A 115343-nucleotide genomic window follows, 5' to 3' on the forward strand; every position below is an offset into this window, starting at 1 on the left:
GCAACTTCTTCTCGTGTCATCATAAGTTTTATTTTTGGGCACAAAGATACTGGTCGAAGAGATTGCAGAAAATACGTGGTTTACCGGAGGCTTACAAACAAACAGAGCCTCCGACTGAAACAAACAGAGCCTCCGATCCGTCCGATCAGAGGCTCTGTTCGTTTTTAGCAAAGTATGGTTTACGGAAAACTGATTTTGATGATTTCCGGAGTCCGGATTCCCGGTTTCAATTCGCCGTTGATTGAGAAGAACCGGTTGCCGATTCCAACCAATGCCGCTCCCGCGCGGGCGGTCGAAGAAGTCTCCGTTATCTCTTGCCATTCATCGCTCCGTACATTGTACACCAGTACCTTGCGGTTGAAACGGTACCACTCGGCGGGGTGCAGCAAATAATCTTTTGCCGGGGCGCGGAGAGCCGACAGAAAGATATCTTTATTCACCCCTCCCATGCAAAGGATAAGGCTGTCGTTCATCGCCGCCGCCACGCCGCCGCCCAACGACACGCTCTCTCCGTCGTCGCCCGCAGGTGCGGCAACGGGAATCCACCGTCCCGAAGAGGGGACATACGCATAGCCGTCGACGGAGAGGGTCGGTTCTTTCCCGTCCGCCGCAGGCGCGAAACCGCCCCAAAGGTAGAAACAAGATTCCTTCCCGTTGTGTCCGACCGCCGAAACGGGCTGTATGCGCGGCGGACCGGGAAAATCGGGAAGCGACTGCCACCCTTCGGACAAACGTTGCAAGTCGAGGCATAAGAACGTGTTCGAAGGCTTTCCGTCACGGTTGCCTCCCGCCACGAAAATCCGCTCTCCCGAAAGCGAAGCGGTGAAGTTGTCCAAGGCAAAAGGCAGCGAGGGCAACGGCTCTGCGAACGTCCGCCGCCGCGACTCGTCCCACCGAAGGCGGTACACACCGTTCATCGCGCCTTTTTGATTCGTTCCTCCGATGCAAACCACTCCGTCGGCAGCGGTTACCGCCGCCCCGTATGCGGCAGGAGCAGGCAGCTCGCCCACCTTTCTCCACACGAAAACAGAGTCGGCATCGAAGTCCGCCGCATATACATGGCGGTAATACTTCTTCTTCCCGCCCTGAGCGGCCGGGACGCCGGGGAAGTTGCAACCTCCCGCTATCAGCAACCGCCCGCTAAGGATGCCGGCATAGCAAGCGGATACCCCCTTGTCGAAACCTTTCTCCCCTTTCGGGAATCCCTTCATCGCCTGCATCCGGATATCGCTTGCAGGAGTCTGCCGGACTTCGGCACGGAAACCGGAAGCGGGAAGTCCCGCTCCGTTCACCAGATTGGCACGGGTGAAAGGTTCCCACGCATAACGCACGTAACGGGGACGCGCCACTTTGTCGGCATATACTTTTACTTTGCCGCCCGCCACTTCCGCCTTTGCGGGATAGTAAAGCCCTTCCGTCTCCGCCAACTCGAAGGAGCGCAAAGGCATGCCGTCGGCACTGCCCATCGCCTCGCCGTAATCGAATGTCAGCCGGACGGCTCCTTCACGAAAATCGGCGCTACGGAACAAAGGACCGGAAGGCACTACCGTTTCTTTCCCGTAAGTACTGTGCAACGCCCAACGCGCCAACCGCTCGCCTACCGGTTTCTTGTCGGCGGGATGAACGTTCAGCGAATCGCCCCGATCGGTGCATACCGCCATGCCCGTATATGGAACGGAAGCCATCAGCCTCCGCTGACTGTCGCGGAACCAAGGCCACGAAGGACGGTGGAGGCTCGAAAGCTGCACGTAATAGAAAGGCATGCTTTCATTTTTCCAGTTTTCACGCCAACTGCGGACCAGCAACCGGAAAAGCTTTTCATGCGTTGTTTCGTTGTGGGCATTCGATTCTCCCTGATACCAGATGACTCCTCTCAGCGGGTATCGTTGCAGCGGAAGAATGCCCGACTCGAACAGGTAACACGGCTCGTAAGGATGCCGCGCGTACTTGCCCGCGCTTTTTTTCAGGTTGAGCGCAGCCCTTCCGCGTACCCAATCCTGAATATAATCGTTTTGCATCCAGTCTTTCAGTATCGCCGGGAATTCATATTCCAGCGTGCGGCGGTCTATCCACGCCTCCGTGGGCGAACCGCCCACGGCATTGCAAATCAGTCCTACGGGAACTTGCAGGCTGTCGCGCAGCATCCGCCCGAAATGGTAAGCAACGGCGGAAAAAGCGGCGGCAGTGGAAGGAGTACATGGCTGCCAGCGGGTATCGGCATAATAGCGAAGGCGGTTGAGCGAGTCGAGCACGGCCGGCTCCCACTCCACCGCGTCGGTGCGCCAACGGGCTTTCATGTCGTAAAACATCAGCTGCTCGTCCGCAGCCTGCGGAATATCTTCTCCGGCGGAAGCCGCTTCTTTGAGCATAAACTCCATGTTCGACTGTCCGGAGCAAAGCCATACCTCCCCCACCCACACGTTGCGGAACTCAAACGAGCGGCGGGAACCGGCAATCTTAAGGACAAAAGGACCGCCCGCCCGCATCGGCAGCAAGTCCGCCTTCCATTTCCCGTCTGTTCCGGCACGTACATTCCGCTGCTGTCCGCCCACAGTTACCGTAACTCTTTCGCCCGCATCGGCAGTGCCGCAGATACTGAGCGGAACATCCCGCTGAAGCACCATATTGTCGGTATAGAGCGGCGAGAGTTTCAGTCCGCCGTAATCGCCCGTAACGGCGGAATAAACCGTTTTCGCAAGAAGCGCAGCCCCTTCGGCCGTAGGATGAACGGCATCGGGCAGTAAAAACGGATAAGGATAGAGTGGAGCGTGGAAATCGATGAGCCGGACGGAGGCGCAGCGGCCAACCGTTTCGATGGCTGCCTGTATCTCTCCGTGCCAATCGCGCGTGCCGGACAAGAAGCGCGGGTGTCTGTCGGCTATCGGCGTCATACGGGCAATCAAGATGCGGACATCCGGATTTGCCTGACGGAAGGCGTCTATCAGGGCTATGTAGTCTTTGACGAACGAGTCGCGAAAGTGAGGCCAGTCGCGCGGGTCGGTATCATTGATACCCAGATGAATGACTGCAATGTCGGGTGCGAATTCAATCGCTTTCCGGTACTCTTCCTGCCGGATATAGGGTCGATGCCCGCTACTCAGGAGCGTAGCTCCCGATTTCCCGAAGTTGCCCACTTCGTATCCGTCGCCCAACATCTTTTGGAGCCGGGCTGGATATGCCTGAACCTCCCGGTCGGGCAAACCGTATCCGTAGGTGATACTGTTTCCCACACAAGCAATTTTTATACGTTGCCGGGCAGCGGCAACCAGACAAACCAATAGGCAAAAAACGGCAAACAGGTATCTTTTCATCGCTTGTTCACGTAAGGTTTAACGATCTCCACCCACTTCAAATAGCCTTTTCCGAGCAGATGGAGCCCATCGTTGGTATATTCGGCTTTCATCTTTCCGGTCGCTCCGTCCACGAAATGCGAATAAAGGTCGATATACGTCGCCCCTTCCCTCCGGGCAAGCTCCTGCAACTGGCGGTTGATTTCGGGCACCATCCGCCACCGGGAAGTGTGTCCCTTAAACATCCCGAACTCGTCCGTCACCGGCAAAACGCTTTGCAGATAGAGCTTGGTGCGGGGGGAATCGCTTTTGATTTTCCGCACGATTTGCCCGATATGATTCGCAATGGTATCGGCAGAAGCGCCTTTGTTCACGTCGTTGATGCCTATGAGCAGGAATATTTTGGCGGGCTTTCCTTTCAGAATCGGAGCCAGCCGGTCGTAAACTCCCATGCAGACATCCCCGCTGATGCCGCGGTTCTTCACCCGTTTGTTACGCAGCAATTCCGCCCATTCGGCGCCGTTCGTGATGCTGTTGCCCAAGAAAACGATATCTTTGGACGATACCGGCAAGGCTTCGAAGAGCGTAGCTCGCTGATAGTAAAAAGTGGAATATTTCTTTTCCTGCGCATATCCCGACGCGAATGCCCAACATAGAAGGGCGAAGAGAAAAAGTCTTTTCATGATGATGAAAACAATAAAGATAGGTTATATAACGAATAGAAATAGCGGAACACGCTTTTCCGCCCTCACGACAGCCGCCGCGTTTTAAGGCGCAGGCAACTCCCGCTCCGGCGAATAGACCAGCCCGTCCGCCGCTCTCTCCCCGTCGGGGGTGACAAAGACGCAGGTAAACATCCACTTCACGAGCCGCACTTCGGGGGTTTGAAACCGTCCGACGGGCAGTTTCAGCAGCACTTTGTTCCATCCTTCGCGCAGGTTGACACGGAGAGGCGGACGTGCGACGCAGTTCTCGTTACCCAACGGTATCTCGTTGCTGCGCGTCCGGTGGGTCGCCGTCCACACGGGAGGAAGAATCTCCCGGTCGTTGATCCAGATGCGGCTTCCCTTATAATCCCACTGTCCCTGAGGCGGAGGAAGGTCGCTTTCCGACCGTCCGTAGTTCTGGAACTCCGCCCATAAGCCGACTTCCTGATTGCGGGGAGAATAAACATAAGTATAAGCATAAGCGGTATGATTCTCCCGGGGCGACTTATAGAACGCGGGAACCAGCGTGCCCCATACGTGACGCAAGTAGATGCCCGCTCCCACCGCCGGAGCGGTTCCGTAGGTTTTGCCTTCGTAAACGTAGCTTTCTTCCTGTTTTTCTTCCGGCGGGAACCGCATCGCGAGGTCTCCATGGTTGGGAAAAGCGTCGGTTATCCTCCACTTTACGTTTGTCTGCTTTACATAAGCGAACGGATAACCCGCGAATTTCGTCTGTTTGTACCACAGCATCCGTCGCTCGAAATCGGCAAATTCGAGAAATGTTTCCGACTGCCCGTCGACAGGAAGAATCGTTCCCCGCCCGTCGAAATACTCGCTTCCCCCGCCCAGCCACGCACGTTCGGCAATGGCAAGCATGGCGGGGTAAAAGTTGTTTTCGAGCAGCATGTTTTGCTCCGCCGACAGTTGACGGTCGTTCCATACACCCACAATCACCCCTGCGATATCGTCGCTCCCCGTTTCGGCGTTGTAAATGCGGCTGTTGTAAAGCGCCACCAAATCGCCGAACGTATCGAAATGGTTGATGTAGTGGAAACGGGAGTCGATGGCGGGAATGCCTTTCTGAGCCTTGCCCCGGTAACTCCACAACTGCGTCATGTCTATTTCTCCCGGTTGGTATTTCCATCCCGGATTCCATGAAATGACTTTTTTTCCTTTGGCGCGGACGTAGGATACCATCTCCGGCACGAAGCGGGGATTGGTGAATTCCACCTCATCGGTTCCGATATGCAGGTAAGGTACATCGAAGGTTTCGCAGACTTCATCCGTCAAAAGTTTCAGAATTCTCATTCCTTCCGGGCTTTGCATATCGTGGCGGAAGGTGCGCACGAAGGCTTCGCTATGTCCCGGCATATCTATTTCGGGAATCAACAGCACGTGGCGGGCTTTGCAGAAGGCGACCAGTTCTTTCGCTTCCTCCAAAGTATAATACTTGCCCGGAAGCCTCGTCATGTTGGCGCTGTCGTTTAGCATCGGGAAAATCTTGCTTTCGAGACGCCAAGCCTGATTCTCGGTGAGATGCCAGTGGAAGACGTTGATCTTGAATGCCGCCAATGCGTCGATCTCCCGCTTCAATTCCTCCAACGGAAGATACCCCCGCCCCACGTCGTGCATGAACCCTCGCATCCGGAAGGCAGGCCAGTCCGTTATCTCGCAACACCGGAGCGATGTCCGCTTACCTTCGGTTTCGCCCCACTGCGACAATGTCTGCATGGCACGGTAAACCCCGCAATCGGTCACCGCTTCTATGCGGATGCGACGCTTCTCTATACGCAACCGGTAAGCCTCCTGCTGATTGAGCGGCGCTTCATCGACGGCGGGAACAATAACCACTTCTATCAGCGATGACGCGCGATGATCCGTAGAACCGCCTTTTTGCCTGATCCACTCCTCCCATTCGGATTGCATGACAGGAGTTTTGAGAGCGACTCTGCCCAAGAGGAAACTCCCCTCTCCCGGCTGAAAAATCTGTGGTTTCGGCAGCAAATATGAATCTCCTGACAGCCGAAAGCGTGAATGCGGGATATACGCTTCTTTATACTTCGGCAGTAAATATGAATCTCCTGACGGGTGTTCGGGGTTTGCCGCGCGGACTTCGGGCAGATTCCGGCATAAAGTGTTGCCGCATGCCTCTACCTTTACCGCAAACGCGACGCAGAAAAAACCGCAAAGGAAAAACAACGGATAAAGACGCTTCATGACTACTTGGCGGACTTTACAATGTCTTTCAATTTCACCGCTTGGAAGGTCATGTGCGCCACGCTGCTTTCATACAAGATGCCTACGGTTTCCTTGTCGATCATGGTCAGACAAGTATACCCCCAGCCGTGTCCTTCGTCCAGCAACAGCTGGTTTTCGGGCAACCAGGTCACTCCTCCGTCCAAGCTTGCTTTGATGGTGATATGATGACGTCCCTTTGTCGTATTGGGATTGGAGAACAGCAGCACGTCACGGCCGAGTACGTTCTCGTTCGCCTTTACGTTGATGAGGCTCGCCATACATACCGACTCGGGCAAGCTCTTGCGTGAAGAAACATGTTCGGTCCATGTCTTTCCCAAATCTTTCGTTATGGATACGGCACGGCTTCCGCCTCGATTGTCGCGCATATTGAGCATCAAAACGCCCGGTTCTATCTCCGCTACTTGCGCTTCGGTGGTATTGGTACGCGCAAGGTTGTGCATCTTCCACGTCTCTCCGCGGTCTTTGCTGTACATGATAGCCGCATTCGGCACGCGGGTGGAATCGATAAACTGGGTGGGGAATACCAATGTGCCGTCGCTCATCGTTATTCCGCGACCGGGACCTTGAAGTAGGAAATACCATGACGGATCTTTCACCTGCTCCGTAACATTAATCGGCTCCGACCATGTCTTACCGTCGTCCGTGCTCTTTGCCATCACCAACTGGGCGGTATGATTCAAATCCATGCCGGGATGCGAGCTCCACCAGGCGCGTTGGTTACCCATGCCGTGCGTCCATGCGGCAACAATCCAAACGGTATTCGTCTTCGTATCCACTAAAATGGAAGGATCGCCCACTCCGTTTTGCGCGGCGGGGAGTCCGTCATACTCACCGAAAGCAAGAGGAAGACGCATTTTCTCCCATGTTTTTCCGCCATCGGTACTGCGGCTTAAGCCCACATCCACATGCTCCTGCAAATCGACGCTGGAGTTGTAACGGACATCGTACACCCCCAGTAAAGTTCCTTTGTTCGTAGTGACCAAACCCGGAATACGGAACGCTGCCGAACCGTCGTCGCCCGCATGGCGAACGCCGACTCCCATCCGATGCACGATCTGCTCGGGCGATGACGCATGCCATTGCGCTTCCTTTCCATCTATTTTCACGGAACACAGTTGGGAAGTTATTCGGGTAGTTAAGGAGGTTTCCGGCTTCATCTGCAAGCTGATCCAGAAAAAGTTGACACCGGGAAACAATTTGCGATCGGCTTTCAGTCGTACCTTTCCGGAGGGGCGGACAACCTCTGCGCATTTGACGGAATAAGACGGATTTGCTTGCAAAGTACCTGCCGTACCGCGATGGCTCGAGATATATTCCACCGGTGCAAAACGCTTTTTGTCGCGGTCTTGCAAAGCTTCCGTTCCTCCATAATATAGCTTGACAGCTTGTATATCGCTTGCCGAAGCGTTTTTACCGAAGTCCAACACAACCTCATCCAACACCCGGCTCTCTTTTGCATCCAACCGTAAATAAAGCAGCACATTGTCTTGTCGCTCTATCAGAACCGGTATTTGCGTCTCGTGCACAAATACAGTATCTGCTGCTTTCGCACAGAAAGCACTAATCAACAGAATAAAAAAAAGCAAATAACGTTTTTTCTTCATGATAAGGAAATTTATTTATTAATGCGACCAAAGATAAGACTTTTTTTGCTAAAATGAATCATCGCAACAAGAACAACCTTATTTTTGGCATTTTTCCTCTTTCACCTGAAATGATGTTTCAACATGTACAAGTGAGAAGCCCCAAACGTTTATCTGCTTTTTTGCATCTTATTCTATCAGGTTTCGTATAACCGGTGTCAATAAATCCGCATACCGCATCATGCCTAAATCCGTAAAATGAATACCGTCGACCGTGGCCTCACCATCTGTTCCGAGCATGTCTTTCGATGAAACCAGAATGATATTTTGTTCGTTTTTCTGTTTCAGCTCATTGAAAAGCATATTCAACACTTGATTCTTCGACTTCACCTCTTCAGCTATCCGGTTATCATACAAAGTGTGGGTAAAGATTGGATCTTCTACAAAAATGACAGGAGTAAGCGGTTGTTTATCGCGGATAACCTTATAAAAAGCCTCCATCCGCTCCTTCATCTGATCAACCGAAGCATTGGGAGCAAAATCCAGAATAATTGCAGACGCATCTACTTGAGCAATCACTTCTGCAACCTCTAAATCCAGAAAAGCGTTTCCACTGAAGCCGAGATTGATACATTCGCGATTCAATCTGCGTGATATAATATTGGTATGTGCCATCCCCGGACGGGAAGCACAACCGCCCTGCAAGATGCTGGTTCCGTAAAACACTATCGGTTTTCTGCGAACGGGAAGGTTTACCGCAGGTTGTTCTAAAAAAGACAAAGAATCGATTCCGATGGAGAGAGAACAGACACCATCGTAAAGCGGCAAATAAAGCATAAACTCTCTGTCTTCGACAGACATATTGGAAATAATGGTGGCTTCGTTCTTTTTACCTGTGGGCCATCCTGCATTGACAAAACGCCACTCGGCGTTTTTCTCCAGGCAATAAAGGTCCACTCCCTTTATACCGATAGAAGTCATATGGGCCATGCCATAATTTTGAAGCACTTCCCACCTTACAGCTATTTTTGTAGAATTAGTGCGAAAGCGCAAAGACATTCCCGCCGAATGACGACTTAATTTCCACAACTTCGGACGGGAAGTCTGCTCCAGCGAATCCGGCAACCGCGCATATCGCATATGAGTAGCTTGCGTCGCTTTCCCTAACAGCGGGAATGGAGCCGCGTCATAGTAAACGAGTTGTGCCTGTAACGTACATAAAAACAAGCACAATATACTGAAAGCAAATATCCTTTTCATCATCTGAGTCCAACAGCCGTTAATACCTTCCGTTGCTTTCCGTCACTTCCTTTAATGGTTTCCTTTCCGTTGACCAACATACAAGAAGAACCGCCTCCATCCAAATTCAACGCTTCTATACAACCCAGATTCTTCATGACGAGCGCCACATCCGCAGTTGTCAACCCCGCTACTGCTTCTGTCTGGTTGCGTCCTTCGCATACGAAGAGAATCATCTTTTTGTGCGGCGTGATACCAATTGCTGTACGGGGGTGATTGGCTGTAGCGCCTACTTCCAGCATCTCTTGCACATAAGTATTTTTAATTTCCCCTTTATTCAGCAATACAATGATTCCGCCGATAGCTGTTGTCGCTTCCAAAACCTCGGCATCGGCCGGAAAAGAGGCGGAAGGTACGGGCAGAGGTTCTTTCTTTATATCGTTTTCGGCGGGTGCGGGATAACAATAGTTAATTTTATCGGAAGTGAAATAGGTCCAAGTGGTTTTGAATGTGCCGTCTTTCATCTGACAAAAAGCTCCGATCGTAGGATGCCAAAACTTCACCCAATCTTTAGAATAGTAATTTTGGTTAGGAGCTGACATTTTTCCATCACGAATAACCATGTTCTGTGTATAATAGAAGCCTTTGGAATAGAAAAAGAGCCCGCCGTTTATAATTACAGGAGCTTTTGAAGACATATAGAATTCCGACGGAGTATGTACCGAACTCCCCCCATATCCTTTGGCTTTCTCGGAATACGCAATATCTCCCAATACCTCAAACTTAGCTTTCGACATATCGGCAACAGCTATATATGCAATTGCTTTCTTTCCCGATAATTTATCTGGCGATTTATATACCTTGATATAATCCGGAAGCTCCCCAAGATTATCAACAACTACCCATCCTTGCTGTACAATCGAAGGATTTTCTTCCTGCTCTTCTTCCCACTCCCAAGGGTGTTCAGGATAGCTTTCACTGCATGAACAAAAAGGAAGAGCAAACAATAGCATCATTAAGAATCGTCTGGTCATCATAAATCAAGTCCTCCAAAAACATTTTAATTTAGTAAACAATATTGTTATCAACAGAGCCAAAGAAGTCACGATTACTCCTCGTAAAAAGCCTAACCATGCATCATGCTCCAAATAAGACAAATATTTTCCTAATCCTGAAAGATTAAGTATCGGCATAACAACCAATTGTGTAGCAACATACGCAATCATTGGATTTTGTCCGGCATATTCCAATGGATGTGTTATTTTACTCCATGAATATATATCACACATGATGGAGAAAGCAATCATTGCCATAAAAGAGAGTCCTGACGTTAAGAAATAGTAGCTATATGTGGAAGGATCTTTACGAACTCCCCCTTCATAAGCTTCCCAGAAAAGTCCTAACAATAACAAATAGGCACCCACTCTCCACAGCTTATACCAATAATCAGCATTCTTCCCTTCGATTTGCAATAAGATATATAATATGTACAGCAATATAGATGTAAACAACAGATTAAACAGCAAATGACGAGTATAAAGCCCGTATAAATTTAATAGGATAATTCCTGCAGAACATAAAAGAATCCAAGGCATTCTTTTATGTTCATCCTTACTCATGGCAGTCTTCACTATTTCCGGACTGCTTTTTAACCATTCATAAAGATATTCGCCTGCGATTGTCCCGGGAATCACAATAAACAAGTATTTCAAGTAGGTAAATTGATACATCCATGGCAAAGGAGAAAAATTCATTATACTAAAATTCCATGATTGTTCATTTTCACTTCCCAGAAAAACACCCATGATAAATGGAAGTATAGCTATACGAAACCAAACTTTATTGATAGTGGTAAGATAAAGAAGAGAACCAAAAACAGCCATATTCGCTAATACCAGAATGATTATATTGCTGTAGCTAAGACTAAATTCTCTCCCATTGGCATAAGTAACGTTCAGCAACAATGCAATACCTATACAATAAGCCGATACTTTTATCAGCTTTCTCACATATTCCGGCATCTGAAAAGGAAATCTCATAAACATCGGAAACATCAGAGAAAATCCGAACAAGGCGATGCACCAAGAACGCGCATCCTGAGGAGAAGACAAGACATAAGGATATATGTGTTGGATAAAAACAGCAAAAAAGGTTAAGCGAAAACCTCTTACAATACAGTCATATGCTATCTTCCATCTTGAAATACCGTTCTTGTATTTATTACCTATTGAAAACGGGAAAGCGGCTCCCATAGCAAACAAAAAGAAAGGGAACACCAAATCGACCCAGGTGATTCCATATACAGACCCATCGAACACAAAGTTGGAACGAGGGCCTACCTGGGCATGATACATCCAACCGGGAAGTATTCCCCAAGCTATATTGGCCGAAAGCACCATTGTCAGAATAGCGTATCCCCGGAAGGCATCCAAAGAAGAAGCACGCAGACGATTCATAATCTATTTCTTTGACTGTACTACAATTCGAAAAGGAGAGGCAGGAAGCTCTGCATTATTACAAAGATTTCCTTCCATATAGTTTCGAAAACAATAACGTACTTCAGTTGGCTGAGAAACTGAGTCGTTCCAGACTTTTACACGCGCAGAGCCGTTAATCACCTCCGCTTTTGCCGGCAAAATCTTTCCGTAATTATCTACTATCTCAAATCCTTTTAAACATTGATTCTCCGGAATAAGTCCCTGGCTTCCGTGCTCAAAAGTGATTTCTACCACATTTCCTTTCAATATGTGACTCTTATATAAAGGTCCCGAATACAGAAACCCCTCGTGCCCGTAGGTCTTAGCCAAGGCCCAATAAGCCAAACGTTCTCCGACTTTAATCTTATGAGGAGGGTGTATAAACTTCTCACTGCCGGCATCCGTAGTCGTAACCATTCCTACATTAGAAACTTCGGCCATCAACTCCAACTGACATTGGCGAAACCAGGCCCACCCGAAGTTGTCTTTCCCGTCAGACTGCCAAGGAGCAATTTGCACATAATAGAAAGGCATATCCGGATTCTGAAAGAATCGCCTCCATTGATTGACCATAGCGGGGAAAAGTTTTCTGTACAGTTCAGGAGCAGAGGAATTAGCTTCTCCCTGATACCAGATAACACCTTTAACAGAAAAACCCTTCCAAGGATGAACCATCGCATTCCATAACAAAGTAGGTGTTCCTGCCGGCCATTCAAATTCAGTTTGCGTTTGGTCGGGAAGTCTTACTTCTGAAAAATGCAGTAAAGTATTCCGGTCCATCCAAGCTTCTATCTTTGAAGCGCTCCAGGAAGAATGAATCAACCCCACAGGAACGTTAAGCGAACGTTGCAGTAAATCGCCAAAGAAATAAGCAACTGCACTAAAATCTCCAACTTCTTTTGGAGATAATTCTGTCCAAGAACCTGTTACATCTTCTTTCGCAGAAGTACTCAAATCGCGCTTAACCGTGAACAGACGCAAATGTCTTGTTCGATCGGCAGAAACAATGTGAGATTGAGAACCGTAAACGGGTTGACCGCGAAACCCTCTGACCGGCATTTCCATATTCGACTGACCGGAACAGAACCAGACCTCTCCTATCAGAATATTATTAAGAATGAACTCTTCTCCATCAAAAAAACGAATAGAGTATGGGCCACCAGCTGTAGGAGTAAACACCTTTGCCTTCCAATTGCCATATTCGTCACTTATAGTCGAAATCTTATGCCTGTCCCAAGAAACTTCAATCGTAATTTCTTTATTGGGCATGGCCTTTCCTTGAAAAAGGACCTCTGATTGTTGTTGCAATACCATATTATCTCCCCAAATGGAAGGCAGATAAACCTTGGCCTGGACTTCTATTAAAGGAAGAAAAAGGCAAATAATCCATAATTTACATAAAACAGCTTTCATTATTTCGTATTTAAAATGGTTTGTCGATACACATTACCGAAGCGATCTGTTACTCGAACTTCAATCTCGGCCCGCAGATTTCGAGGAGTTACACGAAACATGTGGTGTGTAGGAACTGCCGAAATCCAACTTTGCATGATTCCCTTTTTATCCTGGCACACCTTCTGAGCATATGGGTCAACGCCTTTGTACTGATGCATCTCTCCCATCAACTGCCCATTTTCCAGCCATTCCACTTTCCAATCCTTATCCCAATTCCAAACATTGACTATAATATCCTTAGGAAACTCTTTGGAAGAACCCATCGGATAAGCGCGAAACTGATATTCTTTCGGATGACCTGCACTTTTATAATACCATTGTACCTTGTTCCCATTTACTTCATACACTCCATATCCTTGAGGAGTTCCGTCTATACACACATCAGCATGCCACCAAATTCCGCATACAGCTCCCGTATTGTGCTCCATATGGCGGTCATTAAATACAACATTGGAATTAGAATGCAGATGTCCGGTAAGAAAATGTGTTTCATAACCCTCCAGCAATTTGAATAAAGGTTTCGCATTGATAGTCTCACCGGCGAGCAAAGCATAATCATAATTAAAAGGTCTTTCTTTCTCAGTGATACGAATTGGAATATGCGTAACCAAAAAAATCAGCGTGCCTTTGGGAACATATGATAAATCTTCTTTGATCCACTTCAAAGTCTTTTCATCTATATACCCGATATAAAAGTGATCACGCCCGACATAAAAGCTATTATTGATTACAATATAATGCGCTCTTCCTTTATTAAAAGAATAGCGAGTCGGGCCGAAGTAGCCTTCAAAAGTATGATAAGACGTCTCATGGCTTCGGCCTCCATAATTCATATCATGATTGCCTATAGCTCTATATATAGGTAATCGCAGTTTCTCTACCCTTTCAATATAACTCGAGAAAAATGCTTCGGGAGTATCCCAAAAGAGATCTCCGCAATTAAGCCCAAAGACATCCTGATTCGAACAACCATCGATCAAAGATTTATAGTCTTCCAAAATCGGAGTATACAAATCCCAGTGTTCTTTTAATCCGGCCTGTACATCGGCCTCCACAACGAACAAATGCCTATCATCATTCAACGGATTTTTTTTCAATCGAAAATTATATTCAGTGGATTTATTCACATTAATCTCTTCATAAAATCTCGGAATAGTTTGACTGCATTCTGTCAAATAACCGGCAGGAGTGGAAATATACACAAAGCGGGTATCTCCTAAATTCGGAAGTTGAAAAAAACCATTCCGGTCCGTTGTTACACAACGCAGACCATCTGTCACAACAACATTAGAAATTCCTTTTCCATCACATGTAACCGTACCTTTAAGTATTCGAACCTCATCTTGGTTTTCCCTATTCAATGCTTCTTTCAGTTCATTCCACCAATTATTTCGTATGATATGAACAATATCAAAAATCATTACCCCATCCGACTCTTTCAAGTTCATGCGTACAGCTTTCTGAAACTGAGCCGCGTCCATTTTATAATCTTCCACATAAAGGCCTCCATATACAGGTGTGGCATCTTTCAACAAATATTTGGAGTACCTGCATCCTCCCTCTACACAAAGATAATCTCCGCTGGAAAAGCCGCTATCTGTTTCATTCTTATGCTTTCCGGAAGATTTGTAATACTCATCCAACGTAACGTTCCAGTAATAATTGCCATTAGTATAGAAATCTATCAGTTCAGCATAGCCGTAATTCTTATATTCAGGAGTGGCCCAATCAAAATCTTGGCTGGCATCATAATTCCGGCTTGCCCAATTAACCCCTACTTCAAAATAAGTGGGATACCAAGCACCCGTATATGAGCCCAGCATACAGTCGGGTCTTATTTTCTTTATGGAAGCACGAACATTTTTTACAAAATTATAAATGATCGAGGCCCGCCAAGCCAGCCATTGACGGTAATAAACACCTTCTTTTCTATATACTTCTCCTTTATCATCAACCTTCCATTCAAAGATATCCTCCGGAAATCGTTCTAATTTCTTTCCTATAAACTTCTCAAACATCTTTCTCGACTCAGGAGAAAAATCAGACTCGATACAATCGTAACGAGTACGATCGAGCATAATGCCATTGAAAGCATAATTGCGGACAACCTCTTTAATTATATCGATTTCATATTGCTGTACTTCTTTCAGTGCCGGATTTAAAAACATAGTTGCTTTCTCTTTTATTTCGGTAACCGGAATTAATCCTCTTTTGGCAATATAATTGACAGACTGCCACTTTTTATGTTTATCGTAAATAGCGCCTCGCTTGAGGATATTCTGTCCGTCAGCAAAAATATTCATGCCTGCAAAAATAACCATCTTATATTCATGGGCCACTTGTATAAAAGTGTTTATAAAATCAAAATCAGGCCGTTTGAAGTTTTTCCATTCCTTTTTTTGTGCGGCATACTTGCTGGGATATAATACTTCTCCTGTATTCCCCTTAATATCCAGAACAAGATGGGTGATACCCACATCATGGCATTTTTCCACATAGTAGCGAATAGAATCGGGATAACTGAACCTTTCGAAGTTCGCCGAGCAGTCCAACCACATGATTTTGGGTTTCCCTGCGGCAAATGCAGAAATTCCGATGCAGTACCAAAGAAACAAAACTAAACTCTTTTTCATACTTGTATTCTTACTAATTATTTCTTAGTTAATTCTACCTCAAAGCTCCTCCGGCCCTCATTCCATGTTCCACTTCTTTCCATAATCCCTTGCGGATAATATGTACTATATCAAATACCATCAATCCATCCGAGGCTTTCAAGTTCATTTCTATTGTTTTTGAGAGTTTCGGGGGATCATCATAAAATTGATCTACTAGAATTCCTCCAATAAATTTATTCTCTCCCAATATTTCACGTAAGTGCAGACAAGAGCCTTCGACACAATACCAAATTCCAGATTGCGCCTTTGAATCTGTTTCGTTCCAAACCGTTCTTTTCGTTTTCTTGTACTCCTCAATTGTTATATCTGTATAATAGTTTCCCGTAACATATAAATCTATCAATTCAGCATAACCATACCTCTTATATTCGGGAGTAGCCCAATCAAAATCTTTGTTCGGATCGTATTGATTGCTTGCAAAATTAACACCGACTTCATAATAAGAAGGATACCAAGCACCGGTATAAGTTCCAAATGCAATGTTCGGGTTAATGGACTTCACCTCTTTACGTGCGCGAACCATAAAATCATAAATATTCTTTGTTCGCCATTCAATCCACTTCAGAAAGAGTTTCCCTCTCTCAGGATAATATTTTTTATTTTCATCCTGCCTCCACTCAAAGATATCTTCCGGATATTTTTCAACCCTCTGCCCTATATATTCTTCAAACTTTTTACGAGAAAGAAAAGAAAAATCGGCAGAAATTCCGTCATAACGAACTCTATCCAACATTAACCCGTCCAGACTTGGATATTTTTTGACCAAATCTTTCAAAACGTTCAAAATATGTGTTTGAAATTCTTCATTAATAGGATTTACCATTGCCGAATACTTTTTCTTCTGAGTCGTAATAGCAACAATACCTTCAGGAGTATAGAGCGTGGAACTCCATTCGGGATGGGTAGAATACACTAACCCGCGATCAAAATAATTATGTCCTGCTACAAAGACGTTGAGTGAAGCATAAACCTGCAGGCCTAACTCATGGGCTTTTCTAAGAAAATGTCCCAAGTAATCAAAATCCGGACGTTCGAATCCTTCCCATTCACGCATTTTAGGTGCAGTCTCTGTTTCAAATAAAACTTCTCCCGTAATAGGACGCACATCAACAACAGCATGAGTAAAGCCTAAAGACTTCACCTTGGTCAAATAATAATCGATCGAGTCAGGATTGCTGAATCTTTCGAAGTTTGCTTCCGCGTCAAACCACATCAGAGCCGGCTTATTCGTTTCACCAACTATTTGTTTTCCTCTCGTTTTGCATGCACTTAAAACAAAAACAAGCATTGTTATTAATAAAAGTGGTAATGTTATTTTTCTCATATTTCGCATTGAACTTTCTTAAAAACCATTCTTATAACGACGTCTAAATATTTTCAGTACTCCTATCGTATATCAAAACTCACTTTATAGCAAGTTCGATTCCTTTTTTGGCATATTGCCATTGTAGCTGTTTTTTCAGATGAATCATATCAAACAGAAAATAACCGTCACAAGCATCCATACAAGCTTTGACAGATTCAACAATCGCCTGATTCTCTTGTTCTTGAGTCGCTTTATTTTCAGGATCCCAATTACCGACATCAGGCCCTCCCGCTACAATAGAGCATTCACTCTTTATTTTAGCTTTTGCAAGTGAGCAGAAGCCTTGCATAGTCCATTCGGTAGTTCCGTAAACTCTCAGTGGAGAAGCATAAGCGCCTATTAAAATCTGATCCATGATTGCAGCATAACCGTAATTCTTATATTTAGATGTTGCCCAATTATAAAACTGAGAAGTATCATAAGTAGAAGCTGCCCAATTAACTCCAACTTCATAATAGGTGCTGTACCAACCACCGACATAGACTCCAAATTTGATTTTTGAATTCACACTCTTCACTGCATTGGATGCTTTTTGCATGAAGTCGTAAATCACTTTAGTTCGAAATTCCAACCATTTGGTAAGATACTTGGGATATTGAGCAGGCAATCTCTTAGTTCCCGGTAGCAATATCTCATCCGGATAGTTTTGAATCCGGATGCCTCCCATATAGGCCTCAAATTGCTTACGAGAATAATCGGAAAAGTCGGATTGCAAATTCAGATAACGCCCTCTATCCAGAAAAATGCCATCTAAATCATATTTAGCAAGATCTCTGAGCAGATTACATAAAAACTGCTGCACATCGGGGTGTGCAGGATTAAAAAACTTATCCTTTTCTCCCGTATCCATTATGTTTATAATGCCTGTCCCAGTATTAAGTTGTGTAGCCCAACCTTTTTTAGATGGATCTCTATGAAGTAATCCGGTTCCGCCATCTATGGAATTTCCTCCGATAAACGTATTGATAGCTGCATGTACACGAAGTTTCTGCTTACGCGCTTCGTCGATAAATGCCTGCAAATAATCCCATGTGGCATTCCTTTCTATCTTCGTATAGCGTCCGTTGACCCATGCATAAAGGAATCTTACTTGATCTACTATGCTTGTTTTGAAAAGTACATCTCCGGTAGTAGGGCGTACATCAACGACAACATCTGTGAACCCGGCATCTTTGGCTAATGCCAAATCACGGGCTATATTCTCTTTATTGTCGGCAAAGTCAGGGAAGTTAGCAGCTGCATCTATCCAAATATAACGTGGTTTTGCAACATTTGGATTTTCCGAGGGGTTTCCTGAACTCCCTCCATTCGTATTTCCCCAATAATCTTTTGGATTCCCTTTTCCACATCCTATAAAAAAACAAATGAATATGAATATCCCAAATCTAAGTTTCATCGTAACATCCCTCTCTTTTATCATTTTAAGATGACAGATAGAGCCCATGACCGAAATAAGGCATGGGCCCTATATTTAAAAACAATTATTCGAATCACATATCAATACAGTCGCAACGCACACAGCCTACATACCCATTTGTAAACATGAAATAAATATACAGATAGTAGCCGTTATCGGAAACCTTGAATGCTACATCACCCGTTCCATTACCATTCACGTTACCTAATGCTTTAGCACCGTAATTTCCATTGATACCTAATCCATCATCACCGAAATTAATTGGTTGATTAGTCAAAGAGTTACCAGATAAATCAAATAAGTAAATAGAGTCGTCTTTACCCCATGTAAAACTATTTATAGAGTTTGAAACAGCGAATCGAGATTTATTAAATACAGTATAATCTACCGCATTTTGAATCCAATTTGAACTAATATCAGGTCCTTTATACTTAATCGTATTTGTTTTCCCATCGAACCAACAGAAATTTCGTGGTGTCGTATAGAATGCCGCATAATAATCGCTTGTAGGATCGGTTGGATCAGAATAAATTACATCAGCATTAATTTTCCAATTACCCAAACCTTGAGCTGCAACCTTTTCCGGAGTTTGTGATCGCAAAGCACCTCCAACCACCTGCCAGCGTGAAAACTCACCCTGAGTATTATAATGTGGAGCTGTAATAATAGCATTCTCATTTAAGCTTCCTACTACTGACAATTTACGCCCCATGGCAATTCCTGTTTCGTATTCGATATACTTTTCGGGTATTCCGTTCACACCGTTTACTCTCCATACGATGAATGTAGGTTTCTCTTTAGGACCCGCATTAGGAGCCAAGTTTGTAAACAGAATATTATCCTCATCATCGGCTGTTATATAGAAGTTTGTCAAACTTCCAGCAAATAAACTGATATCAATATGTCCGACATTCTCTCCAGTTTCACCATTCAAATAAATAGCTTTACTATTACCACGATCATTAATTACTACATGCTCTCTTGTCACTGCAAATCCTGTAGCCATGTTCGAGCTTGTAATTCCTATATCAGTAAGCTTTTTGGCCCATAACAATTTGGCACTATTGGTGCGCAATCCCGCAGCAAGCTTTTTCGGAACCTCTTTTTTAACAGTATATACTGCCTTATCCGTACCGTTTTGAGCGGTCACAGTTAACTTTTGTTCCTGATCATAATTCAGCGCCTGTTTTGCCGGATCAGGAGTAATAGTAGCTCCATGTGAAATTGCGACATCTGCTATGTTTTCCCCTATATTATCCGCTGAGATTAAAGATATGGTTTTTGTCTCTTCATTAATGATACCGGACAGGTTTAGTGCTTTCAACTCAAATCTGGTAATTGCACACTGATCGCTTTTACGAATTTCTGCGATTATTTTATATTCAGCTACCTTTCCGCTTTGCTCTTTTACAGTAATAAAATTATCTTTCGTGAAATCTAAAAAGAGTAAAGAAGGAGAGATGTATACGTTATTATCTAAATCAGCGATTACTCTCATTTTTTTCAATGCAGACTTTTCCAACACATTATCTGAAAAACGAGGATAATTGTACGGAAATACAACTGTAATTACATGATTCTGATAATCGATTTCGCTTGTAAAACGATTCTCATCTCTATCATCATCAGGGAAAGATGCAATCAGGTTATTAATTCCGTTCCTTTCCACATTCGGTTTAAATTCTTCCGGACTATGGCATGCGCTCATTCCTATGAGTAGCGCAATGACAGAAGTGACTGATAATATTTTATTTTTCATTGCGTGATTTTTTAAATTATTTCCATTCATCATATTGCTCAATTAGCGAGTTATTCTTCAGCTCAGAAGTTGGTACAGGAAGAACGTAAAGTTTTTTAGGGAATTTGCGGTCCTGACCATCGCAATCAATATATTCGTATGTCCCATTTGTTATTTTAATACCGTGACAACGATAATTATTATATTCTATATGAGCCAGCTTCCAACGTCGCATATCCCAAAATAAATGTCCTTCATATGCCAACTCTATTTTACGTTCGTTCCGATAATCTTTGAACCAAGCTTCTCCAGTAGATAATTTAGCAGGTAAATCAACTCCCTTACGTCCACGAACACGGTTCATTAAACTTTGTGCTTCTCCGCCTTTATTGAGCCGATAGGCAGCTTCTGCTTTATTTAGCAAAACCTCTGCAAAACGAATTTCTACCCAAGGTTGAGAGCTCTTTGTACCTTTTATATCTATGAGTTTTTCATCTAATAATTTCCGTAAAAAATAGCCGGTAGTTGTTTTTCCGTAAGAATACGACTGTTCTCTATAAGGCATAAAAGCTCCATTTGTGCCTCCTACGCTGCAATCCATCTTTTTTCCTTTCCAAGTGCTTCCAGCATAAATAACCGTAGCCGCAAAGCGAGGTTCCAATTCATCATACGGTGGGACCTCTGTGGTTATGCCATGCCACTTGCTCCAATCCACTTTCTTTCCGTCTTTCGTTTCATACGATTCCACCATTTCTTGAGTCGGCGTTCCCAAAGCCCCAAAATCATAGCCATCACATTGCGGTACATAGAATTGATCGAAAGTATGATTCGGCCCACTGTCTTTGTTGTAGTCGAATTCCAGTATCGCCTCTTTATTGTTTCCCTTCCATGCATTAGCGTAGCCTTCCACCAAATCATACAACTCCAGCTTTTCTACTTCACTCGCAGCATCATATGCATCTTGCCAGCGTTCTGCATATAACATAGCCCGTGATTTCAGTGCATATGCAGCACCTTTTGTCACACGACCTTTTTCTTGCGCTCCCCACTCTTTAGGTAAATTTTGTGCAGCAAAATCTAAATCATCAGCAATAAAATTCCAAGTATCATTTGCTGAACTTCTTTCCTTATCATTAGACGTAGGTAATTTATCATATAGTATTACTCCTCCATGCCGCTTCGCCAGTTGGAAATATAAAAAGGCACGAAAAAAGCGGGCTTGTGCTTCCCATCTTACATTCTTTTCTTCGGGAAATGCGGAATATTTCTTCTGCATCTCCAAAAACTGATTAATCTGGCGAATACTTCCATAAGCCAAACTTTCTGTCCATATATTATAACGACAGCCATCAGGACTGATTACATCCGGATTAGTAACATAATTATTAGGATGCCCTGCCCGGTCTCCCAATGCCACAGAGCCATATTTAAATGTTTCTGTCAAACTTTCTGTTAAACTACCACTAAATTGAGCGTCTCCAAAAGGGCCATATTTATGCAGATAAGTATAAAAAGCATTCACGTTTTTATTCACATACTCTTCATCTTGCCAGACGATTTCATCACTTATATTCTCTGTTTGTTCTACACCATCCAGCCAATTATTACATGAACTTATCATAAAGCTCAATACGAACAATGATATAATCTTTTTCATATTTTTTCGTTTTAGAATGTTAACTTTACCCCCATCGTATAAGTTCTTTGCTGGGGATAGTATCCGTTGTTTACTGCGGGTGATTCCGGATCAATATTATACTTGATTAGGCTGCTCAGAGTAAACAAATTGTATCCTTCCACATACAACCTCAATGCTTGTATGCCTGTTGAATATAACCATTTTTTAGGGAAATTATATCCTAACTGCGCTGTTTTCAAGCGTAAATAATCACCTTTCCTATACCAGAAAGTAGAGGAAAAACCATTATTATTACTTGGTCCGGCAATCTCTAAACGAGGGAATTCTGCATTACGATTTTCCGGAGTCCATGAGTTCTCCACTAGAAAAGTCGGAGAATTTCCGCCATGATAAAATGGCTTTGTGAAAGATGTATTATCTTGCACTCCTTCAGAACCTGTAGCGGTATATTGTCCCGTCAATGCTACAACACTATTCAACCCCCAAGAAAAAAGTAAGTCCAAATCGAATCCTCTCCAATTACCAAAAAGATTCAATGAGCCAGTGTGGGTGGGAGTAGAACTTTTGCCTACATATCCCTGATCTTGAGCTGCTGTTATGATACCGTCACCATTTCTATCGACATATTTAATATAGCCGGGAAGGGCTTTATAACCTCTAACTGTGGCAGAATTTGCTATTTCTTCATCTGACTGAAACAATCCATCAGCAATAAACCCATATTTTGCTCCGATCTGTTTACCCGTAGCCCTTTGATATTCCGGAGAATTGTCAGAATCACCGGCATACTTGAGCCAGCGACCATACGCATACGACCAAATCAATTTAGCTCCATAATTAAAATCTCTAATATTATTATGGTGAGTTAAAGTAATTTCATAGCCTTTATAGTCACATTTGTTCGAATTTGCATATTGATAATAATATCCTCCTCTTGACGGAGAAAATGAACCGGTTACTCCTGACAACTTATCGAATTCATATTTATAAAAAACATCTATTTCTGCTCCTAATAAACCATTCCACAAAGTTGCGTCAACTCCCAAGTTGTAATTTAAGCATTCAGACCATTTCAAGTATGGATTTCCTAAAACAGAAGCGTACAGCATTGACTGGCTACTTCCTCCCAATATAATCGCATTTTTTGATAAATTCATCAAATTTCTCCATTGAAAAGGCTTTAAATTACTTGTTGCCGTTTTTCCTGCACCGATTCTAAACTTAAGATTATTTATAACCGAAGAGACGTTAAACCAATCTTCTTTATTAATTCTCCAACCAACAGATATACCCGGTAATGTTATCCAACGTTTATTCATTCCACCGAACAAATAACTACCATCGTAACGCAAGGATGCTTCCAAATAATATTTATCATCATAATTATAATTCAAACGTCCCACAAAACCTGCGACACGCCTATGGCCACTATAACCACCTATGCCCGGATATTTTTCAGATCCGTCTCCCGTCCGATTTGTTATTTTATTAAGTTCATCCAATTGAATAAAGTCTAATCCATATCCGGTTGCACTCAAAGCATTACTCTTGTTCTCACGAGTCTCTGCCAATAACAAGCCTCCAACTGAATGTTTGTCGAACTTATTATTATAGACAATACTTGTTTGTGTAGTAAATGCATACCCGCGAGAAGCAGCCTCACTCAAGCTTATAGTGTTGCCTACGGCATCATAGCCTTTATGATAAGTTAACTCCGAAGAGTCTGCCGTAGGAAGATTCATTATCATCACGTCATAAGGATTATTTAATATCTTACTAAAAGTAAAGGTCAGATCATAAGCACCTTGAAACTTAAAACTCAAACCTTTTAACCAAGGAGCATCATATTGCAGAACAAAGTTGGATTGAAAATAAGAATAATTAGATCTACTATATCCTGATTCATTAATAGACGCCAATGGTGCTACCGGAGAAGAAGCTGTTGGTGTAGAGACATTATAACGTTTCCCTTGATATTCGTAAGTGTCAGGCACATAAGGCAAAGCTCTAATGATTTGCTGCGGCACATTATGCCAATCGTTCGGATTAGCAGAATAGCGCGGAGCATTTCTTTTTTCAACACGTCCGGAGACACCTAACTGAAAAGTCAAACTCTTAGTCAACTTAGCATCAATATTAGAGCGAAGATTCAATCGCTCATAATTATAGTTGTCGATATTTCCGTTTTCTTTTAAATAACCTATGGAAGCGAAAAACTTAATCCTTTCACTACCACCGGTAGCTGATATATTATGGTGAGTCCGGGTACCTGTCCCATAAATCTTATCATACCAGTTAGTGTTTCCCCAACCGTCTTTGCCTTCTCTCATTTTTTGTACCATCTTATTAGTAAAAACAATAGGATCGCCCTGCAATTCACGGGCCTTATTATACCAATAAGCATATCCCGGTCCGTCCAACCATTGTTGTTGAGCAGCATTTTGACTGATACCTACGGTTCCGGTATATGTGATAGACATTTTATCTACTTGTCCTTTCTTGGTGGTCACGATAAACGCCCCACTTGCATCAAGGCCGTATACTGCCACGGCAGAAGCATCCTTTAGAATAGAAACAGATTCTATTACATTCGGGTCTAATCCATTAAAGTCGGCAGAAGTGCGCCGGATTCCGTCAATTACATAAATTATACCGTCTTGTCCACGCATGGTTAAAGCAGCATTATCCGATCCGGGCTGTCCGCTGGACTGCACGGCAGCTACTCCCGCAATGCGCGATCCTACAATATTACTGATACTCATTGTCGGAGCTTTCAGTAATTCTTTATCAGACACGGTAGATACAGCTCCGGTAATACTGCCTCGTTTTTGTGTTCCGTATCCCACAACTACAATCTCATCCAAAGAAGCCACATCATCTTTCATTTTAACCGAAACGGAACTACGCCCATTTACTCTAACTTCTTGGGTAGTCATTCCAATGTAAGAAAAGATTAATATATCTTTATCTTTAGCGTTAATACTGTACTTACCATTAATATCTGTAACAGTACCTATCGTAGTACCTTTCACAGCCACAGAAACTCCGGGCAACGGTTCATCATTACCATCGGTTACAGTCCCTTTTATCACATTTTGTGCAGAGATATTAATGCTACACATAAATGCGATAATCAATGAGGTTATAAACCTCGCATTCCATCTGATTCTTTTTTTCATTGCATTATAATATTAGATAGGTTTATTGTATAAAATGTTCACAATATCTGTTGTATAGATGCCCCGCTTGTAAATATGCAGAATTTGGACTCATAAAGTGAGAAAACTCAAACGTTATTGCATTTTCCATTCCTGCTTTTCTTGCGGCCTCCAATTTCAAAAGTAGTTTTTCCCATTTGATGGGTAAAAAGCGAATTGGCATATCTCGGTCGAAAGATTCAATATTGGTCCAGCACCTCATGCCATATTTATCAGCCAGTTTTTTATTGACAAGCAAATAGTCATATAATTCATGGTAGTCAACTTGGCCGTCTTGAAATGCAAGAATATCAACAGCTCCTTTTACATTATGCAAAATTTCATCCCATTCTTCCTCATGTTCTTTTACAGACAATGCTTTGTCACCTGCCATGACTTGATCCGTTTTTATTCCATGAATATAAGGAGAAACCAACGTGGTCAGATTACCGGATACCGCTTTGGCATGTTTACCAACCTCCGCATATATTTTTGACATGTTTTTAGTGCGCCGACTTATCTCCTGCGACAAGTACCACCCCTTAAATGATTTATGGTGACCGTATTTCTTCCAGACCTCATCGATGAGATACATATTCAGATCTATTTCTTTCTGAAACAACCCCTCTTGCCAATACTTTCCAGAATCATACATTCCAAAGTAAAATGCCATATCATATTTATCAGATAGCGTCAGAAACATTTCGACCAAATCGACAGGCGGATAATATACGGCCTCTTTCTCCAACAGCGATTTGAAAGGAGAAGCAATCCATTTCCCCAATCCGGCACGAATCAGAACAACTGTGTTAATCCCCATCTTTTTCATTGCCCTGAAATCCGTGTCCCACTCTTTTGCTCCCCAGTTCTGATGGGGAATATCCCAACTTATTTCATCTAAAAAAGTAGCTGTTATGGGCATACCTTTCATCACATGAGGTGTCGCAAACGAATCTAAAGATTCATCGCTCTTTACTCTCCTCTTATTATTAAAAGAGGAACAAGCTGTCAGAAACCTGCTTCCGACAACCAATGAACATGCTGTTGCTGCTGTTTTAAGAAAATTACGACGTCCTACCATAATTTCATTATTCAATAATTACACAGTAAACACCTTAAGAACTCTGTTTCCTGAAAAACATCATACCCTCCCATCCCTTCTCTTCCCTACTTTTACCGCTATATGGAGACAGAGAAGCATATTGTCTACAACTTGGTTAAAGCCTTATATTCTCCTGCTTCGAACGTGTCCAATAGCGTTCTATCTCTTCAAGTGACTTTCCGGCAGTTTCGGGTATCAGCTTCCATACTATAAGCATGTAAGGGACACACATAACAGCAAACAGGAAAAATGTCCCGGCGGGAGTGAGATTCTGAAGCAACCAAGGAGTGAGTTGTCCGATAAGATACGTTCCGACCCAAAGAGCAAATCCTGCGATAGACATTGCCAATCCACGCACTTTAGTGGGATACATCTCGGACAACAGCACGAAGATCACAGCGCAGATAGAGACTGCACAGCAAAATACATAAAACAAAAAGAAGGAGAGCAGAAAGAGGCTCGAAACTCCCCATGAATCGCCAAAAAGGAAATAAAGTCCTATCAGAATAAGGGAAGCGATCATTCCCGATACTCCATAATACACAAGTTGTTTACGCCCGACCTTATCTATTATAACCAAAGCCAGAATAGTAGTCAGCATATTCACGAGCCCCACAAGTACTTGATAAAACAGAGAGTCTCCGCCCGAAAGACCTGCATTTTCAAAAATAGAAGGACCGTAATACAATACGGCATTTACTCCCATGAACTGCCCCAAAATAGCAATACATACGCCAATTATAACAGCCTTGAAGATTCCGGGTCTCAGAAGAAGAGACCACTCGGATCTACTCTCCGAAGTTAAAACTGACTTTGTTTCGGATAGCTGGTGTTTTGCAAGAGACAATGAATGGTATATTCTATCTAGAATATTCAAAGCTTTGGACTCTTGCCCTTTTACTATCAACCAGCGGGGACTTTCGGGAATAAAAAAGATGATGATAAAGAATAATACCGCCGGAAGTGTCTCCATGCCAAGCATACCTCGCCATACTTCGGAGACAAATATCTTCTGCAACCAAGCCATGCTCAACCGAACGCCGCTTTCGGACCAAGCCAACAATTGATAATTGACCAAATACGCACCTAAAAAACCAACAGTCACAGCCAACTGATACAAAGAAACCAATCGCCCTCTATATTCCGCAACGGAAACCTCAGAAATATAAAGGGGTGAAACAATAGATACAATACCAATTCCTATTCCTCCGATAATGCGATAAATCACCAACTGAGTAAAATCAACGCAAAGAGCGCAGCCCAAGGCAGAAGTGGAGAATAAAACGGCAGAAATAATCATAGTGAGTTTACGTCCCAGCTTGTCACTTAAAATTCCAGCAAACAGAACACCTACAATAGACCCGACCAATGCACACCCCACATACCATCCCTGTTGTAAAGCATCCAGATGAAAGAGATTCGTAACCTGAGCAATCGTTCCTGATATGACAGCCGTATCATACCCGAACAGAAATCCCCCTAACGCGGCAACGACCGAAAGGAAGATAAGATAGCCGAAATTAACATCAGTCTTCATAGCCTTACTTTATTTCGAAATATTCTCTGTATCTGTCATATAAATGTCCTGCCTGCAAATATGCCGATTGGGGACTCATAAAGTGAGAGAACTCGAACGTTATCGCTTTATCATATCCCGCCCGTTTGGCAGCTTCCAGTTTCATCCGGAGCTTATCAAACTTAATAGGAAGAAAATTAATAGGCATATCGCGATCGAAAGATTCCGCATTAGTCCAGCATTGCATGCCATACTTATCCGCCAGTTTTTTATTTACCGAGAAAAAAGCATCTAATTCATCATAATCGATATGTCCGTCTTGAAAAGCGCACGCATCTACCACATCATGAATCCCATCGAATATCTCATTCCACTCTTTCTCGTGTTGCTGCACAGAAACAGCATCTTCATTCGTCAGTTTATTAGTACCCATAATGGCCTTTTTCCCATCAATCCAAGGAGAAATGAATGTAGGCAGTCCGTTCGAAACATCCTTACACTGTTTCCCCATGGCATGAAAAGCATCTATAGCCCCTTTAGTCTGCCGGCTGATTTCTCCACTGATATACCAGCCTCCGAAGCTCTTGTATTTTTCGCCGTACATTTTCCATACCTCGTCAATCACATACTTATTATCCTCGATTTCCCAGCTTAAATCCTTTGTATCCCAATAACGGCCGGAGTCGTACAGACCAAAATAAAACTTCATTTTATACTTCTCCGCCAATCGCAAAAACATATCCAACAAGTCGACTGATGGCATATAACAACCTTTATTCAATAAATAAGGAGAAGGATAAGTTATAAATTTACGATATCCGGAGCGAATCATGATTACCGTATCGATTCCGATTCGCTTCATGTATTGAAAATCGAGGTCCCATTCCTTCTCTCCCCAATTCTGATGAGGAATATCGTGGGAAATCTCATCCAAAAAGGTCCCCGTAATGTTTAAACCGTTCTTCTTTGGAACAATCAAACGACCATCTCCCATCCATTCTTCCGGCATCTGCTCCGGAGAAGGAATTCCGGTTTTATTACTCTCTTTAGCCAGCAACGAAGGGGCGATGAAAGCCGAAGCTCCCGCCAAAGCTGCACTCTTTAAAAAGTCTCTGCGATTATTTTCTCTCATTGTTTCCTCTTTTTTATTATATCAGCGATATTACTACTAAGCAATCTCATTCGATATATTCTCCGGTTATATTCACCTGCTTTCTATTGAAAGGATCTAAAACCTGATCGATAAGCAGTGCCATCTCTCCTCTTAGAATATCTCGTTTAGGGTTAAGATTCTGTAAACCATAATTCCGCCATATTTCATCCAAGTCGACGGTTGCATCCAAACCTTCCGTTTCGGAGATGTTCCTGACAAGTGAAACGGCTTCTTGGATGCTTAAGGTTTCTGCGCTCTTTTTCTCAAATATTTCTTTTGATTTCGGGTATATTTCAAACAAACCATCCAACTCGGAAATTAATAAAAGTGTATCCGCTCTTAGCCAAGTCTGATTGCTCCATCCTACATTTTTCCCTACTCCTTTGAGTATTCCTGTAGCCCCGATACGCTGATAAGGAATGAACTTCACATCCGAAACGGGAACATCCAAATAAGGAAGCAGGTAACCTTTCGCATGTAAAACTGCATTTTGGACTTCGCGGACAGGAACTTGTCCGATTGCGCATTTTTTCTTCACGCTCAAAGCCGCCAATGCTCCGGCTGCCTGTCCGATCTGCAGGACAACCGGTTGCAAACGTGTGGTTCCGTTAATTATATTAGAAACAGATATAGATTTTTCCGCAACGATGAGTCCTTCTACGTTAAGGGGAATCAATACTCCTAACGGAAGACCGTACGAAGGTATCGGATGAAAATAAAGATTCGGCAATTCCTCATGACCATGATAGCGGGTGTGATGGTGGTCTACCGGATAATCGCCTACTGCAATGGCAGTACGGTATAATTTTTGTTTTTGCTCATAAGGGGCTGTCACGTCATTCAGGGTAAACCTGACGAGCCCATGAATCCTGCGTGATTCCCTGTGATAAGGAATAAAAGGTAAACGGTCTGCCGTAGGATATTCGTCATCCGCCAGCCCCAACGTGTTATACCCCAGCTCGTGTTGGAGGAAGTAGACAAAGCACATTGTGTGATGCTTTGCAAGCTCCAATGCCTTGGCACGCTCTTCCGGTGTTTTTTCTATCAGATTGACGTAATAATCATTCCCCTCTATGGGCCAATTAATCATATATTTATGGTTGGGAAGTTTCCCATAAGTAATCATCATCTCCTTAGACCACAAGCGGTCGGGTTCTTTCGGTGACAAACACAGCGAGTTATCACAGGCGCAGGCAAACACTGCGGGATCATATCCTTCAGGGCGGGGAATCGTTACATCTTTCCCATAATCTTTCAGTATGGCTACATAAGTCATATCCTGCACGATATCATTCGATTTTTCAGGAGCCACATCTTCTTGTGTGTCGCTACGGCTCTCCATCCCAATGTCGTATTTCACTCCACACATCTTGGCAATATCTCCTAATTCGGTTGCATCAATCAATATCTCTGCACGGATAGTCTTCGTTTTCTGATCCTCTGTCAGTACTTCAACAATCCATTCGTTCTGCTCTTTTTTCACAGTCTTCAAAAAGGTGTTTTTCCATATGCGCAGGTTCTTTTCCGCAGCAGCCATTTCATGAAAAATATTATTGCCGACCGAAGGCTCGAAAAGGACATGGCTTACCCATCCCGTCTTGAGAGAGTCTATTCCTCCATAATAATCGGATAACCTGTCTTTAAATTCGCCCCATAATCCTGCCGGTAAATTATAGTTACCGTCCACAGCGCTGACCCCTGCCGAGGTCAACATGCCACCCAACCAAGCCGTTTCTTCGATTATCAATACATTCACCCCCATTCGGGCAGCTTGTATACCTGATGTCATGCCACTGGCGCCGCCGCCTACAACCAAGACATCTGTCCGGTTTACATCCGAACGCTTGCAAGATGTAAAAATCAAGACAAAAATAAGAATGCAAAAAAGGAAATATAGGTTTTTCATGCTTACAATAATAGGTTAACATTCTTTTTGGCTAAAACTCTGCTACAAACATAGCTATATTTATAATAAAAACAAATTATAATAAAAAAAATTATTATTAAAAGTGATATACAACATATAAAATCACTAAATAAAATTACCTATAATCAAAAACTACAAATTAAAATCCGCAAATATTATTAATATCATCCAAAAGCTACAAAAATGAGATAAACTAAAAAGATTTTGTTTTAAACAGAATAAGACAAAAATATTCATAAATCTCAAGTGAAATTCTTAGTGGAATATCATACGTGTAAAAGGTTTGTTATTCATAAAAAGATATCTCCAAAAGCGCCATTAACTTCAAAAAGCTTCTTTTTCAGGTATCTCTTTGCCTCCGGATAGCTAGAATATTATTATTTTTTCCCATACCTTAATCAAAATATAATGAACTTCTATTCCATATATAGTCACCACGGTGGATATATATGGCTACCACGCTGACAATATATGGCTACCACGCTGGCAATATATGGCTACCACGCTGGCAATATATAGCCACCATGCCGGTAATATATAGCCATCATGACGGTAATATATTACCGGCATGATGAAGAATCTTCTTCTCTCCTATTCTCCCTGTTTCGGCGGATATCTAAAAATATTATCTTGCGGTGTGAGGAAACGAAATAAAAAAACTTTCTTCTTTTTCTCAGAAAGGCGAAAAAGAAGAAAGTTAAAAAATGGATGGATAGATAGAACTTGCTATTACCTGCTTTTAAGAATCTCCTCACAAAGCAAGTGACTGCGGATCATCATTCGAGGGATGTGAAAAGGCCCTTTGAAAATATTTCCTTTAGCAGGTTGCGCTACCGAACCGTCGCGACGAAGATAACCATACCACTCTCCATATTCCTTATCGGGGAAATGCGCATAAGTCCATTCACTAATTTGTTTATGCATTTCAAGGTACTTCTCATCGCGGGTCATTTTGTAGGCGTAAAGAGTAGCGATGATAGCTTCGGTTTGCGGCCACCAAAATTTCATATCCTGCGAATAGTCTTGCGGAGGAAAGTTGCGGCAATCGCGGAAATTAATGATTCCGCCAAACTCTTTGTCCCATCCCCACTCCCATGACCAGTCGAGAATTTGGAGAGCCAACTGCATAAGCTCGTTGTCATCGTTCCGATAACGCGCTTCTTCCATAATAAACCATGCTGTTTCAATGCAGTGCCCCGGATTGATCACACGTCCGTTGCAAGTATCGATAAGTTCGCCCTGCGGTCCGACCATCTCAAGTAAGGCTTTAAACTCCGGATGAATGAAATATTTCCTCAATGCCGCAATCGATTCATCGATCTGCCTATCCAACACCGGGTCGCTAATAACTTCACGAATACGGGCAGCCGTATTGATCAGAATCATGGTAATAGAATGTCCGCGAGCCTCTAATGCCGGAAGATATTTAGGTTCCAGGAGTCCCGGAGTATTCAGAAAGTATTGTGTACGCTTAAATATTTCCAAAGCTCTCTCCGCATATTTTTTCTCTCCCGTCGCCGCGGCGTATTCTGCCAGGGCAATGGCGGCAAATCCTTCGGAAAAGACATAGCGGCGTTTACGCAACGGGCGTCCGTCTTCGGTCACTTCGAAAAACATGTGCCTGTCTTTGTCAAAACAATGGGCTTCAAGAAAGTCGATACAACTCTTCGACGCCTCCAGCCATTCGGGGTTCTTCTCAATATGATTGTAAGCATAAGCCGATATAAAGCCGAAACGACCTTGGAACCATACAGATTTGGTAGTATCCATCAAAGTTCCGTCTCTATCGACACAAGTATACACACCGCCATGTTTACGGTCGAGACCGTTCTTAAGCCAGAACGGCATAATGTTATTTTCCAAGTCATCTTTATAAGATGCAGACCATGATGTCAAGTATTCAGTCACGTTCATACACTTGATACTTAAAATTTATTGCATCGGTCGAAAAATCCGATAGCCTCCAACTCCAATTTCATTTGTCGCTCTTCTTCGTCGGTCATATTCTGGAAAGGAGTACGGTTTTTGCCCAAATCTAAACCTATTAATTTCATAATGCGTTTTCCGCCCACAATATTTCCCCGGAAATGGCAGATCACATTAATCACTTCCTGAGAGAAATTCTGACGTTCGCGGGCCAATTCCAAATCCCCTTTCTCCCACGCTTCGATAATGCCTACCAGCTCGCGACCATTGTAATTGGTTGTTCCGCCGATGCCTCCACGAGCTCCACCCATAGCGAGACATGGAAGGATTGTTTCGTCCTGCCCGTGCAGCATATCATATTTCCCCCCCTTATACAAACGGCACTGGTTATACTCATACATGCTTTCGAATGTATATTTAATACCTGCAAAGTTCGGTACACGCCCGTCTACCGCTTCAAGCAATTTCACCATCGGCAAGAAAGCGCCGTTGAAAGCTGGTATATGATAATAATAAAAAGGAAGATTCGGAGCACCCGAAGCTATTTCTTCAATATATTTCACCAGCTCTTCAACACGTCCGATTTTAGGGAATGGAGGAGCCATGGCACCAATGCCCCAAGCGCCGATTTTTTGCGCGTGTTCTGCCAACATCCGACTTGCTTTCACACAACAGCTTCCCACATGCACTATTACTTTAAAACCCTCGGGAGCAACAGAGATCCAGCGTTCGGCCAACTTCATTCTCTCTTCTTCTGCCAACATATACCCTTCACCCGACGAACCATTGATGAAAACTCCTTGCAGTCCGTTCTTTACTAACATTTTAGCATATCTTTCAATCGGTTCAAGATTCACTTCACCATTCTCGTAAAAAGGTGTGAACGGTGCATCGATAAGTCCAATAATTCGTTCCATAACCATACTATTTTTTAACGTTATTATAAGTATTCAATCTTCCATATTATCCGTAGTGGGACGTAAAAAATAAATTTGCAATGCCAAAGCTACAGCTACCACTACACTCAACAGGGCAAATCCCAAACCTAAGTTACCTCCATCTGTCCATTTGCCCAATACTTCTGTCACCGCAGCCCCGGCAAAGACACCCGTCATATTCATAATTCCATAAGCGGTTGCCCGATGCTTGGTCGATACAAACTGACAAAGAATAGGCATATTGTTAGCATCAAAAATACCAAAGCCAATGCCAAAGAGCAAACCTGCACCGATCACACTGACAAAACTATGTCCAAAACCGAGTAGGAGTAAAGCCGGTATCGTCATACCCAAGCCGATAGCGCCGGTATAAACACGTCCACGAATATTTCTTTGCACCCAGCGGTCGGAAAGAATACCTCCTGATATCACACCGATAAAACAAGAAAGTGCAATGGTAATCGTAGAGATAGGTCCGGCCTCAGACATCGGGATTCCTAAGCTGCTGGAGAATAGTGTAGGAAGCCAGTTCTTAGTGGCCCATCCCGGCAGACTCGGAGCTGCAAAATAAAACAGAATGATCCAGAATGCCCAATTAGAGAAGAGAAGAGACAGTCCTCCGAATAAAGAAGCTTTTTTCTTACCCGGTATATCAGACTGCTTTTGGGCCGTATTATGTATCCGGTTCTCATGTAGAAAGAATATCAAAACAAGAGAATAAAAGACCCCTACTATACCAAACCAATGAAAAGTAGCCTGCCACGAAAAAGCAGCGGCGGCCGTTGCTCCAAAACCTCCGATGGCTTGCCCGGCATAAAGCCCCGTCATATGCACTCCTACCGCCAAAGAGCGAGACTTTCCTTGATGCCAATCCGCAATCAACGATAAACCTGCCGGAATATATAATGCTTCACTTACTCCCATTATGGCGCGAAGCCAATAAAGTTGGCGGAAACTCTCGGCATATCCCATTAAAAAAGTAACAGCCGACCACACAAACAAACTACCTATTACCAGCCATTTACGACTAACCCGATCGGCAATCATTCCTGCAACAGGACTCATAAATCCATAAATCCATAGAAAAACAGCCATTAAGGCTCCGAAAGCCTCAGCCTTATTTAGTTCGACAATATCAATCTTCATAGCCTCTTGCATGGTAGAAAGCATCTGACGATCCATATAATTAAGCAATGCCACTCCCCATAATAAGCCAACTAAAACCCAGGGATAAATGTTTTTATCTTTCATAAAAAAGAACGTTTTATGTTATGCAAATAATAAAGTTTTGCAAACATAAAACTTTTTTCATCTACACACAAGAATTTAATAAAATACTTGTATATATGCCGCCCTTTTAATTAAAAAGAAAAGTAATCGACACAACATAGAAGAAAAAACATGCAAAAGAAGATCCCAAGTCAACTGAAATAAAAATCAACCGGGATTATCTTCATTTCTCGAAGTAAAGTATTTATAAACTAACACAATGGAAGAATGCAACAATATTCATTGAATATAGAAACACCTGCTATGAAACATTAAACGAATGCAAAAGAAAACCTAAATAGAAAATTATTTTATTTACAGTAGAATAGAAGATAAAATTAGTATATTTGCGTTTATTAATATAAGAAGAATACTGAAAATATGAAACAGCACCTGCTAAAAGAAATAGAGCTTGGCACCAAGAATGCCCTCCAGAAGAAGAAGATCATCAAGCATTATATATACAACGGAAGCTCTACCCTTACAGACTTGGCACGGGAAATGGATTTAAGTGTTCCGACGGTTACCAAATTCATCAGCGAAATGTGTGAAGAAGGGTATATCAACGATTATGGGAAATTAGAAACAAGCGGAGGCAGACATCCAAGCTTATATGGACTCAATCCGGAATCAGGCTATTTCATTGGTGTGGATATCAAACAATTTTCCATAAACATCGGATTAATGAACTTTAAAGGAGATATAGTCGAACTTAAAATGAATATTCCTCATAAGTTTGAAAACACACCGGATGCTCTTGATATACTTTGCAAACATGTAACCTCTTTTATAGAGAAAATCAATATCAATCCGGAAAAGATACTCAACATTAATATAAATATATCCGGAAGAGTAAATCCTGAATCAGGATATAGTTTCAGTTTGTTCAATTTTGAGGAACGTCCATTAGCAGAGATTCTGACTGAAAAAATAGGTCATAGTGTAAGTATTGATAACGATACACGAGCAATGACATACGGAGAATTTCTAAAAGGGTGTGTAAAAGGAGAAAAAGATATCATATTTGTCAATGTAAGTTGGGGAGTTGGAATCGGGATTATTATTGATGGAAAAATATATACTGGCAAATCCGGGTTCTCCGGAGAGTTCGGACATACAAATGTTTTCGACAACGAAATCATCTGTCATTGCGGAAAAAAAGGATGTCTGGAGACGGAAACCTCCGGCTCTGCCTTGCACCGCATATTGATTGAACGAGTTCAAAAGGGTGAAAACTCTATTCTATCCGAACGAATTGCAATGAAAGATAATCCGCTTACTCTTGACGAGATAATCTCAGCAGTAAACAAAGAAGATGTGCTCTGTATCGAAATAATAGAAGAAATAGGGCAAAAATTAGGCAAACAGATTGCGGGACTAATCAATATATTCAATCCAGAACTGGTTGTAATCGGAGGGACCCTCTCAATGACAGGAGATTATTTAACCCAACCTATCAAAACAGCGGTTCGCAAATATTCGCTCAATTTAGTAAACAAAGACTCGGCCATCCTTACGTCTAAATTAAAAGACAGAGCGGGCATTATTGGCGCATGCATGTTGGCGCGTAGCAGAATGTTTGAAAGCTGAAATATATCCTCCAGAGTGCTTACTTCTCTTTATTATCCAAAAGAGAGAATACGGAAAAGCAAACAATATTATTTTAGTTTTTGCATGCAAAAAGATTCAAAATCCTTTTGTTTTTTCAAATAAAGCTGTAATTTTGCACGCCGTAATAAAAGGAAATGCCGATATAGCTCAGTTGGTAGAGCAACGCATTCGTAACGCGTAGGTCACCAGTTCAAGTCTGGTTATCGGCTCAAAAAAAGAGATAAGAAGCGAGGTGGAATGAACTTTTGTTTCTTATCTCTTCTTTTTTGTTGAACCGATATCTGCAGGATACAAATCGAATTCTATACAAAACAAAAGAGACTATCCCGAAAGACAGTCTCCTTTTCTATCATTAATCACAAGTTTTTTAAATACAAAGAAAAATGATTGTCGGCTAAAAAACTATTTATTTTTGGGCTTCCTTAATAGTACAGATACTTACGCGATTCCAATCAGGCTCAGAAAACATATCGCCAACGCCTTGTCCTTCGGTCGAAATACGAGCAGCAGAAATTTTATATCTCTTGATCAAAGTATTCTTAACAACTTCGGCACGCTGTCTGGCAATTCTATCGTTCACCTCTTGGCTGCCTTCCGGAGAGGCATACCCCTTAATAACCACTGTAGATTCCGGATATTTATTCAAATACACAGCAATACGCTCCACATTAGGAAGCTGAGAAGCATCAATTGTAGTTCTTCCCTGACGGAAAGTTACTACAGATTCCAACATCTGAGATTTTTCAGTAACGGTCTGAACTATCGGTTTTTTATTACGGCATTCCTCCAATTGCTGTTGCAACTCGCCTACCCTGCGATTAGCTTCCATCAATGAAGCTTCTGTGTCTTGGGCCTGACCACGCAATTCATTTACTCTTGCGTTCAATATATCCACTTCTGCCTGATCGTAAGCTCTTCCGAATGACATATGATGTTCACCATTACTGCCTCTGAAATGATAAGTTAATCCTGCCAAAACTTCAACAGTAGCATTGTTAGCGTTGAACTTCAGACTAGGCATTGCCTGATTGCCTCCCAGAGCATATACCAATGCAGGTTTCAAAGCCAGAGTCCAAGCTTTTCTTTCACCCAGATTAAAGTTGAAGTTCAAACCAACTTTGGAACTCAAAAAGTTACGGCTTTCTAAAACATTTCCATAAAAATGCAACCAACCAGCACCAGCTACAGCTTCCATTTCAAAACAACGAGGAGCACCTTGATATGAACCAAACAGATTATTTAAATTCACTCTACCTAATAAACTCACATTTGAATTGTCGAATGCCGTATGGCTTTCAGTGGTATTGATATATCCCATACCTTCGATAGTAAAACCGACAATCGGCGTCAATTGCTTACCGATTTCAACTCCTACTGCAGGGCGCATGTTTTTAAAAAATGCACTGTGAGTAAGGGGTGTCACTCCGCCAACGTTTATACCCATAGACCAATTATCAAAAACCTTACTACCTTGCAATAAATTCTGGCTTGAAGCAGAAACAGCCAAAAAGCCAAACATAGCAAAAATAAAAATCTTCTTCATAAAAATTCTTTTTAAAAGTTACATTATATTCAACAATAAAATAGAAAAAAAGTTTTGTTATATAGCACTTAAGTTTCAAATACAAACGAACAATCTACATGCATAAATGTTTTAAAAGAAGAGCTTAAACTTTTCATACGGTCATACGGTCTGTGAAGATAGTGGACCGTTTCTTACGCTTACATACAATCTAAAATCGTATGAAAGGTTTTACTTCTGCATATCTATTAGATTTACAAAAAGTTACTCTTTCTTCTCGGCTCACATCCACAAAATCGGTTGACTGTAAAATAACTGATGGGAAAATGTAGGTTTAATTACAGAAATCACAGTTCTAAAACTGTTTCCATAATCTTATTTATATTCATGTTAAGGAAAGAGGTTAATAGTACTCCACAAAAAAGAGTTTTTCTCATTATTATTATCAATGATTGTTCATAAATTAATTTATCAACTTAATCTATTAAGCTGAACAGCAATTGGAGTAGTCCAATATCGGGGACAAAGATACAAAAAAAACATGTAATTACAAAATAAATACCAAAAACTCATCATTTTCAGTCTGTTTATCCTAAAAAGAAGAAAGCAAAACAAATGTAAGAACAGCTATATATAGCTTTTATAGACATTGCACCTGTCAACTAAAGATAGAACAAAAAATACATTTTTCACGGACTATTTTCTATTAAATTCTTCTTATCTTTGAACCCGAGAAAAGAGTAACGCATCTATTATACAATGATTATGGTAAGGAAGAAAAGAATTCTGCAATGGGTTTTCACTGGAATTATTTTACTTGGCATCGTGAGTGGAGGAATAGTATATTATTATTTATTCTATCCTCAACTTCATCCGTCCAAAACCGTATATGTCTATGTAGACCGTGACGATACGGCGGATTCCATATATAATAAGATAGAAAAAAATGGCTCTGCCGCCAACCTTATAGGCCTCAAATGGTTGGTCCGATACAAAAGCCCTCCTTTCCAAGTGCGTACCGGACGCTATGCAATTCGTCCACAAGATAATGCATATCATGTCTTCAGCCGCTTATATCGAGGACATCAGGAACCTGTGAATCTGACTATCGGAAGTGTCAGAACCTTGGACAGATTGGCTCGGAATATAGGCAAGCAATTGATGATAGACTCTGCCGAAATTGCCCGACAAATGTTCGATTCCACTTTTCAACTCCAGATAGGATATAATAACGCAACTTTGCCTTGTCTCTTCATTCCTGAGACCTATCAAGTATATTGGAACATGAGCGTAGAGGATTTTTTCAAGCGGATGCAAAAAGAACATGAACTATTTTGGAATGACAAACGAATGGCTCAGGCCTCTATTCTTGGGATGACCCCCACAGAAGTTTGCACATTGGCTTCCATAGTCGAAGAAGAAACGAACAATAATGAAGAAAAGCCGGTGGTAGCAGGATTATATATGAACCGTCTGTACATGAATATGCCCTTACAGGCCGATCCGACTGTCAAATTTGCTTTGCAGGACTTTGCTTTGCGACGCATCAGCAACGAAAATCTTCAGATAAACTCTCCTTATAATACTTATATAAATACAGGGCTACCACCCGGACCCATCCGCATTCCTACCAAGAAAGGCATTGAGAGTGTGCTCAACTATACAAAGCATGACTATATTTATATGTGTGCTAAAGAAGACTTTTCGGGCACACACAACTTTGCATCCAATTATGCCGATCACATGACAAATGCAAGGAAGTATTGGAAAGCGTTGAATGAGAGGAAGATTTTCAAATAACCTTATAATAAAGAGAGTAGAAAGTTTTATCTTTACCCGATAAAGAATAAACTATGAATAACACTAAAAAACTTAGAAGAAATGAGCAAAAAACTCTTACTTGGCGACGAAGCCATTGCGCAGGCGGCATTAGATGCCGGACTTTCGGGTGTATATGCTTATCCCGGAACCCCTTCTACAGAGATTACAGAGTACATTCAGGCAGCTCTCGTCAGCACCGAACGGCAAATACACAGCCGTTGGTGTGCGAATGAGAAGACAGCGATGGAAGCAGCACTCGGAATGTCGTTTGTCGGGAAAAGAGCTTTAGTCTGCATGAAGCACGTAGGCCTGAACGTGGCTGCAGACTGTTTTGTTAATTCAGCTGTCACGGGGGTGAAAGGAGGATTGATCGTGGTAGCCGCTGACGACCCCGGTATGCACTCTTCGCAGAACGAACAAGACAGTCGGTTCTATGGAGACTTTTCGCTCATTCCCATGTATGAGCCGAGCAGCCAGCAGGAGGCTTACGACATGGTATACCACGGATTCGATTTTTCCGAAAAGACAGGAGAACCCTTATTACTACGTATCGTAACCCGTCTCGCACATTCCCGATCGGGAGTGGAACCCAAAGAGCAAAAGCCTCAGAATGAACTTTCTTTCAGCGATGATCCCCGACAGTTTATCTTGCTTCCGGGTATTGCGCGCAAGCGCTACAAAGCATTGCTTACCCGTCAAGAAAATTTCATTAAAGCTTCCGAAGAGTCACCCTACAATAAATACATTGACGGTCCTAATAAAAAAGTGGGCATTGTTGCTTGCGGTATCGGCTACAATTATCTGATGGAGAACTATTCTGAGGGATGCGAATATCCGGTACTTAAGATCGGACAGTATCCGTTGCCCAGGAAACAACTTCTCCGGTTGGTAGAATCCTGCGAAGAGATACTGGTGCTGGAAGACGGACAACCCTTTGTAGAAAAGCAGCTGAAAGGTTATTTAGGACTGGGCATCAACGTAAAAGGACGTTTAGACGGAACCCTTTCACAGGACGGAGAATTGAATCCGGACTCTGTTGCGCGTGCCGTAGGCAAAGAAAACAAGTCGATGTTCGGCGTGCCTGCCCTTGTCGAAATGCGTCCGCCCGCTCTCTGTCAGGGATGCGGCCATCGCGACATGTATACCACCCTGACCGAAGTGCTCAGAGAAGAGTATCCTACCCACAAAGTATTCAGCGACATCGGATGCTATACATTAGGCTCCAATGCACCTTTCAATGCCATCGACTCTTGTGTGGACATGGGAGCTTCCATCACCATGGCGAAGGGAGCGGCCGACGGAGGACTTCATCCAGCGATAGCCGTGATCGGAGATTCCACCTTTACCCATTCTGGAATGACTGGCCTGCTCGATTGCGTGAATGCGAACGCCAATGTCACCGTCATCATATCCGACAACGAAACAACAGCAATGACTGGCGGACAAGACTCTGCCGGGACGGGGCGAATAGAAGCTATCTGCGAAGGCTTGGGAGTATCTCCTTCACACATTCGCGTAGTGGTTCCGCTGAAAAAGAATTACGAAGAAATGAAGCAGATCATACGCGAAGAAATCGAATACCGTGGCGTATCTGTCATCATCCCGCGCAGAGAATGTATCCAAACATTATCACGTAAAAAAAGGAGCAAGTAAATCATGAAAAAAGATATTATATTGGCAGGAGTAGGCGGACAGGGAATTTTATCCATCGCCACAGTGATCGGTAAAGCAGCTCTGAAAGAAGGTCTGTATATGAAGCAGGCCGAAGTGCACGGAATGAGTCAACGCGGCGGAGACGTACAATCGAATCTCCGCATCAGCGACCGCCCCATCGCCTCCGATTTGATTCCATTGGGCAAATGTGACCTCATTATCTCGCTCGAACCCATGGAGGGGCTACGCTATCTCCCCTACCTCAGCCCCGAAGGATGGCTGGTGACCAACGATACTCCGTTTATCAACATCCCCCACTATCCCGAAGAGCATATGTTGATGGCGGAAATCGACAAGCTTCCGCATAAAATTGTGCTGAGTGTAGACAAAATAGCCAAGGAAACCGGTTCTGCACGAGTGGCGAACATCGTACTATTGGGAGCCACCATTCCTTTCCTCGGTATCGACTACCGGAAAGTGCAAGAAAGCATTCGTGAAATCTTCCAACGGAAAGGGGAAGAAATCGTTGAAATGAACCTGAAAGCATTGGCTGCCGGTAAAGAAATGGCAGAAAAGCTGATGTAATAAATAACAACGATGGATAGAAAATACTGGGAAGAAGATTATCATTAAAGGAGCGAACATCTTCCCCATGCAGGTAGAGAAAATTCTGGTACGTTTTCCCGCATTGGGGAGCAACTACCTTATCACGTTGCAAACGGTGAACCATCAAGACGAAATGGTGGTGGAAGTGGAGTTGAGCGACCTTTGTACCGACAATTATATAGAGTTGGAAAAAACACGCAAAGAAATCGCCCGCCGGTTGAAAGATGAAATCCTCGTTACTCCCAAAGTAAAACTGGTAAAGAAAGGCTCTTTACCGCAGAGCGAAGGAAAAGCCGTGCGAGTAAAAGACATAAGGGAGAATCAATAACCACAAATAAATAACATATAAGATGCAATTATTAAAAAAGAGAATTCTGCAAGACGGGAAATGCTACGAAGGAGGAATCCTGAAAGTGGACAGTTTTATTAATCACCAGATGGATCCGGTCTTAATGAAATCGATAGGTGTAGAGTTTGTCCGTCGTTTTGCAGCAACCAATGTCAACAAGATTATGACTATCGAAGCGAGCGGAATCGCTCCGGCTATCATGACGGGCTATTTGATGGACCTGCCGGTTGTTTTTGCGAAAAAGAAATCTCCTAAAACAATACAGAATGTACTGAGTACGACTGTACACTCTTTCACGAAGGACAGAGATTATGAAGTCGTTATCAGCGCCGACTTTTTGACTCCGGACGACAACATTCTTTTTGTAGACGATTTTCTGGCTTATGGTAATGCCGCCTTAGGAGTCATCGATTTAGTGAAACAGGCGGGCGCCAATCTTGTCGGTATGGGGTTCATCATTGAGAAATCTTTCCAAGACGGACGAAGGATTCTGGAAGAGCAGGGCGTACGTGTAGAAAGTCTGGCTATCATCGAAGATTTGTCGAATTGCTGCATTAAAATCAGGGAATAAAAGCCGGTTGTCTGTCGGCATGATAGGGTGGAAAACCAAAGCATTTGCTTTAATTAGGGATATCCACATATATTAATATCAAAGCCAACTAATTCATTGCGAGTCAGTTGGCTTTTTTGTATCTTTAAGCATTCCCCGCAAAAGTGGTTTGGCGCCAAAACAGGGAAAACTTGCTAAAACACATATGGCAAAGATACATAAAATCTGCGAAATCCAACCTGCTTCAGGTTTTATCGGGTTCGATACTCAGAAAGATATCACCGGAGTTTTGCATGCAGTGAGCCGAGGCATGTGCATTCTGTTTTTCCTTTCCAAGAGTTGGCATATAGGATGGGTCTGAAAGAGTCTGATTATAGGCGTAAGAACTACTTTTCTGCTGAAGGCAGGATCGCTTTAATGGTTCTTAAATCCTACACAGGATTTTCAGACAGAGATTTGATAGCATACCTGAACGGCAGGAAACTTTTGAAACTTCCCAATGATTGTTTCGGTCGTCATCATTGTACCTCGAAACAGTACAGTTTAGCGCGACAGCCTCTTATCAAACAAACCAAACCCTAACTGATGCTAAAACGCATTACTTTGCAAAACTCTCTGAAGCAAATCGGACATTTCCAATTCTTCGCATACGATTTCCGACAAAGCCTTTTTGCCTTTCCTCGTAAGCGAAAAATACATCTGTCTCTTGTCCACAACTCCCATCACGCGTTCTACCAACCCTTTGTCTTCAACAGACCGGATAACCTTGGAAGCATTGGAATTCGTCAGTCCCAATGTTTCGGCTATCTCGCCCGAAGAAAGCCGGTCTACTTTGGAAAGGCTGCATAGCAACATGCCCTCGTTTAAACAAAGATGGTGCTTCTTTTCCATCTCCAACTCAAATGCTATGATGGCACGATAGACATCTCTTATTCTGCACAATGTTTCCATATCTGTTTCTACTGATTTATTTTCCGAAATAAATAGATTGACAAATATACGTTTTATTTGTCCATGTAACAAGTATCCTTCGGAAAACGGATATTTCGTTGTTATTATTTAACGCCTGATTTATCCAGAAAATATTCGAGCGGACAAAATCCGGTAAAAGAAGACTGCACGAGATTGGCTCCTACGAACAAGGGCAAAAGCAACCATGCAGAGGATACGAAATAAGCGAGTGAGGTGCCGGCAAGCACCATGCTGCCGACTACCAAACGGATGATATATTCTTTTTTCATTATATTATATGAATTTTGAAAAGTTTTCTACTTCCAACACGAATCCATGAACGGGAAATAAATCTCCGCATTCCGCATTGCAATGCTCGATGTGGCGGATCGCATCGTTGACAATCTCTTCGGGAGCGAAACTGAAGAGCATGAGCGAATTGGTCTTGGCTCCCGAGGCTCCTCTTCCGAACCAATTCAAAGAAGCCCTCTCTTTACCTTTCTTATATCCGGTAATGTTTACCGTGCTGAAACGGACAATCCCCGCTTCGTGCAGCAAACGTGCTACACGCTCCTGATATTCGGCGATACTTAATACGACTATAAGTTTCATAGCTGTTTATTTTACTTTGTTCTTCAACATTTTGAAATACAATAACGGCACTACCACGAGGGTGAGCATGGTGGAAGTAATGGTTCCTCCCATCAGTGATATGGCAAGACCTTGGAAAATGGGGTCGAACAACATCACAATGGCACCCAGCACCACACCGCCCGCCGTGAGTATAATAGGTGTCGTACGCACGGCTCCGGCTTCGATAACCGCTTGTTTGAGAGGAATGCCGTCTTTCAGCCGGATATCGATAAAATCGATGAGCAGTACGGAGTTGCGCACCATGATGCCTGCGAGAGCGATGAAACCGATCATCGACGGAGCGCTGAAGTAAGCTCCCATCACCCAATGTCCCAAAATGATTCCTATCAGCGACAAGGGAATAGCCGCCAGTTGCACCAACGGAGTGATGAAGTTCTGGAACCAGCCGACAATGAGCATGTATATGATGACGAGCACAAAGAGGAAGGCAAGTCCCAAGTCGCGGAATACTTCATAAGTGATTTTCCACTCTCCGTCCCATTTCAGCGAGAAGTCGTCTTCCCGTTCGGGTTGCCGGCTGTATTCTTCGCGGATACTGTAGCCTGCGGGAAGCTGTATCTTCGACAGCTCTGACGAAACATCGGCCATGGCATAAACCGGACTTTCCAAGTCTCCCGCCACTTCGGCCAATACATAGACTACCCGTTTCTGATTCTTTCTGTAAATGCTCTTCGCCTTTTCACCTTTTGTCACACTCACCAGATTCCCGATCGGCTCGACTGCGCCCTGCCGGCTCACCACTTTCATACTCATCACCTCTTCCATATTCGATTTGTCTTGTTCGGGCAGTTGAAGCATAATACCCACTTGGTTCACAGTCGATGGCTGATGCAGTATTCCCACAGTCATGCCGGACAAGGCGCCACGCATATTTTCCACAATCTGCCCGGCAGGGATGCCGCGCTTCATGGCCTTATCTTTATCCACTTCGAACCGATATTCGGGCTGGTCGCTCTCTACCGTCCAGTCTACGTCGACCACGTTGGGCGTACGCGCAAGAATTTCTTTAATCCGGTCGGCTATCTCGATTTGTTTTTCGTAATCGGGTCCATATACTTCGGCCACAACGGTCGACATCACGGGAGGCCCGGGCGGCACTTCCACAATCTTCACGTTCGCACCGAAACGTTTGCCTATCTCCTGCAGGCCGTCGCGCATGGATTTGGCAATGTCGTGGCTCTGCTCGCTGCGTTCTCCTTTATCTACAAGGTTCACCTGTATATCTCCCACATTGTCTCCCGAGCGCAAGTCGTAATGACGCACCAAGCCATTAAAGCTGATAGGCGCGGAAGTGCCTACATACGTCTGATAGTTGGTTACCTTCTCATTTTTGCCGATGTATATGCCCAGCTCTTTTGCCACAGCTGCCGTACGTTCGAGCGTAGTCCCTTCGGGCATATCGATGACTACCTGAAATTCATTCTTATTGTCGAACGGAAGCATCTTGACGGATACGGATTTGGTATAGAACAGTACGAACGAACTGAGCAAAACCACCGTCAGGCCAAGCATAAACGCCCACCGTTTCTTTCTGCTTTCGAGGAAAGGCGTCGTTATGGCAGAATAAACTTTGTATATGCGGCTCTGATGCAGTTCCTCACCATTTTCCTCCTCTTCGTTGGTTGCGGATTCGTCGGCATGTTTTCCCTTATATTGAAGAAACAAAAAGCCGAAATAGGGTGTCAGTGTAAGAGCCACCAGCAAAGAAAATATCATGGCGATAGAAGAACCGATAGGCATCGGGCTCATGTATGGCCCCATCATGCCGGAGACAAAAGCCATCGGCAGAACGGACGCAATGACTGTAAGCGTAGCCAGAATAGTGGGGTTGCCCACTTCATTGATGGCATACAGCGCAGCCTGCATGGGAGGCAGCTTCTTCATTTTGAAATGCCGGTACATATTTTCCGCAATAATAATGGAGTCGTCGGTAACGATACCCGTCACAAACACCAAAGCGAAGAGAGTGATGCGATTCAACGTATATCCCAGGAAATAGTAGGCGAACAATGTGAGCGCAAAGGTGATGGGAACGGAAATAAACACCACCAATCCGCCACGCCATCCCATAGCCAGCATCACAAACAAGGTGACGATAATAATCGCTATGGACAAATGCCATAAAAGTTCGGAAACTTTGTGCGAAGCGGTGAGGCCATAATTCCGGGTTACCTCCACATTCAGATCTTCGGTGATCAAATCTTTTTTCAGTTGTTCCATTTTATCGATGGCGACATCGGCAAGCTTCATCGCATCGGCGCCTTTTTTCTTCGCCACTGATATAGTGACGGCGGCATAATCAGAAGGATGCTTGGCACGGAGTTCGGGATTGGCCGATCCGAAGCCGAACGAAACATAGTTGCGAGGGACTTCGGGACCGTCTTCCACCGACGCTATTTGATGCAAATAGACCGGGTGACCGTCGGTCACTCCCACAATCGTATTTTTAACCTCTTCCACACTTGAAAAGAAGTTTCCTGTGCGAACGGAGTAAACCTTGTCGCCGCTCAATATATTACCGCTGTGCATTTGGGCGTTATTGGCCTGCAAAGCTTGTACGACCGTACCGAAATCTATTTTGCTTCCGGCCATTTTGTCTTTATCCGGCAAGATTCTCACTTGCCGGCTTTGTCCGCCTATCACATTGACCTGTGCCACATCGGGAATCTTCTTGATTTCATTCGCTACCACTTCGGAGACTTGGCGAATCCGGTAGTCTCCCATTTTATCGCTCCAAAGCGTAAACGACAGAGCCGGTACGTCATCGATCGATCTTGTCTTTACCAGAGGCATTGTGGCGCCTTGAGGTATGCGGTCCATATTCTTCATCAACTCATTGTACAGCTTCACCAGCGAGCGTTCCACATCCTCTCCGACATAGAACTGCACGGTAATCATGGCCATACCGTTCATCGAAGTGGAATATACGTCTTCCACCCCTTTGATATTCGAAATGATTTTTTCAATCGGTTGCACCACGCTGCTTTCCACCTCTTGCGGGGTAGCTCCGGGATAACCGATCATGATGTCCGCCATGGGAACCTCTATTTGAGGCTCTTCCTCGCGCGGAATAAAATATATACTGAACGCCCCCAACATCAAGAAAGCAACCATCAACAGAATGCTTAGCTTTGATGTAATAAAGGCTTTGGCAATTTTTCCTGATATTCCTTGTTCCATAATCGTGCTGTTATTTTAATACGGTTATGCTTTTACCATTATAAAGTTCTCCGGTGACGTTTTCAATGATTCGGTCGTTTTCATCCAATCCGGACAAGACTTCGATCTGTTCACCCATTTTTTTACCCAATCTCACCCAACGAAGCACGGCATGATTGCCGGAACCGACCACATATACTCCGGTGAGCTGTTCGCGGCGGATAACGGAAGACTCATTGATTAAAATATTCCGCAGACTTTCTCCGTTGCCTTTGCCGGGAATAAAAATACCTGCATACATTCCCGAGCGAAGGTTTGCCTTATCTTTTGCGGAAATAGCGACTTTCATCGCATACTGTCCGCCGGTCAAAGAAGCGGAAGGGCTCAATTCGCTGATTTTTCCTTCAATGCGACGGCCTAAAGATTTGATATCTACCTTTACAGAATCACCGACATTGAGATATTGCACATAATTCTCGGGAACAGTGGCCTGAACGTCCATTTCTCCCGACTGTTCAACGACCAGAAGCGGCATACCGGGGCTTGCCATGCTTCCTTCGTCTATCTTCTTTTGGGTAACCACGCCCGAAAAAGGAGCTTTTATATGCGTATAAGCAAGCATCGATTTCACTTCGTTGAGCGATTGAAGAGCCATTTGTTTTTTTGCATCTATAGATGTTTTATTCAGCTCTATATTTTCCAGCTCTTTATCCGATACGCTTTTCTGACTGTGCAGTTTTTTAAACCTTTCATAATCGCGTGCCGCATTCTTAGCCGCGGCTTCAGCTTCGATCACCATGGCTTCGGCTTGGGATTTCTTCGCTTTCAAATCGTCGCTGTTGACAATTATCAACAATTGTCCGGCAGTCACCCTGTCGCCCTGCTTTACATATATTTTATCTACAAATCCCATGTTTCGGGTGCTGATGATGGCTGTTTGCCTGGCGGACACCATTCCACTGACAAAAAGACCGTCAGCGGTTAACTTTGCAGGTGAATACACTTTTACTCCTACGGGTGCTTCTTCTTTTTTCTTTGTCGCATCGGACGAGCAAGCAGAAAAAAAGGAAACAGCCGCCATCCCCAATATCATTGTTCGAATCGTTTTCATAACTGTTTATGCATTATTTGTTTGTTGTAAGTAATTCTTGATAATACCCGGCAATGTTATAAGCCATCACCGCTTGAGCGTGCGTAAGACGCTGTTGCGACAGTTGCACCTGAGACAGAAGAAGGTCCGTGGTACTGGCCAACCCTTCCTTATGCCTGTCGGTGAGTATCCGAAGCGCCTCGGTAGCCTGCTCCACACTTGCCTCCTGTTTCCTGATTTCGAACTGCAAGTCGAGCAAATCGCGCGCAGTTTTATCTACCTCTATGCGGCTCTTATCGATATGCAGCTCGAGTTCTTTCTGCATTTTATCCCGTTGCATCAAAGCCGATCTCAGTTTGCTTCGGTTCCGGTTGCCCGAAAACAGATTCCAGCTCAGACTGATTCCTGCCAGGTAAGAGTCTTCTTTAAATTTGAAGATTTGGGTATCGTTAAACTGATAGGTACCGAAAGCGTTAATCGTAGGCAGAAAAGTGGTATAAGACGACTTCACCATCATTTTAGACGCTTCCAATGCTTTTTGCATCGCCACGACGTCCGATCGCGTCTCAGAGAATGCCGGCGCCGATATCGTCGGGGTTTTCTGAATTAAGGAATCGGGAATATATACGTTCGTTTCGGACGATGAGCCGCCCATCAGCAGTTTCAATCCATCCGATGCATTGATGACGCTGCTCTCCGCTTTTGCCAATGCGCTTTCTACCGTATTTACTTGTACCTGAGCATTTAAAACATCCGATTTCTGCACTAACCCCTGATCGTAAAAGTTCTTGACCGACTGATAAATCCGGCGGACATCCTCCAAAGTATGGGTCAATATATCACGGGCTTGATAAGCGAACTGAAGCTGCGTATAGGCTTTTTGTACCTCAAACCTGATATAATCTTTCGTATATTGCTCTTTGTTTTTATATACCTCTTCTTGCAGCTTTGCGCCTTTGCGGGCGAATATGCGGTCGACATTCAACAAAGGCATCTTAACCTCCACGCCGGCGTTGTAATTTCGAGAGGCTCCGGGATGGTTCAACCGCGAGGGATCGAAGTCCTGTGCTGTAACTCGGCTTTGCTGCAATAAAAAACCGAAAGCATTCAACGGATTGTTTGTAACCATCGCATTGTAGCTTACCGAAACTTGGGGTAAGAATATTGCGTCGGTCTGATGATAGTTTGCGTTTGATATTTTACGATCCAATTTAGACAGCTTTATATTGGCATTATTCCCCACCGCAATATTTACCGCTTCACCCATTGTCAGGCGGTTACTTTGTTGGGCATTCGCCGTAACAGCGAATATGCAACACGCCACTAACAGCATTTTTCTTTTTCTATTCATATTTAAAAATCTGAACTCCATTATAAGTTACTGAAAAACATTTATATTATCTTCTTGCCTCCTTACTTATTTTCCTAAGGAAATTACATAAATAAAAAAAAGGATTATTTGTTCAACAGCACACTTTGTATGGCTTTCTTAAAATCTGCTTTCGACATCGCTCCCATTGCCATTTGCGGTTGTCCTTCCATTGGAACAAACAACAAAGACGGGATGGAGCGGATACCGAATACGGAAGACAATTCTCTCTCCTCTTCTGTATTTACCTTATAGATGTACAACTCATCGGCATATTCCGCCGCCAATTCTTCCAAAATCGGCGCTATCATTTTGCAAGGACCGCACCAAGAGGCATAAAAATCGATGATGGCAGGTTTATCACCCAGGTATTTCCATTCATTCGGACTCGTTTCATAATCGGCAACTCGCTTTAAAAATTCACTCTTAGTCAATTGGATTGTTTTCATATTCTTCTGTTTTTTATTATTTATCACTCAATTAATTGTTTTCTTAGTATCGTTTATCTGAAACTTACAGACAAAATATTCTATTACATACAAGGGCCGGATATTCTGCCTATGATTCTTTTTCAGGATCGTACGGCTTGATAATATCTTTATATACCTGATTCTCCGAAGAATCCGAAGCACAAGCACCGGACGCGCAACATGGAATGTTCAAAATGGCTTGCGCCAGGAAGAAAATCGCCAAAAAGAGAAACGGATATTCTTTTGACGCTATTGCGTAAACTCCCAATCCAATACCTGCGACCAAGCGAATGATACGCGCCGCATTCCATTGTCTCAATACATTATTCATCTTTCTTTTCTGTTTGAAATACATTAAATAGTAAACCTCCCATTACTGCTCCCCATATCGAACTGCTTACAGGCGATGAGGTTATCGGACAAGATCCTCCGGAACATCCGACAAATCTCCAATAAAAATACCCGCCTATGCTGCCAATGATGACTCCTACTATCGTAAGTCCATATTTGCTCAAAAAACTTTCTTTCATATATTGTATCAAAAAGTATAAAATTAAATTCCAAAGGAATAAGTCTCAATTAGAAAACGTTGCAAAGACAATATATGTTTTCTTGGAATATTAATTTCTAAAGGAATATTTTTAATTAAAACGATAAGTAGATTATAAGAATCTATTTATCAATTGATTATCTAAAAGTTAAATAAACATTATTTTATTATCAACAATCGATTGATAGTTGGTGAAATACAAATGGGAAGAAATAAAATTAGGCTGCTCCGGTGATTTAAACTTCAGGAGCAGCCTAATTTTATTTTAATAAGAGTGCGGTGCGTACGGGACTCGAACCCGTGACCCCATGCGTGACAGGCATGTATTCTAACCAACTGAACTAACGCACCGGAATAGTTTTAATGAAACTTTCCGAATGTTTTTTGAACCTTCATTTCAAAAGCGGTGCGTACGGGACTCGAACCCGTGACCCCATGCGTGACAGGCATGTATTCTAACCAACTGAACTAACGCACCTCAAAAAAATCTTTGTCAACCTGCAACTTCTCTCAATTGCGAGTGCAAAGGTAGCTATTTTTTCGAATCCTGCAATAGCCCATATCTCTTTTTTCATAAAAAGTGCATATATTAAAATTTATCATGTACATTTGCAGTGAATGCAATAAATCAATATGCAATGAAAAATACACCTATCGAACGAAACATCATTGATAATGCCATTGATGAACTTCAAATTGCAGACTTCTCCAAAGCTACCATCCGGGAAGTAAAGGCAATTGCTTCAAAAGCCGAAACCGAATCGGGCGTAGAATTTATAAAAATGGAGATGGGAGTGCCCGGACTGCCCCCTTCATCCGTAGGAGTAAAAGCGGAAATCGAAGCCTTGCAAAGAGGAGTGGCAAGCCTTTATCCGGATATCAACGGAGTACCGGAACTGAAGAAGGCGGCTTCCGATTTTATCAAGGCTTTTATCAATGCAGAAGTCAGCCCCGAAGGATGCGTACCTGTCACCGGATCGATGCAGGGAACATTCGCTTCTTTTCTGGCTTGCAGCCAATGCAATGAAAAGAAAGACACGATTTTGTTTATCGACCCCGGCTTTCCTGTACAGAAGCAACAGCTGACCGTAATGGGGCAAAAGTACGAAACGTTCGATGTGTACGACTACCGCGGCGAAAGGCTGAAAGACAAACTGGAAAGCTATATGAAAAAAGGAAATATATCGGCTGTCATCTATTCCAATCCGAACAATCCGAGCTGGATCTGCCTGAAAGACGAAGAGTTGCGGATTATCGGCGAACTTGCTACCCGGTATGATGTAATCGTACTCGAAGATCTGGCCTATTTTGCCATGGATTTCCGAAAAGACCTGAGCAAGCCTTACCAACCTCCTTTCCAACCCTCGATAGCTCATTATACGGATCATTACATCTTGCTTATCTCCGGTTCGAAAGCTTTCAGTTATGCCGGACAACGAATAGGTGTAAGCTGCATTTCCGACAAACTTTATCACCGTAAATACCCGGCACTGACGAAGCGATACGGCGGGGGGAGTTTCGGGACAGTGTTTATCCACCGTATTCTTTACGCGCTTTCTTCCGGAACGAGCCATTCGGCACAATATGCCATGACGGCCATGCTGAGGGCAGCCGGTGAGGGGCGATACAATTTCCTCGAAGAAGTCAGAGTATATGGTGAAAGAGCACAGAAACTAAAAGAGATATTCATCCGCCATGGGTTTCATCTGGTATATGACAAAGACTTGGACGACCCGGTTGCCGACGGATTTTATTTCACCATCGGCTATCCCGGCATGAGCAGCGGAGAACTCGCCCAAGAATTGATGTATTACGGGGTAAGCGCCATCTCACTGGTCACCACGGGAAGCCATCAGGAAGGGCTGCGCGCCTGCACTTCCTTCATCAAAGATCACCAATACGCCCAACTCGAAGAGCGTATGAAACTTTTTGCCGAAAACCATCCCGTCAATCAATCGCTGTGAAGAATGAAGAGCTCCATAAAGCATTTATGATATAAAAAACGGAAAAAATCTTCTTTTTTCCGTTTTTTTTCATAAATTAGTGGCATGAATAGCGAGTCCGACATATTTAAAATTCAATCCAACAATGTAGTTCCTGCACGAGGGAAGGTGCTGATATCCGAACCCTTCCTGCGAGACACCACCTTCGGGCGGTCTGTTATATTATTGATAGACCATAGTAACGAGGGGAGCATGGGACTTATTATCAACAAGCAATTGCCTCTTTGCCTGAACGACATTATCAAAGAGTTGAAGTACGAGGATGAAATACCATTGTATAAAGGAGGTCCCGTGGCTACAGACACGCTGTTTTTCATTCACACTTTGCCCGACATATCCGGATCGCTATCCATAAACAAAGGACTCTATCTGAACGGCGACTTCGACGAAATAAAAAAATACATTCTGCAAGGCAATAAGGTAAACAACCGAATCCGTTTCTTTTTGGGATATTCCGGTTGGGAGAGCGATCAATTGGACTCTGAAATCAAAGAGAACACCTGGCTTATATCCAAGGAAGACAATGCTTATCTCATGAGGGAAGACATAAAAGACATGTGGAAAAGGTCGCTCGAAAAATTAGGGAGCAAGTATGAGACATGGGCTCGTTTTCCGCAAGTGCCCACACTCAACTGATTACTTCCCGCTTTCCTTTCTTTTCGGATTCAAAAACTGAAGAAATGCTACATCTTTATATACTCCCCCCATCTGCAACCAATCTTTCAATGTGCCCGTTTGGGTGAAACCGCAAGAGACAAAGAGATCGATACAGTCTTCATTGTCAACAGCGACATGGGCATAGAGTTGCTTTAACGATAAGAACTCAAAAGCATATTCGCAAAGCAGCTTCAGCGCATCGGCCGCATATCCCTGTCCTCGGAAATGACGGCACAAAGCAATCCCCACTTCGCCACGCGAGTGGAGAGGAACAAAGTCGGTAATGTCGATTGTTCCCAATACACGGTAGTCGGAGCGGCGAACAATCATCAAACGCAGTTGCTTGTCGGCAAAAACATCGCATTGCGAGTTTTCGATGTATTGGCGCAACACATAGCGGGAATAAGGCACTGTGAAATTACTTATATCCCACATAAGAGGATCGTTCTCCATTTCATACATAATGTTCAGATCCTCCGGTTCCACGGCGCGAAGGATAATTCTGTCGCTCGTCAAAAACGCTTTTTTCATACTCTTCTATTCTTCATTGATATGCAGTTCGTTGCGAAGCCTCTTCTCTCCCGGCAGGCAAAAGAGCGAAGCCGTCAGCCCGATGAGCATACATAAATTTCCCGTATTGCTGAGCGTCAAATAATAGCATAGCAGGTTGAACAAAACAACCACCTCAAGAATTCCCAAACGAACGATGCTCCACAACACATAGCGCTTTAAGGCCAGCGTAACGGTGAGCTCGTTTATCTTGTTCTTCAACACCATGCTGAACAGCTTCAACGACAGCGGTACACAGACTGCCGTCAATAGGATGCCGATGGTCTCTAAATAATATACGGCTTCGGCATCATCCGCCAGCCCCCCGACCGGCATCAGCTCCAACTCCCCCGCCCCCATCAGAAAAGCCGGAAGTACCCAAAAGAAAATATAACTGATGTTCAAGCTCCTGACAGCGCGTTTTATCTGTTTTTTCATGATTCGTTTGAATAGTTAATGCGATCTATATGGTTCCGGTAAAGAGAGTCCGGTTCACTATGCTACGTCCCAACGTTACCTCATCGGCATATTCCAGTTCATCGCCCACAGAAATTCCACGCGCAATGACACTCAGCCTGACGTTCATCTTCTCCAGTTTGCGGTAAATATAAAAGTTTGTCGTATCCCCCTCCATTGTCGTGCTCAGAGCCAGAATCACTTCTTCGACACCTCCCGCTGCCACGCGTTTCACAAGGCTGTCTATTTGCAAATCGCCCGGTCCTACCCCGTCCATCGGCGAAATGACTCCTCCCAACACGTGGTAGAGCCCGCGGTATTGCTGGGTAGCTTCCACCGCCATCACATCGCGAATGTTCTCCACCACACAAACCGTTGAAGCGTCGCGCTGGGGATTGGCGCAGATGCGGCAGGTTTCCGTGTCCGAAATGTTATGGCACACATTGCAATACTTCACTTCGCGTTTCAGCGTAACGATGGCATTTCCAAAAGCCTCTACGGCAGACGCGTCCTGACGGAGCAGATGCAGTACGAGCCGCATCGCCGTTTTGCGTCCCACACCGGGAAGCTTGGAAAATTCGCTTACCGCCTTTTCGAGTAATACAGAAGGATATTGTTGGCTCATAAACGTTGAATGGTCTTTCTTTACTTTGGGGCACAAAGATACGGATATTGTTTTTAAAACCTATCTACTGCGAAAGCTATTTATCAATAAAAGTATTACCTTTGCACAGTTATTCCGCTTGCCTCCGGTCAGAAGAAAGACGAACAACAGCAGCGGCAGAATGCCGGGAAACACCGGAGAACAAAAAAATACATTACATAAATTATCGATATGGAAATAACAAACGCTGAATTTATAATAAGCAATACGGACGTGAAGAAATGTCCTGAAGGAGTTTTCCCCGAATACGCATTCATCGGCCGTTCGAATGTAGGAAAATCAAGCCTGATCAATATGCTCACCGGACGAAAAGGGTTGGCCATGACCTCATCCACTCCGGGAAAAACGATGCTGATCAACCATTTTCTCATCAACAAAAGCTGGTATCTGGTCGACCTGCCCGGTTACGGATACGCACGGCGCGGACAAAAAGGACAGGAACAGATACGCACAATCATCGAAGATTACATATTGGAACGGGAGCAGATGACGAATCTCTTCGTTCTGATAGACAGCCGGCTCGCTCCCCAGCCCATCGATCTGGAATTTATGGAATGGTTGGGCGAAAACGGCATTCCTTTCTCCATCATCTTTACCAAAGCCGACAAACTGAAAGGAGGGCGGCTGAAGATGAATATCAACGCTTATCTGCAAGAAATGAGAAAACAGTGGGAAGACCTCCCCCCCCATTTCATTTCTTCATCGGAAAACCGTACCGGACGCACCGAAATATTAGACTATATTGAAAATATCAACAAAGAGCTCAACACCAAATAAAATGAAAAAAAACACTGCCTGCCTTGCATTTATCGCATTCTTCTCATTGCTGTCGGCAAATTGCCATGCCCAATCGTGGAAAGACCTGCTCGGCAAAGACAACATTTCGAAAGTCGTAGAAGCCGTGACGGGACAAACGTCTACGAAGGTCGACCTGACAGGAACATGGAGCTATGAAAGTTCGGCCGTTGAATTCAAGTCGGAAAACCTGTTGATGAAAGCCGGAGGGATGGCGGCGGCAACGATGGCGGAAAGCAAACTGAATGAACAACTGGGCAAAGTGGGAATCAGAGCCGGACAAATGAGCTTTACGTTCAATGCCGACAGCACATTTGTAAGCAAAGTAGGAGGCCATACCATGAAAGGTACCTACTCTTACGACTCTTCAACCAAACGAGTGCAGCTGAAGTTTCTAAAGCTGCTGAACATGTATGCCAAAGTAAACTACAGACCCGGCTCTATGGAACTGCTGTTCAACTCCGATAAACTGTTGAAACTGATGACCTTCATCGGGAGCAACACGAACAATACCGCAATAAGAAGCGGTAGTTCGCTGGCAAAGAATTACGACGGAATGATGCTTGGATTCGGCATGAAAAAATAGCCCGGAAACCTTGAGCGAAACACATCGAGACGATCTAAAAAAAAGCCCGCCGGCTTTGAAAAAAACACGGCGGGCTTTGAAATCAAACACGGCCGGCTTTGAAAAAAACACGGCCGGCTTTTTTTTCAGGCAATATAACGTAATTATTGCATTCGACAAATCTTCTCCGAAAAGCTCATTCTTCCTATATAAAAACACGCCGGAAAAACCTGTTTAAATCTATTTGACAATCAATATACTTTATTTTCAGATAAAAAACCTTACCTTTGCACGTTGTAAATTATAAATTAAGAAAAGAACAATGAAAAAGATAGTTTCTTTAATCGCCCTATTGGCGATAAGCATCGGTTTCACATTCGCTCAAACCAATGCGAATATCAAGTTCGATAAAACGACACACAACTTCGGAAAATTCTCGGAAAACAGTCCGGTAGTAACGTGCACATTCACATTCACCAACATCGGAGACGCTCCTCTTGTCATTCATCAGGCAGTGGCATCCTGCGGATGTGCTGTTCCGGAATACACCAAAGAGCCGATCATGCCCGGAAAGAAAGGGAACATTAAGGTAACTTACAACGGAACAGGAAAATATCCGGGACACTTCAAGAAGTCGATTACCCTGCGCACCAATGCGAAAACAGAAATGGTGCGGCTCTACATCGAAGGTGAAATGGAGGCAAAATAGCATAGAATGTAAAAAACAACCTATATCGTAAAGGAGAATCTTTTGATTCTCCTTTTTTTTTGCTTACTTTGGAGCTTGAAAAAAACATTTAACAGACCGATGCTCCAATGAACGAAAACAGCATTGGATACATTGACAGAATCAGCAAACAATAAAAGTAGTATGAAACAGGAAGAAGAAAAAGTTGCCGGATTGCCCGAGAACGCGTTCAGAGAATTGAAGCCGGGCGAAGTTTACTCACCCTTGATGAAACCTTCGGGCAATTATCCGGAAGTCAATTTATGGTCGGTGACATGGGGAATTGCCATGGCTATCCTCTTCTCTGCCGCGGCCGCCTATCTTGGGCTGAAAGTGGGACAGGTTTTCGAAGCCGCCATCCCCATTGCAATCATAGCCGTAGGAGTTTCGGGAGCAGCAAAAAGAAAAAACGCATTGGGAGAGAACGTAATCATACAATCTATCGGAGCTTGCTCCGGTGTCATTGTAGCCGGCGCCATATTCACCCTCCCGGCACTCTATATCCTTCAGGCCAAATATCCCGAAATGACGGTGACTTTCATGCAAGTATTCATCAGTTCGCTATTGGGCGGCGTATTGGGAATTTTATTCCTGATTCCTTTCCGCAAATACTTCGTAAGCGACATGCACGGTAAGTATCCTTTTCCTGAAGCCACCGCAACGACTCAGGTATTGGTTTCGGGCGAAAAAGGCGGAAACCAGGCGAAACCTTTGCTGATGGCGGGAATCATCGGCGGTTTATACGACTTTGCAGTGGCTACCTTCGGATGGTTGAACGAAAACTTCACAACGCGTGTATGCGGCATCGGAGAGACATTGGCAGAAAAGGCCAAGCTGGTGTTCAAAGTAAATACCGGCGCGGCTGTTCTCGGACTCGGATATATCGTCGGCTTAAAATACGCCTCTATCATATGCGCCGGTTCGTTGGCGGTATGGTGGATCATCATTCCGGGCATGTCGGCTCTTTGGGGCGACAGCGTACTGAACGCATGGAACCCTGAAATCACCGCTACGGTAGGCATGATGAGCCCCGAAGAGATATTCAAGCATTATGCCAAAAGCATCGGTATAGGCGGCATCGCTATGGCAGGCGTCATCGGCATCATCCGCTCGTGGGGAATCATCAAAAGCGCCGTCGGGCTGGCAGCCAAAGAAATGGGCGGAAAAAGCGATGTGAAAACGAGTATTGTGCGTACACAACGGGACCTGTCGATGAAAGTCATCGCCATCGGCTCCATATTGACGCTGATTTTAGTGGTGCTCTTCTTCTATTTCGACGTAATGCACGGGAATATGTTGCACACCCTGGTCGCCATTCTACTGGTGGCGGTCATCGCTTTCCTCTTTACAACGGTGGCAGCCAACGCAATTGCTATCGTAGGAACCAATCCGGTATCGGGCATGACACTGATGACATTGATTCTGGCATCGGTGGTGATGGTTGCATTCGGGCTGAAAGGTCCTTCGGGAATGGTGGCGGCTCTCGTAATGGGCGGCGTGGTGTGTACGGCCCTTTCCATGGCGGGCGGTTTCATTACCGATCTGAAGATAGGATACTGGCTGGGAAGCACCCCAGCCAAGCAGGAGGCATGGAAGTTTCTGGGCACTATCGTATCGGCGGCAACCGTAGGCGGCGTAATGATTATATTGAATAAAACGTACGGATTCACAAGCGGCGCTCTGGCAGCGCCGCAAGCCAATGCGATGGCGGCAGTGATCGAGCCGTTGATGAGCGGAGTCGGAGCTCCTTGGCTGCTATATGGCATCGGAGCGATACTGGCAATCGTACTGACTCTTTTCAGGATACCGGCATTAGCCTTCGCCCTCGGAATGTTCATCCCGTTGGAGCTGAACGTCCCACTGGTTGTCGGAGGAGCGGTCAACTGGTATGTGACAACTCGCAGTAAAGAAACGGCACTGAATACGCAACGGGGCGAAAAAGGAACCCTGTTGGCTTCCGGATTCATCGCCGGCGGCGCGCTCATGGGCGTAGTCAGTGCGGCAATGCGTTTCGGCGGTATCAATTTAGTTAACGAGGCCTGGCTGAACAACACTTGGTCGGAAGTATTGGCATTGGGAGCATACGCGCTGTTGATTCTATATTTCATCAAAGCATCTATGAAAGTGAGATAAACATGAAAAAGATTTTAGCTGTTATCGTACTGCTTGCAACAGAAATGACTTTTGCACAGCAACCTGCCGGGGCGGTTTCGCACTCCGGAAGCGGGTATTGCAAGCAAAAGACCGAGGGCATCTTGCGAACCGTCGGAAGCGCTTTACACTCCGCAGGCGGTTCCGCTCCAAACGTGGCAATGGACAGCAATGGGCAAACAAACCCGATGCTCAAAATCGGAAAGAGATATCTCGGAACAACGTATGTAGCCCATACGCTCGACCGAAATACGGAAGAAAAACTGGTGGTTCAACGCGATTCGGTCGACTGTCTGACGTTCGTCGAATACGTGACGGCAGAAGCGATGGGCCCGTGCTTTGACGAAAATCTTCAAAAGATACGCTACCGCGACGGCATTATCGACGGTTACCCCTCACGGCTGCACTACACATCCGACTGGATCGACAACGGTGTCCGCCACGGGCTCATAAAAGACATAACGGCAGAACATAGTCCGTACACCATCGAATTGTCGATATCGTATATGTCCGCCCATCCGCAGAAATACAAGCAATTGGCCGATTCGCCGGCGAATGTGGCGCGAATGGCGGCATACGAAAAAGCGCTCTCGGGGAAGAGCGTACACTGGTTGCCCAAAAACAAACTTCCCGATCAGGGACTTCCATGGATCATGAACGGCGACATCATAGCATTCACCACATCTGTGAAAGGGCTCGACATCGCACATGTGGGAATAGCCCAATATATTCGCGGCAAATTGCATTTGCTGCACGCTTCCTCTACGCAGAAGAAAGTAGTAACGAGTGAAAAGCCTGTCAGCAAGATGTTCGAAGACAATAAATCGTGGACGGGCATACGTGTCGTCCGAGTACCTCAACCTTCAAAAAGCAGCTTATGAAACGACTGAAATTATTCCTTTTTGTTGCATGCCTCGCTCCTGTTCTGCCAAAAGCACAGGGAATTACAGGCATCTATTTCCCGGAAATCATTCCGGACGCGCAATCCACAAGTATGGGAGGCGCCGGATTAGCCGTTACAAACAATCCGAGTATAGCCATTTATCACAATGCTTCCACCATCGCTTTCTCACAAGAAGTAATGGGGTTCACTTATTCTTACGCAGACATAAAGAACGATCATCCGTTGCACAGCGCGTCTCTCTTTTACCGGATGGGGAGGCAAGGAAAACAAGGCTTCACTGCGGCTTTCCGACACGTCAGGGCTCCCGAAATCGTCTATGAAGGGAGTGATAAGCCCTTACGTCCGATGGCATGGAGCTTGGGAGCCGGATATTTCAACCGGATAACGGAGAGTTTATCGCTTTCGTTAACACTCCAATACCTGCGCGCCAAAACAATTCTCAACGAAAGCAAAGGCACGGCTTATGTAGACTTGGGAGCTACTTACCATCAGTATCTGCCGATACTGAATCAAATGGCAACGTGGTCGATAGGTGTTCAGGCGGCCAATTTAGGAGGAAAATTAGATGGTGTGCGTTTACCTTCGCGGTTAGGCATAGGAAGTGCGATTATCCTCCCGTTCAACATACAGCACAGCCTGCAGATAGCTTGCGACATCAAATACTTTTTCCCTTCCGATTACCGCAGTTTCGAAACCGCATTGGGCGCCGAGTACAGTTTCCTCAAATACGGAATCGTTCGTGCCGGATATAATTTCGGAGACAAGGACAAATGGGTGGGAAACTATGCAACGTTGGGAGGAGGCATACACTATTGGCCTGTATGTATAGACTTCTCTTATGCTTTGGCAGCCAATAACAGCTTCATGAACCGCACTTGGCAACTCAGCCTGGGAATCGTTTTCTGAGTTCGCAACCGAGACGCTGCTTCACTTCGTCCATGGAAACTTCATTCTTCAGTTCCCGGCGAAGGGAAGTAACGCCTTTATCGATAAACCCGCAAGGATTTATGTAGCTGAAATAACGTAAATCCGTATTCACGTTCAAGGCCAATCCGTGCATCGTAACGTAATGGCTGCTCCGAACCCCGATAGCGCAGATTTTTCGTGCGCGTGAAGTATCGGCATCGATCCATACTCCGGTAGCTTTCTCCAGTCGCCCCGCCTCAATGCCGTAAGAAGCGCAAACATTGATTACGGCCTCTTCCAGAAAATGGACATATTCCTTTAGCCCCATCCGGAACTCTTCAAGATTCAATATCGGATAGCAAACCAATTGTCCGGGACCGTGATATGTAATGTCCCCTCCCCGGTCGATATGATAGAGCGTTGCGCCGATAGCTCTCAGTTGTTCGTCACCGAGCAGCATATTGTTTTCCTTTCCGCTACGTCCTAATGTATATACGTGCGGATGTTCGCAAAATATAATCCCGTTCTCATACGTTTCTCCATGAGCTTTGGCGCGAACCACCCCGTCAAACCGTTCCGACTGGCGCTTCCACGCCTCGCCGTACCCGATAAGTCCCCAATCAATAATTTCAGTTTTCATCAAAAACAAAAGTTATAAAAAATAATCCTTACATATCCTGCAAGAACAGGAGCGCAAGAAAGCCCCCGGGCTACTTCCTTCTACTCAAACTCAATGAATTGAGTACCACACTCACACTCGAGAAAGCCATAGCGGCACTTGCCAGCATCGGATTCAACAACAGCCCGCTTACGGGAAACAATACGCCGGCGGCAACGGGAATACCGATGAGGTTGTAAATGAAAGCCCAAAACAGATTCTGATGAATGAGGCGTACCGTTTGTCTCGACAGTTCAAAAGCTTTCGGGAGAAGTAACAAATCGGAAGTCATCAGCGTAACCATAGCCACATCCATTGCAATATCTGTTCCTTTCCCCATTGCTATACTTACATCCGCCACCGCCAATGCCTGAGAATCATTGATGCCATCGCCCACCATCGCCACTTTTTTCCCTTGTTCCTGGAGTTGGCGCACAAAACGCTCCTTCTCATCGGGCAGAGCATCTGCAATGAAATGACGAATACCCAGGCGGGAAGCGACTGCCGCACCTACACGCTGGCCGTCGCCCGTAAGCATATAAATTTCGATTCCTTGCCGTTGAAGTTCTTTTATAGCCTGGGCCGAAGTTGCTTTAACGGGATCTGCGACGGCAATAATGGCAAGGAGTTCACTTTCACGACCGAAATAGACAATTCCCTGCCCGTCAGCTTCGTATATGGCCAGCATTTCTGCCATCACATCGGGCAGAACGGCATTAAAATCTTTCAGGAACTTATGGCTTCCCACCCAATAAACAGTCCCTTCACAAACCACTTTTACGCCTTTACCGGTTATACTTTCAAAACCCTCGAGAACAGCCGGGCGAACTCCCTCCTGTTCGCGGAGAACATCGACAATGGCTCCCGCAAGAGGATGTTCCGACTTCAATTCGGCTGCCAGCAATATGTTTTTGAATTGCACGTCCTGAGTCTGTGCCCACAACCATCCCGTAGCAGTAGGACGACCTTCCGTCAAAGTACCCGTTTTATCGAGAACTACCACATCGACTTTTCGCATCTGTTCCAAAGCTACGGCATCTTTTATCAGAATGTGCCGACCGGCAGCTTTGCCTATTCCCACCATCAATGCGGTAGGAGTAGCCAAACCCAAAGCGCAGGGACAGGCTATGACCAAAACGGATACGGCAGAGAGTACGGCGTAAGATATATATTCCTTGCCCCCGATGAGCAACCATAATATAAAAGTAAGAACCGACAAGCCAAGCACTACCGGAACAAAAAAGCCCGTGATACGATCGACAATACGTTGTACCGGAGCTTTACTGCCCTGCGCATCCTGCACCATACGGATGATACGCGCCAATACCGTCTCTTCCCCTACCTGAGAGGCGGAGATAACAAAAGCTCCGCGCTGATTGATTGTCCCTGCCAATACTTTGTCACCTGCCTTCTTATCCACCGGAACAGGTTCGCCGCTAATCATGCTTTCATCCACATATGATTCGCCCTCGACAAGGATACCGTCTACCGGAATCTGCTCGCCCGGACGCACGACTACCGCATCTCCCACCTGCAACTCTTCGATCAAAATTTCTTCCTCCGTGCCGTTTCTCACAATGCGGGCAACCTTAGGCTGCATCCCCATCAGTTTACGGATAGCTGCCGAAGTATTTCCTTTGGCGCGTTCCTCCATCAATTTGCCTGTCAGCACAAAGGCGATAATCACTGCAGAGGCCTCGTAATAGACATGAGGTTCCAGCCCCCGGGAATACCAGAACTCAGGGAAAAACGTGTTGAACATGCTGAACAGAAAAGCGATGGAGGTGCTCAACGCTACCAACGTATCCATATTGCTGCGCCTTAATTTAGCCTGTTTCCATGCACCGGTAAAAAAAGGACTGCCGAAAAATATCATTACGGGAATGGTCAACAGCATTTGTATTTCATTGGAATACGGCAAATCCATCCATAGCATGGAAAACAGAAGCAACGGAACAACCAGAATCCATGCACCGATCACCCTCCGTTTCAGCCGGCGATAACGTTTCTGTTGTTCTTCCTCGCGACGCTTTTCTTTATGATTTTCTTCGATTATCAAATCGTATCCCGCCGCCAATATCGCCGCACGGATTTCTCCGGGTGTCAACTGTTCCTTTTCATAAGAGACATTCAAACTGCCCGTAGCAAAGTTGACAGAAGCATCCATTACCCCTGACAGTTTCTTTACAGTCTTTTCTACATTATTGGCGCATCCTGCACAATGCATGTTAAGCACAGGAAATATTTTTTTTACTATATTACTCATATTTACAAAGATAATGAGAAATTAGCGGCATAGAATATTTTTTTGCTTTTTTTATTCGTTGTATCCGTTTATTATCTATATTTGTCGATAAGGAACAATGCGGTAAAAGTTGTAATTATAAGAAAAACGATAATGAACAAACAATATGTCAGCCTGTTTGCGTTTATACTTTCGGTAAGTATTTATTTATCATCTTGCCACGACAAGATGAACAAAAATACGGGTGTTCTGCGCTTTGACAGCATCCGGATAAATGAAACCGCACATCTTTTCAACGACACAGGCAAACCGGCATGTAATATAAGAATAGGATTCACTTATCCAGTGAGATCTTCGGACCCGATATTGAAAGACAGCCTGAATAAATATTTCATTTCCATCTGCTTCGGTGATAAGTTTTCCGGAGAAAAACCGGAAGACGTAATCAATCAATACACCCGGAACTACATAGACGAGTACCGTCGCGATTTAGAACCTATGTATCTTGAAGATGAAAAGGATAAAAATAACGATTCATCCATAAGAACGTGGTATTCTTATTATAAGAATATAGAAAGCCATGTGCAACTTTACAGGAACGACCTTTTGGTTTATCGTGTAGACTACAATGAATATACGGGTGGTGCGCACGGAATGTATACTACCATGTATGTAAACATGGATCTCGCTCTGATAAGACCTCTCCTCCTCGAAGATCTTTTCATTGCCGGATACCAGGAACCGCTGACAGAGTTGATATGGAATCAATTAATGGCTGACAATCGAGTAACGACTCGTGAAGCATTGGAGGATCTCGGATATGGTTCTACCGGAGAAATCATTCCCACCGAAAATTTTTATTTAGACACAAAAGGTATCACCTTTCATTACAATGTATATGACATCACTCCGTATTCCATGGGTGCGGTAGAAGTCACACTCCCGTTTGACGCCATAAGACACTTATTAGGAAATAATCCTATTTTAAAAGATTTATGTTAACCCTCAATTAAGAATGCAAGGTATTAAATAATTTGTAATTTGTATAACTGAAAAAGTGGAAATCATACTCAATTATTTTCCGGACCTGACGGAAGAGCAACGCAGACAATTTGCCGCTCTATACGACCTTTACATCGATTGGAATTCAAAAATCAACGTGATCTCTCGTAAAGATATAGAAAACCTGTACGAACATCACGTACTTCATTCATTGGGCATTGCAAAATTCGCAAATTTCCGTCCCGGAACCGCAATCATGGATTTAGGCACGGGAGGCGGTTTCCCGGGCATCCCTTTGTCTATTTTATTCCCCGAAGTGAAATTCCATTTGGTAGACAGCATTGGTAAAAAAGTACGGGTGGCTACCGAAGTGGCCAACGCAATCGGGTTGAAGAATGCAACTTTCCGCCACGCTCGCGCCGAAGAAGAAAAGCGGAAGTTCGATTTTGTTATCAGCCGTGCCGTAATGCCCTTGGCGGATTTAGTAAAGATTATTCAGAAAAACATATCTTCCAAACAGCAGAATTCCCTCCCCAACGGGTTGATTTGCCTGAAAGGAGGTGAATTAGAACATGAAACGATGTCGTTCAGGCATAAAACGGTGATTCATAGCCTGAGCAACGACTTTAAGGAAGAATTCTTTCAAACAAAGAAAGTAGTATATGTGCCAATATAAAACGATACCCCGGTAAAAGCCATGAAAATAAAAAGATTCGAATTCAATATGTTTCCCGTAAACTGCTATGTAGTATGGGATGAAACTAAAGAGGCAGTTGTTATCGACCCCGGTTGTTTCTACGAAGAAGAGAAACAAAAACTCAAGAGATTCATACAAGATAATGAATTGAGTGTAAAACATCTGCTAAACACACATCTTCATCTCGACCATATCTTCGGAAATCCTTTTATGTTCAAAGAATTCGGCTTATCGGCCGAAGCCAATAAAGCAGACGAATACTGGATCGATGAGGCTCCTAAGCAAAGCCGGATGTTCGGATTCCAGCTACAGGAAGCCCCCGTGCCGTTGGGAAAATATCTGCACGACGGAGATATAATTACTTTCGGGAACACGCGATTGGAAGCGATACATGTACCGGGACATTCGCCGGGAAGCCTGGTGTATTATTGCAAAGAAGAGAATTGCATGTTCTCCGGCGATGTATTATTCCAAGGCAGCATCGGACGGGCCGACTTGGCAGGAGGTAACTTCGACGAGCTGATCGATCACATTTGCAGCCGTCTGTTTATCCTTCCCAACGAAACGGTCGTTTATCCCGGACACGGCGCACCCACGACTATCGGAATGGAAAAATCGGAAAATCCTTTTTTTAGAAAATAACCAATAACATCTCTCCGGCCATGTCCGAAAGGAAAACCGGAAAGACAAAAAACTCTATTACCCATATGAAAACCGATTTGTTATCTGGCCGTCATATCGGCATCAACGATCAAGACATTTCTCTGATGCTCCGCAAAGTCGGTGTGAGCTCATTGGACGAACTGATTGAAAAAACAATTCCCGCCAACATCAGGCTGAAGAAACCTCTGGCTTTGCCTGCGCCGCTTTCGGAGCACCAATTCCGCAAACATATCGCGGGATTGGCAAGAAAGAATAAAAAATATGCCACCTATATCGGAATGGGCTGGTATGACACGATTACTCCGGCGGTTATCCAACGGAATGTTTTTGAGAATCCCGTATGGTACACCTCGTATACTCCTTATCAGGCCGAAGTATCTCAGGGAAGACTGGAAGCGTTGATAAATTTTCAAACAGCCGTTTCCGATCTTACAGCCATGCCACTTGCCAACAGCTCCCTGCTCGATGAAGCAACCGCCGCGGCCGAAGCTGTAAGCATGATGTACACATTACGCTCCCGCGCACAGCAAAAAGCCGAAGCCAACGTAGTTTTTGTGGACGAGAACATTTTCCCGCAAACATTGGCGGTGATGACCACGCGCGCCATTCCGCAAGGCATCGAACTTCGTGTAGGAAAATACAAGGAGTTCGAACCTTCGGCAGACGTGTTTGCCTGCATCCTGCAATACCCCAATGCCAACGGAAACGCAGAAGACTATGCAGAGTTCACGCAAAAGGCGCATGCAGCCGATTGCAAAGTCGCCGTAGCGGCCGATCTGCTGAGCCTGGCTCTATTGACTCCTCCGGGAGAATGGGGAGCGGACATCGTATTCGGAACAACCCAACGCTTCGGCATACCTTTGTTTTACGGAGGACCTTCGGCAGCTTATTTTGCAACGCGCGACGAATACAAACGGAACGTACCGGGACGCATCATCGGGCAATCGAAAGACAAATACGGGAAAACATGTTACCGGATGGCTTTGCAGACACGCGAACAGCACATCAAACGCGAAAAGGCGACTTCCAATATCTGCACCGCCCAGGCATTATTGGCCACAATGGCAGGCTTTTATGCCGTTTATCACGGGCAGGAAGGAATCAGAAGCATCGCTTCGCGCATTCACAGTACAGCCGTATTTCTTGAAAAGCAGATTTCGCAATTCGGTTATAGACAAATCAATGCGCAATACTTCGATACTTTGCGCTTCGAGCTTCCGGAGCAAGTTTCCGCACAGCAAATTCGCACCATCGCTCTCAGCAAAGAGGTGAATCTCCGTTATTACGATCATGGCGACGTAGGCTTCAGCATCAATGAAACAACCGATCTGGAAGCGGTCAACGTGCTGCTTTCCGTATTTGCCATCGCAGCCGGAAAAGATTATCAGAAAGCCGACGATATACCTGCCTTATGCAATATCGACCCGAAACTGCGACGGACAAGCCCGTTCCTGACGCACGAAGTGTTCTGCAAATACCATACGGAAACGGAAATGATGCGTTACATCAAACGCTTGGACCGGAAAGATATTTCGCTGGCACATTCGATGATTTCGCTGGGTTCGTGTACGATGAAACTCAACGCGGCGTCGGAAATGCTTCCGCTAAGCATGCCCGAACTAATGGGCATACATCCGTTGGTTCCCGAAGATCAGGCGGAAGGATACCGTGAGCTGATACGAAACTTAAGCGACGACCTGAAGACCATTACCGGATTTGCCGGAGTAAGCTTGCAGCCGAATTCGGGAGCGGCCGGCGAATATACGGGACTGCGCGTAATCCATAGTTACCTCGAAAGCATCGGACAAGGACACCGCAGGAAAATACTGATTCCGGCGTCGGCTCACGGAACGAATCCGGCATCCGCCATACAAGCCGGATTTACTACGGTAATCTGTGCCTGCGACGAGCACGGAAACGTAGACATGAACGACCTGCGCGCCAAGGTGGAAGAGAATAAAGACGAATTGGCTGCTTTAATGATCACATATCCTTCCACACACGGTATTTTCGAAACAGAAATCAAAGAAATCTGTGAGATCGTTCATGCTTGCGGCGCGCAAGTCTACATGGATGGAGCCAACATGAACGCGCAGGTGGGACTCACGAACCCCGGCTTTATCGGAGCAGACGTCTGCCACCTGAACCTGCACAAAACATTCGCTATTCCTCATGGCGGAGGCGGCCCGGGCGTAGGTCCCATCGGCGTGGCCGAACATCTGGTTCCTTTCTTGCCGGGACACACATTATTCGGCGACACTCACAATCAAGTCTCGTCGGCTCCGTTCGGCAGTGCGGGAGTACTCGCCATCACTTACGGATATATCCGCATGATGGGCACAGAAGGACTGACGCAAGCTACCCAAACGGCCATCCTGAATGCCAATTATTTAGCCGCCTGCCTGCAAGACACGTACGGCATCGTGTATCGTGGAGCCAATGGTTTCGTAGGCCATGAGATGATTCTGGAATGCCGAAAGATACATGAAGAAACCGGCATCACGGAGAATGATATCGCCAAGCGGTTGATGGACTACGGTTATCACGCTCCTACCCTCTCTTTCCCCGTTCACGGAACATTGATGATCGAACCGACCGAAAGCGAAAGTCTGGCCGAACTGAACAATTTTATAGACGTCATGCAAAACATCTGGAAAGAAATTCAGGAGGTGAAAAGCGGAGAAGCAGAAAAGGAAGACAACGTATTGGTAAACGCTCCGCATCCCGAATACGAAATTGTAGGCGAAGAATGGAAACATGGCTATACCCGTGAAAAAGCCGCTTATCCGATAGATAGTGTGCGCGAAAACAAGTTCTGGGTCAATGTGGCGCGTGTAGACAACACGTTGGGAGACCGAAAATTGCTTCCGACCCGCTATGGAACATTCGATTAAAAGATCGTGAAGCAACCTCGACAGCAATTCCGCAATTTATGGTTCGGACGTTTTCCGCCCGAACCATAAAAAATGCTTTGCCGCAGGTGGTTGTCAAAGACATGAAGAGGTGGTAAAAAAAGCCCGCCGTGTTTTTTTCAAAGCCCGCCGTGTTTGATTTCAAAGCCCGCCGCCTTTTTTTCAAAGACGGCAGGCTTTTTTTATTGTTCTTTTCTCCAAACGACAAGGTGCTGTTTCCGGCAATCTTTTCTTCCCGCAAACCGCTGAGAAAGCAGGAAACAAAACGTGGAAACAACGGGAAAGTTTATCTCACGATCGTAATACTGCCTGCTTTCACAACCTTTTCTTTCAGCGGAACAAGCGGGTCGGCATATCCCAAAGCAACACATCCGTACACCCGGTGATGGGTAGGTACGCCCAAAGCAGTCAGCAACTCGCGCACTTCATAATCATCGCAGACAGTACCCGGCTGGTTGATCCAGCAAGAGCCGATGCCCAACGAGTGAGCGGCCAGAAACATATTCTCTATGGCACAGGCACAATCCATCGAAGCCCACCATTGGACAGGTTCATTAGACACAATAACCAATGCCGGAGCATGGTAATAACAGCAATAGTTTTCATTGTGTCCGCGCTCTTGCAAACGCGGGTCGTCACTTTTGGCAAATGCCCCTTTAATGCGACGATTCAGCTCTTTCAACTTTTCAGCATCCTGAATGGCTGTGAAATGCCACGTTTCGTAGTGCATTCCGTTCGGTGCGTATGTAGCCGCTTCCAGAATCAATTGCAAATCCTCCTCAGCTACCGGCTGTGAAGTATAGGCACGGATGCTGCGCCGTGTCTTTATATTCTCTAAAACTTCATTTGTCTTCATTGGCTTATATCATATTATACGTATAAATAACTATGTCAACAATAGCAGGTTTCACCCATTCATCCCGTTTCTATCGCTTCACCAGTCCTATCTTCGCATTCAGTTTGAAATAATAAACGCCGTTTTCTTTCTCCAGAAAGCCGTATTTGTCTTTTTCCACAGCACCTTTTTCGAATCGGGTATTCATAAAGAGAAAATCTTCCATCGTTTGTTTCTCCGAGCGATGGTAACAAAGCACATCTCCGTTTCCATTCACCAGCAACATGCCTTCAACGGCAGAATCCTGACCATTGTATATTTTGGCCGGACGCATGCCCAAAGCCAATGCCATGAGGAATTGCTTCATCTTAAATTCGTAAAAGCCGTGTTTATTGATTAGCTCCTCTTTTATCTTTAAAGGATTCGCCTGTTTGATAACCTCCGTAAGTTCGTGTACTCGGGTAATGCCGTCCAAGTGCATGAGCCGCACCATTTCCGTAAGAATGCGAGGAAAATGCAAATCGATCATCAGCAGATTGCTCCGAAAAACGCGGTCGGCCACATCGGCATACTTGAGCACTCCTCCCAAACGTTCGATCATCATCATCCGCTCGGCCACTTCATTCGGCGATTCGGGCAAAGCATTAATTTTATTCACCGTAGGAGTAGCAAACTTCACCCCGCTCTGTTCGAGCTTCAGGTTCGCCGCACGTCCGCCATCCAACAGAGGATTCATCGCACCTAAACGCGAGCGGACACTGAAACCGCACAACGGTGCCTCCGGATGCCAAAAAGAAATGGAAAAATCGGTACGGTCTTCGGTTCGTGCCTCCAGATCGAATATGGAAACCGTATCCAGAAACTCTTCCACTCCTTCGGGAGAAACCACATCATTGCTTGCGGATGCCTTCACCGCTTGCAATATCAGATCCGCCACAGCTCCGAAGTCTTCGCGCGGAATGCGCACGGAGCCTTTTTCACTTTCCATACGCACGCTTTCTTTTTCAATATAGTAACGGCGGGGGCCATCGTGCTCTTCTCGCAGAATCATTGCCACAGGCCGGTTCATATCGTCCGGCTTTGCTTCGGCCGTTCCCAGAGCCACTGTTCCATTGGCTAAGAGACGGAAAAAAGCATAAAGTTCGCACCACTCTTTTTTAGTTGCTTCAAACATTGTGAATTGTGAGTTTTTAATTATCATTTAAAAAGTTACGAAGCCGGGATACGGGCAGTTTCCACTTTCTCCAGCCGGGCACGCAATTTAGGCATCATCGAACGGCGGATACGCAGGGTCATGCAGCAATCCATGTCATACGACTGATTCAAAATTTCCGGTTCTTCCTCCTTAACGATACGCATAATGTCGTTCATAAAAGGATATTCGAACCATACCGTCACTTCCTCGTCGATTGTCTTTTCTATAATCGTGGCAGAGGCTATCGCTTCGGCCGCAGCCGCCTTATAGGCAACAATCAATCCGCTTGTACCCAGTTTGATTCCTCCGAAATAACGGACAACGATGATCAGAATATCGGTCAATTCATTGGAATTAATTTGCCCGAGAATCGGCTTGCCCGCCGTACCCGAAGGCTCGCCGTTGTCATTCGCCCGATAGTTTTTCCGCTCTGCTCCCAACATATAGGCATAACAAACGTGACGGGCATCGTAATATTTCTTTTGATACGTATCCAGATGCTGTTTCACTTCCTCAAGATTCCGCACAGGAAGGGCAATGGCAATAAACTTACTGCGCTTCTCGGTGTAAATGCCTTCTGACAATCCGGCAACGGTTTTATAAGTATCTTCGGCAATCATGATGCAAAGATACTGTTTTCGAAAATCGCACGCAAAAAAACAGGAAGCCGATTGAATAGAGTGGTTCAATCGGGACGGTCATTAGGACATACATAGAAGCCGGCTACATCTCCATACAGACTTTTTTGGAAAAGAAAGCGGGAGGTTATAACCGGCTTCTAAAAAATGCTCATTTAGTAAATGAATCTTCAATAATATATTAAATTAATCCAGTCTATGAATTACCAGTCCCGACCGCAACTTCGGTTCGAACCAGGTGGTTTTTGGGGGCATGATATTGCCTGTATCCGCAATATCCATCAATTGCTTCATTGAAACCGGGTAGAGCGCCAGAGCGACTTTCATTTCTCCGCTGTCCACACGCTTTTTAAGTTCTCCCAATCCGCGGATACCTCCCACAAAATCGATACGCTTGTCCGAACGAAGATCTTTGATGCCCAGTATCTCGTCCAGAATCAAGTTGGAAGAAATAGTCACATCGAGCACACCGATAGGATCATGATCGTTATAAGTGCCCGCTTTAGCTGTCAAGCTATACCATTTTCCTTCCAGATAAAGGGCAAAGTTATGCAAAGCCGACGGATGATAAACCTCGGTTCCCTTCTCTTCCACCACAAAATTCTTTTGCAAAGCGGTCAGGAATTGTTCTGCCGTCAGCCCGTTCAGATCTTTCACCACGCGGTTGTAATCGATAATGGTCAACTGATTGGCAGGGAAACACACAGCCATGAAGTAATTATACTCTTCATCGCCTCGATGGTCCGGATTTTGTTTTGCTTTTTCGGCTCCGACCAATGCAGCGGCGGCAGAGCGATGATGGCCGTCGGCAATGTACAAGGCAGGCATTCGCGCAAATTCTTCAGTGATGATGGCAATATCCTCCGCCCGGTCGATTACCCAGAAAGTATGCCCGAAGCCATCACCCGGAGCGATGAAATCGTATTCGGGCTTCTGTGCTGTGTATTTCTTAATCACGGCATCCAGCCTCGCGTTATCGGGATATGCAAAGAACACCGGCTCGATATTGGCATTGTTCACACGCACATGTTTCATACGGTCTTCTTCCTTATCACGCCGGGTAAGTTCGTGTTTCTTAATCACACCGTTCATGTAATCGGGCACGTATGCCCCCACTACCAGCCCGTATTGGGTCTTACCGTTCATTGTCTGCGCATAGATGTAATAGTTCTCTTTCGCATCTTGCACCAGCCAGCCTTTTTCCTGAAACATCTTGAAGTTGTCGGCAGCTTTGGCATACACACGTTCGTCATGCTCGTCCGTACCGACGGGAAAATCTATTTCCGGTTTTATAATATGATATAAAGACTTTTCATTTCCGGCAGCTTCTGCTCTCGCTTCTTCCGAATTAAGAACGTCGTAAGGACGGGAGGCCACTTGTTCTACTAAGTCTTTCGGGGGGCGAATCCCCTTGAAAGGTTTAATTTTTGCCATGGTAAATATGATGGTTTTTACTTGTTTACTCTGAATTTTTCACATCCGTCTTTCAAGAAACCTACTATTTGTCTGGCTGCTGCAATGCCGGCATTGATATTTGCTTCGGCAGTTTGCGCTCCCATCTTCTTGGGGTTGGAGAAATAGCGTCCTGCAAACTTTTGACTCATCTCGGCATGAGCAGCAGGCATAATATCGGTAATATACTTGAAATCGGCACGCTCTTCCATTACCCTCATCAGTTCCGGTTCATTGATCACTTCCTTACGGGCAGTATTTACCAACAAACCGCCTTTCGGCATATCTTTCAACAAAGTATAACCGATGGAATTTTTGGTTTCAGCAGTTGCCGGAATATGAAGAGATACAAACTGACAGGTTTTATACAATTCTTCGACTGAATCCAACGCTTTTACGCCGTCTTTCTCAATCACATCTTTCGGACAGAAAGCATCGTACGCATAGATTTCCATTCCAAAACCTTTGGCAATGCGTGCTACATTGCGTCCGACATTTCCGTAAGCATGGATTCCCAGCTTCTTGCCCAAAAGCTCCGTACCGGAAGTTCCGTTATAGAAATTACGCACGGCATACACCATCAAACCCAATGCCAATTCGGCTACGGCATTCGAATTTTGTCCCGGCGTATTCATTACACATACTCCATGAGCAGTGGCGGCAGCAAGATCCACATTGTCATATCCGGCGCCGGCACGTACTACAATTTTCAATTCCCTGGCAGCATCAAACACCTCGGCGTCTACAATATCACTACGGATTATAATGGCATGGGCGTCTTTCACCGCATCCAGCAACTGTGCTTTTTCGGTGTATTTTTCAAGTAAAGCGAGCTCATATCCGGCAGCTTCCACTTCCTTGCGAATACCGTCTACTGCGATTTTCGCAAACGGTTTTTCAGTAGCGACAAGTACTTTCATAATTTTCTATGTTTAGAATAAGAACTCACCACCGACTGCACAAATGGTAACAGGTATATTTTCATCACAGCATGATCTGTGGCGGTTGTGCAACCGGTGGTGAAAGATAATATTAATGAAGTTTCTCAAATTCGCGCATGCAATCGATCAATGCCTGTACGCTTTCTTTGGGCATGGCATTATAGCACGATGCACGGAAACCGCCTACAGAGCGATGTCCCTTAATACCGACCATGCCTCTTTCCGTAGCGAATTTCAGGAAATCGGCCTCCAGTTCTTTATATTCAGGCTTCATCACAAAACAAATATTCATACGCGAACGGTCTTCTTTGGCGGCAGTGCCTACAAATAGTTTGTTGCGATCGATTTCGGAATACAACATATCGGCCTTTTCAATAGCGCGACGCTCCATTTCTTTCACACCACCTTGTGCTTTGATCCAACGGAGCGTTTGCAATGCGGCATAGATCGGCAACACCGGAGGAGTATTGAACATCGAGCCGTTATCAACATGAGTCTGATAATTCAGCATGGTAGGAATATAGCGCGATACTTTGCCCAGCGCATCGTTCTTCACGATTACAAAAGTCACGCCGGCAGGAGCAAGATTCTTCTGCGCCCCACCATAAATACATATGTATTTGGATACATCGACAGGACGGGAAAAAATATCGGAAGACATGTCCGCTATCACCGGAACAGGAGAATCCATATCTTTCTTCAGTTCAGTTCCGAAAATAGTATTGTTTGTCGTTATATGAAAATAATCCGCATCTGACGGAATCGTATAGTCTTTGGGAATAAATGAGAAATTAGCGTCTGCAGAAGAAGCAACTTCAATCACTTCACCGAACGCTTTAGCTTCTTTAATGGCTTTTTTCGACCATGTACCGGTATTCAGGTAAGCAGCTTTCTTTTCAAGGAAATTGAAAGGAACCATACAAAACTCCAAGCTGGCGCCTCCTCCCAAGAATAGCACCGAATATCCTTCAGGTATTTGGAGCAGTTCTTTAAATAGTGCTACAGCTTCGTCAACCACAGGTTGGAAATCTTTAGCACGATGGCTGATTTCCATCAGAGAGAGACCGGAACCATTGAAATCCAAAACAGCTTTTGCCGTATCCTCTATAACCTCGCGCGGGAGAATGGAAGGGCCTGCATTAAAATTATGCTTTTTCATTTGAAGTTTGTTTTTTGAGTTTAACAATTCTGTTAGCTTATGTCTTCCGACATGGCGAATATACAAATTTTATTTTCGCTTAACAAAAGTTCCTTTATAAAATCGTGATAAAAGAATGAATAAACTTTCTTTTTCACAGATTTAGTCCATACTTATAGGCAATATTGGCATCTATACATGACAATATGTAAAATAGCAGATTATAAAGAAGTATTTTATCATTTATCCGACAACAAGATTGAGGATAAAAAAAGAAAAAGAGAAAAGGGCTTTTCAACGTAAGAAAGCCCCGGTATATTATGTATATAGAAGATGAATTTTTTATTATCCAAAGCCAATAAGAGAAAAACAAAGTCTCACTTGGCTTCTTCTATAACAGTTCTCATTCCCTTGATTTTTTCACCACGAATCAAGGTAAGCAACTGGTTGACTTTTGCTTTGCGAACAGCCACAAAGGAATAATGCTCTTTCACATCGATAGAGCCGACATCATCACGATTCAGCCGTCCTTTCTTGTACAAAAATCCGGCGATGTCCGTTTTGCTCATTTTATCTTTTTTCCCTTTACCTATATATATAGTACTCCAAATCGATTTTGAGGGTAACGGGGGATTTTCGGGCAGTACGAATGTAGCGATATCTTCCGCAATATATAAAGGGAGCCTTTCTTCTGCATGAAGGAGTACATACGATGTTCCCAACGCATTCCACCGTGCCGTACGCCCATTGCGGTGTGTAAACGCTTCTTCGTTTACGGGCAAATGGTAATGAACGACATGCTTGACTTCCGCAATATCCAGTCCGCGAGCAGCAAGATCGGTAGAGATCAGCACATGGCAACTTCCATTCCGGAACTTGTATAAAGCCCGTTCCCGGTCGGGTTGTTCCATCCCTCCATGGAAGCGTTCGGAAAAGAGCTTTCTCTCTTTCAATAAAGAGTATGTCCGTTCCACCGATTCGCGATGATTGCAAAATACAATGGTGGAAGCATTTCCTAACACACAAAGCAGACGGTAAAGCGCATCGATCTTATCTTTGGAGGGGGAAATCACTTTCATCAACGTCAGCCGGGAGGTTTGTTCCTCAGAAAGCTGTGGCAGGAAATCCAATTTTATTGTTTGATTCAGTCCGGTAAATTGAGGAATTTCTTCAGCATCCGTAGCAGAAAGGAGCATACGTTTTCTTACTCCCGGAAGTCGGGTGATGATTTCCGTCATTTCATCATGAAAACCGAACTCCAGCGATTTATCAAACTCATCGATGACCAATGTATGAATGCCGGAAACATCAAAATTCTTCTTGGAAAGATGGTCGGTTATTCGACCGGGAGTGCCGACAATCAAAGCCGGGTGATTGCCGACTATACTTTTTCTTTCTTCGGCAATGGAATGTCCTCCGTAGCAGCAGCATATTTTCCATGGAGTTCCCATCTCTCTGAACACGTTATCTATTTGCAGAGCCAACTCTCTGGAAGGAGCCAGAATCAATGCCTGTATCCGGTCGTCGTCTTTTTTCAAAGAGAGGAGCAGGGGCAAAAGAAAAGCCAATGTCTTTCCCGAACCGGTGGGCGACAAAAGAATGAGGTCATTCTTTCCTGTTCCCTGCTCAAGCGCGGCTTCCTGCATCGGAGTCAGCGACTCGATTTTCAGATTTCGAAGCGCGGACTGTATAAGTTCGTTTTTCTGTAACATGAGGCAAAGATACGAAAAAAGGGGAACTTGTCCCCTTTTCCATCTTGTATCTATCAAAGATTTTTCTTATCCGCCGAAATCGTCGAACATCAAATTCTGTCTCGGTACGCCAAGATTGTCAAGCATGTTTTCAACAGCTTTCGACATCGGACCCGGACCGCACATATAGTATTCAATGTCCTCAGGGGCTTCATGATCTTTCAGGTAAGTTTCGAGAATCACCTGATGAACAAATCCCGGAGTATACTTCACTCCTGCCGCATCAGCGAGAGGATCGGGACGGTCGAGCGCCAGATGGAACGAGAAGTTCGGGAAGTCTTTTTCCAACTGAAGGAAATCTTGGAGATAGAATACCTCATTCAATGCGCGCGCTCCATAAAAATAAGACATCTTACGATTAGTTACGTGCAGTGTTTTCGTTAAGTGCATAATCTGTGCACGCAGAGGAGCCATACCTGCACCCCCACCGATCCACATCATCTCACGGTCCGAATCGAAAATAGGGTGGAAATCTCCATAAGGACCGCTCATCGTTACTTTATCGCCGGGCTTCAAGGTAAAGATATAGGAAGAAGCAATACCGGGCATTAGATCCATAAATCCGGGACCCTGCTCTTTCGGCTTGAAAGGAGGTGTAGCAATACGCACCGTCAGCATGATACGATCCCCCTCAGCAGGATAATTGGCCATAGAGTAAGCACGTACGGTTTCTTCAGTATTGACACATTTCAGACCGAACAGACCGAATTTCTCCCATGCAGGCAGATATTCATCGCCTATCAGGCTCTTATCAATATCTTTGTTATAGTCCATCACGTATTTAGGGATCTTGATCTGTGCATAAGAACCCGGCAAAAAGTCCATGTGCTCACCCGGAGGTAAGGCAACGATAAATTCTTTGATAAATGTTGCCACATTCTTATTCGAAATAACCTCACACTCCCACTCTTTCACGCCTAACACACTTTCAGGAACTTTAATGCCCATATCACCCTTCACTTTTACCTGACAACCCAAGCGCCAATGTTGTTGCTGTTGTTTACGGCTGAAGTGAGGAGTCTCAGAGGGAAGGATTTCACCCCCGCCTTCTATTACCTGACATTTACATTGCCCGCAAGAACCTTTCCCGCCACAGGCAGACGAAAGGAAGATGCCATTCACAGACAGTGTATTTAACAAAGTGGATCCGGAAGCTACATCTAATGCCTCTTCACCGTTAATTGTCAGTTTCACGTTTCCGGAAGGTACCAGAAAGTTCTTGGCTACCAGCAAGATGACAACAAGCAGCAGAATAACCACAAGGAATACTCCAACGCTCGCCAATATTAAATTCATATTCATTGTTTTATACTTTACTTTATTAGATGTTCAAACCAGAGAAACACATAAACGCAATGGCCATCAAACCTACAATAATAAACGTAATACCCAATCCTCTCAGCGGAGCGGGCACATCCGAATAAGCCATTTTTTCACGAATAGCGGCCAAACCCACAATTGCCAGGAACCAGCCGATGCCCGAGCCTAACGCATACGAAATCGCATCGGCAACACCGCCTATGAATTTGGGATCACTTTCACCTAAAGTAATACGTTGTTGCATAAATAACGAGGCCCCCATAATGGCGCAGTTTACTGCAATCAATGGCAAAAAAATACCGAGCGAAGCATATAGAGATGGACTAAAACGTTCTACCACCATTTCTACCAATTGCACCATACCTGCGATAACCGCAATGAAAAGAATAAAGCCCAAAAAGCTAAGATCTACTCCTTCGATAATAGCATTAGCTGCCAACACTTTCGTTTGCAGAAAATAGTTAACGGGAAGAGTTACTACCAATACAAAGGTTACGGCAATACCTAACCCCACGGCAGTTTTCACATTTTTCGATACAGCCAGATATGAACACATACCTAAGAAGTAAGCGAATATCATGTTGTCCACAAAAATAGAGCGGACGAATAAACTGAATAAATGTTCCATAATAATAAGTTATGAATTTTAAGTTACGGGTATAGGTCCTATTTTTCTTGCAATTCTTTATGACGAGCGCGTTGATACCAGATGACACAAGCACAGATAACCAGCGCCATCGGGGGCATCAGCATCAAGCCATTGTTTACATATCCGGCATTCCGAATCGGTTCATAATTCAAAATGTTGAATCCAAACAGTGTACCCGAACCAAACAATTCACGGAAAAACCCTACAATCACCAGAATCTTGGCATATCCCAATCCGTTGCCCACTCCATCGAGGAAAGATTCCCAGGGGGCATTCTGCATAGCAAATGCTTCAAGACGTCCCATCAGGATACAGTTGGTGATAATCAAACCCACATAAACCGAAAGCTGTACACTCACATCATAAGCAAAAGCTTTCAATATTTCACTTACAATAGTTACTAAAGCCGCTACCACTACCAACTGTACGATAATACGAATACGATTGGGGATGGTTTTACGCAACAAGGAAATAACCACATTTGCAAAAGCCGTAATCACTGTTACCGAGAGTCCCATCACAATAGCCGGCTCCAATTTTGCCGTAACGGCTAATGCAGAACAAATACCCAACACTTGTACGGTTACAGGATTGTTCATTCCCAGCGGAGTAGCGAACACTTCTTTATTTTTCTTTGAAAATAGTTGTCCCATATTCTTGCTTCCTCCTTATTCTTTAGTTAAAAATTTGACATAACTTTTCAGACAGTCCTTCAACATGGCATCTACTCCTTTTGATGTAATGGTTCCACCCGAAATACCATCTACTTGAGATTCGGGGTTTTCTACTTTTCCATTCTTCTCTACACCCAATGCTATTTCACCGTTCTTTAAGGCTTTCTTTCCTTCAAATTGTTTCTGGAACCAATCTGTAGCAATTTCAGCACCCAATCCCGGAGTTTCACTTGCATGCGAGAAATAAGTCCCGTAAACAGTGTTCTTATCCTCATTCAAAGCAACATATCCCCAAATGGCTCCCCAAAGACCGGCCCCATAAACCGGAAATACATATTTTGTCTGGCCATCGATATTACATACAAACAAGTGTAAACGCCCTTCTTCTTTTGCTTCTTTCTCATAGTTGGAAGCAAACTCGCCGGTGTTTTCAGTCAATATACCATCTTCACCCATTAACATATCCGCCTGCACATATTTGTCATATTCCGCATCTGCATCTTTCACATCCTTGATGTTCAAAGCAGCAAGAATCTGTTTCTTCGTATCCAGCTGGACATTTTTATCTTGCCGCGATTTCAGCGCAGAGCTGACGAACGCCAGAAGGAATGCAACGATAATTACCATTACCGAAGCATAAATGATTGTATACTTATTACTATTAGTATTCATTTTATTCGGTATTTTTTATTGGTTAGACTTAAGTGCACGCTTCTCACGGCGGCTAATATTGTTCTGCATTACGCAATAGTCGATTAGAGGAGCGAATATGTTCATCAATAAAATAGCAAGCATCATACCTTCGGGATAACCCGGATTCAATACACGAATGACAATTGCCATCATACCGATGAGTAAGCCGAAAATAAACTTACCTTGTTCGGTACGGGCAGAAGTAACAGGATCGGTAGCCATAAATACGGCACCGAAACAGAATCCACCCAAAACCAGATGCTGATACCAAGGCATCTGTGCCATTGCCGTATCCGGGCCAATCAGATTAAAGATTAAAGCCATGAATGCTCCACCTGCAAAAACAGAAAACATTGTTTTCCAGCTTGCAATACCGGTCCATAAAAGAATAACAGCTCCAATCAGGATAGCAATTACACTTGTTTCTCCGATAGAACCGGGAATAAATCCGGTTACCATATCCATATTAAATGCAGGAATGGCACCCGTAGTTGCAGCTTGTCCCAGAGGGGTAGCCACTGTAAGACCGTCCACACTTTGCCCTAAACCTAAGATACGTTCGCCTGATACCCAAACAAGATCGCCGGACATTTTAGTAGGATAAGCAAAAAACAGGAAGGCACGAGTAATTAAAGCCACATTGAAAATATTCATACCGGTACCACCGAATACTTCTTTAGCAAAGATTACCGAAAAAGCTGTCGCTACGGCAAGCATCCATAAAGGGCAGTCTACCGGAATGATCATGGGAATAAGAATACCGGACACAAGAAAACCTTCCTGTATCTCTTCTTTCTTCCATTGAGCTACTATAAATTCAATGCCAAGCCCCACTGCATAAGAAACAATGATTTTGGGCAATACTGCCAAGAACCCGTAACCAAACATATCCAGAAAGTTTCCGGAAATTCCGGTATGTGTGAAATGTTGGTAACCTACGTTGTACATACCGAACAATAAGGCCGGAATTAACGAAATGACTACAATCGACATGATACGTTTGCTGTCGATCGCGTCGTGAATATGCGTTCCCACTTTCGCAGTCCTATTAGGCACGAACAAAAATGTTTCGAAGCCGTCGAACACCGAATGGAATGCGTGGAGTTTGCCTCCCTCCTCAAAGTTCGGCTTTATCTTATCGAGATATTTTCTTAACGCTTTCATTAATATAATTACTATTTTACAATTAACAATTAACAATCTGTCGCATGAAGTTGCTCCGTTTATGTCATTTCAGCTCTGAGCATATCCAACCCGACACGAACGATACGTTGCAACTCCATTTTCGATGAGCAAACAAACTCGCAAACAGCAAAATCTTCGGGTGCAACTTCGTAAATACCCAATGCTTCCATACGATCAATGTCTCCTGCAATAATTGCTTTAATAAGAAACTCCGGGAGAATATCCATCGGAAGTACTTTATCGTATTCGCCGGACATAATCATGTGACGTTCACCTCCTTTGATACGAGCATCAAGTATATACTCTTTCTTTCTCGTGAGCCAACTGAAATAAGAATGGTTGGCGCTGAACTGATTACAGCGGGGCATAATCCAACCTAACATTTCGTGCGTATCGTCTCCTTCAGGAATAACAGTGAGTTGACTATGAAATGCTCCAAGAAATCCATTCGAAGAAACTTGTTTCCCTGTCAGCACATTTCCGCTGATATAGCGCAGGCATTTATCTTGCACTACGTTTCCGGCAAATACGTTAGTAAGCAATGCACCTACCCGAAGCTTGCAATAAGCAGATTTCAACACTTCAGAGCCTGTTACAGCGACTGTACGGGTAAAGTCTACACGACCGGTATTAAATACCCGTCCGATAAAAATAACCGCCTGCGGATCTATTGTCCATACCGTCTCTCCTTTGGAAATCGGATCGATGTGATTAATTTGCACTCCTACATTTCCTGCCGGATTAGGTCCTTCGAATGAAGTAATAGTTACATTCTTTGCTGCGGTCAAAGCTGTCGCCTTTTGATTTACACTAATACTCAAATAAGTTTTAGCCAATTTAGCAAGAGCATCAAGTCCTGTCTGGAAGTTTCTTTCTTCACCCTGAAGTGCAAATTCAAAATCGGGAGCCAAGGGGTTGGTATCGAAAGCTGAAATAAAAATTGCTTTCGGAGAGATTGTGGGATCAGCTATAACGTCATACGGCCGTTGCTTGATAAAGGCGAAAAGACCGGCTTCCAACAATGTGTTTTTCACAGCTTCGGCATCCATCGTTTCCACTCTTTTCTTACCGAACTCCAGATAATCCTGTTCGGCTGCGGCCTCCACCACAATGTTCAAAACTTTACGGCGAGCACCCCGCTCCACACTTGTCACTATACCGCTAACAGGCGATACAAATTTCAATTCAGGATGATACTTGTCGATAAACAAGGGTCCACCGGCCATTACATATTCCTGCTCTTTTACCACCACTTTCGGCGTTATTCCTGTAAAATCATCGGGCACGAGAGCATAAAACCCCGGCTCTTTTACAGTCATATACACTTCAGCGGCTTTACCTTTCAGGCTTATGTCAAGGCCTTTGCGTAACTTTATTACATTTGCCATGTGCTATTATAAAATAATGGTTTCATAATTTTCCCGCAAAAGTAATAAATAATAATGTGATTGGAGAGGAAATAAGCATGAATTAAAGAGATATTTCCACAATTATCTTCGTGTGCGAACACAAAAAATATAAAAATACAGGCTATAGATAAATTATTATTTCCACTAAATTTCGACTAAAATTAAGTTTCAATAATAAAAAATCAAAAAAGAACAATAAATAAAACTTATCAACTATCTCTCCAACTATGAATTCATAGACGTTTATAACAAAAAAGTTCCAAGATAAATAAGGACCGCATCTATTTTTCCTGCTGATAAGAACCTTACAAATTAATCGTTTCAAGAATCTATACAAACAACTGAGAAGAGATATCACTTAAAATATTAACGATAAAAAACGCTAACAGACGAAATTCTATCCCTTTCGGGTTCAACAAATTCCATAACATCCGCCCTGCCAGCCCCGAAATACAATAAAGCTGTTTTCGTAGATTAAACAATCTGCAGGATATGTCTTATGGAAATACGAAGCAACAAAAAGGCTGTACCGACAATGGTGCAATTTAACAACCTTGCCGATACAGCCTTTCAATATACTATGCAAATTTAGAATGTCAATTTAACACCCAGTTGTATCTGCCATGCACTTCCTGTAGAAGCCGTATAATCCCATTTGGAATTCTTCAAAAACTCTTCGCGCGAAGGAGCGTTCAGTTGGTAAGTAAGAGGCTCTCCTACCTTACTCGCTGTTCTCAGAAGTCGAACATTGTTATAGCTCTGCAAGCCGCATGAACGATAAGCTCCCCATTTTGAATTGAAGAGATTGCCCACGTTCAGCATATCGAGACTTACTTGAAGCCCATATTTACGACCGCCTATTTTAGCATAGAAATCCTGGGCAATTTTCATGTCGAAACGATGAATCCACGGTTCTAAAGCCGCAGCACGCTCAACATATTTCCCTTTACGTTCTTTCAAATAAGAATCATTGGTTACATAATTCCAAAAATCCTCCTGCTGTTCGGCTGCCAAATAGGTAACATTTCCCTTTTTATCCTTAACATCAACAAACTTCATTTCATCTTTGGAAGCCGGCACGTAAATCAAATCGGAATAATTTCCGTCACCATTCATGTCATTATAATAAGTATACGAAAAACGTCCCTGCTGATATCCGGTATAGAACAAAGATACAGTGGTTTTCATATTTGCATAAGCTATCTCATAAGATGCATTGGCAATCAGACGATGAGGAGTAGAGAATAATGAATAAGAAAGGCCCGGATCGTTCAAAGAATTGACAGCCACATTGTTCTGCCATACAGAAGCGGCAGAGGAGCCCGGATTGGCGGTCATATCCTTGGCCATGGTATATGTATAACCGAATGAACCGGTAAAACCGAAATCGAATTTCTTCGTCAACACCGCATTGAATGAATACTGGTATCCTTTTTCATCTCCATTAGTCAGCTGGATAACAGTTTTCGTTTTGTCATTACTGTAATATTTATTGTTTTCCCAATACACACGTCCCGGCTGTTCGTTATATACCCCCGAATGATTGCTTTCGTTTATGTTTTTTTGAACCACATTATAGACATCGCGCGTATACATGGCGCCTACGGAAAGCATAAACCCGTAAGGCAACTGGAATTCCGCATTTACGTTACTGCGCCACACTTGAGGCATTTTAAAGTTCGGATCGACATAAGCGATAGAACCGGGCACGGTTTTATCGGGAGAAGTCGGGAACAGATTAGGATATTTGCCAAGAGTTTCTTTGTAATTCGGATTAAAGCTAAAGTCTGACGGTAATTCTGCCTTTTTGAACTCGACCATATTTTGCATCTGGCCTGCATTGGTAGGCTGATTCGTAAACCATACAAAAGGCAACAATCCCGTAAACAGCCCCGTTCCTCCGGTCAATACAATGGAACGGTCTCCCTTTACATCCCAGTTGAATCCCAAACGGGGAGAAACCAACAACCTGCTTTTCGGCCACTTAGATACATCCACATGCGTATTATTGAATGACTCTTTCTTAATTGCTTCGTTTTCTGCCATATCGTCAAAATAAATAGGCAAATCAAAACGAAGGCCGTAAGTCAGCTTAAAGTTTGGCATAATCGAATATTCATCCTGAGCGTAAGCTCCAAGCATTCCGAATGTAAGTTCTGCTCCCGGCGCATCCTTTCCGTGGTATCCATAAGTAATGCCATACAAGGTTGGCAGTTTGTTTTCCATAAAATCCGTCATCGACGCATAACGGTAATACCCGTATGGAGCACGTAAATAAGAGTTCATGAAATATTGTCTTTCAAAAGTGGCTCCGGCTGTTATCAAATGGTTTCTCTTATTGATAGTCACATTATCAGTAATAGTAAACACATTGTTTTCCACATTATTAAAAGGCGTAAACAATTCCGTACCCAATGTCATATATTGCTTATTGTCCTTATATATGTCCACCATCGGGAACGGATCTCCTTTGGTATTACGGGTATCACGAATATGCGTATAAGTCATCAACAGCTTGTTCTGTACGGTGGCAGACAAAATACTGTTCAACTCTCCGGAAAGAGAAGTAACAATGTTTTTGAAACCATAGTTGGAATTGCCAAATGCAAAAGCATCGACTCCGTAACGTTTCGAATTCGTATTTGTAATGACAGAAGAAGTCGAACTGATGCTGGCGTCATTCTCAGACTTCACGGTATTGAAACGCAAAGACAATTTGTGCGCTTTATTAATGTTCCAGTCCATACGGGCCATTATCTTCCAGTTCTTACTTTCAAAGTCGTCAAACTTTTCATAATTTCCGGGATCATAGCCATATGTGTTGCGTACAAAATCGCTGACTGTTTTCAAATCGCCTATCCAAGTTCTGGAGATATGCATTTTATTATCGCCGCTGCCATTGTTTTCTTTATTTGGAGTCCACAATATACCCGGAGAGGTTCTGTTCTCCAATTCGGCGTTCACAAAGAAAAACAGTTTGTCTTTCACGATCGGCGCTCCTAACGTAAACCCGTACATGCTCGACCGGTAGCTTTTCACATTAGGCACATCGACGCCATTAATAGATTTTCCGATGAATTTTTTAGGCTTCTGATAAGTATAAGCGGTTCCTTTTATATTATTCGTACCGCTTTTTGTAACCGCATTAATAGAGGCTCCGGTAAAATTCGAATATGTAACGTTATAAGGAGATACATTCACGCTTATTTCGTCAATAGCATCAAGAGAAATAGGCTGAGCATCTCCGCCCGGCATATTTCTCGAACTTAAACCGAAATTGTTATTTAAGGCCGCCCCATCAATAGTAATTGTATTATATCGCCCGTCACGTCCTGCAAAAGAGTTACTCCCTCCGGCATAAGGAGAAAGCTTGGTAAAATCGGTAATGCTTCGATTAATAGTCGGCAGCGTAGTAAGCTGACGCTCACTTACATTAGTCACCGTCCCCATTTTCTCCACGGTTCTTTGTGCCGTTACTGTAACCTCGTCGAGCAACTCGGAACTTTCCTTTAAAGAAATATTCAACACATAGTTTTCTCCCAAGGAGAGGTTAACTCCTGTATAAATAGCTGTTTGGTAGCCGACATAGGAAATCTCTACTTTATACGGACCTCCTGTACGCATACCCTGTAGATTGAATTGCCCGCTGGCATTAGTCACAGTTCCATAGCGGGTTCCCGACGGTTCGTGAATGGCGATGATCGTTGCCCCAATAATTGACTCATCCTGTGCTGAGACTTTACCACTCATACTCGAAGTTGTGACTTGAGCACCGGCAGTAGCAAAAAGCATTAGCATCGCTACTAAGAAAAAAGATCGGATTCTTCCTTGCATAATGTAATCGGTTTGTTAATACTATATAATAGACAATAAATTTCCCGCAAAAGTAATTAATATTATTTAGAATCACATTGCATTTATGCTACATTATTTTAGAGAGATAAACATTTTGTGACACGAATAGAAAAAGCTTCACTCAAAATAGAAATTGAAAGTCGAGAATCTTAAAAGATTGAAGTCCTTCGAGATAACTCTCCTTGTTTTAGCTTTATAGTGATTGGAAATTAAGGCCGAAGCAAGAGCCTATTTGTTTCAACTCATCAAAACCCTCGCCGCACGTTCTACAGGGCCTATCTTCATTGAGCCTATTTGTTTCAATATTAGTAGGGCCGTCTCATTTTTCAAATTTGAGACAGCCCCATTGTTTTCTTCCTTGATAACGAAGATAGTAAAAAAACAAACCCTTAATCTGTCATCAGCTTTCTGTAACGCATGCGTTTAGGTTCTTCATTACCCAGACGTTTCATCTTGTTTTCTTCATATTCCGAGTAAGAACCTTCGAAATAGAACACGTTCGAATCTCCCTCGAATGCCAGAATATGTGTACAAATACGGTCGAGGAACCAACGGTCGTGAGAAATTACGACGGCACAACCGGCAAAATCTTCCAGACCCTCTTCGAGAGCACGCAATGTGTTTACGTCGATATCATTGGTCGGCTCATCAAGCAACAAAACGTTTCCTTCTTCTTTCAATGCCATCGCCAGATGCAAACGGTTACGCTCACCGCCGGAAAGTACTCCGCATAGTTTTTCCTGATCAGCTCCGGAAAAATTAAAGCGCGACAAGTAAGCGCGGGCATTGATGTCGCGACCGCCCATACGCAACAATTCGTTACCTCCGGAGATTACCTGATAGACACTCTTGTTCGGGTCGATATCCTTATGCTGTTGGTCTACATAGGCTACCTTAACTGTCTCTCCTACTTCAAACTCACCTTTATCTACAGTTTCCATTCCCATTATTAAACGGAAAAGCGTTGTCTTACCCGCACCGTTCGGACCGATTACTCCTACGATGCCATTGGGGGGAAGCATGAAGTTCAAGTCGTCAAACAATAGCTTATCGCCATAAGCTTTCGCTACGTTCTTCGCTTCAATAACCTTATTTCCAAGACGCGGTCCGTTAGGAATGAAGATTTCCAGCCTCTCTTCCTTTTCTTTCACATCCTCGTTCAGCAATTTGTCATAAGAGTTCAAACGAGCTTTACCTTTTGCCTGACGGGCTTTAGGAGCCATACGCACCCATTCCAGCTCTCGTTCCAAAGTCTTCCGGCGTTTGCTGGCTGTTTTCTCTTCCATCTCCATGCGTTTTGTCTTTTGCTCCAACCACGAAGAATAATTTCCCTTCCATGGGATACCTTCACCGCGGTCAAGTTCAAGAATCCATCCCGCAACATGATCCAGGAAGTAGCGGTCGTGTGTCACGGCAATCACCGTTCCTTCATACTGCTGCAAATGCTGTTCGAGCCAATCGATAGACTCCGCATCCAAATGGTTGGTAGGCTCATCCAGCAACAGTATATCCGGTTTCTGCAAAAGCAGTCGGCAAAGCGCTACCCGACGGCGTTCTCCACCCGAAAGATGTTTCACCGACCGGTCTTCAGGAGGACAGCGAAGCGCATCCATTGCACGTTCCAACTTAGTGTCCAGATTCCATGCATCCGTGGCATCGATTATATCTTGCAACTCAGCCTGACGAGCAAACAAAGCATCCATTTTATCTTGATCCTCATAATATTCAGGCAAGCCGAACTTCTGATTTATCTCTTCATATTCCGCAAGCGCGTCAACAATCGGTTGCACGCCTTCCATCACCACTTCTTTTATTGTTTTCGTATCGTCCAAATAAGGTTCCTGGGCAAGGTATCCTACAGAATATCCCGGTGAAAAAACCACCTCGCCCTGGTAGGACTTTTCCAAACCGGCAATAATCTTCAGTAATGTAGATTTTCCCGATCCATTCAGACCTATGATACCGATCTTCGCTCCATAGAAGAACGACAAGTAAATGTCTTTCAACACATTTTTATTTGGTTGGAACGCTTTGCTCACCCCCACCATTGAGAAGATAATTTTTTTATCGTCAGCCATATATTAAAATTGTATATTGTTGATAATGCCACAAAGATATGAAAAATGTTTGAAAAGTTTTGGAATTCTCAGAAAATGTCCTACCTTTGCACCCGCATTTTGAAAGAAAAGCAATAAGATTGATTCGCTAGCTCAGCAGGTAGAGCACAACACTTTTAATGTTGGGGTCCTGGGTTCGAGCCCCAGGCGGATCACAAAAAACAAACGCAAAACAAATAAAGAGACAAGTCTTACAATATCAACGTATTGTAGGACTTTTTTTATGTTTCCATCTTGCCTGAAAGACAGAAAAGGGTCACGAAAAGACACGGTTGAGTATCCAAATCGTACCCCCTTCCCCAAAAAACGATTAGGGGTACGATTGTCGGAAAATGGCTTACTTTTGACGTGATTTGTCTATACTCTATTTTAGTACCCATTCATGCCCGTATTACGATTAACGGCAAACAGACCCAATTCAATACCAAGTTAGAAGTACTTGAAACCAACTTCTTCCGCAAGCTGAATGCACATGACCTCCTGATTATCGATGACTTTGGGATGGTCAAGCTTGGCGGCCGGATACAACATGACTTTGAACAGATTATAGATGACAGGTACAACAGGAAGGCACTCATCCTGACCGGCCAGCTTCACGTTGCGGACTGGTATGACGTGTTCCAAAGTGAACTGATTGCAGAAGCCTGTCTGGACAGAATCGTGCATAAGGCCATTAAAATTAGTCTATCGGGAGAAAGTCTAAGAAAGAAGTATTAACTTTGCCAACGACACTGAATACTAACTGGGGACTGAACGGATATCACCGGAAAGGTTGAACGGGTATCCGCCGGAATATGCAATGCCGTAAAAAAGACCGTGTATCTTTCACTTATGGAGATTGAGAAAAAATGGACACAGCCTATTCATAACTGGGGCTTGATTATGAACCAATTTATACTTATGTTTGAAAACAGAATCCAGATATAAGAAGAAACTTACAACTGAATCCTGTTTCCATTTACACAAAATCTTGGACAGTGTCATCAAATGCTTACGATACTATCCTAAAAAGTGTATAATTTTACGTTCGTCGGGACGGGTGGTCTCGCCCCTTGTCCCCGGCCGCTCCCCGACCGATGAGTTTTTGCGGAAAAACAATGCGTGACACCGTTTATTTTACACTATACCTTTAATTTTTAATGTGTCTCAATTTTAATGGGACACTAGTGTGTAAATGTATAAAATAAAAAAATACGGAACTCATTTGGAATCCCGGATTTTCCATTTACAATAAATATTTATAGTCCCATCAGAAATTCTACTAATACAGAAAACGTCTCAGTAAACATATTACAAAGGATAATGAAACCATCTAAGACTTTAGTCTCCTTTCACCATTTGCACATGGACATGACCCGATTTCTCTACTTTTACTTTCTTTGTTTTAAACCCACTCTTTGTAAAAATAAGTCGATCGCCAGCTTTTACTTTCAACTTATAATAACCATGTGTATTGGTAGACACTCTCACGAAACTACTTTCTGTTTGTATTTTTACCCCGGAAACAGGAGTGCCCTGTACATCCCTTACACTTCCTTCTATCCAAAAAGTTCTTCCATGAGGATGTTTTCTTTCTTCTCTCTCAACAACTCTCCGGGATAAAGCCGAACGTTTGCCTACACATATGGGGATATGAAAAAAAATACAGTCGGAAGAGCTGCCCACTTGTATATCAAAATCGCCCGGCTCAAGATAATGTTCACCTTGCTCGTTTCTCAAAAAGAGTTCGCATACAGGTATACTGACCGTAACCTCTTTTACTTCTCCCGGCTGAAGATCCACTTTCTTAAAACCTTTTAATTGTTTCACAGGAGTCATCACTGTGCTGAAAAGATCGCGAACATATATCTGAACAACTTCTTTTCCCGCCTGTTTACCTGAGTTTTTTAACCGTACTGTCACCTTTATTGTATCATGTGAGAGATAAAAATCCTTGTCCGAAAAGCCTTGTAGATAATCGAACGTAGTATAACTCAGTCCATGGCCAAATGCCCATAAAGATTCCGGACTTGAGAAAACATAATCTCTTCCAGGCTTTTCATAACTCCCAGGTTCTTTATAATATCCCTTATCCGTAGGTAAATAATTATAGTATGCAGGCAAATGCCCTGTACTTTTTGGGAAAGAGAAAGTCAACCGCCCCGAGGGGTTCACTTTCCCAAATAAGATGTCAGCAATAGAATTCCCCTCCTGCTCACCGGCATACCATTGAGCCAACACAGCCGGAATGTGCTTTTTCACCCATGGAATAGCAAAAGGCTTACCTGCCACTAATACTACCACTACAGGCTTTCCAACTGCATATACTGCTTTGATAAGTTGCTCTTGAACACCCGTCAAAGATATGTCATGCAAATCAATGCCTTCACCGGAAGTAGAAGGGTTTGGGCTATGTCTTACAAATGTAGTACTCGAACTTCCTACAAAAACAATTGCAACATCACTCCGACGAGCTGCCTCGACAGCTTCGGCAATTCCGGTAGTGTCCAATGAAGCCAGAGAGCAACCCTTGGCATAATTGATTTTTACCCTACCGCCCGATAACCGACAAATGCCTTCAAGAGGGGTCACCCCATCTTCTTTTCTTTTACTCCAGGTGTAATCGCCAAATTGGACATGGTCGGCATTCGGACCAATCACCGCGATAGATTTCAATTTATTAATATCCAAAGGTAAAAAACTCTTTTCATTTTTTAGCAAAACAGTTGATTCATCTGCTATTTGTTTGGAAAGCAATACACTTTCTTTCGCACGGAGTGGAAGCTTGAAGACAGCTTGCTCCTGATAAGGATCTTCAAACAATCCCAACTCAAATTTAGCTCGTAATACTCGCCTGACAGCTTGGTCGACATTCTCCTCGTCGAATTTTCCTTGACGAATTTTATCCGGTAGTACTGCATAACACCGACTGGAAGCCTCTACATCTAGCCCCGCTAACAAGGCCTGAGAAGCTGCTTCGAAATCATCAAAGGCCGTTTTGTGAAATTCTTTCAACATATCAATTACCCCCCAATCGGAATACACATATCCACGAAACCCATATTTATTCCGGAGAATATCAGTTAGCATAAACCGGGATGCTGAATTCGGAATCCGGTTCCAAGCATTGTAACTGGACATGACAGCCATCAAATGTGTCTTGGTCAATATTTCCTCAAAAGGTTTTAAATAAATGTCGAACAAATCCCGAACGCCACATTCCACAGAAGCAAGGTTCAATCCTCCTAAGGGGTTCCCATGAGGTCCATAGTGTTTCAGCATCGGTGAAATTCCATGATCCATATATCCTTTTACTTCCGCCATTCCCATCTGTGTACAAAGAAAAGGATCTTCACCAAACGACTCTTCTACACGCCCCCAACGTAATTCCCGAACCACATCGATGCAAGGAGCTAAAACCTGCTTTATTCCCATCGTGTTCAGTTCTCCTGCGATATGCTTCGCTTTTTGGTAAGCCAAATCGGGATTAAACGTACTGCCTAATGCGATATTTTGGGGATAAATCGTCGCACCTTCGTGCACTACTCCGTGAAGCGATTCTGCCACAGAAAAAGCTGGAATTCCATGACGGGTGTTTTCAACCAGATAAGTTTGTATTTTACGGAAATTCTCCCTACAATTAGTAGCTGTTAGAGGAAATCCTTCGAAGAAGCCATATGCATTCCCGTTACATATTTCATGTAATTTGCTCATATTCAGTTTTTGCCCGTCGAATATATGCCATGAATGCAAATGGCTGATTTGTGCGACTTTCTCTTCCAATGTCATTCTAGCCAACAAATCGCTTACACGCTCCTCAACTGGTAGAGTAGGGTTACGATAAGGAAGAATCTGCTGTGCTTTGCCAGCTCCCCCTATGAACACCCCTACTCCCACGCAAAAATTAAAAAAGAATTTTATCATTTATAAATCCTATTTCTTTTGAGCCTGGCTGGGCACTCAGCCGACTAGGTAAATACTCAAAAACAGTCTATTTTATTTACAAAGAGCAAAACTATAACATTTTTCGGCATAAAGTTCATTACTTTCAAGAAACAGCCTATTTAGTTTACTTATCAACAATCTCTTTTTACCACTGCTTCCTACTTTAAAAAGCAACTTATCTGAATACAGGATCATGCTTTGAAGGATAACTAAAAGTGTTATCTAGCACCAACGTCCTTTGCGAATCCTAGAGCCCTAAATAGAAAAGAGCCCCTCTTTGTGTTCGTCAATCAGTCCGCCCGACCACTATTCCGTAGTAGAGAGTAACATCAATATGCCATCAGCGCTATTAGAAATGCTCTTATTTTCTTTCTCAATTAATGAGACGGAGGAAAGCAGTAAACGACACATTCCTCCATCCCTAAACAGTTTATCATTTTTTTTCAAACTCGAATGCTCCTATGTCGACTGTCTTTCCCCAAATACGCCTGCCATACATGATATCGTTAAACAAGCCGAGATTTTCGATAACCTGATCAGAACCTGCATCTATCAATGGAGAAGCAGGTCGGAGCTGGTAATTGCGAGAAGGCACATCTACAAAGAGAGGGCCGTTGGACGCATTGTTATCGAGATTCAATGTTATACATCCGGTTACAGAAGTTGGTTTTTTCCCATCATTAAAGACATAACCGTCCTGTACAGCACAATTTATGAAATGGCTTTGATTAGAGTCCAACCGAATTTGTACCCTTGTGAAATTATTCCCCGGAACTCCGGTGTGTACATTACCCCATACCACTGTATTATATAAAGAACATTTGCTGCCTGTGCAGCGAATGCCTCCTGCACTGGCCCAACCTTCCCCGCGGTTATTTACAAATGTTACATTATATAAATCGGTGTTATTAATCTGTACCGGAGCTGCATTTTGAGTAACATTATCATAGAACAAGCAATTCACTAGCCTCGTATTTTCAAAATATCCTCCCGGATTTTTGCCATAGGCATTCCCATGAATAATACAATTACGGAAAGCATGATGGCGATATATTTCCAAACCGCCCACATCGGTGTTCTTACAATTCATTCCTGTCAAAATAAATCCATCCATATAATACCATCCATGTACGGGAGCATTCCAAGCAGTCATCATTTTGAAAGGACCGCCAATAATTCTTGCTTTACTTCCACTAGGGCGATCTTTGACTTTTTTCTCATTTCCTTTAAATCCCCCATAGGCATTGACTGCTTTCTTATTTAAAGTAGCTGTTAGTTGATAGTTGCCTTCAGCCACCCACAACTCCATATCACCATCGTTATCGCAAGCAGCCATACCGTCAGCAATAGAACCGAACGCGTTCTCCCAGCTGCTCCCATCGCCTACAGAGCCTGCTTTCACATATATTATCCGGTTTACTCCGCGTTGACAAACATACAGTGTATCCGACACATTATTATCAATCCGATCTCTTATTAAAATATAAGCGTTTCTTTCTTCTTTTGCCGTGTTGGGTTCTATTGTGGCTTTTACCACAATATCTTGGACAATATCCCCACTAAACGAAGGAGTTTCGTTTATTTTAATCCAATTAGCAGAAGCAATACACTCATACTGTACATTTAAAGATACCGGAATCTCCACTTCTTTACCAGCTTTAATCACTACAATATCTTTCTCTTCGTCAGAAGAAGAGATGGAAAGCATCTTCTCAACATTCGTTTGGACAACTTCTAACCGCCCCTTAACATTCTTATCAACCGCCGAGACAAGAGTAACCTTTTTTCTCCGCTCTACTCCTGTAGTATTCTTGGCGACCTTTACTTTCAAGTGGTTTTTGTCTATTTTAGTAAAAGTAAATCCGTCTACGGATTGGACATCTATATCCCAATCGACATGAGTATGGACATCCAATATTGTCTCACCTCCATTCACATTAAAATAAATCAAGTTCTTCGCCAAGGTTATCAAAGTACCCCGTCCGCTTTGCTTTACCAAAATGCGCTGAGACAATTGGTCCATTAAACGTACTTCAATCCAGCCTTCACGAGACTCCATATCAGGATTATCATCAATCATTACAATAATAGAGTCCGGCAGTAAAGCTTGCCCACGATATTTCAATAATTTAATCCATCCATCGGAGGCCTCAGCATACCACGGATAAGTAGAGCGGAATTTCACAACTTGGCGTGAGCCCAAAGGTTCGACAAGCAGTTCATCTTGTACATTAATCCGGGGGTCTGCCCTTCGTATAAGTTTAGAATCATCACACGCCTGGAAAAAGAGGCATGCCATCAGAACTATACATCCCTCTAATAAATATAAATAAGAGAATATACGTGTTTTCATATTTTCTTGTTTTATTTCTTTTCTATTACCAACAAACCATTGGCAACTGCCCTCGCCGGTTTATCAGATGGTTGATTCATTAACTCGAATCGGACACTCTCCCCCTGCTCTGTCCGTTTCACTATAGTCGTAGAGCCACCGCCATCCAGATTCATAGCATGATAACATCCGGCTCCTTCGCAGACATACATCACATCTTCTACACGCATGCCGTTTGAATAATCCGGTTGCCTGCCATCTATCACAAAAATATAAACTTTCAAATTATCTTTCGAAACCCCTATAAATGTACGAGGATTGAATAACATGGTATTGTCATTTACCGGCCAATCAACCCGTTTCCCATTTTCCAAAAGACGTTCCCATCCTCCCAAAGCCTGCATAGCTTTATCTTTTATCTGCTGGAATTCATCGAAAGAACAAAGTCTGACACTACCGTCTTTCAATACACAGAAAACATTTTTAAACCCTTCAGCAGCAGTGTCTTTTATTATTTTTCCATCTTTATAGAAAACACCGGCAGACACGTATCCATTATCTTTTCCTTGGTAAAACCCATACACATCACCATTAATGCCTAAAAATACTTTTTTACCTGATTCTTCCGCCCTCAAAGCCTGAGTTGTAATTTGTTGGAGTTCTCCCATTACATCCTTATTGTCTGGAGTGCAAGTCGCAAATGTCAGATTCTTAGTCAGATCAATTTCAGCTATTAACATCCGTGTGCGTCTGGTATAATAAGTAAATACAGCATCTGTAATTTGTATACCATCATACAATTGATAAGAAACATCTTTTTCAACTGCTTGAATATGCGGGGAGTTCTCTGCTATACGCTGCATTATAAGAGTAGTAGCAGTTATATTCTTCTTTGAGGTGCTATCATCATTGCCACAACTAAGCAATATCAACACACAGGAGAACAACCATAAAATTCGTCTGTTATTTGTATAATCATTTAGTTTCATATTCGTTTTTTTTATAATCAATAACAATCTTCATATATTATTCCCATCCTGGATTTTGAGGTAACAAGTTAGGATTCAGAGATATTTCATCCAGAGGGACATTGAGCAAATAATGCTTATTTGTGAAGTTCATATTCAAAGTTCCGCGTACAGCGTAAGGAGTAATAAATCCTTCTTTGTCAACACCCACTTTCTCGATTATCAACTTAATCTCCGCTGGAGTATATAATTTCGGATCTATATGAGCCCCCCTTCTTTCCCGATTATATAACACCTCACCAGCATTCCAACGACACACATCATCCCAGCGGTAACCTTCTGCAAACAATTCAATCCGGCGCTCACGACGAATCTCACGGATCAAATTCTTATTAACTCCTTTTATAACAGGGTATTTAGCAACTAAATCCGGATCCTCGACCGGATTTTCCATAAGTTCAAAAGGAAACCCGACTCTTGAGCGAAGGAGATTTACTGTTTTCGACAATTCCGGATCTTTACCTAGCTCAGCACCTGCTTCCGCGCGAATCAGCAGCACTTCCGCATATCTCATAACCGGCGCATCAATGCTTCCTTTATGCGCTTGTATTTGATATTCTTTTGAATTAAAAAATTTGGAAACAGCATAACCTGTGCTTGTGTCGGAATAAAAAGGACGCTCTGCCGAAGCCGACAAAAGTCCGTAAATATTAGGAGCCCCTCCACGCAACACACCACCATCTTGTTTAAAGAGATAATGGGCAAACTTACTTCCTTTTTCTGGCAAACAAACAGTTTGCACCAACCTTAAATCTCTATTTTTCATTTCAGCTACACACCCCATATCCGGTGTATGACAACCGCAAAGAGAGACAGGAAGTCCGGTCTTTGAGCAAAGATATTCTTCAAAACAATCGCGACTCATACCATGAATAGACATAGGCATATGCTGAGATACGTCATTACCCATATTCACAGTAGGATCATATTCTCTAGAAAGGATAATTTCCGGATTATCACTATAATTCTCCTGAATAAACAGGTCAAAATAACAATTCTCCGCTCCTCCGGCCTTGTAAAGCGAATATCCATATTCGGATTGCATAAGCTTTCCCGCAGCATCATAAGCTTCTTGCAACAGCTCTACATCCCCTTCTAAATTACGATACCTTCTCCAAGTACCCTCATACAAACAGATACGAGCTTTTAAAAGCAAAGCCGCATCTTTGCTAATCCGAGACACATTACTTTTTTTCGGCAAATACTCAATAGATAAATTAATATTCTCCAGAATATTACGGATCACAACTTCACGAGAATCTCTACCTTTATATAGTTCCGGATCATTCTTGTCCATAGCCTTATCATACCAAGGGACATCTCCGAACAACTTCACTTTATTAAAGTAATCCAATGCTTTAAAAAATAAAATCTCACCAGCATATCTCTTTTTATCTAAATCAGAAGCCGGTGAACGGTGGTAATTCTTCAAAAAGGCATTGCATCCTCTCACTGTTTCCCAACTCCAATTTCTATTCGACGTAGTCAACGTATTATGCCCGAAGGTATAGGAGTTTTGTCCGCCACTTAGCAAGTTATCCGACTGATACTCTTGTTTTATCATTTCTCCCGCATCCCAACCGTTCGGATCACCGTGCCCAATTATAAGCTTAGGATAATACATATTACAATATTGCTCGAGGGCCACAGCATTCGCCGTTGTCCAAAAACGGTCTTCTGTAATCACATCACCAGGTTCCGTATTCAAGTAATTACACCCTGAAAGCAACAAAATAAACAAACAAAAAAATGAATAAATATATTGTTTCATAGGAAAATTCTTTAAAATATAACGTTAATTCCCAAAGAATAACTTCGCATAAAAGCATATTCCTTTCCGGCATTTACAGCATTAAGAGTAGAATCCGATATCTGGTCAACAATATCTGGAGTCATGAACGGAGGCAGACCGGTTTTTTCCCACAAATTCATACCGCTCAGGTAAACACGTACCTGTTCCAGCTTTAGTTTACTCAGCCACGACTTCGGGAAACTATAGCTCAAGGACATGTTTTTTAAACGAATATATGCGGCATTCTGCAAAAATTTAGTCTGTATCTGATGACTTTTGATATTTTGTTGGCTCAGTCGTGGATAGTAAGCTGTTGGATTTTCTTTTGTCCAAGTATTATCTATATGATACTGAGTAACAACAGAATTGTAGATCCCTCTTGAAAATCCCCAGAAAATATCGCTACCCGTCCAAAGGTCACGCTTACAAACCCCTTCAAAAAGCAAATGCAGATTAAAACCTTGCCAACCGATACCTGCTTGTAGATTAAAACGGTAGCGAGGAGTAGAATTACCTATCACTTTTTGATCTCCGGGATTAGATAATGTACGATCCCCTTGGTTGATAACCCCATCTTCATTCAAATCCTTATAGCGGATATCGCCAGGAAACCATTTGGAAGAAATATATTTCTGGATGAAATTCATTTTAGAAGCTTCTCTTTCATCCTGAATAAATCCATCCGTCACATACCCCCATATTTCACCCAACATCTGCCCCTTATAATACATACCGGATGCTAAAGAGCCATTGGGATTATCATACTTGGTAATCTCTGCTTGATAATCAGATAAACCTAATCCCAGGGAATATTCAATGCTGCTGCCTAGCACTTTGCCCGAACGATCTCTCCAACTCAGCTCCAGCTCCCACCCCTTGGTTCTCATATCCGCAATATTCTCTTTACCTCCAGTAGTACCCAATACTGCAGGCAATGTTACAGAGCGTACCATATTTTTCGTGTCGCGGATATAAAAATCAAATGTACCATTCAAACGATTTTTGAACAAAGCCCAATCCAGACCTACGTTTTTCGTAATAACCTTTTCCCAAGTAACCAAGCTTGGTAAGGAGGGTGCCGAAAGCCCATTGACAACTTTTCCATTAAACACATAATTCTTTATTGCAGTTGCCTTCAAAGTAGACATATAAGAATGAAGGCCTGATGTTACTTGATTACCCAAAGCTCCTATTGAAAATCGCAATTTGAGATTGTCTACCAAGCTTTTCAGAGGTATAAAGAACTTCTCTTCCGAAACCCTCCAGCCTAACGAAGCTGAGGGGAAAAAGGCCCAACGGTTATCTTTGGCATATTTGGATGACCCATCATAACGCCCATTAACTTCCAATAAGTATTTTGATTTATAATCATAGTTTAAACGATAAAACACTCCTTGAACCCTCCAGACGTCATCCACTTCATCATTGCTTAGATAATTAATAGCCATATCAGAAACAGGCAAATTGTTATCATACAAGTCTGTCATAATATAAGAAGTAGAAGAAATTTTCTTTTCCTCCTGATTATACCCTAACATAAATGTAAAATTATGAGTATCACATAAACTATGCCTGTATTCTCCCCATACGTTCAACGCCTGATAAACATCTCCGGAGTTGTAGTTTTCCACACGGCTAGGAGTTTCCACTAACTTTGGATGCACTCCTTCAGGAAAAGTTTGTGACATTTCTTTCCCATGCTTCTTTTGCTTGGCAGCATAACGGTTGTACGAATAGTCTCCTTTAACCGAAAGCCCTTTAAAAGGATGCAAGTCGAACTTCCCCGTATACCACTGATCCCACACCTCCCTGACATTTCGTCCGGCAAGAGCCATTTTACCTATAATATTAAAATTGCCTTTGCTTAAAAACAAACCGGCAAAATCCCCATTAGGCAGAAACACGGGTAAAGTAGGATACATGCGATAAACCTCATAATATAAAGTTTCTGCACTATCTTTCCGATATAAATATGGTTCATTATTCTTTGTATGATTTATGCGGGTAGTAAAACTCATATCAAGCCAATCAGTCAGTTTGGTATCAAAGTTAAAAGCCAAATTAAAGCGTCTGTACGAATCATTACCATAACGAAAAATTCCTGATTGGTCTTTATATCCAATAGAGACATAGTAGTTATTACGCTCTGTCCCACCCGAAATTCCAAGATTATGCTGCTGCATGAATGCAGCTTTTTTGTAAAACTCACGTAACCAGTCCGTATTACCTACATAAGCCCAGCCAGGGTTACCAGGAGTATATTGCGGACTTTGAATTCCTTCAGTGTCCACCAAAACCGCCGGATTATTCACAGGATCGGCAATATGGGCGTCCACAGCTGCCAAAAACTTGTCATTAAAATAATATGTCCCGGGGTTATCATAATCGAAAGCCTTGTTCCATGTACGCGCCCATACGTCGGAACGTGGCATCTCAGGTAGGCGGGCAGGAGAACTCCAAGAAAAATTATTACTGTAATTAATTCGTGTCTTTTGATTTCTTGCTCCCTTTTTAGTATTTACCAACATTACACCGAAAGCTGCGCGGGCACCGTATATCGCTGCGGCAGAAGCATCTTTCAATACAGATATACTTTCTACATCTTGAGGATTAAGCATAGACAAATCGGAAATTTCTACTCCATCGACAAGAATCAATGCATTTCCTCCATTCAGCGAAGTATTACCCCGAATATTGATTTTAGCAGTAGTGTTAGGCTGCCCGCTATTGAAAGTAATATTCAAGTTGGGAATAATACCCTGCACACCCTGAGCGATATTTCCAATAGGGCGATTTTCCAGGATATCCCCCGAAGCTGTAGTAACAGCACCTGTCAAATTTATCTTTTTTTGAGTGCCATATCCTACTACTACTATTTCATTCAACGATGATGTACTCTCCACAAGGGTGATCTTCACTTGGAAGTTCGTTGTAGATACCCATACTTTTTGGGTTTCAAAACCAACGTAAGAAGCTATAAGTAAAGCCCTTTTAGCTTCTTTTATCTGAAGGGTAAAGGATCCTGAGAGGTCGGTAATGGCACCAATAGTTCTTCCTTGGACCTGGATATTTACACCTGGCAGAGGCTGTCCATTAGAATCGACAACAATCCCTCTGACTATAAGATCTTCAACAAGAGGCTTTGCAGAACTGACATCCAAGTCTGCTTTTTGAGGCATCCGAATGATAATGACTTGGCGTCCTTTTACTTTATATGTCAGTTGTTTAGCAGGTAATAGCCGGTTTAAGATTGATACCACTGACTCATTCCGGGCTTTTACTGTCAAACGTTCATTCTTCTCAATAACGTCTTCTTTGTAAAAGAAAACATAATCGCTCTCTTTCTCCAAAACCTTGAAGAACTCTTCTAAAGAAATATCAGGTAGATCAAGCGTGAGATATGTAGTTTGCAGCTGTACAAAAGTGTCTGTAGCAGAGACTTTTGTACAGCAGGGTATCAAAAGTATGCATAAAAGTAAGAATTTTGCACCAAAATTGGTTAAAAATATACGCTTACTCTTAAATGAATAATTATTTTTCATATTTTTGCCATATTAGATTAGTGATAACTTGGTGAGTTATTTACAGTTCTAAACCAGGCCGGATAATGTTTCACAGCTATTATCCGGCTTTTATTTCTTACTTAAGGGGGTTTGTCATTCATACATTTTTTTTTAGAATTTCCACTTATTCTTTTTTATTTTTCCGAGATAAAATATAAATAATATTTCCTTTTCGGCTAAAACTTATAGGAATTGTCTCTGAAATAGATCTCAGCACTTCATCAATTGTACAATTCAAATCAAGGCTACCATAGCATCTCTCCTCTGTCAGGCTGCCTATTATTTCTATTTTTGTATTATAATATCTTGACAATGATTTCAAAACGAAAGAAAGCGGCTGTCCACAGAAATTCATCACATCATCTTTCCAGCAAATATATCTATAAACATCTACTTCACTCACTCTAATATTTTTATCTTCGACAGACAACCGCTCACTCGGTCTCAAGCAAATCTCCTTCCGGTCTCCCACCCTTACGTTCACACTACCCCGCACAAGGACAACCGAACTTTCATCCTCTCCAGAATAATCAGTTATATTGAAAGCAGTTCCTGTTACAAAGACACGAAAGTTTGATGTTGTTACAACAAATGGATGAGTCTTATCCGGTTTCACATCCAAATAAACCTCCCCCTGTACATTCAGTTTCCTATTCGAAGAAAAATCGGAACCATAAGAAATGGAAGAGCCCGAATTAATCCATAAAGAAGTTCCGTCGGGTAAAATAAGTTTCAGGCGTTTTCCATAAGGAACAACAACCTGGTTAACAGATACTCTGTCGTTTTTGGAAGTACTCATCAGCCTCTCATCTACAATGACTGTCCCCTTCTCATCCAAACGGATTTCGGCGTTGCTCCGTTCTATTGCAACAGCTTCTTTTCCGTCCAATAACACCCGTATCCGGCTCACGCTGAGTAACGAATCAAGGTTGTTTGCAGAAACATCTATTGAAGGAGCCTTTGAGTGAGAAAGGAAATAATAAGTTCCCAATGTCGACAAAAACAATACGGCAACGGTCGCTGCATAAACGGCTATTTGCTTCCATTTGAAAGAAAATTTCTCCAAATGTATATTTTGAAGTTTCTGCTGTTGCACTTTCTTCATCATATTAGCAAAACTTCTTTCTTTATATCTCCGGGAAAAAGGTTTATAATCTTCTACCACGTTCATAGTCCGGATAACGGCAATAGCCAAATCAATCCGGTCCTCACAACCGGGATACTGACATTTGTAACAATCTATATCAAAACCATTATCAGACACACCATCCCTTGCCCATTGAAAGAAGTCGTCATCATGCAAGAACTCTTCTATATCTTTGAAAGCGTATTGAGCCATAGTCTATCTATTTTTGTTTTTATAAAAAGACAAATAAAAAGAGCGATTTATACTCATGCCTTAGAAAAACTTTTTTACGATTTTTCCATAACTCTACTCCGATGTTGGTTATGAATTTCCTTAAAAGAAAACAATCACCACATCTTTTCTTATTTTACTTAAAGACCGTGTAAGCAAGTTACGTGCTGATTGAACATTGATATCCATAATTTCAGCAATTTCGTCAAAGCTCATTTCATGAATAAAACGAAGATAAATGATTTCTTTTTGTCTGTCTGTAAGTCTGTTCAGAATATCGCGAATCTCATCCGACAAATCTCTATCATAGACCGAAAGACTATATTCATCAATCGTATATTGAAGGTCAAAAGGAAGCCTATCATCTGGTAAGAACTGTAACCGGGCATCTCTGACAAGTTGATTATAAATCATATTCTTTAAAGCCCTAAACATAAAAGGCCGAAGTTTTCGCTCATCTGTCAAAAAGATCTTCTTTTGGTATATTTTCAAAAACAAATCTTGAATCAAGTCTTCTACCATCGCCTTATCTCCTCCTACCCTGCAACCGTATCTCCATAAATCGTCGAAAAAGAGACAATACATTTGAGAAAAAGCCTCCTCATTTCCAGAGATGAACTGCATCCACAAATCTATTATATGATTTTGTTCTTCAGGGGTCATCATTCAATAGTTTATAAAAGACCCGAATTAAGATTATTCAGGACTAGTTGAACACAATATTCGCAAAATATTTCAACACATGCAAACTTTCCAAACCAAAACTCATATTCTGTATTCTTTAATACTCTAAATATGCGATTGCATCCCCAATACACATTTCAATCTTTTTATTTTAGTCTGAATAATACTTTCCAAACAATTCTTTAGCTACCTTCACAGCATCGACCTGAACAAATGTATAACGGTTGTGAGATTCGATCCACTTCCGTTCTTCGAGAAAAGAATCCGGTTCCGGCAGATCTTTCCCATCCAAAGAGGCCGAAAGATAATCCAAATATGCTTTCCAACGAGGATAATAATAGTCTTTCAACATCCCGCCCCATTCCTTATGAGCATAATCGCGCAACATCGTATTCTCTTCCGACCATGTACCAATCAATTGCCGGGCATTTTTCTCATACAAATCTTGATGCTTTTTTATCTGAGATGCCGAACGGGCCAAATCCAACCATCTCCCAACGAAAAAATGATTGTAGGAAGAAAGTAATTTGTCTTGGTCTTTCATCAGCTCTAAAAAACGCTCTGATTGTTCTGCCAATATTTTACGCTCCTTATTTCTATATGCCTGAACAATCCGGGCATAGGCATCCCTCCCTAAATCCGCCAAATATTGACGAACCATATCCACAACATCAAACTGATAAGTCTCTTTCCTTTCCAATTCTTCCGAAGACTCTAAAAGATATGCTACACCTTTCGCATATAATTGGGGGTCATAGTAGATTTTGCATTGATTCCATGCCGAAGCTGTAATAAGATCGCCTTTTAAGGATGGTTGCGCACAAAATACCGATTCGGAAGGCCGTCGATGGTTCTCGTACGTGCCATAAACCGTACGATAAAAAATGTTCCAAGCCTTTTCTATATTTTCATCTTCTGTATTATAGCGGCGCCGCGCATACTTTGCTACCCATTCCTCCACATCTACAGCCTCCTCACGCCAACGCATTTCATTAGCTAAATCAAAGGCTATAGGGTTAACCTCAATACCCTCAGGAACAGCTCCTATACCTATCATTGATGCAGAAGCAACGGGGTCTGAACGTCCGTCAAGGGAACCTTTTGCAATAGCATCCAATCTTCCATGAAGTCCGATATTCCCACCGTAATCCGTCACATGAGACCATATCCAAGGGAAGCCGTTGAAGCCTTTTCGTTCTTTCCACCGTGTCCAATACTCAGCAGACAAGTCCACAATAATAGTATGTCTCTTATCTAATCCGGATAGCAATTCATTCTGGGGGTTGTCTCCCCAAGCTTGAATAAACCATATGGCATTCGGTTCATATTCCATCATCTTAGCCTGCACTCCCCTGGCTATCTGCGGCACATCAAGGCCTTCGGATATTCCCCCCTCATGAAACAAGTCACCGGCAAAACAGTCGGTTCGTCCGAAAAGTTTTTCATACTCCTGATACCAGACTCTTGACATACGGGCAAATAAAGAGTCTGTAGAAAGCAATATCTCGGGACGTTTAAAACTTTGCCATAACCCCTGATCGGCAATCTTCGCATCGGGATATTTTTCTTTCAGACTATTAGGAACCATACCGAAAAAAGCTTGAAAAACCGGGCGCATGCCAAACTCGCGCATTCGTTTCAGAATCTTTCTTTGCAAAACGACTTGCCTGTCAAACCACTCATCCGGAAGAGGACCTCCTAACTTTTCCATATTAGCCATCAAAAACCAAGGGAAATAAACCGGACCACATAAAAACTCCTTTATTTCTCGATCAGTATAGCCAAACCGACGCAAAGTATTGCGCCATACAACTTCCACCCCTACCATAGCCATTGGAGTATTGATCCCATTCAGGGCCATCAGATCAATCTCGCGCTCCCAGCGTTCCCAATCCCAAAAAGGAGTAGTATAACCAAAAGTGCAATAATTCATGTAGAAGTTATAAATCAACTTGGTTTCTTTCCGTATTTTTTCTTTTAAAAGAGGTAGTTTCTTCGGTAACTCCAATTGATCTTTGCAAAAAGAGAAACTGCAATTGCAATAATATTTAAGATACCAATTCAGGCCAGCAGAAACACTCACTGGATTATTTCCTGTAATCTTTATCTTACTTCCTGAGGAACTCAGTTCGAAATAGTCTTTATCTTTTCCGGTAGAAATCACTTCAAAGATAAACTGACTCTCATATCCGGGAAGCAGACGTTCCACCAAACCAACAACCGGGGAATTAGTTGCCGGCACTGTGTTTTTTGCTAATGCAACCGATAAAGGAAGCATGAAAATGCTAATCAACAAAAGCTTCAAAAAGTTTCTCATAACTTAAATTTAAGTGTTTACAATCAATAAACTAAAAGTGCGGATAATAAGGTTACAGCATATATTCTTTATATAAAAGACAAACATTGGCTTGCATTTATACTCATTGACCTATCATATTTCACTTTAATTTAGTAATGGCATTTATTAGTAGAAATGCACTACCTTTGCAACTATAATTTTAAGTATATGAGGAAACATATATTCATATTGCTAATCACTTCTTTCTTGTGTTTAGAGGGGGGCGCACAGAGTGCAACAAAGAACTCATTGGAGTTAGGCTTCCAATTTTATGGGCTGCCTATTCCGGATATGGAACTTCCTATGGGTGCTATGTTCAAAATCGGTTATGACATAGTGCCTTATAAGAAGAACCTCATCTTTAGTATCCAACCTTATGTCGGAGGTGGTTTGAAGACGAACTCTACGTTTACTTAGCCAACGAATTTAGTTTTATGAATATGTACGCACAAACATGGGACAATGACAAAGCCCCAGTCCGACGTTCAAACAACTACATGAACTTTTATTATACTTGCAAAATAGGCATTTTAGTGAAAAGCTGGAAACAAAACGCAGCATTTTGGATCGGGTATACCACCCTTGATTTAGCAGAAACTATCAATAAGAACCGCCCCCGTGAAATCTCTGCCTACAGAAACGAAAAACCGGGTATTTGCTTTGGGGCAAGCCTCTGTTGGTAAAGTAGATTTCGTCGCATCCATCATAATTTGGCAGGGCTAATTTCATAATTTCCTCTGAGTATTTGCCTCTATCATCTTGATTGTTGACAGACGCTCATATATGGACTCAACGAAAGAATAAAATTTCTTTGGTATATAGAAAAATAAGTGTACAGTTTGTCATGTCAGAGTTTGGCTTGAAAGAAAGGTATAGTAAAATATTTTCTTAAAACAAAGGGATAAAGAAAGGTCTCGTTCCGGTCTCTTCAAAGCCTCTTTCAAGGCCTGCCTGAGACGCTATCCTGAAAAAGACGTTTGACGCGAATTTTTGCCCCGATTTAGCGGTGCGGATTTATAGGAGAACGAGTTAAAACAAAATTTTCTTCTGTGTATCAATAAGTTAATCACTGAAAGAGCAAACGAACTGCCTGTTAAAAGCACATTTTTGAAAACGCCAAAACGCCAAAACGCCTATATGACTGTTTTACAAACGATGAAAACGGGTCGGAAGGTTATTGGGGAGGAGAATACGGTCGGGATACACTCTCTGTCTTTTCGGAATAATTGTTTGAAAATATTCCCAAATCGACCGGCGAATGTATCGTGAAAAAAAAGAAGATCTAAGGTTACTTCAGACATGAGATATAGCTTCAGACATGAGGTGTAGTTTTAAACATGAGTGTAGCTCCGGACATGGGATGTAGCATCAGACATGAGATGTAGCATCAGACATGAGATGTAGCATCAGACATGAGATGTAACATCAAACATGGGATTTAGCTTCGAACATGAGGTGCCGCTTCGAGCATAAGATATAGCTTCGAATATGGGATGTACCCCATGCCCGCTGCTACGAACACCGCCGATTGTTACTCCTTTTCATATTCATAGGTCGAGAGAAGCCGGCTATTTCTTTGAATAATCCTGACAGATGAAGGAATTATTTTAGCCGTCATCCATCCTTTTTTACCACCCAAAAGGTATACGAATTAGCTGCACAGACCGACTGAGAAACAGTGTGTACATAAGAAGGAGAAATCATACGAACAAATTGATAATCAGAAATATATCCCATCACCTCCATGAAAAGTGGCAAAAAAAAGGGGACATAGTGGCTTTTTGGCTTTTTGGCGTTTTCAAAAACCTGAAAAATCTCCGGAATGCTTCTTCAATCAGCCTGAAACAATGCCATCCATAATGGTAATTTATTATTACTTTGAGAATGCAATTAAACGTTTTATAAGAAGCTCCTTCGGCGTTCGTCCGGGTTTGGAGAAGCTCTGTTTGCAGAGCGTTTCGGAGCGTCGAAACTACTCGGGAATAAAATCCGGTGTGGCGACAAATTCGGTTGCAGAGATGGAACAGAACATCGAAGCCGTACAGGACACAGCTCCGGGTGACGGGTAAACTTTTGGTGAAACCACACGATGTATTCTTCGTCGGTTTGAACGAACTCCGAATGTGACGGGTAAACTTTTGGTGAAACCATACACGCAGACCGGGTAGCGAGTAAGCTTTTGGTGAAACCACACACGCACATCGGATAACGGGTAAGCTTTCGGACATGACCGGCAGAGTACCTGCTTCCGAAGCCTGCGGAGTTTCATCACAAAGCCCGCCGTGTCTGTTTCCAAAGCCCGCCGCCTTTTTTTCAAAGCCCGCCGTGTTTGATTTCAAAGCCCACGGGCTTTTTTTCAGGGCCCGCCGCCTTTTTCTGCATCCGCCGCCCCCTCTGTTTTTTTCTCTGCTGCGGGAAGATGTCATTGAACGTCACAAATCAAAAGGTTGTTTCTTCGAACAAACTGTTCGTGATCTTTCGCAAATTTTATTTCATCTTGTAACTGCAAGCATAAATTTCTTCTTCAAAAATACGCTACACTGATTATCAACAATTTATACTCGTATGGTACAAAGATGTTTCTTCAATTTGAGTAGTATTGCCATAATATATATTAATCATTTTGTTCATAATAATAAGAATAGTCAATACCCTTCATAAACATTTCTCGATCGTTAATCTTAGAAGTCAATGCAGGTTTCACTAATGCTTTGATATATTGACTATCCGCAACACTCTCACGCATAGCATTTAGGTAATCGTTTTTATCTATCTTGCTCCAATCAACACAACGCTTGAGCGAACGTTTCAGCATGAGGTCAAGCCAAATGCGAGTGCTGCGACCATTGCCTTCCATAAAAGGGTGGGCTGCATTCATTTCTACGTACTTATCCATAATCTCATCAAAGGTAGTTTCTGGCATTCTTTCAATCGTTTGCAGTGTAGCTGGGAAGTGCATACAATTAGCGAAAGTAAAACCTCCTTTTGAAATATTCTTAGTACGGATTTGCCCTGCAAAGTCGTACAAACCGCCAAAGAGATAGGCATGGATTTGTTGCAGACACTTAACGCTTCCAGGTTCTGCCGTTTTGAATAGCCCACTCTCAAAGAGTTGATAGGCTTTCTTCTTACTCTGCCCATCGATAGTGTTATCGCTATAGATAAACCAATCAAGAAATTCATTAGCTCGATTATTGGGATAGTGCTTTGCCAATAAAGCCACACCCTCACTATCAAGAACATCTGCCACACGCAACTTACCATCAGGAGCCTCAAACTTGAAGCCGTGAGTGGCACTCACGAGTCCAATGCCGTCTTGTTTCAACTTACGTTTTAGCCAACGCCAATAATTACCAGCTTTGATATAGTCCGGCTCGTCATTAATAGCTCGCACAATGTCTGTTGCCGAAAACCACCAACGGCTTTGTTCCTCATCCCACACTGCACGCACTTCTCGGTCGTTGAAGAAGCGAATCGATTTCTTATATTGCTCTTTATGTTCTGCCATAAACGGAAATGTAGTTGTTTTTAATCTCCCAATAACCATTGCGACGACCATTTTTGCGTTCAATAATGCCTTGTTCAGATAATTTTACGGGCATGGTCTTTACCGTTCGTTCTGATTTTCCTATATGTGCCGCTATTTCTTTTTGCATTGCACTTTGATTTTCTGCCGATACATGCAGTTTCCATAAATATTATATGATTGTTTGCAAATATAGTAAATATTATTGTATAAGAAACAAAATGAGTATGTACAAAGCCCAGACTTTCACAAGCCGGGACTTTGTTATTACCTAAAGAATTTCATTAGTGCCCACTAATGAAACGATGTGTTTAAAAATGAATAAAGAAGGCAGAAACAGACTTAGAATGGAAATTCAATAAATAAAGGTAGAACCGGTCTCTTTTTTTAAGAACAGTTCTACCTCATATTGTTTAAGAATAAATATACGGATGATCAATACGAATGCCCGCCTTGATCCATCTCTTCCTCAGTAATCTTATGACGATCGATGCTTCGCCAGGCATAGAAAATATAGGCAATAACAAAAGGAACCAAAATGGACACGTAGGCCATTACCTTTAACGTAAATTCGCTGGAGCAGCTGTTAGACAATGTCAGCGAGCTTTGCAAATCGAGGTTCGAAGGATAGTATGCCGTATTGTTATAGCCTGCAACCAACAATAAAGAAAGTACAGTGAACACGGTACCGATTCCTGCAAACCAGATTCCCTTGTCGAACGTCTTTTTCAATATTGTTTTACCTATTCCGAAAAGCACAAGCACGACTCCGGCAAGGAACAATAACAGCACAACAGGCATTTCGATAAAATTGATAAAGTATTTATAGGGCTGCATGTATATTTCCTGCGTATCGGGGTTAACGGCAAAACCATCTGAAACTAAAGTACGAATGACAAACGCAAGGAAAAACACAAGAAAGAACAACGCGTTGTTCAATACCGCACGGCGGCATTTATCCGTCAATTCCTTGTCGGCAATGTTGTTTATAAAGTAAAGAGCGCCCAGCACACGAGCCAGAAAGAAAACAGCTACACCTAAGACCACGTTCCAAATATCGGCCAATGCGTCCAGTCCATGCCATCCATTTCCCCATTGGCTGATAACGGGCATCAGCGTATCCGTCATATTTCCTTTATTGATAAAGAAGTTGGAACCTGTAAAGAATGTCGCAACAGCGCCTCCCAACAATACGGGTCCTACTACTCCATTAAGAACCAAAAATGTCTGATAAGTTTTTTTGCCCAATAAGTTTCCGGCTTTGCTTTGAAACTCATAGCTGACAGCCTGCAATACAAAACTGAAAAGAATGATCATCCAAAGCCAATATGCGCCGCCGAAGCTGGTGCTGTAGAACAACGGGAAAGAAGCGAAAAAAGCGCCCCCGAAAGTTACCAATGTAGTAAATGTGAATTCCCATTTACGGCCGGTAGAGTTGACCATCATCTTACGGTGTTTCTCAGTTTTACCCAAACAAAACAACAAAGAATTTCCTCCTTGCACAAACATCAAGAATACAAGAATGGCGCCGAGCAAGGATACGACCAGCCACCAATATTGTTGTAAAAATATATACATAACTGCAACAATTAGAATTAATGATTAGCCACTTCCGGCCCTTTTTTGATAGCCTGTACCATGATACCGATGCCGGCAATCAACATTACCGTAAAGAGCCCCAAGAATATAAAGAATGTAGTCTGCACAGACCCTACGTCGAGTTTCGATATAGCTGCCGTTGTAGGCAACATATCCCGGATAGCCCATGGCTGACGTCCGCATTCTGCCACCACCCATCCGGCTTGTCCGGCAATATATCCCAAGGGGATAGTAAACAAAGCAATCCAATGCATCCAGCGGATCTTCGTCAGATCTCTCTTATAGGCCAAAAACAAGATTGCGATAAAAAACAAGATAAAATATCCGCCCAGCATTACCATCACACGAAAGGCATAAAAATTTAAAGGAACATTCGGAACCAGGCTATTTACATCTTTAATATATCCATAGCCGAAATAGGGCATATTTTCTTTCAGCACGGCATAAGCTGTGCGAGCATCTGCTTCATTTCCGGCTTTTTTGGCTGCACGATATGCTGCCAACGCGCTGATCGCAGTTCTTCCGCGCTGTATCTTCTCTGTAGCCGGAATTGCCGTTGTTCCGTCTTTTTGTTGATATCCTCCCTCGATGATGTCCGAGATTCCGGGAACAAACGCATTTGCATCCCGCTCGGCCAGATAAGAAAGCATATTCGGAATTTCTATACGGAATAAAAACGGTTCTTTTCCGTCATCGTGCGTTTTCTTTTCCGGGTTCAATACACCCACCGCCACCAAGCCGGCGTTGTTTCCACCCTTATACAGTCCCTCTACGGCAGCCAGTTTCATCGGTTGTGTCTGAGCGATCTGATAACCCGAACCATCACCTGTCCATACCGCCAGCAACGATGCCGCCAATCCAAAGATAGCGCCTATTTTGATACTTGCCAGAGCAAACTCCTGATTGCGTTTCTTGAGCAAATACCAACAGCTCACTCCAACAACGAATACGGCTCCCAGCACCCAGCCGGAAAGCACGGTATGAAAAAACTTGTTGACCGCTACCGGAGATGTGGCGACTGCCCAGAAATCAACCATCTCATTACGCACCGTGTCGGGGTTGAATTCCATTCCCACCGGATGTTGCATCCAAGCATTCGCTACCAATATCCACCAAGCCGAAATGGTCGCTCCCAACCCTGTGAGCCAAGTTGAAGCCAGATGGAAACGTTTGCTGACTTTATCCCATCCGAAGAACATGACCGCAATAAACGTCGCTTCCATGAAAAAAGCCAGAATACCCTCGATGGCCAATGGCGCGCCAAATATATCACCTACAAACCATGAGTAATTACTCCAGTTGGTCCCGAATTCAAATTCCAGAATCAATCCGGTTGCCACGCCGATGGCAAAGTTAATACCGAAGAGTTTCATCCAGAATTTGGCAGTTCGCTTCCAGAACTCATTCCCGGTTTTGTAATAAAGAGTTTCCATGATGCCCATCACCACTGCAAGTCCGAGTGTAAGAGGAACAAAAATCCAATGATACATGGCCGTCATCGCAAATTGGGCCCTCGACCAATCGACCAGTGAGGTGTCAATACTTTCAATCATAATCTTATTGTAATTAAAACGTTAAAAATCCGTGTTCTTATTCCGGAAGTGCTCTTTCAATAAGTTCGTTTCCCACATGATTGCTTTTAGCGGCATCGGTAGGATGACTACTCAAAAAATTAGGGAAAAAGAAGATTTTGAGAATGAAAAACATGACAAACAGCTTTAACAGAATAATAAGCCACAACGTGCGTCCCAATGTCATGCCACGGAATCCTTCCAGATAAAAGTTCCAAATACCAAGCAGCGTATTTTTCATAAATCCGATTTAGAAATTTGTATTGAGTACAAAAATACAATATTTGTAATTAATTCCAATAAAATAGCTTAAAATATTAGATAATAAAAAAGCAAATGCGAACATCTCCGCTCTTTCTCTCCGGATTGCGATACACTCGGAAGCATACTGCCTCAATCCTGTGTTGTCCCAATGAAATGCAGAATACCCAATGCCGATAAGGTTGTGATCAAAGAAGCATTCAAATCCCAATATGCTGTAGAACAATATTTTAAATATATCTTTTTGAAAGCAAAAATGTTTTTTTAAAGCCGGTTGCAACAAAAAAAACCTGCACTTTTGCCTCTTTATCCAAATAAAAACTATCTTTGCGAATGAGAACCCTGAAAGACGAATGAAATGGAGCAAACAAATAAACTGAAAGAACTTATCAATCAGGGAGAGGTGGATAAAGCGATTGAACAACTGGATCTGCTTCTTCAAGATTCCTCCGACAATAAAGAAAAAGAAGTTTTCTACTATCTGAGGGGAAACGCCTACCGGAAGAAAGAAGATTGGAAACAGGCTTTGGATAATTACCAGTACGCCATCGAACTCAATCCCGAAAGTCCTGCCTTGCAAGCCAGAGCGATGGTGATCAGCATTCTGGAGTTCTTCCATAAAGATATGTATAATCAATAAATACTTATGATAACGATAACGTAATAAAATAAAAGATTATGGCAAAAATTAAAGGAGCAATCGTAGTCGACACGGAACGCTGCAAAGGATGCAGCCTGTGCGTAATAGCCTGTCCGCTCGATGTAATCGCCCTCAACAAAGAGGTAAATATGAAAGGCTACAACTATGCCTCTCAAATGAAAGAAGACACTTGTAACGGATGCTCTTCCTGCGCGACCGTTTGTCCCGACGGATGTATCTCTGTATATAAAGTAAAAGTAGATCAGTAAACAAATTAAATATTATGGCAGAAGAAGTTGTATTAATGAAAGGTAACGAAGCCATCGCCCATGCAGCCATCCGATGCGGTGCGGACGGTTACTTCGGTTACCCTATTACTCCGCAGTCGGAGATATTGGAAACACTGGCGGAACTGAAACCTTGGGAAACTACCGGCATGGTTGTTCTTCAGGCTGAAAGTGAAGTGGCAGCTATTAATATGGTATATGGAGGTGCGGGAAGCGGCAAAAAAGTGCTTACTTCTTCCTCAAGCCCCGGCATCAGCCTGAAACAAGAAGGTATTTCGTACATCGCCGGCGCGGAATTGCCCTGTGTGATCGTCAACGTCATGCGTGGCGGTCCCGGTTTGGGAACCATCCAACCGAGTCAGGCAGACTATTTTCAAACGGTGAAAGGCGGCGGTCATGGCGACTACCGGCTCATTGCCCTTGCTCCGGCATCGGTACAGGAGATGGCGGATTTCGTATCGTTGGGTTTCGACTTGGCCTTTAAATACCGCAATCCGGTGATGATTCTCGCCGACGGCGTTATCGGGCAGATGATGGAAAAAGTGGTTCTTCCTCCTCAAAAGCCGCGCCGGACAGACGCCGAAGTCATCGAACAATGCCCATGGGCTACTACGGGAAAAACGAAAAACCGCAAGCCCAACATCATCACTTCGCTGGAATTGAAATCGGAAACAATGGAAGTGAACAACCTGCGCTTCCAGGCAAAATACCGTGTAATTGAAGAAAACGAAGTCCGTTATGAGGAAATCAATTGCGACGATGCCGAATATCTGATCGTAGCATTCGGATCGATGGCGCGCATCGGTC

The 115343-nt window shown here is 43.3% G+C and carries 87 protein-coding genes, 4 tRNA genes and 2 pseudogenes (1 of these 93 running past the window's edge); 27 read left to right on the forward strand and 66 right to left on the reverse strand.

The features are described 5' to 3' along the window. Positions 1 to 179: 179 nt before the first annotated feature. The 21 genes from GGR07_RS04355 to GGR07_RS04455 form a co-directional block, all read right to left on the reverse strand. Positions 180 to 3311, reverse strand: coding sequence for a cyclically-permuted mutarotase family protein (locus GGR07_RS04355; protein WP_021644835.1), 3132 nt, complete (start codon positions 3309 to 3311; stop codon positions 180 to 182). After that, entirely contained in the window at positions 3308 to 3973 is a 666-nt protein-coding gene (locus GGR07_RS04360) for an SGNH/GDSL hydrolase family protein (protein WP_021644834.1), read from the reverse strand. The genes GGR07_RS04355 and GGR07_RS04360 overlap by 4 nt, the downstream gene beginning before the upstream one ends. An 84-nt stretch (positions 3974 to 4057) precedes the next feature. Continuing rightward, a complete protein-coding gene (locus tag GGR07_RS04365; protein ID WP_021644833.1) occupies positions 4058 to 6214 on the reverse strand; it encodes a family 20 glycosylhydrolase in 2157 nt (718 codons plus the stop codon). A 2-nt stretch (positions 6215 to 6216) separates the two neighbouring features. Next, the gene (locus GGR07_RS04370) at positions 6217 to 7860 is read right to left on the reverse strand and encodes a sialidase family protein (protein WP_021644832.1); all 1644 of its coding nucleotides are present in this window, start codon (positions 7858 to 7860) and stop codon (positions 6217 to 6219) included. Between the two features lie 168 nt (positions 7861 to 8028). Further along, the gene (locus GGR07_RS04375; RefSeq protein WP_021644831.1) at positions 8029 to 9102 is read right to left on the reverse strand and encodes an SGNH/GDSL hydrolase family protein; all 1074 of its coding nucleotides are present in this window, start codon (positions 9100 to 9102) and stop codon (positions 8029 to 8031) included. Further along, complete coding sequence (locus tag GGR07_RS04380) at positions 9099 to 10115, reverse strand: phosphodiester glycosidase family protein (protein WP_034542345.1); 1017 nt, start codon at positions 10113 to 10115, stop codon at positions 9099 to 9101. Before GGR07_RS04380 ends, GGR07_RS04375 begins: the two co-directional genes overlap by 4 nt. Before the next feature lie 3 nt (positions 10116 to 10118). After that, the gene (locus GGR07_RS04385) at positions 10119 to 11534 is read right to left on the reverse strand and encodes a DUF5009 domain-containing protein (protein WP_021644829.1); all 1416 of its coding nucleotides are present in this window, start codon (positions 11532 to 11534) and stop codon (positions 10119 to 10121) included. A 3-nt stretch (positions 11535 to 11537) separates the two neighbouring features. Next, positions 11538 to 12968 (reverse strand): sialate O-acetylesterase, encoded by a 1431-nt coding sequence (locus GGR07_RS04390; protein ID WP_021644828.1) that lies wholly within the window; start codon positions 12966 to 12968, stop codon positions 11538 to 11540. Next, positions 12968 to 15643, reverse strand: coding sequence for a calcineurin-like phosphoesterase C-terminal domain-containing protein (locus GGR07_RS04395; RefSeq protein ID WP_021644827.1), 2676 nt, complete (start codon positions 15641 to 15643; stop codon positions 12968 to 12970). The genes GGR07_RS04390 and GGR07_RS04395 overlap by 1 nt, the downstream gene beginning before the upstream one ends. Before the next feature lie 34 nt (positions 15644 to 15677). Then, positions 15678 to 17009 (reverse strand): alpha amylase family protein, encoded by a 1332-nt coding sequence (locus tag GGR07_RS04400; RefSeq protein ID WP_034542347.1) that lies wholly within the window; start codon positions 17007 to 17009, stop codon positions 15678 to 15680. Positions 17010 to 17088: 79 nt separating this feature from the next. Next, positions 17089 to 18447 (reverse strand): alpha amylase family protein, encoded by a 1359-nt coding sequence (locus GGR07_RS04405; protein ID WP_051322486.1) that lies wholly within the window; start codon positions 18445 to 18447, stop codon positions 17089 to 17091. Positions 18448 to 18541: 94 nt separating this feature from the next. Continuing rightward, entirely contained in the window at positions 18542 to 20227 is a 1686-nt protein-coding gene (locus GGR07_RS04410) for a DUF5018 domain-containing protein (RefSeq protein WP_034542449.1), read from the reverse strand. Between the two features lie 16 nt (positions 20228 to 20243). After that, the gene (locus GGR07_RS04415) at positions 20244 to 21863 is read right to left on the reverse strand and encodes a RagB/SusD family nutrient uptake outer membrane protein (protein ID WP_021644823.1); all 1620 of its coding nucleotides are present in this window, start codon (positions 21861 to 21863) and stop codon (positions 20244 to 20246) included. Between the two features lie 11 nt (positions 21864 to 21874). After that, the gene (locus tag GGR07_RS04420) at positions 21875 to 25024 is read right to left on the reverse strand and encodes a SusC/RagA family TonB-linked outer membrane protein (RefSeq protein WP_034542349.1); all 3150 of its coding nucleotides are present in this window, start codon (positions 25022 to 25024) and stop codon (positions 21875 to 21877) included. A gap of 22 nt (positions 25025 to 25046) precedes the next feature. Next, positions 25047 to 26123 carry a DUF4434 domain-containing protein gene (locus tag GGR07_RS04425; RefSeq protein WP_034542350.1) on the reverse strand — a complete coding sequence of 359 codons (1077 nt, stop codon included), beginning with the start codon at positions 26121 to 26123 and terminating at the stop codon, positions 25047 to 25049. Between the two features lie 136 nt (positions 26124 to 26259). After that, positions 26260 to 27681 carry a sugar porter family MFS transporter gene (locus GGR07_RS04430; RefSeq protein WP_034542352.1) on the reverse strand — a complete coding sequence of 474 codons (1422 nt, stop codon included), beginning with the start codon at positions 27679 to 27681 and terminating at the stop codon, positions 26260 to 26262. 4 nt (positions 27682 to 27685) lie between these two features. After that, on the reverse strand, positions 27686 to 28792 hold the full coding sequence (locus tag GGR07_RS04435; RefSeq protein WP_034542353.1) for a DUF4434 domain-containing protein: 1107 nt from the start codon (positions 28790 to 28792) through the stop codon (positions 27686 to 27688). 46 nt (positions 28793 to 28838) lie between these two features. Beyond that, entirely contained in the window at positions 28839 to 30719 is a 1881-nt protein-coding gene (locus GGR07_RS04440; protein ID WP_034542355.1) for an FAD-dependent oxidoreductase, read from the reverse strand. A gap of 750 nt (positions 30720 to 31469) precedes the next feature. After that, positions 31470 to 32654 (reverse strand): AGE family epimerase/isomerase, encoded by a 1185-nt coding sequence (locus GGR07_RS04445; RefSeq protein WP_034542356.1) that lies wholly within the window; start codon positions 32652 to 32654, stop codon positions 31470 to 31472. A gap of 11 nt (positions 32655 to 32665) precedes the next feature. Next, on the reverse strand, positions 32666 to 33583 hold the full coding sequence (locus GGR07_RS04450) for a dihydrodipicolinate synthase family protein (protein WP_122056714.1): 918 nt from the start codon (positions 33581 to 33583) through the stop codon (positions 32666 to 32668). Between the two features lie 33 nt (positions 33584 to 33616). Further along, a complete protein-coding gene (locus GGR07_RS04455) occupies positions 33617 to 34855 on the reverse strand; it encodes an MFS transporter (RefSeq protein WP_021644814.1) in 1239 nt (412 codons plus the stop codon). 399 nt (positions 34856 to 35254) lie between these two features. Here GGR07_RS04455 and GGR07_RS04460 point away from each other — a divergent pair, with 399 nt between their 5' ends. Then, a complete protein-coding gene (locus GGR07_RS04460) occupies positions 35255 to 36463 on the forward strand; it encodes an ROK family transcriptional regulator (protein WP_034542357.1) in 1209 nt (402 codons plus the stop codon). Positions 36464 to 36620: 157 nt separating this feature from the next. Further along, a tRNA-Thr gene (locus GGR07_RS04465) sits at positions 36621 to 36693 on the forward strand. A 197-nt stretch (positions 36694 to 36890) separates the two neighbouring features. Here the strand turns inward: GGR07_RS04465 and GGR07_RS04470 are convergent. Next, entirely contained in the window at positions 36891 to 38027 is a 1137-nt protein-coding gene (locus GGR07_RS04470) for an OmpA family protein (protein ID WP_034542358.1), read from the reverse strand. A 744-nt stretch (positions 38028 to 38771) separates the two neighbouring features. On the opposite strand from GGR07_RS04470, the gene mltG reads away from it, so the two are divergent. The 5 genes and pseudogenes from mltG to xpt all read left to right on the forward strand — a co-directional run bounded on the left by mltG (position 38772) and on the right by xpt (position 43006). After that, positions 38772 to 39806, forward strand: coding sequence for an endolytic transglycosylase MltG (mltG, locus tag GGR07_RS04475; RefSeq protein ID WP_034542451.1), 1035 nt, complete (start codon positions 38772 to 38774; stop codon positions 39804 to 39806). An 81-nt stretch (positions 39807 to 39887) separates the two neighbouring features. Then, a complete protein-coding gene (locus GGR07_RS04480; RefSeq protein ID WP_021644810.1) occupies positions 39888 to 41480 on the forward strand; it encodes a thiamine pyrophosphate-dependent enzyme in 1593 nt (530 codons plus the stop codon). A 3-nt stretch (positions 41481 to 41483) separates the two neighbouring features. Then, positions 41484 to 42065: an indolepyruvate oxidoreductase subunit beta gene (locus tag GGR07_RS04485; protein ID WP_021644809.1), complete on the forward strand. Its 582-nt coding sequence runs from the start codon at positions 41484 to 41486 to the stop codon at positions 42063 to 42065. A 40-nt stretch (positions 42066 to 42105) separates the two neighbouring features. Continuing rightward, positions 42106 to 42414: pseudogene (locus tag GGR07_RS04490) on the forward strand (phenylacetate--CoA ligase); the annotation flags it as partial. A 22-nt stretch (positions 42415 to 42436) separates the two neighbouring features. After that, a complete protein-coding gene (xpt, locus tag GGR07_RS04495; RefSeq protein ID WP_021644807.1) occupies positions 42437 to 43006 on the forward strand; it encodes a xanthine phosphoribosyltransferase in 570 nt (189 codons plus the stop codon). Between the two features lie 567 nt (positions 43007 to 43573). On the opposite strand, the gene GGR07_RS04500 is transcribed toward xpt, so the two are convergent. From GGR07_RS04500 to GGR07_RS04545, 11 genes are all read right to left on the reverse strand, one after another. Then, the gene (locus tag GGR07_RS04500; protein WP_021644805.1) at positions 43574 to 43936 is read right to left on the reverse strand and encodes a winged helix DNA-binding protein; all 363 of its coding nucleotides are present in this window, start codon (positions 43934 to 43936) and stop codon (positions 43574 to 43576) included. A gap of 104 nt (positions 43937 to 44040) precedes the next feature. Then, positions 44041 to 44226 carry a YgaP family membrane protein gene (locus GGR07_RS04505; RefSeq protein ID WP_021644804.1) on the reverse strand — a complete coding sequence of 62 codons (186 nt, stop codon included), beginning with the start codon at positions 44224 to 44226 and terminating at the stop codon, positions 44041 to 44043. A gap of 4 nt (positions 44227 to 44230) precedes the next feature. After that, positions 44231 to 44548: a hypothetical protein gene (locus GGR07_RS04510; protein WP_021644803.1), complete on the reverse strand. Its 318-nt coding sequence runs from the start codon at positions 44546 to 44548 to the stop codon at positions 44231 to 44233. Between the two features lie 6 nt (positions 44549 to 44554). Further along, a complete protein-coding gene (locus GGR07_RS04515) occupies positions 44555 to 47770 on the reverse strand; it encodes an efflux RND transporter permease subunit (protein ID WP_122056606.1) in 3216 nt (1071 codons plus the stop codon). A 10-nt stretch (positions 47771 to 47780) separates the two neighbouring features. After that, positions 47781 to 48860, reverse strand: a complete 1080-nt coding sequence (locus tag GGR07_RS04520) for an efflux RND transporter periplasmic adaptor subunit (RefSeq protein ID WP_021644801.1) — start codon at positions 48858 to 48860, stop codon at positions 47781 to 47783. A gap of 13 nt (positions 48861 to 48873) precedes the next feature. Then, a complete protein-coding gene (locus GGR07_RS04525) occupies positions 48874 to 50190 on the reverse strand; it encodes a TolC family protein (protein WP_034542360.1) in 1317 nt (438 codons plus the stop codon). 104 nt (positions 50191 to 50294) lie between these two features. Beyond that, on the reverse strand, positions 50295 to 50684 hold the full coding sequence (gene trxA / locus GGR07_RS04530; protein ID WP_021644799.1) for a thioredoxin: 390 nt from the start codon (positions 50682 to 50684) through the stop codon (positions 50295 to 50297). An 82-nt stretch (positions 50685 to 50766) separates the two neighbouring features. Beyond that, positions 50767 to 51009 carry a hypothetical protein gene (locus GGR07_RS04535; RefSeq protein WP_034542455.1) on the reverse strand — a complete coding sequence of 81 codons (243 nt, stop codon included), beginning with the start codon at positions 51007 to 51009 and terminating at the stop codon, positions 50767 to 50769. Beyond that, positions 51002 to 51208 carry a DUF6132 family protein gene (locus GGR07_RS13775; protein WP_081691757.1) on the reverse strand — a complete coding sequence of 69 codons (207 nt, stop codon included), beginning with the start codon at positions 51206 to 51208 and terminating at the stop codon, positions 51002 to 51004. Before GGR07_RS13775 ends, GGR07_RS04535 begins: the two co-directional genes overlap by 8 nt. 297 nt (positions 51209 to 51505) lie before the next feature. Continuing rightward, positions 51506 to 51579 (reverse strand) — tRNA-Asp (locus GGR07_RS04540). 53 nt (positions 51580 to 51632) lie between these two features. Continuing rightward, positions 51633 to 51706, reverse strand: a tRNA-Asp gene (locus GGR07_RS04545). 160 nt (positions 51707 to 51866) lie between these two features. Between GGR07_RS04545 and GGR07_RS04550 the strand changes: the two genes are divergently transcribed. Beyond that, on the forward strand, positions 51867 to 53192 hold the full coding sequence (locus tag GGR07_RS04550; protein ID WP_021645065.1) for a pyridoxal phosphate-dependent aminotransferase: 1326 nt from the start codon (positions 51867 to 51869) through the stop codon (positions 53190 to 53192). Positions 53193 to 53276: 84 nt separating this feature from the next. After that, entirely contained in the window at positions 53277 to 53867 is a 591-nt protein-coding gene (locus GGR07_RS04555; protein ID WP_021645066.1) for a YqgE/AlgH family protein, read from the forward strand. Here the strand turns inward: GGR07_RS04555 and GGR07_RS04560 are convergent, their stop codons facing one another. The 3 genes from GGR07_RS04560 to recR are packed head-to-tail and all read right to left on the reverse strand — an operon-like array spanning position 53868 to position 55518. Further along, positions 53868 to 54419, reverse strand: coding sequence for a GNAT family N-acetyltransferase (locus GGR07_RS04560; protein WP_021645067.1), 552 nt, complete (start codon positions 54417 to 54419; stop codon positions 53868 to 53870). It abuts the gene before it with no gap. A gap of 6 nt (positions 54420 to 54425) precedes the next feature. Continuing rightward, positions 54426 to 54875, reverse strand: a complete 450-nt coding sequence (locus tag GGR07_RS04565; RefSeq protein ID WP_021645068.1) for a hypothetical protein — start codon at positions 54873 to 54875, stop codon at positions 54426 to 54428. 25 nt (positions 54876 to 54900) lie between these two features. Further along, the gene (gene recR / locus GGR07_RS04570; protein WP_021645069.1) at positions 54901 to 55518 is read right to left on the reverse strand and encodes a recombination mediator RecR; all 618 of its coding nucleotides are present in this window, start codon (positions 55516 to 55518) and stop codon (positions 54901 to 54903) included. Between the two features lie 210 nt (positions 55519 to 55728). Here recR and yihA point away from each other — a divergent pair, with 210 nt between their 5' ends. The 6 genes from yihA (at position 55729) to GGR07_RS04600 (ending at position 61605) form a co-directional block, all read left to right on the forward strand. Then, positions 55729 to 56334 carry a ribosome biogenesis GTP-binding protein YihA/YsxC gene (gene yihA, locus GGR07_RS04575; RefSeq protein WP_021645071.1) on the forward strand — a complete coding sequence of 202 codons (606 nt, stop codon included), beginning with the start codon at positions 55729 to 55731 and terminating at the stop codon, positions 56332 to 56334. Position 56335: 1 nt separating this feature from the next. Beyond that, positions 56336 to 56938, forward strand: coding sequence for a DUF4923 family protein (locus tag GGR07_RS04580; RefSeq protein WP_021645072.1), 603 nt, complete (start codon positions 56336 to 56338; stop codon positions 56936 to 56938). Between the two features lie 301 nt (positions 56939 to 57239). Then, positions 57240 to 57626, forward strand: coding sequence for a DUF1573 domain-containing protein (locus GGR07_RS04585; RefSeq protein ID WP_021645074.1), 387 nt, complete (start codon positions 57240 to 57242; stop codon positions 57624 to 57626). 162 nt (positions 57627 to 57788) lie between these two features. After that, positions 57789 to 59777, forward strand: coding sequence for an OPT family oligopeptide transporter (locus tag GGR07_RS04590; protein ID WP_021645075.1), 1989 nt, complete (start codon positions 57789 to 57791; stop codon positions 59775 to 59777). 122 nt (positions 59778 to 59899) lie between these two features. After that, the gene (locus tag GGR07_RS04595; RefSeq protein ID WP_034542457.1) at positions 59900 to 60676 is read left to right on the forward strand and encodes an N-acetylmuramoyl-L-alanine amidase-like domain-containing protein; all 777 of its coding nucleotides are present in this window, start codon (positions 59900 to 59902) and stop codon (positions 60674 to 60676) included. After that, positions 60673 to 61605, forward strand: coding sequence for a PorV/PorQ family protein (locus GGR07_RS04600; protein WP_021645077.1), 933 nt, complete (start codon positions 60673 to 60675; stop codon positions 61603 to 61605). The genes GGR07_RS04595 and GGR07_RS04600 overlap by 4 nt, the downstream gene beginning before the upstream one ends. On the opposite strand, the gene lipB is transcribed toward GGR07_RS04600, so the two are convergent. Next, positions 61583 to 62245 carry a lipoyl(octanoyl) transferase LipB gene (gene lipB, locus GGR07_RS04605; protein ID WP_021645078.1) on the reverse strand — a complete coding sequence of 221 codons (663 nt, stop codon included), beginning with the start codon at positions 62243 to 62245 and terminating at the stop codon, positions 61583 to 61585. The genes GGR07_RS04600 and lipB overlap by 23 nt on opposite strands. Before the next feature lie 70 nt (positions 62246 to 62315). Continuing rightward, a complete protein-coding gene (locus tag GGR07_RS04610; protein ID WP_034542364.1) occupies positions 62316 to 64529 on the reverse strand; it encodes a heavy metal translocating P-type ATPase in 2214 nt (737 codons plus the stop codon). A gap of 132 nt (positions 64530 to 64661) precedes the next feature. On the opposite strand from GGR07_RS04610, the gene GGR07_RS04615 reads away from it, so the two are divergent. The 4 genes from GGR07_RS04615 to gcvP all read left to right on the forward strand — a co-directional run bounded on the left by GGR07_RS04615 (position 64662) and on the right by gcvP (position 69764). Continuing rightward, positions 64662 to 65510 carry a DUF3298 and DUF4163 domain-containing protein gene (locus GGR07_RS04615; RefSeq protein WP_034542460.1) on the forward strand — a complete coding sequence of 283 codons (849 nt, stop codon included), beginning with the start codon at positions 64662 to 64664 and terminating at the stop codon, positions 65508 to 65510. A 55-nt stretch (positions 65511 to 65565) separates the two neighbouring features. Continuing rightward, positions 65566 to 66186, forward strand: a complete 621-nt coding sequence (rsmG, locus tag GGR07_RS04620; RefSeq protein ID WP_021645081.1) for a 16S rRNA (guanine(527)-N(7))-methyltransferase RsmG — start codon at positions 65566 to 65568, stop codon at positions 66184 to 66186. Between the two features lie 21 nt (positions 66187 to 66207). Continuing rightward, entirely contained in the window at positions 66208 to 66849 is a 642-nt protein-coding gene (locus GGR07_RS04625; RefSeq protein ID WP_021645082.1) for an MBL fold metallo-hydrolase, read from the forward strand. A 65-nt stretch (positions 66850 to 66914) separates the two neighbouring features. Beyond that, on the forward strand, positions 66915 to 69764 hold the full coding sequence (gene gcvP / locus GGR07_RS04630; protein WP_034542461.1) for an aminomethyl-transferring glycine dehydrogenase: 2850 nt from the start codon (positions 66915 to 66917) through the stop codon (positions 69762 to 69764). Positions 69765 to 70068: 304 nt separating this feature from the next. On the opposite strand, the gene GGR07_RS04635 is transcribed toward gcvP, so the two are convergent. From GGR07_RS04635 to ettA, 15 genes are all read right to left on the reverse strand, one after another. Beyond that, on the reverse strand, positions 70069 to 70638 hold the full coding sequence (locus tag GGR07_RS04635) for a nitroreductase family protein (protein ID WP_021645084.1): 570 nt from the start codon (positions 70636 to 70638) through the stop codon (positions 70069 to 70071). Between the two features lie 70 nt (positions 70639 to 70708). Next, entirely contained in the window at positions 70709 to 71791 is a 1083-nt protein-coding gene (locus tag GGR07_RS04640) for an HpaII family restriction endonuclease (RefSeq protein WP_034542366.1), read from the reverse strand. Positions 71792 to 71826: 35 nt separating this feature from the next. After that, positions 71827 to 72432, reverse strand: coding sequence for an IMPACT family protein (locus GGR07_RS04645; RefSeq protein ID WP_021645086.1), 606 nt, complete (start codon positions 72430 to 72432; stop codon positions 71827 to 71829). Positions 72433 to 72636: 204 nt separating this feature from the next. Next, a complete protein-coding gene (locus GGR07_RS04650; protein WP_021645087.1) occupies positions 72637 to 73884 on the reverse strand; it encodes a DUF1015 domain-containing protein in 1248 nt (415 codons plus the stop codon). 17 nt (positions 73885 to 73901) lie between these two features. Then, positions 73902 to 74822, reverse strand: a complete 921-nt coding sequence (locus GGR07_RS04655; protein WP_021645088.1) for an NAD(P)-dependent oxidoreductase — start codon at positions 74820 to 74822, stop codon at positions 73902 to 73904. A 112-nt stretch (positions 74823 to 74934) separates the two neighbouring features. After that, positions 74935 to 76002, reverse strand: a complete 1068-nt coding sequence (gene serC, locus GGR07_RS04660; RefSeq protein WP_021645089.1) for a 3-phosphoserine/phosphohydroxythreonine transaminase — start codon at positions 76000 to 76002, stop codon at positions 74935 to 74937. Between the two features lie 356 nt (positions 76003 to 76358). Next, positions 76359 to 77693: a DEAD/DEAH box helicase gene (locus GGR07_RS04665; RefSeq protein WP_021645090.1), complete on the reverse strand. Its 1335-nt coding sequence runs from the start codon at positions 77691 to 77693 to the stop codon at positions 76359 to 76361. A 66-nt stretch (positions 77694 to 77759) separates the two neighbouring features. Next, complete coding sequence (nqrF, locus tag GGR07_RS04670) at positions 77760 to 79034, reverse strand: NADH:ubiquinone reductase (Na(+)-transporting) subunit F (RefSeq protein WP_034542368.1); 1275 nt, start codon at positions 79032 to 79034, stop codon at positions 77760 to 77762. A gap of 19 nt (positions 79035 to 79053) precedes the next feature. After that, positions 79054 to 79680 (reverse strand): NADH:ubiquinone reductase (Na(+)-transporting) subunit E, encoded by a 627-nt coding sequence (nqrE, locus tag GGR07_RS04675; RefSeq protein ID WP_021645092.1) that lies wholly within the window; start codon positions 79678 to 79680, stop codon positions 79054 to 79056. A 38-nt stretch (positions 79681 to 79718) separates the two neighbouring features. Beyond that, entirely contained in the window at positions 79719 to 80354 is a 636-nt protein-coding gene (locus GGR07_RS04680; RefSeq protein WP_021645093.1) for an NADH:ubiquinone reductase (Na(+)-transporting) subunit D, read from the reverse strand. 15 nt (positions 80355 to 80369) lie between these two features. After that, positions 80370 to 81047, reverse strand: a complete 678-nt coding sequence (locus GGR07_RS04685) for a Na(+)-translocating NADH-quinone reductase subunit C (protein ID WP_021645094.1) — start codon at positions 81045 to 81047, stop codon at positions 80370 to 80372. A gap of 15 nt (positions 81048 to 81062) precedes the next feature. After that, on the reverse strand, positions 81063 to 82232 hold the full coding sequence (locus tag GGR07_RS04690; protein ID WP_021645095.1) for an NADH:ubiquinone reductase (Na(+)-transporting) subunit B: 1170 nt from the start codon (positions 82230 to 82232) through the stop codon (positions 81063 to 81065). Between the two features lie 59 nt (positions 82233 to 82291). Beyond that, positions 82292 to 83641: a Na(+)-translocating NADH-quinone reductase subunit A gene (locus GGR07_RS04695; protein ID WP_021645096.1), complete on the reverse strand. Its 1350-nt coding sequence runs from the start codon at positions 83639 to 83641 to the stop codon at positions 82292 to 82294. 609 nt (positions 83642 to 84250) lie between these two features. Next, a complete protein-coding gene (locus GGR07_RS04700; RefSeq protein ID WP_021645098.1) occupies positions 84251 to 87496 on the reverse strand; it encodes a TonB-dependent receptor in 3246 nt (1081 codons plus the stop codon). 410 nt (positions 87497 to 87906) lie between these two features. Continuing rightward, the gene (gene ettA, locus GGR07_RS04705) at positions 87907 to 89595 is read right to left on the reverse strand and encodes an energy-dependent translational throttle protein EttA (RefSeq protein ID WP_021645099.1); all 1689 of its coding nucleotides are present in this window, start codon (positions 89593 to 89595) and stop codon (positions 87907 to 87909) included. A gap of 121 nt (positions 89596 to 89716) precedes the next feature. On the opposite strand from ettA, the gene GGR07_RS04710 reads away from it, so the two are divergent. The 3 genes and pseudogenes from GGR07_RS04710 to GGR07_RS14055 form a co-directional block, all read left to right on the forward strand. After that, a tRNA-Lys gene (locus GGR07_RS04710) sits at positions 89717 to 89789 on the forward strand. A 346-nt stretch (positions 89790 to 90135) separates the two neighbouring features. Then, a complete protein-coding gene (locus tag GGR07_RS04715; RefSeq protein ID WP_256680622.1) occupies positions 90136 to 90351 on the forward strand; it encodes an ATP-binding protein in 216 nt (71 codons plus the stop codon). Between the two features lie 81 nt (positions 90352 to 90432). Then, positions 90433 to 90561 (forward strand): annotated as a pseudogene (locus GGR07_RS14055) (IS256 family transposase); the annotation flags it as partial. A gap of 393 nt (positions 90562 to 90954) precedes the next feature. Here the strand turns inward: GGR07_RS14055 and GGR07_RS04720 are convergent. The 8 genes from GGR07_RS04720 to GGR07_RS04755 all read right to left on the reverse strand — a co-directional run bounded on the left by GGR07_RS04720 (position 90955) and on the right by GGR07_RS04755 (position 106631). Continuing rightward, positions 90955 to 93537, reverse strand: coding sequence for a glycoside hydrolase family 3 N-terminal domain-containing protein (locus GGR07_RS04720; protein WP_021645101.1), 2583 nt, complete (start codon positions 93535 to 93537; stop codon positions 90955 to 90957). Positions 93538 to 93991: 454 nt separating this feature from the next. Further along, a complete protein-coding gene (locus GGR07_RS04725) occupies positions 93992 to 95911 on the reverse strand; it encodes a choice-of-anchor Q domain-containing protein (protein ID WP_034542370.1) in 1920 nt (639 codons plus the stop codon). Between the two features lie 11 nt (positions 95912 to 95922). Next, on the reverse strand, positions 95923 to 96879 hold the full coding sequence (locus tag GGR07_RS04730; protein ID WP_021645104.1) for a phosphodiester glycosidase family protein: 957 nt from the start codon (positions 96877 to 96879) through the stop codon (positions 95923 to 95925). A 37-nt stretch (positions 96880 to 96916) separates the two neighbouring features. Next, the gene (locus GGR07_RS04735) at positions 96917 to 98689 is read right to left on the reverse strand and encodes a RagB/SusD family nutrient uptake outer membrane protein (protein WP_021645105.1); all 1773 of its coding nucleotides are present in this window, start codon (positions 98687 to 98689) and stop codon (positions 96917 to 96919) included. 11 nt (positions 98690 to 98700) lie between these two features. Beyond that, positions 98701 to 102252: a TonB-dependent receptor gene (locus GGR07_RS04740; RefSeq protein WP_021645106.1), complete on the reverse strand. Its 3552-nt coding sequence runs from the start codon at positions 102250 to 102252 to the stop codon at positions 98701 to 98703. A gap of 145 nt (positions 102253 to 102397) precedes the next feature. Then, positions 102398 to 103444, reverse strand: a complete 1047-nt coding sequence (locus tag GGR07_RS04745; RefSeq protein ID WP_231381863.1) for a FecR family protein — start codon at positions 103442 to 103444, stop codon at positions 102398 to 102400. A 288-nt stretch (positions 103445 to 103732) separates the two neighbouring features. Then, the gene (locus GGR07_RS04750; RefSeq protein WP_021645108.1) at positions 103733 to 104296 is read right to left on the reverse strand and encodes an RNA polymerase sigma factor; all 564 of its coding nucleotides are present in this window, start codon (positions 104294 to 104296) and stop codon (positions 103733 to 103735) included. 169 nt (positions 104297 to 104465) lie between these two features. Beyond that, complete coding sequence (locus tag GGR07_RS04755; RefSeq protein WP_021645109.1) at positions 104466 to 106631, reverse strand: alpha-N-acetylglucosaminidase; 2166 nt, start codon at positions 106629 to 106631, stop codon at positions 104466 to 104468. Positions 106632 to 108511: 1880 nt separating this feature from the next. On the opposite strand from GGR07_RS04755, the gene GGR07_RS04760 reads away from it, so the two are divergent. Then, positions 108512 to 108721: a hypothetical protein gene (locus tag GGR07_RS04760; RefSeq protein ID WP_034542371.1), complete on the forward strand. Its 210-nt coding sequence runs from the start codon at positions 108512 to 108514 to the stop codon at positions 108719 to 108721. Between the two features lie 157 nt (positions 108722 to 108878). Beyond that, entirely contained in the window at positions 108879 to 109196 is a 318-nt protein-coding gene (locus GGR07_RS04765) for a hypothetical protein (RefSeq protein WP_147298151.1), read from the forward strand. A gap of 70 nt (positions 109197 to 109266) precedes the next feature. On the opposite strand, the gene fic is transcribed toward GGR07_RS04765, so the two are convergent. The 5 genes from fic to GGR07_RS04790 form a co-directional block, all read right to left on the reverse strand. Then, complete coding sequence (gene fic / locus GGR07_RS04770; RefSeq protein WP_034542473.1) at positions 109267 to 110160, reverse strand: protein adenylyltransferase Fic; 894 nt, start codon at positions 110158 to 110160, stop codon at positions 109267 to 109269. After that, on the reverse strand, positions 110147 to 110308 hold the full coding sequence (locus tag GGR07_RS04775; RefSeq protein WP_155897775.1) for a hypothetical protein: 162 nt from the start codon (positions 110306 to 110308) through the stop codon (positions 110147 to 110149). Before GGR07_RS04775 ends, fic begins: the two co-directional genes overlap by 14 nt. A gap of 305 nt (positions 110309 to 110613) precedes the next feature. After that, positions 110614 to 111756 carry a cytochrome d ubiquinol oxidase subunit II gene (locus GGR07_RS04780; RefSeq protein WP_021645116.1) on the reverse strand — a complete coding sequence of 381 codons (1143 nt, stop codon included), beginning with the start codon at positions 111754 to 111756 and terminating at the stop codon, positions 110614 to 110616. Positions 111757 to 111773: 17 nt separating this feature from the next. Beyond that, the gene (locus GGR07_RS04785; RefSeq protein WP_021645117.1) at positions 111774 to 113330 is read right to left on the reverse strand and encodes a cytochrome ubiquinol oxidase subunit I; all 1557 of its coding nucleotides are present in this window, start codon (positions 113328 to 113330) and stop codon (positions 111774 to 111776) included. Positions 113331 to 113367: 37 nt separating this feature from the next. Then, on the reverse strand, positions 113368 to 113589 hold the full coding sequence (locus GGR07_RS04790) for a DUF4492 domain-containing protein (RefSeq protein ID WP_034542372.1): 222 nt from the start codon (positions 113587 to 113589) through the stop codon (positions 113368 to 113370). Between the two features lie 378 nt (positions 113590 to 113967). Here GGR07_RS04790 and GGR07_RS04795 point away from each other — a divergent pair, with 378 nt between their 5' ends. The 3 genes in view from GGR07_RS04795 to GGR07_RS04805 are tightly spaced (at most 38 nt apart) and all read left to right on the forward strand, a layout consistent with a single transcriptional unit that may run on beyond the window. Further along, positions 113968 to 114249 carry a tetratricopeptide repeat protein gene (locus GGR07_RS04795; RefSeq protein ID WP_021645120.1) on the forward strand — a complete coding sequence of 94 codons (282 nt, stop codon included), beginning with the start codon at positions 113968 to 113970 and terminating at the stop codon, positions 114247 to 114249. A 38-nt stretch (positions 114250 to 114287) separates the two neighbouring features. Further along, the gene (locus tag GGR07_RS04800) at positions 114288 to 114518 is read left to right on the forward strand and encodes a 4Fe-4S dicluster domain-containing protein (RefSeq protein WP_034542375.1); all 231 of its coding nucleotides are present in this window, start codon (positions 114288 to 114290) and stop codon (positions 114516 to 114518) included. 14 nt (positions 114519 to 114532) lie between these two features. Then, a protein-coding gene (locus tag GGR07_RS04805; protein WP_034542377.1) for a 3-methyl-2-oxobutanoate dehydrogenase subunit VorB crosses the window boundary here: on the forward strand, positions 114533 to 115343 show its 5' portion. The gene runs 269 nt beyond the window's last position; the window shows 811 of its 1080 coding nt (coding positions 1–811); it begins with the start codon at positions 114533 to 114535; its stop codon lies beyond the right edge, outside the window.

It is taken from the genome of Bacteroides pyogenes (genome assembly GCF_014196225.1).
GTDB classification, from domain to species: domain Bacteria; phylum Bacteroidota; class Bacteroidia; order Bacteroidales; family Bacteroidaceae; genus Bacteroides; species Bacteroides pyogenes_A.

What these genes read in the sequence shown, in the direction of transcription:
- GGR07_RS04355 (WP_021644835.1), bottom strand. Translation starts at nt 3,311, where the DNA reads ATGAAAAGATACCTGTTTGCCGTTTTTTGCCTATTGGTTTGTCTGGTT.
- GGR07_RS04360 (WP_021644834.1), bottom strand. Translation starts at nt 3,973, where the DNA reads ATGAAAAGACTTTTTCTCTTCGCCCTTCTATGTTGGGCATTCGCGTCG.
- GGR07_RS04365 (WP_021644833.1), bottom strand. Translation starts at nt 6,214, where the DNA reads ATGAAGCGTCTTTATCCGTTGTTTTTCCTTTGCGGTTTTTTCTGCGTC.
- GGR07_RS04370 (WP_021644832.1), bottom strand. Translation starts at nt 7,860, where the DNA reads ATGAAGAAAAAACGTTATTTGCTTTTTTTTATTCTGTTGATTAGTGCT.
- GGR07_RS04375 (WP_021644831.1), bottom strand. Translation starts at nt 9,102, where the DNA reads ATGATGAAAAGGATATTTGCTTTCAGTATATTGTGCTTGTTTTTATGT.
- GGR07_RS04380 (WP_034542345.1), bottom strand. Translation starts at nt 10,115, where the DNA reads ATGATGACCAGACGATTCTTAATGATGCTATTGTTTGCTCTTCCTTTT.
- GGR07_RS04385 (WP_021644829.1), bottom strand. Translation starts at nt 11,534, where the DNA reads ATGAATCGTCTGCGTGCTTCTTCTTTGGATGCCTTCCGGGGATACGCT.
- GGR07_RS04390 (WP_021644828.1), bottom strand. Translation starts at nt 12,968, where the DNA reads ATGAAAGCTGTTTTATGTAAATTATGGATTATTTGCCTTTTTCTTCCT.
- GGR07_RS04395 (WP_021644827.1), bottom strand. Translation starts at nt 15,643, where the DNA reads ATGAAAAAGAGTTTAGTTTTGTTTCTTTGGTACTGCATCGGAATTTCT.
- GGR07_RS04400 (WP_034542347.1), bottom strand. Translation starts at nt 17,009, where the DNA reads ATGAGAAAAATAACATTACCACTTTTATTAATAACAATGCTTGTTTTT.
- GGR07_RS04405 (WP_051322486.1), bottom strand. Translation starts at nt 18,447, where the DNA reads ATGAAACTTAGATTTGGGATATTCATATTCATTTGTTTTTTTATAGGA.
- GGR07_RS04410 (WP_034542449.1), bottom strand. Translation starts at nt 20,227, where the DNA reads ATGAAAAATAAAATATTATCAGTCACTTCTGTCATTGCGCTACTCATA.
- GGR07_RS04415 (WP_021644823.1), bottom strand. Translation starts at nt 21,863, where the DNA reads ATGAAAAAGATTATATCATTGTTCGTATTGAGCTTTATGATAAGTTCA.
- GGR07_RS04420 (WP_034542349.1), bottom strand. Translation starts at nt 25,024, where the DNA reads ATGAAAAAAAGAATCAGATGGAATGCGAGGTTTATAACCTCATTGATT.
- GGR07_RS04425 (WP_034542350.1), bottom strand. Translation starts at nt 26,123, where the DNA reads ATGGTAGGACGTCGTAATTTTCTTAAAACAGCAGCAACAGCATGTTCA.
- GGR07_RS04430 (WP_034542352.1), bottom strand. Translation starts at nt 27,681, where the DNA reads ATGAAGACTGATGTTAATTTCGGCTATCTTATCTTCCTTTCGGTCGTT.
- GGR07_RS04435 (WP_034542353.1), bottom strand. Translation starts at nt 28,792, where the DNA reads ATGAGAGAAAATAATCGCAGAGACTTTTTAAAGAGTGCAGCTTTGGCG.
- GGR07_RS04440 (WP_034542355.1), bottom strand. Translation starts at nt 30,719, where the DNA reads ATGAAAAACCTATATTTCCTTTTTTGCATTCTTATTTTTGTCTTGATT.
- GGR07_RS04445 (WP_034542356.1), bottom strand. Translation starts at nt 32,654, where the DNA reads ATGAACGTGACTGAATACTTGACATCATGGTCTGCATCTTATAAAGAT.
- GGR07_RS04450 (WP_122056714.1), bottom strand. Translation starts at nt 33,583, where the DNA reads ATGGAACGAATTATTGGACTTATCGATGCACCGTTCACACCTTTTTAC.
- GGR07_RS04455 (WP_021644814.1), bottom strand. Translation starts at nt 34,855, where the DNA reads ATGAAAGATAAAAACATTTATCCCTGGGTTTTAGTTGGCTTATTATGG.
- GGR07_RS04460 (WP_034542357.1), top strand. Translation starts at nt 35,255, where the DNA reads ATGAAACAGCACCTGCTAAAAGAAATAGAGCTTGGCACCAAGAATGCC.
- GGR07_RS04470 (WP_034542358.1), bottom strand. Translation starts at nt 38,027, where the DNA reads ATGAAGAAGATTTTTATTTTTGCTATGTTTGGCTTTTTGGCTGTTTCT.
- mltG (WP_034542451.1), top strand. Translation starts at nt 38,772, where the DNA reads ATGGTAAGGAAGAAAAGAATTCTGCAATGGGTTTTCACTGGAATTATT.
- GGR07_RS04480 (WP_021644810.1), top strand. Translation starts at nt 39,888, where the DNA reads ATGAGCAAAAAACTCTTACTTGGCGACGAAGCCATTGCGCAGGCGGCA.
- GGR07_RS04485 (WP_021644809.1), top strand. Translation starts at nt 41,484, where the DNA reads ATGAAAAAAGATATTATATTGGCAGGAGTAGGCGGACAGGGAATTTTA.
- xpt (WP_021644807.1), top strand. Translation starts at nt 42,437, where the DNA reads ATGCAATTATTAAAAAAGAGAATTCTGCAAGACGGGAAATGCTACGAA.
- GGR07_RS04500 (WP_021644805.1), bottom strand. Translation starts at nt 43,936, where the DNA reads ATGGAAACATTGTGCAGAATAAGAGATGTCTATCGTGCCATCATAGCA.
- GGR07_RS04505 (WP_021644804.1), bottom strand. Translation starts at nt 44,226, where the DNA reads ATGAAAAAAGAATATATCATCCGTTTGGTAGTCGGCAGCATGGTGCTT.
- GGR07_RS04510 (WP_021644803.1), bottom strand. Translation starts at nt 44,548, where the DNA reads ATGAAACTTATAGTCGTATTAAGTATCGCCGAATATCAGGAGCGTGTA.
- GGR07_RS04515 (WP_122056606.1), bottom strand. Translation starts at nt 47,770, where the DNA reads ATGGAACAAGGAATATCAGGAAAAATTGCCAAAGCCTTTATTACATCA.
- GGR07_RS04520 (WP_021644801.1), bottom strand. Translation starts at nt 48,860, where the DNA reads ATGAAAACGATTCGAACAATGATATTGGGGATGGCGGCTGTTTCCTTT.
- GGR07_RS04525 (WP_034542360.1), bottom strand. Translation starts at nt 50,190, where the DNA reads ATGAATAGAAAAAGAAAAATGCTGTTAGTGGCGTGTTGCATATTCGCT.
- GGR07_RS04535 (WP_034542455.1), bottom strand. Translation starts at nt 51,009, where the DNA reads ATGAATAATGTATTGAGACAATGGAATGCGGCGCGTATCATTCGCTTG.
- GGR07_RS13775 (WP_081691757.1), bottom strand. Translation starts at nt 51,208, where the DNA reads ATGAAAGAAAGTTTTTTGAGCAAATATGGACTTACGATAGTAGGAGTC.
- GGR07_RS04550 (WP_021645065.1), top strand. Translation starts at nt 51,867, where the DNA reads ATGAAAAATACACCTATCGAACGAAACATCATTGATAATGCCATTGAT.
- GGR07_RS04555 (WP_021645066.1), top strand. Translation starts at nt 53,277, where the DNA reads ATGAATAGCGAGTCCGACATATTTAAAATTCAATCCAACAATGTAGTT.
- GGR07_RS04560 (WP_021645067.1), bottom strand. Translation starts at nt 54,419, where the DNA reads ATGAAAAAAGCGTTTTTGACGAGCGACAGAATTATCCTTCGCGCCGTG.
- GGR07_RS04565 (WP_021645068.1), bottom strand. Translation starts at nt 54,875, where the DNA reads ATGAAAAAACAGATAAAACGCGCTGTCAGGAGCTTGAACATCAGTTAT.
- recR (WP_021645069.1), bottom strand. Translation starts at nt 55,518, where the DNA reads ATGAGCCAACAATATCCTTCTGTATTACTCGAAAAGGCGGTAAGCGAA.
- yihA (WP_021645071.1), top strand. Translation starts at nt 55,729, where the DNA reads ATGGAAATAACAAACGCTGAATTTATAATAAGCAATACGGACGTGAAG.
- GGR07_RS04580 (WP_021645072.1), top strand. Translation starts at nt 56,336, where the DNA reads ATGAAAAAAAACACTGCCTGCCTTGCATTTATCGCATTCTTCTCATTG.
- GGR07_RS04585 (WP_021645074.1), top strand. Translation starts at nt 57,240, where the DNA reads ATGAAAAAGATAGTTTCTTTAATCGCCCTATTGGCGATAAGCATCGGT.
- GGR07_RS04590 (WP_021645075.1), top strand. Translation starts at nt 57,789, where the DNA reads ATGAAACAGGAAGAAGAAAAAGTTGCCGGATTGCCCGAGAACGCGTTC.
- GGR07_RS04600 (WP_021645077.1), top strand. Translation starts at nt 60,673, where the DNA reads ATGAAACGACTGAAATTATTCCTTTTTGTTGCATGCCTCGCTCCTGTT.
- lipB (WP_021645078.1), bottom strand. Translation starts at nt 62,245, where the DNA reads ATGAAAACTGAAATTATTGATTGGGGACTTATCGGGTACGGCGAGGCG.
- GGR07_RS04610 (WP_034542364.1), bottom strand. Translation starts at nt 64,529, where the DNA reads ATGAGTAATATAGTAAAAAAAATATTTCCTGTGCTTAACATGCATTGT.
- GGR07_RS04615 (WP_034542460.1), top strand. Translation starts at nt 64,662, where the DNA reads ATGAACAAACAATATGTCAGCCTGTTTGCGTTTATACTTTCGGTAAGT.
- GGR07_RS04625 (WP_021645082.1), top strand. Translation starts at nt 66,208, where the DNA reads ATGAAAATAAAAAGATTCGAATTCAATATGTTTCCCGTAAACTGCTAT.
- gcvP (WP_034542461.1), top strand. Translation starts at nt 66,915, where the DNA reads ATGAAAACCGATTTGTTATCTGGCCGTCATATCGGCATCAACGATCAA.
- GGR07_RS04635 (WP_021645084.1), bottom strand. Translation starts at nt 70,638, where the DNA reads ATGAAGACAAATGAAGTTTTAGAGAATATAAAGACACGGCGCAGCATC.
- GGR07_RS04640 (WP_034542366.1), bottom strand. Translation starts at nt 71,791, where the DNA reads ATGTTTGAAGCAACTAAAAAAGAGTGGTGCGAACTTTATGCTTTTTTC.
- GGR07_RS04645 (WP_021645086.1), bottom strand. Translation starts at nt 72,432, where the DNA reads ATGATTGCCGAAGATACTTATAAAACCGTTGCCGGATTGTCAGAAGGC.
- GGR07_RS04650 (WP_021645087.1), bottom strand. Translation starts at nt 73,884, where the DNA reads ATGGCAAAAATTAAACCTTTCAAGGGGATTCGCCCCCCGAAAGACTTA.
- GGR07_RS04655 (WP_021645088.1), bottom strand. Translation starts at nt 74,822, where the DNA reads ATGAAAGTACTTGTCGCTACTGAAAAACCGTTTGCGAAAATCGCAGTA.
- serC (WP_021645089.1), bottom strand. Translation starts at nt 76,002, where the DNA reads ATGAAAAAGCATAATTTTAATGCAGGCCCTTCCATTCTCCCGCGCGAG.
- GGR07_RS04665 (WP_021645090.1), bottom strand. Translation starts at nt 77,693, where the DNA reads ATGTTACAGAAAAACGAACTTATACAGTCCGCGCTTCGAAATCTGAAA.
- nqrF (WP_034542368.1), bottom strand. Translation starts at nt 79,034, where the DNA reads ATGAATATGAATTTAATATTGGCGAGCGTTGGAGTATTCCTTGTGGTT.
- nqrE (WP_021645092.1), bottom strand. Translation starts at nt 79,680, where the DNA reads ATGGAACATTTATTCAGTTTATTCGTCCGCTCTATTTTTGTGGACAAC.
- GGR07_RS04680 (WP_021645093.1), bottom strand. Translation starts at nt 80,354, where the DNA reads ATGGGACAACTATTTTCAAAGAAAAATAAAGAAGTGTTCGCTACTCCG.
- GGR07_RS04685 (WP_021645094.1), bottom strand. Translation starts at nt 81,047, where the DNA reads ATGAATACTAATAGTAATAAGTATACAATCATTTATGCTTCGGTAATG.
- GGR07_RS04690 (WP_021645095.1), bottom strand. Translation starts at nt 82,232, where the DNA reads ATGAAAGCGTTAAGAAAATATCTCGATAAGATAAAGCCGAACTTTGAG.
- GGR07_RS04695 (WP_021645096.1), bottom strand. Translation starts at nt 83,641, where the DNA reads ATGGCAAATGTAATAAAGTTACGCAAAGGCCTTGACATAAGCCTGAAA.
- GGR07_RS04700 (WP_021645098.1), bottom strand. Translation starts at nt 87,496, where the DNA reads ATGCAAGGAAGAATCCGATCTTTTTTCTTAGTAGCGATGCTAATGCTT.
- ettA (WP_021645099.1), bottom strand. Translation starts at nt 89,595, where the DNA reads ATGGCTGACGATAAAAAAATTATCTTCTCAATGGTGGGGGTGAGCAAA.
- GGR07_RS04715 (WP_256680622.1), top strand. Translation starts at nt 90,136, where the DNA reads ATGGTCAAGCTTGGCGGCCGGATACAACATGACTTTGAACAGATTATA.
- GGR07_RS04720 (WP_021645101.1), bottom strand. Translation starts at nt 93,537, where the DNA reads ATGATAAAATTCTTTTTTAATTTTTGCGTGGGAGTAGGGGTGTTCATA.
- GGR07_RS04725 (WP_034542370.1), bottom strand. Translation starts at nt 95,911, where the DNA reads ATGAAAACACGTATATTCTCTTATTTATATTTATTAGAGGGATGTATA.
- GGR07_RS04730 (WP_021645104.1), bottom strand. Translation starts at nt 96,879, where the DNA reads ATGAAACTAAATGATTATACAAATAACAGACGAATTTTATGGTTGTTC.
- GGR07_RS04735 (WP_021645105.1), bottom strand. Translation starts at nt 98,689, where the DNA reads ATGAAACAATATATTTATTCATTTTTTTGTTTGTTTATTTTGTTGCTT.
- GGR07_RS04740 (WP_021645106.1), bottom strand. Translation starts at nt 102,252, where the DNA reads ATGAAAAATAATTATTCATTTAAGAGTAAGCGTATATTTTTAACCAAT.
- GGR07_RS04745 (WP_231381863.1), bottom strand. Translation starts at nt 103,444, where the DNA reads ATGAACGTGGTAGAAGATTATAAACCTTTTTCCCGGAGATATAAAGAA.
- GGR07_RS04750 (WP_021645108.1), bottom strand. Translation starts at nt 104,296, where the DNA reads ATGATGACCCCTGAAGAACAAAATCATATAATAGATTTGTGGATGCAG.
- GGR07_RS04755 (WP_021645109.1), bottom strand. Translation starts at nt 106,631, where the DNA reads ATGAGAAACTTTTTGAAGCTTTTGTTGATTAGCATTTTCATGCTTCCT.
- GGR07_RS04760 (WP_034542371.1), top strand. Translation starts at nt 108,512, where the DNA reads ATGGTAATTTATTATTACTTTGAGAATGCAATTAAACGTTTTATAAGA.
- GGR07_RS04765 (WP_147298151.1), top strand. Translation starts at nt 108,879, where the DNA reads ATGACCGGCAGAGTACCTGCTTCCGAAGCCTGCGGAGTTTCATCACAA.
- fic (WP_034542473.1), bottom strand. Translation starts at nt 110,160, where the DNA reads ATGGCAGAACATAAAGAGCAATATAAGAAATCGATTCGCTTCTTCAAC.
- GGR07_RS04775 (WP_155897775.1), bottom strand. Translation starts at nt 110,308, where the DNA reads ATGCAAAAAGAAATAGCGGCACATATAGGAAAATCAGAACGAACGGTA.
- GGR07_RS04780 (WP_021645116.1), bottom strand. Translation starts at nt 111,756, where the DNA reads ATGTATATATTTTTACAACAATATTGGTGGCTGGTCGTATCCTTGCTC.
- GGR07_RS04785 (WP_021645117.1), bottom strand. Translation starts at nt 113,330, where the DNA reads ATGATTGAAAGTATTGACACCTCACTGGTCGATTGGTCGAGGGCCCAA.
- GGR07_RS04790 (WP_034542372.1), bottom strand. Translation starts at nt 113,589, where the DNA reads ATGAAAAATACGCTGCTTGGTATTTGGAACTTTTATCTGGAAGGATTC.
- GGR07_RS04795 (WP_021645120.1), top strand. Translation starts at nt 113,968, where the DNA reads ATGGAGCAAACAAATAAACTGAAAGAACTTATCAATCAGGGAGAGGTG.
- GGR07_RS04800 (WP_034542375.1), top strand. Translation starts at nt 114,288, where the DNA reads ATGGCAAAAATTAAAGGAGCAATCGTAGTCGACACGGAACGCTGCAAA.